102 protein-coding genes, 1 pseudogene and 1 riboswitch (1 of these 104 running past the window's edge) are annotated in these 115,343 nt (G+C 70.9%); of the genes and pseudogenes, 56 read left to right on the top strand and 47 right to left on the bottom strand.

Annotated elements, in window-relative coordinates:
• Positions 1–603: 603 nt before the first annotated feature.
• Positions 604–1,692 carry a hypothetical protein gene (locus tag AB0M35_RS12325; protein ID WP_363744537.1) on the top strand — a complete coding sequence of 363 codons (1,089 nt, stop codon included), beginning with the start codon at positions 604–606 and terminating at the stop codon, positions 1,690–1,692.
• 156 nt (positions 1,693–1,848) lie between these two features.
• Here the strand turns inward: AB0M35_RS12325 and AB0M35_RS12330 are convergent, their stop codons facing one another.
• Positions 1,849–2,460, bottom strand: coding sequence for a CGNR zinc finger domain-containing protein (locus tag AB0M35_RS12330; RefSeq protein ID WP_363744539.1), 612 nt, complete (start codon positions 2,458–2,460; stop codon positions 1,849–1,851).
• Positions 2,461–2,546: 86 nt separating this feature from the next.
• Here AB0M35_RS12330 and AB0M35_RS12335 point away from each other — a divergent pair, with 86 nt between their 5' ends.
• Complete coding sequence (locus tag AB0M35_RS12335; RefSeq protein ID WP_363744541.1) at positions 2,547–3,140, top strand: hypothetical protein; 594 nt, start codon at positions 2,547–2,549, stop codon at positions 3,138–3,140.
• 504 nt (positions 3,141–3,644) lie between these two features.
• Here the strand turns inward: AB0M35_RS12335 and AB0M35_RS12340 are convergent.
• Positions 3,645–3,753: pseudogene (locus AB0M35_RS12340) on the bottom strand (SMI1/KNR4 family protein); the annotation flags it as partial.
• Between the two features lie 939 nt (positions 3,754–4,692).
• Between AB0M35_RS12340 and AB0M35_RS12345 the strand changes: the two are divergent.
• The 4 genes from AB0M35_RS12345 to AB0M35_RS12360 all read left to right on the top strand — a co-directional run bounded on the left by AB0M35_RS12345 (position 4,693) and on the right by AB0M35_RS12360 (position 7,747).
• Complete coding sequence (locus AB0M35_RS12345; RefSeq protein WP_363744543.1) at positions 4,693–5,580, top strand: NAD(P)H-binding protein; 888 nt, start codon at positions 4,693–4,695, stop codon at positions 5,578–5,580.
• A gap of 125 nt (positions 5,581–5,705) precedes the next feature.
• Complete coding sequence (locus tag AB0M35_RS12350; protein ID WP_363744545.1) at positions 5,706–6,614, top strand: NADP-dependent oxidoreductase; 909 nt, start codon at positions 5,706–5,708, stop codon at positions 6,612–6,614.
• Between the two features lie 23 nt (positions 6,615–6,637).
• The gene (locus tag AB0M35_RS12355; protein WP_363744547.1) at positions 6,638–7,513 is read left to right on the top strand and encodes an LLM class flavin-dependent oxidoreductase; all 876 of its coding nucleotides are present in this window, start codon (positions 6,638–6,640) and stop codon (positions 7,511–7,513) included.
• A 36-nt stretch (positions 7,514–7,549) separates the two neighbouring features.
• Positions 7,550–7,747 carry a helix-hairpin-helix domain-containing protein gene (locus AB0M35_RS12360; RefSeq protein WP_327021965.1) on the top strand — a complete coding sequence of 66 codons (198 nt, stop codon included), beginning with the start codon at positions 7,550–7,552 and terminating at the stop codon, positions 7,745–7,747.
• A 91-nt stretch (positions 7,748–7,838) separates the two neighbouring features.
• On the opposite strand, the gene AB0M35_RS12365 is transcribed toward AB0M35_RS12360, so the two are convergent.
• Positions 7,839–8,105: a helix-turn-helix transcriptional regulator gene (locus AB0M35_RS12365; protein WP_363744549.1), complete on the bottom strand. Its 267-nt coding sequence runs from the start codon at positions 8,103–8,105 to the stop codon at positions 7,839–7,841.
• 73 nt (positions 8,106–8,178) lie between these two features.
• Between AB0M35_RS12365 and map the strand changes: the two genes are divergently transcribed.
• From map to AB0M35_RS12420, 11 genes are all read left to right on the top strand, one after another.
• Positions 8,179–8,958, top strand: coding sequence for a type I methionyl aminopeptidase (map, locus tag AB0M35_RS12370; RefSeq protein WP_363744551.1), 780 nt, complete (start codon positions 8,179–8,181; stop codon positions 8,956–8,958).
• Between the two features lie 137 nt (positions 8,959–9,095).
• Positions 9,096–10,466: a sugar porter family MFS transporter gene (locus tag AB0M35_RS12375; protein ID WP_363744553.1), complete on the top strand. Its 1,371-nt coding sequence runs from the start codon at positions 9,096–9,098 to the stop codon at positions 10,464–10,466.
• A gap of 118 nt (positions 10,467–10,584) precedes the next feature.
• On the top strand, positions 10,585–10,887 hold the full coding sequence (locus AB0M35_RS12380) for an urease subunit gamma (RefSeq protein WP_363744555.1): 303 nt from the start codon (positions 10,585–10,587) through the stop codon (positions 10,885–10,887).
• A 31-nt stretch (positions 10,888–10,918) separates the two neighbouring features.
• On the top strand, positions 10,919–11,377 hold the full coding sequence (locus tag AB0M35_RS12385; RefSeq protein WP_363744557.1) for an urease subunit beta: 459 nt from the start codon (positions 10,919–10,921) through the stop codon (positions 11,375–11,377).
• Between the two features lie 35 nt (positions 11,378–11,412).
• Positions 11,413–13,131: an urease subunit alpha gene (locus tag AB0M35_RS12390; protein ID WP_363744559.1), complete on the top strand. Its 1,719-nt coding sequence runs from the start codon at positions 11,413–11,415 to the stop codon at positions 13,129–13,131.
• Between the two features lie 21 nt (positions 13,132–13,152).
• Positions 13,153–13,716, top strand: a complete 564-nt coding sequence (gene ureE, locus AB0M35_RS12395; RefSeq protein WP_363744561.1) for an urease accessory protein UreE — start codon at positions 13,153–13,155, stop codon at positions 13,714–13,716.
• Positions 13,717–13,738: 22 nt separating this feature from the next.
• Complete coding sequence (locus tag AB0M35_RS12400; protein WP_363745191.1) at positions 13,739–14,416, top strand: urease accessory protein UreF; 678 nt, start codon at positions 13,739–13,741, stop codon at positions 14,414–14,416.
• A gap of 30 nt (positions 14,417–14,446) precedes the next feature.
• Positions 14,447–15,076, top strand: coding sequence for an urease accessory protein UreG (gene ureG, locus AB0M35_RS12405; protein WP_363744563.1), 630 nt, complete (start codon positions 14,447–14,449; stop codon positions 15,074–15,076).
• Entirely contained in the window at positions 15,073–15,993 is a 921-nt protein-coding gene (locus AB0M35_RS12410) for an urease accessory protein UreD (protein ID WP_363744565.1), read from the top strand. Before ureG ends, AB0M35_RS12410 begins: the two co-directional genes overlap by 4 nt.
• Positions 15,994–16,010: 17 nt before the next feature.
• On the top strand, positions 16,011–17,036 hold the full coding sequence (gene yut, locus AB0M35_RS12415) for an urea transporter (protein ID WP_363744567.1): 1,026 nt from the start codon (positions 16,011–16,013) through the stop codon (positions 17,034–17,036).
• A 25-nt stretch (positions 17,037–17,061) separates the two neighbouring features.
• Positions 17,062–18,717 carry an ammonium transporter gene (locus tag AB0M35_RS12420; RefSeq protein ID WP_363744568.1) on the top strand — a complete coding sequence of 552 codons (1,656 nt, stop codon included), beginning with the start codon at positions 17,062–17,064 and terminating at the stop codon, positions 18,715–18,717.
• A 35-nt stretch (positions 18,718–18,752) separates the two neighbouring features.
• Here AB0M35_RS12420 and AB0M35_RS12425 read toward each other — a convergent pair whose 3' ends face one another.
• Complete coding sequence (locus AB0M35_RS12425) at positions 18,753–19,169, bottom strand: cold shock domain-containing protein (protein ID WP_363744570.1); 417 nt, start codon at positions 19,167–19,169, stop codon at positions 18,753–18,755.
• A gap of 271 nt (positions 19,170–19,440) precedes the next feature.
• Here AB0M35_RS12425 and AB0M35_RS12430 point away from each other — a divergent pair, with 271 nt between their 5' ends.
• Positions 19,441–19,965: a hypothetical protein gene (locus AB0M35_RS12430; protein ID WP_363744572.1), complete on the top strand. Its 525-nt coding sequence runs from the start codon at positions 19,441–19,443 to the stop codon at positions 19,963–19,965.
• A gap of 26 nt (positions 19,966–19,991) precedes the next feature.
• Here the strand turns inward: AB0M35_RS12430 and AB0M35_RS12435 are convergent, their stop codons facing one another.
• The 4 genes from AB0M35_RS12435 to AB0M35_RS12450 all read right to left on the bottom strand — a co-directional run bounded on the left by AB0M35_RS12435 (position 19,992) and on the right by AB0M35_RS12450 (position 24,284).
• Positions 19,992–21,374, bottom strand: a complete 1,383-nt coding sequence (locus AB0M35_RS12435; RefSeq protein ID WP_363744573.1) for a rhodanese-like domain-containing protein — start codon at positions 21,372–21,374, stop codon at positions 19,992–19,994.
• A gap of 119 nt (positions 21,375–21,493) precedes the next feature.
• Positions 21,494–21,919 carry a carbonic anhydrase gene (locus tag AB0M35_RS12440; protein ID WP_363744575.1) on the bottom strand — a complete coding sequence of 142 codons (426 nt, stop codon included), beginning with the start codon at positions 21,917–21,919 and terminating at the stop codon, positions 21,494–21,496.
• Entirely contained in the window at positions 21,916–23,697 is a 1,782-nt protein-coding gene (gene sulP, locus AB0M35_RS12445; protein WP_363744577.1) for a sulfate permease, read from the bottom strand. Before sulP ends, AB0M35_RS12440 begins: the two co-directional genes overlap by 4 nt.
• Positions 23,694–24,284, bottom strand: a complete 591-nt coding sequence (locus tag AB0M35_RS12450) for a rhodanese-like domain-containing protein (RefSeq protein ID WP_363744579.1) — start codon at positions 24,282–24,284, stop codon at positions 23,694–23,696. Before AB0M35_RS12450 ends, sulP begins: the two co-directional genes overlap by 4 nt.
• A gap of 167 nt (positions 24,285–24,451) precedes the next feature.
• On the opposite strand from AB0M35_RS12450, the gene AB0M35_RS12455 reads away from it, so the two are divergent.
• Positions 24,452–24,718: a metal-sensitive transcriptional regulator gene (locus AB0M35_RS12455; RefSeq protein ID WP_363744581.1), complete on the top strand. Its 267-nt coding sequence runs from the start codon at positions 24,452–24,454 to the stop codon at positions 24,716–24,718.
• Positions 24,719–24,834: 116 nt separating this feature from the next.
• Here the strand turns inward: AB0M35_RS12455 and AB0M35_RS12460 are convergent, their stop codons facing one another.
• Positions 24,835–30,297, bottom strand: a complete 5,463-nt coding sequence (locus tag AB0M35_RS12460; protein WP_363744583.1) for a carboxyl transferase domain-containing protein — start codon at positions 30,295–30,297, stop codon at positions 24,835–24,837.
• 279 nt (positions 30,298–30,576) lie between these two features.
• Between AB0M35_RS12460 and AB0M35_RS12465 the strand changes: the two genes are divergently transcribed.
• The 5 genes from AB0M35_RS12465 (at position 30,577) to AB0M35_RS12485 (ending at position 36,291) form a co-directional block, all read left to right on the top strand.
• Positions 30,577–31,023: a helix-turn-helix transcriptional regulator gene (locus AB0M35_RS12465; protein WP_363744585.1), complete on the top strand. Its 447-nt coding sequence runs from the start codon at positions 30,577–30,579 to the stop codon at positions 31,021–31,023.
• Positions 31,024–31,060: 37 nt separating this feature from the next.
• Complete coding sequence (locus AB0M35_RS12470) at positions 31,061–33,445, top strand: excinuclease ABC subunit UvrA (protein WP_363744587.1); 2,385 nt, start codon at positions 31,061–31,063, stop codon at positions 33,443–33,445.
• Between the two features lie 59 nt (positions 33,446–33,504).
• Positions 33,505–33,915 (top strand): VOC family protein, encoded by a 411-nt coding sequence (locus AB0M35_RS12475; RefSeq protein WP_363744589.1) that lies wholly within the window; start codon positions 33,505–33,507, stop codon positions 33,913–33,915.
• 91 nt (positions 33,916–34,006) lie between these two features.
• Positions 34,007–34,552, top strand: a complete 546-nt coding sequence (locus AB0M35_RS12480) for a hypothetical protein (RefSeq protein WP_363744591.1) — start codon at positions 34,007–34,009, stop codon at positions 34,550–34,552.
• 155 nt (positions 34,553–34,707) lie between these two features.
• A complete protein-coding gene (locus AB0M35_RS12485) occupies positions 34,708–36,291 on the top strand; it encodes a GGDEF domain-containing protein (RefSeq protein ID WP_363744593.1) in 1,584 nt (527 codons plus the stop codon).
• A gap of 20 nt (positions 36,292–36,311) precedes the next feature.
• On the opposite strand, the gene AB0M35_RS12490 is transcribed toward AB0M35_RS12485, so the two are convergent.
• Positions 36,312–36,878 carry a nucleosidase gene (locus tag AB0M35_RS12490; RefSeq protein ID WP_363744595.1) on the bottom strand — a complete coding sequence of 189 codons (567 nt, stop codon included), beginning with the start codon at positions 36,876–36,878 and terminating at the stop codon, positions 36,312–36,314.
• A 60-nt stretch (positions 36,879–36,938) separates the two neighbouring features.
• Complete coding sequence (locus AB0M35_RS12495; RefSeq protein ID WP_363744597.1) at positions 36,939–38,276, bottom strand: glycoside hydrolase family 18 protein; 1,338 nt, start codon at positions 38,274–38,276, stop codon at positions 36,939–36,941.
• Positions 38,277–38,493: 217 nt separating this feature from the next.
• Between AB0M35_RS12495 and AB0M35_RS12500 the strand changes: the two genes are divergently transcribed.
• From AB0M35_RS12500 to AB0M35_RS12540, 9 genes are all read left to right on the top strand, one after another.
• Positions 38,494–39,267 carry a (Fe-S)-binding protein gene (locus AB0M35_RS12500; RefSeq protein WP_363744599.1) on the top strand — a complete coding sequence of 258 codons (774 nt, stop codon included), beginning with the start codon at positions 38,494–38,496 and terminating at the stop codon, positions 39,265–39,267.
• Positions 39,268–39,284: 17 nt separating this feature from the next.
• Positions 39,285–40,694: a lactate utilization protein B gene (locus tag AB0M35_RS12505; RefSeq protein WP_363745193.1), complete on the top strand. Its 1,410-nt coding sequence runs from the start codon at positions 39,285–39,287 to the stop codon at positions 40,692–40,694.
• Positions 40,691–41,293, top strand: coding sequence for an LUD domain-containing protein (locus AB0M35_RS12510; protein ID WP_363744601.1), 603 nt, complete (start codon positions 40,691–40,693; stop codon positions 41,291–41,293). Before AB0M35_RS12505 ends, AB0M35_RS12510 begins: the two co-directional genes overlap by 4 nt.
• Positions 41,294–41,539: 246 nt before the next feature.
• The gene (locus tag AB0M35_RS12515) at positions 41,540–42,286 is read left to right on the top strand and encodes a cellulose binding domain-containing protein (RefSeq protein ID WP_363744603.1); all 747 of its coding nucleotides are present in this window, start codon (positions 41,540–41,542) and stop codon (positions 42,284–42,286) included.
• A gap of 68 nt (positions 42,287–42,354) precedes the next feature.
• The gene (locus tag AB0M35_RS12520) at positions 42,355–43,251 is read left to right on the top strand and encodes a bile acid:sodium symporter family protein (protein WP_363744604.1); all 897 of its coding nucleotides are present in this window, start codon (positions 42,355–42,357) and stop codon (positions 43,249–43,251) included.
• Positions 43,252–43,424: 173 nt separating this feature from the next.
• Positions 43,425–44,801, top strand: a complete 1,377-nt coding sequence (locus tag AB0M35_RS12525; protein WP_363744606.1) for an FAD-dependent oxidoreductase — start codon at positions 43,425–43,427, stop codon at positions 44,799–44,801.
• Between the two features lie 141 nt (positions 44,802–44,942).
• Positions 44,943–45,857: a cation diffusion facilitator family transporter gene (locus AB0M35_RS12530; protein ID WP_363744608.1), complete on the top strand. Its 915-nt coding sequence runs from the start codon at positions 44,943–44,945 to the stop codon at positions 45,855–45,857.
• 110 nt (positions 45,858–45,967) lie between these two features.
• A complete protein-coding gene (locus tag AB0M35_RS12535) occupies positions 45,968–46,624 on the top strand; it encodes a thioredoxin domain-containing protein (protein ID WP_363744610.1) in 657 nt (218 codons plus the stop codon).
• Positions 46,621–47,247, top strand: coding sequence for a vitamin K epoxide reductase family protein (locus tag AB0M35_RS12540; protein ID WP_363744612.1), 627 nt, complete (start codon positions 46,621–46,623; stop codon positions 47,245–47,247). The genes AB0M35_RS12535 and AB0M35_RS12540 overlap by 4 nt, the downstream gene beginning before the upstream one ends.
• Before the next feature lie 31 nt (positions 47,248–47,278).
• Here the strand turns inward: AB0M35_RS12540 and AB0M35_RS12545 are convergent, their stop codons facing one another.
• Positions 47,279–47,884 carry a DedA family protein gene (locus AB0M35_RS12545; protein ID WP_363744614.1) on the bottom strand — a complete coding sequence of 202 codons (606 nt, stop codon included), beginning with the start codon at positions 47,882–47,884 and terminating at the stop codon, positions 47,279–47,281.
• 126 nt (positions 47,885–48,010) lie between these two features.
• Here AB0M35_RS12545 and AB0M35_RS12550 point away from each other — a divergent pair, with 126 nt between their 5' ends.
• The gene (locus AB0M35_RS12550; RefSeq protein WP_363744616.1) at positions 48,011–50,356 is read left to right on the top strand and encodes a flippase-like domain-containing protein; all 2,346 of its coding nucleotides are present in this window, start codon (positions 48,011–48,013) and stop codon (positions 50,354–50,356) included.
• Positions 50,357–50,368: 12 nt separating this feature from the next.
• On the opposite strand, the gene AB0M35_RS12555 is transcribed toward AB0M35_RS12550, so the two are convergent.
• The 6 genes from AB0M35_RS12555 to AB0M35_RS12580 all read right to left on the bottom strand — a co-directional run bounded on the left by AB0M35_RS12555 (position 50,369) and on the right by AB0M35_RS12580 (position 55,537).
• Positions 50,369–50,701: a hypothetical protein gene (locus AB0M35_RS12555; protein WP_363744618.1), complete on the bottom strand. Its 333-nt coding sequence runs from the start codon at positions 50,699–50,701 to the stop codon at positions 50,369–50,371.
• Positions 50,689–50,904, bottom strand: coding sequence for a hypothetical protein (locus AB0M35_RS12560; protein WP_363744619.1), 216 nt, complete (start codon positions 50,902–50,904; stop codon positions 50,689–50,691). The genes AB0M35_RS12555 and AB0M35_RS12560 overlap by 13 nt, the downstream gene beginning before the upstream one ends.
• Positions 50,892–52,013, bottom strand: coding sequence for a glycosyltransferase (locus AB0M35_RS12565; RefSeq protein WP_363745195.1), 1,122 nt, complete (start codon positions 52,011–52,013; stop codon positions 50,892–50,894). Before AB0M35_RS12565 ends, AB0M35_RS12560 begins: the two co-directional genes overlap by 13 nt.
• An 89-nt stretch (positions 52,014–52,102) precedes the next feature.
• A complete protein-coding gene (locus AB0M35_RS12570; protein WP_363745197.1) occupies positions 52,103–52,867 on the bottom strand; it encodes a polysaccharide deacetylase family protein in 765 nt (254 codons plus the stop codon).
• A 95-nt stretch (positions 52,868–52,962) separates the two neighbouring features.
• Positions 52,963–53,343, bottom strand: a complete 381-nt coding sequence (locus AB0M35_RS12575) for a YccF domain-containing protein (protein ID WP_363744621.1) — start codon at positions 53,341–53,343, stop codon at positions 52,963–52,965.
• Between the two features lie 94 nt (positions 53,344–53,437).
• The gene (locus tag AB0M35_RS12580) at positions 53,438–55,537 is read right to left on the bottom strand and encodes a cellulase family glycosylhydrolase (protein WP_363744623.1); all 2,100 of its coding nucleotides are present in this window, start codon (positions 55,535–55,537) and stop codon (positions 53,438–53,440) included.
• A 254-nt stretch (positions 55,538–55,791) separates the two neighbouring features.
• Between AB0M35_RS12580 and AB0M35_RS12585 the strand changes: the two genes are divergently transcribed.
• Positions 55,792–56,982, top strand: coding sequence for an FUSC family protein (locus AB0M35_RS12585; RefSeq protein ID WP_363744625.1), 1,191 nt, complete (start codon positions 55,792–55,794; stop codon positions 56,980–56,982).
• Between the two features lie 13 nt (positions 56,983–56,995).
• On the opposite strand, the gene AB0M35_RS12590 is transcribed toward AB0M35_RS12585, so the two are convergent.
• From AB0M35_RS12590 to AB0M35_RS12605, 4 genes are all read right to left on the bottom strand, one after another.
• Positions 56,996–57,529, bottom strand: coding sequence for a hypothetical protein (locus AB0M35_RS12590; protein ID WP_363744627.1), 534 nt, complete (start codon positions 57,527–57,529; stop codon positions 56,996–56,998).
• A 21-nt stretch (positions 57,530–57,550) separates the two neighbouring features.
• Positions 57,551–58,063 (bottom strand): hypothetical protein, encoded by a 513-nt coding sequence (locus AB0M35_RS12595; protein ID WP_363744629.1) that lies wholly within the window; start codon positions 58,061–58,063, stop codon positions 57,551–57,553.
• 117 nt (positions 58,064–58,180) lie between these two features.
• A complete protein-coding gene (locus AB0M35_RS12600) occupies positions 58,181–60,949 on the bottom strand; it encodes an AAA family ATPase (protein WP_363744631.1) in 2,769 nt (922 codons plus the stop codon).
• 70 nt (positions 60,950–61,019) lie between these two features.
• Positions 61,020–62,726, bottom strand: a complete 1,707-nt coding sequence (locus tag AB0M35_RS12605) for a hypothetical protein (protein WP_363744633.1) — start codon at positions 62,724–62,726, stop codon at positions 61,020–61,022.
• 292 nt (positions 62,727–63,018) lie between these two features.
• Between AB0M35_RS12605 and AB0M35_RS12610 the strand changes: the two genes are divergently transcribed.
• Genes AB0M35_RS12610 through AB0M35_RS12625 form a run of 4 tightly spaced genes read left to right on the top strand, consistent with a single transcriptional unit; the run spans position 63,019 to position 67,962 of the window.
• A complete protein-coding gene (locus AB0M35_RS12610) occupies positions 63,019–63,852 on the top strand; it encodes an ABC transporter ATP-binding protein (protein WP_363744635.1) in 834 nt (277 codons plus the stop codon).
• Between the two features lie 40 nt (positions 63,853–63,892).
• Positions 63,893–64,876 carry an iron-siderophore ABC transporter substrate-binding protein gene (locus tag AB0M35_RS12615; protein WP_363744636.1) on the top strand — a complete coding sequence of 328 codons (984 nt, stop codon included), beginning with the start codon at positions 63,893–63,895 and terminating at the stop codon, positions 64,874–64,876.
• Positions 64,873–66,981, top strand: coding sequence for an iron ABC transporter permease (locus AB0M35_RS12620; protein WP_363744637.1), 2,109 nt, complete (start codon positions 64,873–64,875; stop codon positions 66,979–66,981). Before AB0M35_RS12615 ends, AB0M35_RS12620 begins: the two co-directional genes overlap by 4 nt.
• Positions 66,982–67,017: 36 nt before the next feature.
• A complete protein-coding gene (locus AB0M35_RS12625) occupies positions 67,018–67,962 on the top strand; it encodes a siderophore-interacting protein (RefSeq protein ID WP_363744638.1) in 945 nt (314 codons plus the stop codon).
• 183 nt (positions 67,963–68,145) lie between these two features.
• On the opposite strand, the gene AB0M35_RS12630 is transcribed toward AB0M35_RS12625, so the two are convergent.
• Both AB0M35_RS12630 and AB0M35_RS12635 read right to left on the bottom strand, forming a co-directional pair.
• Positions 68,146–68,661, bottom strand: a complete 516-nt coding sequence (locus AB0M35_RS12630) for a 2'-5' RNA ligase family protein (protein ID WP_363744640.1) — start codon at positions 68,659–68,661, stop codon at positions 68,146–68,148.
• 33 nt (positions 68,662–68,694) lie between these two features.
• Positions 68,695–69,741, bottom strand: coding sequence for an NAD(P)-dependent alcohol dehydrogenase (locus AB0M35_RS12635; protein ID WP_363744642.1), 1,047 nt, complete (start codon positions 69,739–69,741; stop codon positions 68,695–68,697).
• Positions 69,742–69,865: 124 nt separating this feature from the next.
• Here AB0M35_RS12635 and AB0M35_RS12640 point away from each other — a divergent pair, with 124 nt between their 5' ends.
• On the top strand, positions 69,866–70,771 hold the full coding sequence (locus tag AB0M35_RS12640) for a DUF72 domain-containing protein (RefSeq protein ID WP_363744644.1): 906 nt from the start codon (positions 69,866–69,868) through the stop codon (positions 70,769–70,771).
• A gap of 7 nt (positions 70,772–70,778) precedes the next feature.
• On the opposite strand, the gene AB0M35_RS12645 is transcribed toward AB0M35_RS12640, so the two are convergent.
• From AB0M35_RS12645 to AB0M35_RS12660, 4 genes are all read right to left on the bottom strand, one after another.
• The gene (locus AB0M35_RS12645) at positions 70,779–71,159 is read right to left on the bottom strand and encodes a hypothetical protein (RefSeq protein ID WP_363744646.1); all 381 of its coding nucleotides are present in this window, start codon (positions 71,157–71,159) and stop codon (positions 70,779–70,781) included.
• A gap of 109 nt (positions 71,160–71,268) precedes the next feature.
• The gene (locus tag AB0M35_RS12650; protein ID WP_363744648.1) at positions 71,269–71,895 is read right to left on the bottom strand and encodes a hypothetical protein; all 627 of its coding nucleotides are present in this window, start codon (positions 71,893–71,895) and stop codon (positions 71,269–71,271) included.
• An 81-nt stretch (positions 71,896–71,976) separates the two neighbouring features.
• Positions 71,977–72,828 carry an alpha/beta fold hydrolase gene (locus tag AB0M35_RS12655; protein ID WP_363745199.1) on the bottom strand — a complete coding sequence of 284 codons (852 nt, stop codon included), beginning with the start codon at positions 72,826–72,828 and terminating at the stop codon, positions 71,977–71,979.
• A 140-nt stretch (positions 72,829–72,968) separates the two neighbouring features.
• The gene (locus AB0M35_RS12660; RefSeq protein ID WP_363744650.1) at positions 72,969–74,228 is read right to left on the bottom strand and encodes a hypothetical protein; all 1,260 of its coding nucleotides are present in this window, start codon (positions 74,226–74,228) and stop codon (positions 72,969–72,971) included.
• Positions 74,229–74,562: 334 nt separating this feature from the next.
• Between AB0M35_RS12660 and AB0M35_RS12665 the strand changes: the two genes are divergently transcribed.
• Together AB0M35_RS12665 and AB0M35_RS12670 are read left to right on the top strand one after the other, a co-directional pair.
• Positions 74,563–78,072 (top strand): ATP-binding protein, encoded by a 3,510-nt coding sequence (locus tag AB0M35_RS12665; protein ID WP_363744652.1) that lies wholly within the window; start codon positions 74,563–74,565, stop codon positions 78,070–78,072.
• Between the two features lie 30 nt (positions 78,073–78,102).
• The gene (locus tag AB0M35_RS12670) at positions 78,103–80,586 is read left to right on the top strand and encodes a DNA topoisomerase IV subunit A (protein ID WP_363744654.1); all 2,484 of its coding nucleotides are present in this window, start codon (positions 78,103–78,105) and stop codon (positions 80,584–80,586) included.
• 166 nt (positions 80,587–80,752) lie between these two features.
• Here the strand turns inward: AB0M35_RS12670 and AB0M35_RS12675 are convergent, their stop codons facing one another.
• The 8 genes from AB0M35_RS12675 to AB0M35_RS12710 all read right to left on the bottom strand — a co-directional run bounded on the left by AB0M35_RS12675 (position 80,753) and on the right by AB0M35_RS12710 (position 89,585).
• Positions 80,753–82,096 (bottom strand): solute carrier family 23 protein, encoded by a 1,344-nt coding sequence (locus AB0M35_RS12675; protein WP_363744656.1) that lies wholly within the window; start codon positions 82,094–82,096, stop codon positions 80,753–80,755.
• A 255-nt stretch (positions 82,097–82,351) separates the two neighbouring features.
• The gene (locus tag AB0M35_RS12680; protein ID WP_363745201.1) at positions 82,352–83,392 is read right to left on the bottom strand and encodes a spore coat protein; all 1,041 of its coding nucleotides are present in this window, start codon (positions 83,390–83,392) and stop codon (positions 82,352–82,354) included.
• Positions 83,389–84,123, bottom strand: a complete 735-nt coding sequence (locus AB0M35_RS12685; RefSeq protein WP_363744658.1) for a glycosyltransferase family protein — start codon at positions 84,121–84,123, stop codon at positions 83,389–83,391. Before AB0M35_RS12685 ends, AB0M35_RS12680 begins: the two co-directional genes overlap by 4 nt.
• Complete coding sequence (locus AB0M35_RS12690; protein ID WP_363745203.1) at positions 84,116–85,918, bottom strand: class I SAM-dependent methyltransferase; 1,803 nt, start codon at positions 85,916–85,918, stop codon at positions 84,116–84,118. The genes AB0M35_RS12685 and AB0M35_RS12690 overlap by 8 nt, the downstream gene beginning before the upstream one ends.
• A 35-nt stretch (positions 85,919–85,953) precedes the next feature.
• The gene (locus tag AB0M35_RS12695) at positions 85,954–86,790 is read right to left on the bottom strand and encodes a hypothetical protein (RefSeq protein WP_363744660.1); all 837 of its coding nucleotides are present in this window, start codon (positions 86,788–86,790) and stop codon (positions 85,954–85,956) included.
• Positions 86,791–86,800: 10 nt separating this feature from the next.
• A complete protein-coding gene (locus tag AB0M35_RS12700; protein ID WP_363744662.1) occupies positions 86,801–87,958 on the bottom strand; it encodes an aminotransferase class I/II-fold pyridoxal phosphate-dependent enzyme in 1,158 nt (385 codons plus the stop codon).
• Positions 87,955–88,965, bottom strand: coding sequence for a UDP-N-acetylglucosamine 4,6-dehydratase (inverting) (gene pseB, locus AB0M35_RS12705; RefSeq protein WP_363744664.1), 1,011 nt, complete (start codon positions 88,963–88,965; stop codon positions 87,955–87,957). Before pseB ends, AB0M35_RS12700 begins: the two co-directional genes overlap by 4 nt.
• Positions 88,966–89,075: 110 nt before the next feature.
• Positions 89,076–89,585: a GNAT family N-acetyltransferase gene (locus AB0M35_RS12710; protein ID WP_363744666.1), complete on the bottom strand. Its 510-nt coding sequence runs from the start codon at positions 89,583–89,585 to the stop codon at positions 89,076–89,078.
• A gap of 77 nt (positions 89,586–89,662) precedes the next feature.
• On the opposite strand from AB0M35_RS12710, the gene AB0M35_RS12715 reads away from it, so the two are divergent.
• The 4 genes from AB0M35_RS12715 to AB0M35_RS12730 all read left to right on the top strand — a co-directional run bounded on the left by AB0M35_RS12715 (position 89,663) and on the right by AB0M35_RS12730 (position 92,594).
• A complete protein-coding gene (locus AB0M35_RS12715) occupies positions 89,663–89,914 on the top strand; it encodes a phosphopantetheine-binding protein (protein WP_363744668.1) in 252 nt (83 codons plus the stop codon).
• A 2-nt stretch (positions 89,915–89,916) separates the two neighbouring features.
• A complete protein-coding gene (locus AB0M35_RS12720) occupies positions 89,917–91,158 on the top strand; it encodes a class I adenylate-forming enzyme family protein (protein ID WP_363744670.1) in 1,242 nt (413 codons plus the stop codon).
• On the top strand, positions 91,151–91,909 hold the full coding sequence (locus AB0M35_RS12725; RefSeq protein WP_363744672.1) for an SDR family NAD(P)-dependent oxidoreductase: 759 nt from the start codon (positions 91,151–91,153) through the stop codon (positions 91,907–91,909). Before AB0M35_RS12720 ends, AB0M35_RS12725 begins: the two co-directional genes overlap by 8 nt.
• A 106-nt stretch (positions 91,910–92,015) precedes the next feature.
• A complete protein-coding gene (locus AB0M35_RS12730; RefSeq protein WP_363744674.1) occupies positions 92,016–92,594 on the top strand; it encodes a hypothetical protein in 579 nt (192 codons plus the stop codon).
• Here AB0M35_RS12730 and pseI read toward each other — a convergent pair.
• Positions 92,575–93,624 (bottom strand): pseudaminic acid synthase, encoded by a 1,050-nt coding sequence (gene pseI / locus AB0M35_RS12735; RefSeq protein ID WP_363744676.1) that lies wholly within the window; start codon positions 93,622–93,624, stop codon positions 92,575–92,577. The genes AB0M35_RS12730 and pseI overlap by 20 nt on opposite strands.
• The gene (locus tag AB0M35_RS12740; RefSeq protein ID WP_363744678.1) at positions 93,621–94,751 is read right to left on the bottom strand and encodes a glycosyltransferase; all 1,131 of its coding nucleotides are present in this window, start codon (positions 94,749–94,751) and stop codon (positions 93,621–93,623) included. Before AB0M35_RS12740 ends, pseI begins: the two co-directional genes overlap by 4 nt.
• Before the next feature lie 216 nt (positions 94,752–94,967).
• On the opposite strand from AB0M35_RS12740, the gene AB0M35_RS12745 reads away from it, so the two are divergent.
• The 5 genes from AB0M35_RS12745 (at position 94,968) to AB0M35_RS12765 (ending at position 100,173) form a co-directional block, all read left to right on the top strand.
• On the top strand, positions 94,968–96,230 hold the full coding sequence (locus AB0M35_RS12745; RefSeq protein WP_363744679.1) for an acyltransferase: 1,263 nt from the start codon (positions 94,968–94,970) through the stop codon (positions 96,228–96,230).
• Between the two features lie 108 nt (positions 96,231–96,338).
• Positions 96,339–96,752, top strand: a complete 414-nt coding sequence (locus tag AB0M35_RS12750) for a hypothetical protein (protein WP_363744681.1) — start codon at positions 96,339–96,341, stop codon at positions 96,750–96,752.
• 228 nt (positions 96,753–96,980) lie between these two features.
• Positions 96,981–97,733: a hypothetical protein gene (locus AB0M35_RS12755; protein ID WP_363744683.1), complete on the top strand. Its 753-nt coding sequence runs from the start codon at positions 96,981–96,983 to the stop codon at positions 97,731–97,733.
• Between the two features lie 320 nt (positions 97,734–98,053).
• A riboswitch (cyclic di-AMP (ydaO/yuaA leader) is annotated at positions 98,054–98,195 on the top strand.
• Positions 98,196–98,421: 226 nt separating this feature from the next.
• Positions 98,422–99,321, top strand: coding sequence for a C39 family peptidase (locus AB0M35_RS12760; RefSeq protein WP_363744685.1), 900 nt, complete (start codon positions 98,422–98,424; stop codon positions 99,319–99,321).
• 108 nt (positions 99,322–99,429) lie between these two features.
• Entirely contained in the window at positions 99,430–100,173 is a 744-nt protein-coding gene (locus AB0M35_RS12765; RefSeq protein WP_363744687.1) for an alpha/beta hydrolase, read from the top strand.
• Positions 100,174–100,183: 10 nt separating this feature from the next.
• On the opposite strand, the gene AB0M35_RS12770 is transcribed toward AB0M35_RS12765, so the two are convergent.
• The 5 genes from AB0M35_RS12770 to AB0M35_RS12790 form a co-directional block, all read right to left on the bottom strand.
• Positions 100,184–100,405, bottom strand: coding sequence for a hypothetical protein (locus AB0M35_RS12770; RefSeq protein WP_363744689.1), 222 nt, complete (start codon positions 100,403–100,405; stop codon positions 100,184–100,186).
• Between the two features lie 99 nt (positions 100,406–100,504).
• A complete protein-coding gene (locus tag AB0M35_RS12775) occupies positions 100,505–102,202 on the bottom strand; it encodes a CDP-glycerol glycerophosphotransferase family protein (RefSeq protein WP_363744691.1) in 1,698 nt (565 codons plus the stop codon).
• A gap of 34 nt (positions 102,203–102,236) precedes the next feature.
• Positions 102,237–103,739: a bifunctional cytidylyltransferase/SDR family oxidoreductase gene (locus AB0M35_RS12780; RefSeq protein WP_363744693.1), complete on the bottom strand. Its 1,503-nt coding sequence runs from the start codon at positions 103,737–103,739 to the stop codon at positions 102,237–102,239.
• 148 nt (positions 103,740–103,887) lie between these two features.
• Positions 103,888–104,688, bottom strand: coding sequence for an ABC transporter ATP-binding protein (locus tag AB0M35_RS12785; RefSeq protein WP_363745205.1), 801 nt, complete (start codon positions 104,686–104,688; stop codon positions 103,888–103,890).
• Between the two features lie 10 nt (positions 104,689–104,698).
• Positions 104,699–105,598: an ABC transporter permease gene (locus AB0M35_RS12790; protein WP_363744695.1), complete on the bottom strand. Its 900-nt coding sequence runs from the start codon at positions 105,596–105,598 to the stop codon at positions 104,699–104,701.
• A 218-nt stretch (positions 105,599–105,816) separates the two neighbouring features.
• Here AB0M35_RS12790 and AB0M35_RS12795 point away from each other — a divergent pair, with 218 nt between their 5' ends.
• From AB0M35_RS12795 to AB0M35_RS12815, 5 genes are all read left to right on the top strand, one after another.
• On the top strand, positions 105,817–106,416 hold the full coding sequence (locus AB0M35_RS12795) for a TetR/AcrR family transcriptional regulator (RefSeq protein WP_363745207.1): 600 nt from the start codon (positions 105,817–105,819) through the stop codon (positions 106,414–106,416).
• A gap of 192 nt (positions 106,417–106,608) precedes the next feature.
• A complete protein-coding gene (locus AB0M35_RS12800) occupies positions 106,609–109,023 on the top strand; it encodes a DUF6077 domain-containing protein (RefSeq protein WP_363744697.1) in 2,415 nt (804 codons plus the stop codon).
• Positions 109,024–109,156: 133 nt separating this feature from the next.
• Positions 109,157–109,468 (top strand): hypothetical protein, encoded by a 312-nt coding sequence (locus AB0M35_RS12805; RefSeq protein WP_363744699.1) that lies wholly within the window; start codon positions 109,157–109,159, stop codon positions 109,466–109,468.
• Positions 109,469–109,554: 86 nt separating this feature from the next.
• A complete protein-coding gene (locus tag AB0M35_RS12810; protein WP_363744701.1) occupies positions 109,555–110,223 on the top strand; it encodes a response regulator transcription factor in 669 nt (222 codons plus the stop codon).
• A gap of 10 nt (positions 110,224–110,233) precedes the next feature.
• Positions 110,234–111,751 (top strand): HAMP domain-containing sensor histidine kinase, encoded by a 1,518-nt coding sequence (locus AB0M35_RS12815; protein ID WP_363744703.1) that lies wholly within the window; start codon positions 110,234–110,236, stop codon positions 111,749–111,751.
• Between the two features lie 9 nt (positions 111,752–111,760).
• Here the strand turns inward: AB0M35_RS12815 and AB0M35_RS12820 are convergent, their stop codons facing one another.
• From AB0M35_RS12820 to AB0M35_RS12835, 4 genes are all read right to left on the bottom strand, one after another.
• Entirely contained in the window at positions 111,761–112,723 is a 963-nt protein-coding gene (locus AB0M35_RS12820; RefSeq protein WP_363744705.1) for a TAXI family TRAP transporter solute-binding subunit, read from the bottom strand.
• A 97-nt stretch (positions 112,724–112,820) separates the two neighbouring features.
• A complete protein-coding gene (locus AB0M35_RS12825) occupies positions 112,821–113,495 on the bottom strand; it encodes a hypothetical protein (protein ID WP_363744707.1) in 675 nt (224 codons plus the stop codon).
• A gap of 99 nt (positions 113,496–113,594) precedes the next feature.
• Positions 113,595–114,389 carry a peroxide stress protein YaaA gene (yaaA, locus tag AB0M35_RS12830; RefSeq protein ID WP_363744708.1) on the bottom strand — a complete coding sequence of 265 codons (795 nt, stop codon included), beginning with the start codon at positions 114,387–114,389 and terminating at the stop codon, positions 113,595–113,597.
• Between the two features lie 65 nt (positions 114,390–114,454).
• Positions 114,455–115,343, bottom strand: partial view of a hypothetical protein gene (locus AB0M35_RS12835; protein WP_363744710.1) — the 3' portion only. It continues 737 nt past the right edge of the window; the window shows 889 of its 1,626 coding nt (coding positions 738–1,626); its start codon lies beyond the right edge, outside the window — the gene reads right to left on this strand; it ends in the stop codon at positions 114,455–114,457.

A 115,343-nucleotide genomic window follows, 5' to 3' on the forward strand; every position in this document is an offset into this window, starting at 1 on the left:
TTCTACGTACCCCACCCAGAACTGGCGCGTCCCGCACCTTCCGGGCATACCGGCCGGCTACTTTCTGCTACCTCCCGCTTGCGCGGAATGGCTCACTGAGCTTGTCGACGCGGCTGTGGACGCGACACGGAGCTTGTGAGCGAGGCGTCCCTCCTCGGTCAGGAGCCCGCTGCCAGTTCGGTGCCGGCGACCGCTGTCGACGACGACGGTGATGGGTCCGTTCGATCCAGGTCACGATCACGATCCGTAGTTGCCCGCGCGGGCGGCCCGTGATCGCCGGTTCAGGGCACCTTGTTCTGCAGGAGACCGAAGAAGGACTCCATGGCGGCGATGTCGCCTGCGGCGGCGATGTCCAGCGCGGTGACGGCCGGGCGGGACTCCATCCGTGAGCCTGGTTCGATCCCCGTGCTGTCATGCACTCCCGCTGTCCGCGATGAAGCCACCGGGCAACAGCGCTTCTATGAATGAGTCGCGGTGGCCGACTTTGATACATGCCGGAGGTGGTTGTTACACGACACCGAAACATTGGCGATGCCGATTGTGGCCAGGTCATTACCGCTCGGACACTCCTGTGCGTCATGTTCCGGTCGAATGGAGGAACACATGCGTCTCCGATCGTTGGTCACCACAGCGCTGGCTGCCGTCCTGGCCGCCGCCGGCGTACTCGTGCCAGCGGCACCTGCCGCAGCGGCCACCGCTGACCGTTGGGGGTTCGCCTACGTCAAGGACCCCACCGTGCCGGTCTGGACCGTGCTTGACACCACCCGGCAGTGGGGCAGCTGGAAGACGGCATTCCCGACCGCCTGGGCCGACGGCATCAAGCTCGCACCTGGCCGGTTCCAGGTCCGCTTCCCGCAGGTGGGCGCCAGCTCGCGGGGCGTGCCGCACGTGACCCCGGTGAACCGGAGCGGGCACTACTGCGAGGTGGTTCGCTGGTTCCAGTCCGGCGCCGACCAGATCGTCGACGTGCAGTGCCACAGGCCCGGTGGCACGCGCGAGGACACCCCGTTCACCGTGCTCTGGACGACCAGCTCGGGCACGGTGCCGGCCGCCACCTCCCACGCATACGTGCAGTGGGCTGGCGGCGCGTTGACGCAGTCGTACAACTCCACGGGCATGGGGAACGCGGCCGGGGCGTTCGGCGTCGGGCAGTACGTGGTGCGGCTGCCCGGGGTGGGGCTGTCCGGCGTGCTCGCCGGCAACGTGCAGGTCACCGCAGTGCAACCGAACGCCGCTCCCCGCCGATGCAAGGTCTACTCCTGGAGCCCGGTCGGCACCACCGTGCAGGTGGAGGTCTTCTGCTACGACCAGGCCGGCGCGTTGGTCAACACTGACTTCGTCCTCTCGTACCACCGTCAGCGGCCGGTGATCGGTTCCCTCGGCCCGCCGTCGTACTTCGGATACCTGGGTACCGCCGTCGGTGGGCCGACCAACTACAACTCAGTGGTCGGTGTCGGTGCTAACACGGTGGCGCCGCTGGCGCCCACCGGCCGCTATCTGGCGACCTTCCCGCAGCTCGGCATCAGGGAGACGCACGCCCAGGTCGTGGCGCAGGGCCAGGGCAGCAACTACTGCCACCTCACCCAACCCTGGTCGTACACCACTGACGCCGAGGTCGACGTGATCTGCTTCGACAACGCCGGCGTGATCACCCCGCACCGTTTCCTGGCCACCTTCACCTCCCGGGTCTGACGCCGGGCAGCGTCGGCGGCGGCTCTCCTCAGGCCGCCGCCGACGCTGCGGTCCCTTGACCAGCGCTGACTATTCGACGTTGCGTGACCTTTGATCTCCACCGGCTTATCGGAACGGCAAGCAGAGGGACCGCAGTGGCGGTCTTCGTGATACTGGTCAGTCCGGCGCTCGGCGGGCGGCGTAGGCCCGTACCTTGGCCCGGTTGCCGCAGGTGGCCATGCTGCACCAGCGACGTCGGCCGCGTCGGTCGAGGAAGATCCATCCGCAGTCGTCGGCCGGGCAGGCGCGTACCTCGGCGCGGGCCGGGGAGGTGAGCAGGTCGGCGGCGGCCCGGGCACAGGCCAACAGGGGTAGCCCCAGACCGACATCGTCGGGCAGCGACCAGTGGGCGAGCCCGTCCTGGTCCGACTCCAGCACTGCCGCGGCGGCGGCTCGGTGTGCCTGCTCGGCGACGTGCCGGAAAGCCGTGGTGTCGCCCGGGTCGAGCAGGACGTCGTGCAACGCCGTACGCAGCAGCCGGGTCGCCACCAGCACTTCGTGTGCGGCGGAAGGCTGGCGGCGGCCCTCTTCGCGGAGTCGAGCGACGGTGGTCGGAGTGAGGAGCTGGACATGCCTGGTCCACACCGCCAGGCGGTCGAAGTCGCGCAGCCACTCCCGTTCCGGGCCGGGTGGTTCCGTCCAGCCGGCCCAGGTGTTGCAGAGCTCCAGGGCGGGATGCCCGCCGACCAGGATCGGCATCGGATAGCCGTCGACGTGGACCCAGTGCATGCCCCAAAGTGTGCCTTGACTCGGCGGGGCTAACCAGTAGTGTCCTTCACACCGGTTAAATCGCATCTCCTGGTTAGGCGGATGACATGCGCCTCGGAAAGATCGTCACTTGGTCTCTGCTCGGCACGCTGATGGTGTCCACGGCCCTCGTGACCACGCCCGCAAGCCCGGCGGTCGCTCGGGACGTCGGGGCCGAGGTGGCCCTGCCCGGTGGGCGAGGCGGGGAGGGCCTCCGCCCTGAACCCTGGCGTCCGTCCATCCAGGAGGAATGGACCGGGCCGGCCGGCCGCTACTGCTCGTTCCCCCTCCAGGTCCGCGTCGTCTCCCAGGACGTACGGGTCCGGGTGCTCGCTCGGTACGCCACCGGCGCCGTCCGACTTGAGGAGTACGCCGGCCCGCTGACCGTGGACTTCGTCAACGCCGACACCGGGCAGGCCGTACGCCGAGACGCGGGCGGGTCCGGGCTGCTCGAATACCGCCCGGACGGCGGGTGGCTGCGCTACACCATCTTCGGGCCGGCGGGGTTCGGCTTCCGGCCGGGAGACCACCACCAGCGTGGCTACTACATCCTCGACGGGCTGCACGTCATCTCGATCGACCCGGCCGGCACCCGTACGCTGACGCTGAGTATCGGTCGACAGGACAACGTGTGTGTCGCTCTCGGTGACCCGACGATCTGACCAGCCACTGTTCTGCTCTGATGATCTCGTGCGTCCCACCCGACTACGTTCTAGAATTCGCCTAGCTAGAAGGGGAGTACCCCTCCGCTTGGTTCCCGACTGAGGCGCAGCACAGGTAGCGCGCCCGGGGCTGAGGGCCCACGAATGGGCTGGGGGAGACCTTCGGCCGACCAACCCTGGTCGAGCCGAGGTCGCTGACCCCATCGCTCGACCCGAGCGATGGGAGGGACTTCGATGGGAATCACCATCGGGATCTTGGCCTGGGTCCTCGTGCCCGTACTAGCTCTTGTTGCCCGTGTCGTCATCGTGGTGATATCGCTACGAGGCACAAAACCAACCGAGCGTCCGGCCATCCTGCGAGCCCTCGCCACTCTGTTGGCTCCCCCCGCGACGCCGCTGAGGATGCGCATACGTCCTGCTGTAGAGCCCGGTAACGCCGTCAACCAGTCACCAACGACGGCAGATCGAGACGCCGTGTGAGCAGGCGGCACGGTTGCCGCGACAGCCCCATTTCGCGACCCAGAACGCTGCCGAACTCGCCGCAGAGGCTGAAGCGAGCAGTTCGACCGATCGTCGCCAGGGTGTGCACGCCAACGTGGTCCTCGGCTCACGAGGGTGTCGATCACCGTTTCGCAGCGCTTATAGATCAACTCGCGATAGCTTCGTTGGTCAACAGGTGTCCAGTTCGGACTGTAACGCGACGGTATTGACGGGGGGCGACCATTCAGTGCATTACCTGATGTTCTGTGGTCGGTTGTTGTGCATGAGGAAGTGATGTGTGCTTGACAGACTGAGAAAGAACGTCTGCCGGGAGTATCGATCGCGACGCCATTCGCGTACGCTGATTCCACATCATGGTCCTTAATTCGAGGAGGTGATCACGATGGTGCGTGGTGAGGTTCGCGGAGTTGCCAACGCCGTTCGCGGGGTGGCCAACGCCGTTCGCGGAGTGGCCAACGCCGTCTGAAGTTCAGTGGTCTAGTGCCAGTGACTGGGCTCGCCTCTGTCGCTGGCTCAACGAGCGCGCCTAGCCGGCACTCTGGCAGCCTTTTGAGCTGCCATTATTCAGTGTCGGCTAGGCGCCCCACTGCGTCCGGGGATCGATATATGGTCCCTGTAAAATCGAAAATAATCCGGTGGCTGTGCGATCTATCCAGCCCGCCATCGAAACGCGCTTAATAGCTTTTTGGGTGGCTGCATCTGGATAATATCGGTCACCGCTCCGACGTCGCTACCAGGGGCAAGATGGTGCGCTCGGCCGACCGGAAATGTGAAATCGGGAACGACCTGTTCAGTCCCCATCACTCACCTGGGAGTGGCTGCCGGATCGTCGCGGGTTGCGGGGTTTTTCCAGTCGCTGGGCGATCCGTTCGGTGGCGATGAGGTCCTCCGGGGCGAGGCCGGTCGGCAAACGTGAATGACCTGTTCGTGTTTGCCCAGTACTGCCACGTCACGTCACGATGTGCGCAGCGCGGCACCGACGGCTGGTAAACCGAAGCGCCGTCGCGACGGCCCCGCGCGCCGCATCCCCTTGAGACGTACGGAGCAGCAGATGACGATTCTGGTGACCGGTGCGACCGGCAACGTGGGCCGGCTCGTGGTGGAAGGGCTTGTCGCCGCCGGTGCCGGGGTGCGGGCGTTGACCCGCGATCCGGGTACGGCACGGCTGCCCGGCGGCGTCGACGTCGTCGCCGGTGACCTCGCCGATCCCTCGACACTGGCGTCCGCATTCGACGGCATACAGCGCCTGTACCTGTACCCGGTCCCGGCGACCGCGCGCGAGGTCGTCGGTCGTGCGGTCGGGGCCGGCGTGCAGCACATCGTCGTACTCTCGTCCGGTGCCGTCACCGCCGGCTTCGACACCGACTACCACCTGCCGGTCGAGCAGGCCGTGGAGGCGTCAGGCGTCGCGTGGACGCACGTGCGTCCGGGCGAGTTCATGCTCAACAAGCTCTGGCTGTGGGGACCGACGATCCGTGCCGAGCGAGTGGTCCGGGATCCGTTCCCAGACGCGGCGTGGTGTCCGGTGCACGAGCGTGACATCGCCGACGTGGCGGTCACCGCGCTGCTGAACACCGGCCACGCCGGCCGCGCGTACGACGTGAACGGACCCCAGTTCATCAGCCGCCGGCACCAGGTACGCGCCATCGCCGAGGCGATCAGCGAAGACGTACGGCTGGAGGTCGTGACCCCGGATCGGGCCCGGCAGCTCTACCGCGAACAGGGTGGCTTCGCCGCCGCGAACGCCGACTTCCTCCTCGGCTTCGAGGACTACTCCGGTAACGACACCGGACTCGTGGGCGACCAGCCGGACCCGGCCGCCGCAGCGCCGTCCGACCCGGCGCCGGTCGGACCGCTGCCCACCGCGGAGCAGGTGACCGGTCGCCCGGCCCGGACGTTCGCCAGGTGGGCGCAGGACCACGCCGACGACTTCCGCTGACCCGCACGCCGTCGACCCGTGCGCCGGCATGCAGCGCGCCGTCGCTCGGCGACCGTCCCTTGACCTCACGTGTGGTTGAGGTTTGAGACTGGCTCCTGCGACGACGGATCACGGGAGGCGTACGCATGCTGGCGGTGGTGTTCAGGCAGGTCGGCGGGCCGGAGGTGCTGGAGTGGGGTGAGGTCGAAACTCCGGAGGCGGGGCACGGCCAGGTCCGGGTGAGTGTGCGGGCGGCCGGCGTGCAGCCCATCGACTGCGCGGTACGCGCCGGGCGTACGCCCGGTTGGGCGCAGGCCGCACTGCCTGCCGTGCCGGGCAACGAGTTCGCCGGAGTGGTCGATCAGGTTGGCGACGGGGTCGACGGGGTCGCCGTTGGTGACGAGGTGTTGGGCTTCGGCTTCATGAACTCCTCGGCCGAGTTCGTCGTGGTGCCCGCCGACCAGGTGACCGCCAAGCCGGCCGGGATGCCCTGGGAGGTCGCCGGTGGCTTCAGCGGCGCAGCCCAGACCGCGCACATCGCCCTCGAACAGATCCGGCCCGGGTACGGCGAAACCCTGCTCGTGCACGGTGCGGCCGGTGCCGTCGGCGCGGTCGCGGTGCAACTCGCGCGGCGGGCAGGAGCCCGTGTGGTGGGTACGGCCAGCGCCGCCAACCAGGACTATCTGCGTACCCTGGGCGCGGTGCCGGTGGTCTACGGCCCTGACCTGGTCGACCGGCTTCGCGGCCGGTTGCCGGACAATGCCGATCTGGTGCTCGACGGTGCCGGCGGCGAGGCCCTCACCGCGTCCCTGGCCCTGTGCGCAGACCGTTCCCGGATTCTCACCCTGACCGAGCACGCCCGCGCTGCCGACCTCGGCATCCGGACCACCCCGAACCTGCGTTCCGCTGCCCGTCTCGCCGCCCTCGCGGCCCTTCACGCCGCAGGTGATTTGCGCTTCCTCGTCCGCCGGACGTATCCGATGGCGAAGGCTGCCGACGCCCATCGGGAGGTGGAGACCGGCCACGGCCGGGGCAAGGTGGTCCTGGTCCGATGAAGGTTGGCGTGATCCTGCCCTCCGTGACTGTTCAACGGCGAGACTCCCTCGACCTTGCCGCTGCCGCCCGCCACGCCGAGGACGCCGGCCTGGACAGCGTGTGGCACGGCGATCATCTCGCTGTCGGGATGCCCACCGTGGACTGCACGATCGCCCTGGCCGTCGCCGCGACCGCCACCGCCCGCATCCGGATCGGCGCGAGCGTCTTCATCCCGGCGATCCGCCCGTTGGTCTGGGCCGCGAAGCAGGTGGCGAGCCTGCAACTGGTCGCCGGCAACCGTCTCCTGCTCGGTGTCGGCTCCGGTGGTGGTGCCGCGCAGTGGGCAGCGGCGGGTGTCGCCTTCCGGGAGCGCGGCCCGCGTACCGACACCGCGCTACGGCTGCTACCCGGACTGCTGGCGGGCGAGTCGGTGACGACGCCGGACGGAAGCGTGGTCGCCCTCTCGCCCGGCGTCGAGGTTCCGCCGGTGTGGGTGGGCAACGCCTCGACGGTGGCGATCGACCGGGCGGCCCGGCTGGGCGACGGCTGGTTCCCGTCACTGATCACCCCGATAGCGCTGGCGGCGGGCCGGGCGCGGCTCAACGCGGTGGCCGCCGCCGCAGGCCGACCGGTGCCGACGGTGACCATCGGTGCCACCGGTGCGCTGGGCGACGCCCCTGGCACCCCCTCCCGTACGGAGTTGGCGGCGGGACTGGCCGGCGCGTACCGGCACACCGTCGGCGACGCCGAGGCGCTTCCCGTCACCGGGGGGCCGGACGAGGCCGCCGAACGCCTCGCGGAGTACGCCGCGCACGGCGCGAGCCATGTGGTCATCGGACTTTCCGGCCCGGATTGGCGAACACAGGTCGATCTCCTCGCCGAGGTTCGCCGCCAGCTACCAGACCAGGGTGGCGAGTGATTCGCGAGATTTGTCCACGGGCTTAGGATCGGGTGTGTGAGTTCCGATCTGGACACCCTGCCGAAGATCAGTGCGCCGGCGACGCGGGCGTTGAACAACGCCGGCTACTCGACGCTGCGCGACCTTGTCGGGGTGTCGCGCGCGGAGTTGGCCAAGCTGCACGGCATGGGACCGAAAGCACTCGGGATCATCCAGAGTGCGCTGGAGCAGCACAACCTGACGTTGGGTAGCTGAGGCGCCGGCAGTCGTCGGCGGGTACGTTCGGGTGAGCCTGCGGAGCCGGGCCCGCCACAGCTCCTGGCATGACGTGGCGGCGGGAATCGTTTCAGGACGCCTGGCGGATGGGCATGTCGGCCAGCCAGACGGCGGCCAGGTCGCTGAGCGGTACGTCGAGGGCCTGGCTGAGGCAGACCACGGTGCCGAACGCCGGTGCGGGCAGGCGGCCCGCCTCGATCTTGCGCAGCGTCTCGGGGGAGATGCCGGCTGCCAGGGCCACTTCGACGAGGCTGCGGCCGGCGCGCGCGACCCGGAGCGCCGCTCCGAGGCGCTGGCCCGCTGCGATCTGTTCGGCGGTGAGTGGTTGGCGAACCATGCCAGCAGGATATCCCTCCGGTACGCCCGACCCGGCGTGGTATAAAAATACCGCTTCGCGGAAGGGGGCTGTCGTGATCGAGCTCAAGTCCACCGACGAGATCGACCGGATGGCGGTGACCGGCCAATTCGTCGGCGAGTTGCTCGCCGAGTTGAGCAGTGTCGCCGCAGTCGGCGTCAACCTGATGGACCTCGAACACCACGCGCGCCGCCGGATCGCCGAACGCGGCGCCGAATCCTGCTACTGGGACTACGCCCCCTCGTTCGGTCGGGGCCCGTTCCGCAACGTGCTGTGCCTGTCGGTCAACGACGCGGTGCTGCACGGCCTGCCCCACGACTACCTGCTGCGCGACGGTGACCTGCTCAGCATCGACATGGCCGTCGGAATCGACGGCTGGGTCGCCGACTCCGCGCTCTCCCTGGTCGTCGGCACCCCCGACCCCGCGGACCTGAGGCTGATCGAGGCCACCGAGGTCGCACTGGAGGCCGCCATCGCCGCCGCGCAGCCCGGCGGTCGCCTCGGCGACATCTCCGCCGCGATCGGCGAGGTCGCCGAGACGTACGGCTACGGGGTCAACGCCGAGTTCGGCGGTCACGGCATCGGCCGCACCATGCACGAGGCCCCGCACGTGGCCAACAACGGTCGCCCTCGCCGTGGCGTGAAACTCGACCCCGGCCTCACCATCGCCATCGAGCCCTGGTTCTGCCGTTCCACCGACAAGATCAGGTACGACGGCGACGGCTGGACGATCCGCTCCGCCGACGGCTCCCGCACCGCCCACTCCGAACACACGGTCGCCATCACCGCCGCCGGCCCGCAGGTGCTGACCCGTCGCCCCGTACCCGCCCACTGAGGGACTTTTCCGTCCAGATCCGTAAACCTCTCATTCTTGCTACAAAGTGCATGAGGTGGTGAATCTGGGCGGGAGAGGTGACCGTGGCGACGGGTGACGGCACGGCCGGTCGAACCAGACCCCCCAGACGCAATCTCGTGGCGATCATCTCGATCGTCGTTCTCTCCGGCGCCTTCTTCGGCTACAACCAGGGCGTCGTCAGCGGAACGCTGCACGACATCCGCCGGGCCTTCGACGCGGACACCTTCGCGATCGAGGCGGCGGCGAGCTGGGTGACGATCGGTGCGCTGGTCGGTGCGCTGGTCGGGGGTCATCTCGCCGACCGGGTGGGTCGGCGGGGGGCACTGTGGGTCGCCGCCGCCACGTTCATCGTCGGCACGATCGTGCAGGCCGCGGCGCCGAGCATCGCGGTGCTCTCCGGTGCGCGCCTGGTGCTCGGCCTGGGAATCGGAGTGGCGTCGGTCGCCGGGCCGATGTTCGCGGCCGAGGCCGCTCCCGAGCGGATCCGGGGCGGCCTGGTGGCGGTCTACCAGTTCTCGATCACCGCCGCGATCTTCATCGGCTACCTGGCCGACGAGATCTTCACCCAATCCGGATCGTGGCGCTATCTGCTGGGCGTGGCTGTGCTGCTGGGCGTCGCGCTGATCCTGATCACCGTCGTGATACCGGACTCGGCGATCTGGTACCTGCGCCGGGGCGACCGGAGCCGGGCGCAGCGTTCGTTGGCCCGGACGGTGCCCCGGGCAAAGGTGCAGTCGCGGCTGCACGACATGGAGAAAAGCCTCCAGGGCAGGCAGGCGAGCTGGCGGGAACTGCTTTCTCCACGGTGGCGGCGGCCACTGGCCCTCGGGGTCGGACTGGCGCTGTTCCAGCAGACGACCGGCATCAACGGGATCATCTACTACGCGGACTCGATCTTCGCTGCGGCGGGCTTCCGGACGTCGGAGGCACAACTGTCCGCCACGACCTGGGCGATCGGCGCCGTCAACACCGTCTTTGCCCTGGTGGCCGTGGGTCTGCTGGACCGGGTGGGCCGCCGGCCCCTGCTGCTGGTGGGGCTGCTGGGCATGGCCGGCGCGCTGGTGATGGTGAGCGTCAGCTTCCGTCAACTCGGCTCCGGCCGCTCGGGTACGCAGACGGCCGGGCTTCCCGATGCAGGTGTCTTCCTGCTGGCCGGGGTGATCCTCTTCATCGCCTTCTACGCCATGACGATCGGCCCGGCGACCTGGACCATCATCAACGAGATCTACCCCGGCCCGATCCGGGGACGATGCGTCGCCATCGCGTCGGCGACCCACTGGGGTGCCGAGTACGTGATCACACAGTTCTTCCTGAGCCTGCTCGACGCGCTCGGCCGGGCCGGTGTGTTCGCGCTCTTCGCCGGGCTGTGCGCCCTCGGTTTCCTGTTCGTCTGGCGGTACCTGCCCGAGACCAGAGGCAAGACGCTGGAGCAGATCCAGGACATGTGGCTGGCCGGGGGCAGGGCGCGCGGTCACCAAAGGCCTTAAAACCTGCCTATCGTCCCAAACACCCGCATAGACCTCTAATCGGTCATACAGTCGGACGTGGCATCGGTAGGTCGATGAGCGGGGACGCCAACCGGCGACTGCTGAGAAGGATCAGGACATGCATCTCACGCCGAGAGAGTTCGACAAGCTCACCATCCTCTCGTTGGCGATGGTGGCCAATGCCCGACGGGCGAAGGGGCTGAAGCTCAACCATCCCGAGTCGGTGGCGGTCATCTGCGCGGCAGCATTGGAGGGCGCCCGCGAGGGCAAATCCGTCGAAGAGGTCATGAACGACGCGCGCACCGTGCTCAAGGCCGACGACGTCATGCCCGGTGTGGGGGACATGATCCCGATGCTCCAGGTCGAGGCGGTGTTCACCGACGGATCCCGGCTGGTCACCATCCACTCTCCCATTCAGTGAGCGCTCCCTTCCGTGACAGAGCGAGGAAGAAATGGCGAAACAACATCCGGGGCCGAACTCCAAGCACCTGCGCCCGATCGGCGGATACAAGCTCAGCGATCAGCCGCTGGAGCTCAACGCCGGCCGTCCGGTGATCGAACTCGTCGTACACAACACCGGTGACCGGCCCATCCAGGTCGGTTCCCACTTCCACTTCTTCGAGGCGAACCGGTACCTCGAATTCGATCGACCCGCCGCCTTCGGCAAACGGCTCAACATCCCGGCGACCACGTCGATCCGGTTCGAGCCGGGTGACCGCAAGACCGTGCAGTTGGTTCCCTTCGGCGGCCTCCAGCGCGTGTACGGGTTCAACGGCCTGGTGCAGGGCTGGACCGGGGACGACCCGACGCCACCGGACTACCGACCGGATCGCGCCGAGTCGCTGCACAACGCCAGGACACGCGGCTTCAAGTTCAGCGCGCAGGACCAGGGCGAAAGCAAGAAGCAGTAGGCGTCGACGAGCGTGTACCGAACCTGGAGCGATAAATGAGTCAGATTTCGCGGCAAGAGTATGCCGGGATGTACGGCCCCACCACGGGCGACCAGATCCGGTTGGCCGACACCGACCTCTACATCGAGATCGAGAAGGACCTGCGCGTCCTGGGCGACGAGGTGATGTACGGCGGCGGCAAGACCCTGCGCGACGGCATGGGCAGCAGCAGCCAGGCCACCAACGCCGAGGGGGTGGTGGACCTGGTGATCACCAACGTCACCGTGCTCGACGCGCTGCTCGGCGTGATCAAGGCGGACGTCGGCATCAAGGACGGCAAGATCGCCGGCGTCGGGAAGGCCGGCAACCCGAACATCATGGACGGGGTCACTCCCGGGCTGGTGACCGGGCCGGGCACCGACGCCATCTCCGGCGAGCACCTGATCCTGACCGCGGGCGGCATCGATGCCCACGTCCACCTGGTCACGCCGTTCCAGGTGCAGACGGCGCTCAGCAACGGGGTGACCACCCTGTGGGGTGGCGGCACCGGCCCCACCGACAGCACCAACGGCGTCACCATCACCCCCGGCCCGTGGAACATCCACAACATGATGCGCGCCTTCGAGAACCTGCCGATCAACATCGGTCTGCTGGGCAAGGGCAACAGCAGTGGCCGGGCGCCGCTGGTGGAACAGATCATGGCCGGGGTGCCGAGCTTCAAGATCCATGAAGACTGGGGTGCGCCGCCAGCGGTGATCCGGTCCTGCCTGGCCGTCGCCGACGAGTTCGACGTGCAGGTCAGCATCCACACCGACACGCTCAACGAGAGCGGCTACATCGAGGACTCGATCGCCGCCTTCGAGGGCCGGACCATCCACACCTTCCACACCGAGGGCGCCGGCGGCGGCCACGCGCCGGACATCATCAAGGTGGCCGGCCAGATGAACGTGCTGCCCGGATCGACCACACCGACCGTGCCGTACGGCATCAACAGCCAGTCCGAGCTGTACGACATGATCATGGTCTGCCACAACTTCAACCCGAAGGTCCCCTCCGACGTCGCCTTCGTGGAGAGCCGCATCCGCACCGAGACCATCGCGGCCGAGGACGTGCTGCTCGACGAGGGCGTCATCTCCATGATGCAGAGCGACTCGCAGGCCATGGGGCGGGTCGGGGAGACCTGGCTGCGCACCATCCAACTCGCCGGCCAGATGAAGAACGTCCGGGGCAAGCTGGCCGAGGACTCGTCCAGCAACGACAACTACCGGGTGCTGCGCTACGTCGCCAAGATGACCATCAACCCGGCGATCACCCAGGGCGTGTCGCACGTCATCGGGTCGGTGACCCCGGGCAAGCTGGCCGACCTCGTACTCTGGGAGCCCGCCTTCTTCGGGGTGAAGCCCAAGCTGGTGCTCAAGGGCGGCATGATCGCCTGGTCGATCATGGGCGATCCGAACGCGTCGCTGCCCACACCGCAGCCGGTCTACTACCGACCGTCGTTCGGCGCGACCGGTTCCCAGGTCGCCAAGAACTGCGTCACCTTCGTCTCCAAGGCCGCCTACGAGAACGGCATCGCCACGCAACTGGGTCTGCAACGGCAGGTCATGCCGGTCTACCGGTGCCGCAACCTGACCAAGCGGGACATGGTGCGCAACGACCGCACCCCGAAGCTGGAGGTCGACCCGGAGACCTTCGCGGTGAAGATGGACGGCGTCCACGCGACCGTGCCGGCGGCCAAGAACCTCCCCATGAGCCAGCTTTACTTCTTCAGCTGACCGTGCCCGAAAGGAAGACCCATGATCGTGGAAGCGGTGCTCGGCAACGCGGCCGAGCCGGACTGGACCGAGCGGCTGAGCAAGGCCAAGGTCGACGACCTGGTCCTCGACCAGTGGGAGGCCCAGAAAAGCCGGCTGCGCAAGTCGACCAGCTTCGGCACCGAACTCGCGCTGACGCTCTCCCGGGGGGTACGGCTGCGCGACGGCGACATCCTCGCCTGGGACGAACTCACCGAGACGGCGGTGGTGGCCCGGATCGCGCTCGGCGAGGTGATGGTCGTGCACCTCGACAAGCTGCACGGGGAGTCCCTGGACATGGTGATCAGGTCGGCCGTGGAACTCGGTCACGCCATCGGCAATCAGCACTGGCCGGCGGTGGTGAAGGGCACGAAGATGTACGTGCCGCTGACCGTGGACCGCAAGGTCATGGACTCGGTGATGCGTACCCACTCGTTCACCGGCATCTCGCACGAGTTCATCGCCGGCACCGAGGTCATCGCCTACCTCGCCCCGCACGAGTCGCGGCGGTTGTTCGGCGGAGCGGACTCCACCCCGCACTCGCACCTGCCCGCCGAGCTGAACTGAGGAGCGTCGTCCCGTGCCCACCATGGCCGAGGCGTTGCGGCTTCTTCAGTTCGGCGACTCGGTGTTCCCCGTCGGTGCCTTCTCCTTCTCCAACGGCCTGGAGATGGCCGTCCAGCACGGGACCGTGCACGACCGGAGCAGCCTGCAGGACTTCGTCCGGACGATCACCCGACTCGCCGCGACCGGCGACGGCGTCGCCGTGCTCGTCGGGCATCGCGGCGCGGCCGTCGGCGACCTGGACCAGATCCGGCGGGCGGACGAGGCGGTCCATCTCCGCAAAATCAACGAAGAGATGCGCACCATGTCGGTACGCATGGGCCGCAAGCTGGCCGAGGCCGCCAACCGCATCATCGGTGAATCCCTGCTCAAGGAACGGGCCGGGGAGACCGACAGCGTCGTCCCGGTGACCTATCCCGTGGCACTCGGTGTGCTCTTCGCCGAACTCGGCATCGACGAACAGGGCGCCTTCGCGGCCCACCAGTACGGCGCCGCGTCGATGGTGCTGAGCGCGGCGATCCGGCTGCTGCGGGTGGACCACCTCGACGCACAGTCGATCCTCTTCGCGGTCAACGAGCGCGTCGACGACGACTACCAGGAGATCCGTGGCGCCACCCTCGACGACATGCAGGGCTTCGCCCCGCAGCTGGACATCCTGGCCGCCGCGCACCAGCACGCACACGTACGCATGTTCATGAGCTGAACAAGAAGTTTCGAGAAGGGTCGAGCACAGATGAAGTCAGCAAGCCGTATCGGCGTGGGTGGCCCGGTGGGCAGCGGCAAGACCGCGATCATCGAAACTGTCGTGCCCCGCCTGGTGGAACAGGGGCTCCGTGTCCTCGTCATCACCAACGACGTGGTCACCACCGAGGACGCCAAGCACGTCCGGCGGGCGTTGACCGGAGTGCTGGTCGAGGAGCGCATTGTCGGCGTCGAAACGGGCGCCTGCCCGCACACCGCCGTCCGTGAGGACCCGAGCATGAACCTGGCGGCGGTGGAGGACATGGAGGCGAAGTTCCCCGACAGCGACGTGGTGCTGATCGAGAGCGGCGGCGACAACCTCACCCTGACCTTCAGTCCCGCGCTGGTCGACTACTTCATCTATGTGATCGACGTCGCGGCCGGCGACAAGATCCCGCGTAAGAACGGTCCGGGAATCTCGAAGTCCGACATCCTGGTGATCAACAAGACCGACCTGGCGCCGTACGTCGATGCCGACCTGGACGTGATGGCACGCGACGCGGAGTTGATGCGCAACGGCAAGCCGTTCGTCTTCACCAACTGCAAGACCGGCGAGGGCATCGACGAGCTGGTCGACCTGGTACGCCGCAACGTGCTCTTCGACGCCGAAGTGCTGGCATGACAACTTCCCTGGACCTGGTCCGGGAGTTGGCGCCGTACCAGGATCAACCGGCCCAGCTGCCCGCCGCCGCCAACGGCAAGGTCGGGGTGCTGCGGCTCGGCTTCGAACGGCGCGGCGACCGGACCATCCTGCGCGACCTCTACCGGCAGTCGCCGCTGCTCGTGCAGCGGGCGCTCTACTGGGACGAGGAGATGCCCGGGCTGCCGTGCGTGATGATCCTGACCACCTCGGGCGGGGTGCTCCAGGGCGATCGGCTGTCCATGGACGTCGACCTGGGCCCCGAGGCGCAGGCGCACCTGGTCACCCAGGCCGCCACAAAGATCCAGGAGATGGACGCCAACTACGGCACCCAGCAGCAGAACATCACCCTCGCCGAGGACGCCTATCTGGAATTCCTCCCGGAGCCGGTGATTCCGTTCCGACGCAGCAGGTTCGTCTCCCACACCCGGGTACGGCTGCCGACCAGCGCCACCCTGCTCTACGCCGAGGTGCTGCAACCCGGACGCAAGTACTACCGCGACGGGGAGATCTTCGCCTACGACCTCTTCTCCGCCCAGCTTCGGGCGGAGCGGCCCGACGGGCGAGGGCTGTTCGTGGAGAAGTTCGTCATCTCTCCCGGCCAGTTTCCGGTCGACCGGATCGGCGTGATGGACCAGTTCCACGTCTTCGGCAACGTCATGCTGCTGACCGACACCGAGCGGGCCGCGCGCGTCTACGAACGGACCGCCACCCCCGTCTGGGACGAGCAGACACCACTGGCCACCGCGGTCAGTCGCCTGCCCAACGACGCGGGTCTGGTCTGCAAGGTCCTCGGCCGGGAGACGGAGCCGGTCCGGGCGGCGGTGCGTGCCTTCTGCGCCGCGGCCCGCGAAGAGGTGGTCGGCTGCACCTTCCCGCCGGCCTTCAGTTGGCGCTGACCTGACAGGAGATCGACGTGGTGGCGATCGCGCAGGACTGGAACGGGTTGGCCGACCGCAACCCGCTCGTGCAGTTCATCGACGCCTGCCTGCGCGGACCGGCGCAGGTGGTGTTCCAGAACAATCCGCTCACCGGCGTGGTCATCCTCATCGCGGTCGCCTGGGGTGCGTTCGACAGCGGTCACCCCCGGGTCTTCGGCGGCGCTGTGCTCGGGTTGGTCGTCGGCACCGCGACCGCGTTGGCGCTTCAGGTCGACCGGGCCTCCTGGCGCAAGGGACTGTTCGGTTTCAGCCCCTTCTTGACCGGCATCGCCGTGCCGACGTTCCTGGACCACCGGCCGCTGATGTGGCTCTACCTGGTGCTCGGCGCGGCGGGAACCACGGTCGTGACGCTCGCCCTGAACGCCGTCTTCAAACGCTGGGGCCTGACCGCGTTCACCTTCCCCTTCGTACTCACCACCTGGGTGCTGCTGCTGGCCGCGTATCAGTTCGACCGGTTCACCGTGATGACCCAGCTGACGCCGAAGTTTCCCGGCGAGGGCACGGTGACCGGCGGGTACTTCGACTGGGACCTGGTGCCGATCTTCCTGCGCGGAATCTCCCAGGTCTTTCTGATCAACAGTTGGGTCAGCGGCCTGCTCATCGTCATCGCACTGCTGATCAACTCCCGCTGGTCGGCGGTCTTCGCCATCGTCGGCACCGTCGGAGCGACGCTGCTCGCGCTCTGGTTCGGCGCCGACGCCACGAGCCTCGACAAGGGGCTGTTCGGCTTCAACGCCGTGCTGACGGCGATCGCCGTGGGTGCGGTGCTGCACCGGCCCGGCCTGCTGGTGACCGGGTACACCCTGTTCGGCATCGCCCTGACGCTGTTCATCCAGATGGCGATGGCGAGCATGCTGACCCCGCTGGGCATCCCGGTGCTGACCGGCCCGTTCAACGTCGCCACCTGGTTGTTGTTGCTGCCCGACCGGCATTTCGCTCCGGTACCCAATCACGAACGGGTCAAGGAGACCGTCGTGTCATCCGTCCGGCGTTCGGTCTGAGGTCGTCGGCAGAAAGGGGCAGGTCGTGCCTGCTGATATCGCGGTGAATCCGGGCGACACCGCCTGGGTGCTGGTCTGCACGGGGCTGGTGTTGTTCATGACGCCCGGCCTGGCTGTCTTCTACGGCGGAATGGTGCGCAGCCGCAACGTCCTGGCGATGTTGCAGCAGAACATGATCGCCCTGGGCGTGGTCAGCCTCACCTGGGTGCTGGTCGGCTACACCATCGCCTTCGGCGACGACGCGGGCAGCGGTCTGTTCGGCAACCTCGAACTGCTCGGACTGACCGACCTGAAGGTGCCGCCCGCACCACATCTGCACGTGGTCGACGGGCGGATCACCATTCCGGCGCTGGCGTTCGTCGCCTACCAGATGATGTTCGCGGTCATCACGCCCGCGCTGGTCACCGGGGCCACCGCCGGCCGGTTGAAGTTCGGCGGCTGGGTGCTGTTCCTGGCGATCTGGTCCATCGTCGTCTACGCGCCGATCGCGCACTGGCTCTGGCATCCCGGCGGCTGGTTGGCGAAGTTCGGCACGCAGGACTGGGCCGGCGGGATGGTCGTGCACGCCAGTGCCGGCGCGGCGGTCGTCGCCGTACTGCTGGTCGTCGGCCGACGCAGGCACTGGCCGCACGCGGCGGCACCGCCCAACTCGATCCCGCTGACCATCCTCGGCGCCGGGATCCTCTGGTTCGGCTGGTTCGGCTTCAACGGTGGTGACGGGCTCCAGGCCAATCAGGTGGCCGCCCAAGCGGTGATCAACACCCATCTCGCCGCCGCCGCCGGGATGCTCGTCTGGCTGCTGGTGGAACGGGTCAAGGACGGCCACAGCACGGTGGTCGGTGGTGTGTCGGGCGCCGTCGCGGGGCTTGCCACGGTCACCCCGACGGCCGGGTACGTCAACGCGCTCTCCGCCATCGCGATCGGCGCGATCGCCGGCCTCGTCTGCCACTTCGCGCTCCGGCTGAAGTACCTCCTGCGCCTCGATGACGCGTTGGACGTCCTCGCGGTGCACTTCGTCGGCGGCATGCTCGGCTCGCTGCTGCTCGGCCTGTTCGGCGACAACGGCATCAACCCGCTCGGCCGGGACGGCCTCTTCCTCGGTGGTGGCGGGAGCCTGCTGTGGTACCAGCTCGTCGGGGTGGTCAGCGTGGTGGTCTTCTCGTTCGTGCTGACCTGGCTGATCGCCGCCGGGATCCAGGCGGTGGTCGGGCTGCGGGTGCCCGACAAGGACCAGGATCGGCTCGATCAGGCGCAGCAGGGCACCGACGCCTACCACCTGGGCGGTGTGACGAGCCTGGCCGCGCCGGGGGGACCGCAACGACGGACCGGGCGGGCCGGGTCTGGTGGTGCCGCTGCCTCACCCGTGTCGGCCGGGCAAAAGGTCAAGCTGGTCAGCGCGCTGCTCGACCCGTCCCGGGTGGCCGACAGCGGGTTGCTGCGCGAGGAACTGCTCGCTGCCGGCGCGATCTCGCTCACGGTTTCCGACACCACTGCGGCGACCGAGGGAACGGCGCAGCAGGTGCTGCCCCGGGGTTACTGGCAGGAGCAGCCGCTGCTGGCCAGGCTACGGCTGGACGTACTGGTGCCCGAGGAGGCCGAGCAGGCCGTCGTCGATCTGCTCTCCCACTACGAGCCACGCCTCGTCTGGGCGTCCAGCGTGGCACCGGTCGTCGTCAGGTAGGCCCACCGGACCCGCTGACCGATCCGACGGGTCGGTCAGCCGTCGACCCAGCCGTGTGAGCGACTGAACTCGACGAACCGCTCCCGTACCGCGATGATCTGGGCGCCGGTCAACGACGGCGAGCACCGCAGCAGCATCTCCGTCACGGCGCCGGTGAACTCGGCGGGGGACAGCACATCGCACAACTCTTCGTCGCCCTCGACGCGGGGGCGGAGCCGACGTTCGCCACCGATCGCCGTCGCCTCCGACTCGACGATTCGCACCGACGCGGCCTTCAGACCACGATCGCTGTCCACGGCCTCGTACTCGACCGGGAGGCCGACTCGTACCAGATGGCGGTGCTCGCCGAAATCGTTGGCGTGCACGAAGACGTCCTCGCCGCCGGCGGACGGCGCGATGAAGCCGTAGCCGCGCACCTCGTCGAATCGAATTATCTTGCCCACTGAAGCCACAACAACCCACCCATACTCAACGCACACTCAAGGCAATCCCGGAAACAGTCGGTACCCTGCTCGCTCTCGTGTCCGAACCGCGCATTCTGCGTCGGCTGGGCTCTCCGCGGCAAGGTCCCGCACCGGCAGGCTATCGGGTCGGCGCACGGAGGGGAATCTCACAGGTCAAGGCCGCGAGCCGCCAGGGCGAACGAGAGCGGCGGCGTCGGGTGGCGGCTGTCCGGCCCACATCGGGCGGTGGGAGATTGACGGCCGAACTTAGGCTGAGCGCATGCCAGCTTCACAGCCCGGTAGGCCTGCGGTCACCAACCTCGTGTGGGCCTCAGAGGACGTTCTCACAAGTGTCGAGCAACAGGTCCAGCCGCAGCCGAGCCGGCCGAGACGGGCTGCGCGGGCAGCGGCGACGGCGTTCGTCTTCGTCGCGCTGCCCGCCTTCGTCGTCTTCGCGGTGACGACTCTCGTCGCGCCATCGGTGACCGACGGAGCCGGCGTCGGCGGGGTTGCCCTCTGGGCGGTGCAGGTGGCCCTTCTGGTCGCGATCGGCGCGGCGGTCAGCGCGTTGCGACCGGGCGTCGACAAGCCGGAGCCGGACGCCTCCACCTGGTCGGTGGTGCGGCGCCTCGGCTGGCATGTGCTGTCCACCGGCGCCTGCGCCGCGCTGGTGCTGGCGCTGCAAGGGCTCGGCGTCGGCCAGATCCTCACGTTGGTGCTCCTGCTCGTCGGCGTGCTGCACCTGCTGCCGCTGGCCGTGGCCAGGCTGTTGAGCAAGGCGGCCGGTCGGGGCCGGGCGTCGTAGCGACCCGCCCCCGACCGGCCGGACACTCAGCGCGCGGCGGCGTGCAGCGACTGCCAGGCGCCGTACCCGCCGAGCAGGTCGGAGACGTCGACCCGGCCTGCGGTACGCAGCAGGCTGGCTGCGACCGAGGAACGGTAGCCGCCGGCGCAGTGCACCACGATCGGCCGGTCGGCCGGCACCTCGTCGAGGCGGCGGGTCAACTCGGCGAGAGGAATGTGCAGTGAGCCCTCGACGGCGCCCTGCTCCCGTTCGCCCGCGTTACGGACGTCGAGCACCACGGGCGGCTCGGGGCGTTCCAGCGCCTCGCGCAACTCGGTGGCGGTGACCCGGCTGGCCCGGGTCATCTCGGCGATCATCTCCAGGAAGGCGGCCTCCGGCTCGCGGAGGTAGCCGAGCACCTGGTCGAAGCCGATCCGGGCGAGGCGTACGACGATCTCCTCCTCGCGGTCCTGCGGCGCCACCACCAGCACGCGGCCCTGCGGCGAGAGGACGCTGCCGGCGGTCTCGGCGAACCGGCCGTCCGCCGGGATGTTGACCGCACCCCGCAGGTGGCCGGTGGCGAACTCCTGCGGGTCGCGGGTGTCGACCACCACCGCGCCCTCGGCGTGGGCCTGCGCGAACTCGGCCGCGGTGAGCGGGCGGGCGGCCCGGGTCGGGTCGAACAGTTCGCGGGCCTTGCGATTGAGCACGGCGTCGAAGGCGAAGTAGCCGGGCGCGGCCGGCTGCCCGCCGGTGACCAGGGCGACGAACTGCTCCTCGCTCATCGGGGCACAGGCGTAGTTGGTGCGACGCTGCTCGCCGATGGTGGACTGCCGCTCGGTGGACAGGTTCTTGCCGCAGGCTGAACCGGCACCGTGGGCCGGGAAGACGCGGACCTCGTCCGGCAGACTCATCAGCTTGCGCTGGACGCTGTCGTAGAGCATCCGGCCCAACTCGTCGGCGGTCACGCCGAGCGAGGCGAGCAGGTCGGGGCGGCCGACGTCCCCGATGAACAGGGCGTCGCCGGTCAGCACCCCGTACGGCACCGGGTCGTCGGCGTGCTCGTGGACCAGGATGCTGATCGACTCCGGGGTGTGGCCCGGGGTCTCCATGATCTCCAGGGTCACCTCGCCGAGGCTGATCCGCTCCCCGTCGCGCAGCTTGCGGATCGGGTACTCGGTCTCGGCCCGGTGCCCGTAGCCGATCCAGGCACCGGTGGCCGCCGCCACCTCCAGGTGGCCGGCGAGGAAGTCGGCGTGGAAGTGGGTGTTGATCACCCCGTCGATGGTCAGGCCGCGGGCGCGGGCGTCGGCGAGGTACTCGTCGATGTCCCGACGAGGGTCGACCAGTACGGCACGCTTGGTGCTCTCGTCGGCGATCAGGTACGACGCCTGGGACAGGCAGTCCAGGTAGTACTGGGTGAACAGCATTTCTGCCAACTCCTTCACAGTGATGGCGGCTGATGTACCGCTCCTAATGTATACCCCCGGGGGTATCTGAATGACAGTCGTGACCAACGCAACTTCGTGCAGCCCGTACCCGGGTCGTGTTACGCAGGCGGCCGGGGCGCAGGCGACACCTCGACGACGAGTTCGGGATCCCAGCAGCGCTCCCCGCACTGGCCGGCGTGCACCGCGAGGATCCGGGTGTCGGGCAACCGTCGCGCGAGTCGGGCCACACTCAGGCGGAGCTGGTCATGATGCTCGTCGACGGACACCGGATTGCCCGCGCAGTCGGCGTGCCCGGCGATGACCAGCGTGCCGCTGCCATGAGCCTGCTGCGACACCGCCACCTTCTCCAGCACGGCGGTCAGCCGCTGCTCGCCGGTCGTGGCCAGCACCGCCTCAGGTCCCGGCTCCGTGATCGTGTCGAGGTAGTCGACGTCGAGGTGTCGGCGCACCCACTCGTCGAGCGGGCGCTGGATGCGCCCGTCGATGCAGGTGACCATCGTGGCGAAACGCTGCGGCCTGGTCATCGCACCTCCTGGGCGTCATCCGTGCTGCTACCGACCATCGCGAACGTGGCCCGGTCCCCGGCCGCTCCGAAGGCTGCGGCGCCTTCGGCCGCCGCCAGGGCGGTGGGAATGTCGGGGTGCACATGGCCCGCGTCGCGGACCGATTGCCACACCCCGGCGCGATCGAGCAGATCGCGTACCGGTCCCCGGACGGTGGCCAGGTGCAGCACCACCTCGTGCCCGGCGAGCCGTTCGCGCAGCTCCGCCAGGGCGGTCGCGCCGTCGGTGTCGATGTCGGTGATCGCACTGGCGTCCAGCACGATGGCCGTCAGGCCCGCCCGTTGCTCGGCCAGGGCGAGCAGTTGATCGGAGAGACGTTGGGCGTTGGCGAAGTAGAGCGGACCGTCGACCCGGACGACCGCGAATCGCGGGTCGGTGAGCAGGCCGGTGAACCGCTGCACGTTGCGGTACCGGTCGGTGTCCGGCACCCGGCCGAGTTCGGCGGTGTGCGGCCGGGCGGAGCGCCACAGGAAGACCCCGAGGCTGAACGCCACGCCTGCCGCGAGTCCCGGCTCGACCCCGAGGAGCAGGGTGACCAGGAAGGTCAGGGCCAGTGCCAGACCGTCGGTGCGGCGTACCCGCCACGCGGTGGCCGCACCCCTGCCGTCGACCAGTCCCAGCACGGCGACCACCACGATCGCGGCGAGGACCGCCCGGGGCAGGTGGTGGAAGGCGGGTGTCAGCACCAGCGCGGTGACCGCCACCATCGCCGCGGTCACCAGCGTCGCCACCGGCGTACGGGCACCGGCGGAGAAGTTGACCGCGCTGCGGGAGAAGCCGCCGGCCACCGGGAACGCCTGGAACAGTCCGGCCGACACGTTGGCCGCGCCCACCGCCACCAGTTCCTGGTCCGGGCCGACCTGCTGGCGGGACTTCGCGGCGAGCGTCTTGGCCACCGCGATGCCCTCCAGGTACGCCACCAGCGCGATGGCGATCGCCGCCGGCAGGAGCGCCTGGACGTCCTGGCCGGAAAGGGTCGGCAGGGCGGGCACCGGCAGGCCAGCCGGCACGTTCGAGAGGATCTTGACGCCTCGATCGCCGAGCGAGAGCGCGGCGCTGACCGCGGTGATGCTGGCGACCACGAGCAACGCGCCGGGCAACCGTGGTGCGTACCGGCGCAGCAGCACCAGCGCGACGACGCTGACCAGCGACACGATGACGGTCAGTCCGTGGGCGGTGGTGGCCGCGCCCCACAGCGCCGCCACGATCTCCGGGAAGGTCTCCGCGCGGCCCATGTTCAGCCCGAACAGGTCCTTGACCTGGCTGGCGGCGATGACGATCGCAGCCGCCGAGGTGAACCCGGACAGCACCGGATGGGACATGAAGTTGACCAGCACCCCGAGCCGCAGCACGCCCAGCAGCACCTGGATGGCGCCGACCAGCAGGGCGAGCAGACCGGCCAGCGCCGCGTACCGGGCCGGGTCACCGTCGGCCTGGGGAGCCAACGCCGCGCTGGTCATCAGGGCGGTGATGGCCACCGGACCGACAGCGAGGGAGCCGGAGGTGCCCAGCAGGGCGTAGACCACCAGCGGCACGATCGAGGCGTACAGGCCGGTGACCGGCGGCATTCCGGCCAGGGTGGCGTACGCCATGCTCTGTGGCACCAACATGACGGCCACCGTCAGACCGGCTGTCAGGTCGTGGCGGAGGATGTTCCGGTCATAGTGGCGCAACCAGCCGACCAGTGGCACGACCCGGGCCAGGCCGGTGCGATCCTGCCGGGGGTAGGCCGAACTCATGCCCGCAGCCCCGGTTCGCGCAGCCGGGCGAGGGAGGCGTCCACGTCGCAGCCGGCACCACGGTTGTACGGCAGCTTGGACAGCATCATGCCCATGGCGCAGGTGTTGCTCAGCGCGGCGAAGGTCAGGCCGGCCCCGATGAACCCGGCCACGAACCGCGCCGCCGGCACCCAGATGCTGATCACGATCGACAGCAGGACGATGACGCCGGCCACCAGGCGCACCTGGCGCTCCAGGCCCCACCGCTCACGACCCCGCTCGACCGGGCCGCCCGCGGTGATCCAGGCGTTCATCCCCCCGGTGACCACGGTGGCCGCAGGCAGTCCGGCGTTGACCAGTTTGGTGCAGGCCTGGCTGGCCCGGGCGCCGGACTGGCAGATCAGCAGCATCCGACCGCCGGCGTCGTTGACGATCCGCCCCAGGTGCGCGTCGACCTGGTCCAGCGGCAGGTTGATCGAGCCGGGCACGTGGGCGCTGTCATATTCCCCGGGCGTACGCACATCCACGATCAGCGTGTCAGGGTTGTTGGCGATCAGTGCGCGGGCGGTGGCAACGTCGATGGCGGGTGACGTGTTCTTGGTGCTCATGTTGTGGCACTCCCTCGATCCGTAGGCGTGGATACCCCCAGGGGTATATGAATCGAGTATGTCCGAGCCGGCCGGCGACGGCAAACCGACGAAGAGTGCCGATGGGTGCAGGTCGGGCGTATACCCCCGGGTGTACTGTTGATTTGCGCTGATCGAGAGGGGGGAACATGCAGGTGGACGAAGACGCGGTCGGTGATGTGATCAAGCGACTCCGCCGCGCAGAGGGGCAGATCCGTGGCGTCATCGGCATGCTCGAAGACGGGCGGGACTGTGCCGAGGTGGTGACTCAGCTCGCAGCCGTGTCGCGCGCCCTGGACCGCGCCGGATTCAAGATCATTGCGAGTGGTCTCCAGCAGTGCGTCACCGCCGCACCGGGCGAGGAACGGAAGGCCAACCTCGACCAGATGGAGAAGCTGTTCCTGTCGCTGGCCTAACCGGCACCCGCGGCCGAGCGGGTCACTGCCGCATCACCCCTGCCGGGGTCGGTGGGGCGGTCGAATTACGCCGCCACCGGCAGGGCCGGCGGTGAGCCGGCCCTGCTGTGAGCGACCTAACGCAGGTGCGCCTCGATGGCCTCGATGACGCGGGGCCGCAGCTCGGCCGCGCGGATGACGGCGTCGACGGAGCCGACCTCGACCGCACGGTGGATGTTGTGCACCCGGTCGAACTCGGCGGCCACCTCGCCGAGCTTCTCCGCTCGCACCGACGAGCGCAGCTCGTCGAGTTCCGCGGTCAACGCGGCACGGTCGGCGCCGGAGGCGGCGACGACCCGGGCCTGAAGGTCCCGTACGCGGGCATCGGCGGCGGTACGCGCGTCGACGTCGCGGGCGAACACCACGGCGGCGGCCGGTGCGCCACCCAGCACCGAGGCGAACGAACCCTCCAGCGCCAACACCGTCATGTTGGGGTTCAACGCCTTCGAGAAGACCACGAACGCGCCACCGTGGTACCGCGAGATCACACAGAACACGATGGGCCCACGGAAGTTCACGATCGCCCGGCCGATCTCGGCGCCGTACTCCAGTTGCAGCTTGCGCATCGACTCCGGCGAGCCGTCGAAGCCGGACAGGTTGGCCAGCACCACCAGTGGGCGATTGCCGCTGGCCGCGTTGATCGCCCGCGCGGCCTTCTTCGACGACCGAGGGAACAACGTGCCCGCGGTGTAGGTGTCCGGGCCGTCGGTGGGTGGGAAGCCGTGGCGCGGCACCGCCCGCGACTCGATGCCGAGCAGACACACCGGCATACCACCGAGGTGCACGTCCTGCACCACTGCGGTCTCCGCGTCGGCCATCCCCGCCCACCGCTCCAGGATCGGGTGGTCCTGGTCGGACAGGGCCCGCATCACCGTACGGATGTCGAACGGCTTCTTGCGGTCCGGGTTGGCCTCGGCGGAGAAGATCTCGCCCACCGTGCTGAAGTCGCTGCCGGCCACCGAGTGCGGGAAGTCCGAGATGTCCCGGTCGACCGGGTCGGTGGTGCCGGTACGCCGGGGCGCCGACTCGCCCGGTGCGACGTACGTGTGGTCGTAGTGCGCCATCAGCACATCGCGCGCCGCGGGCAGGTTCGGTGCCCAGTACTGCGCCTGCCCGTTCGGGCCCATCACCCGGTCGTAGCCGCCGATGCCGAAGTTGTCCTCTGCGGAGACGCCACCGGAGAAGTCGAGTGACTGCTTGCCGGTGAGCACCATCGCCGAGTCCGGCGTCATCACCAGCACACCCTTGGTGTGCATGAGCATCGTGGCCTCGGCGTTCCAGTACGGCTGCGCACCGACGTTGATGCCGGCCACCACGATGTTGATCTCGCCGCCGTCCTGGGTGAACTCGACGATCCGCTTGAGCGCCGCCGCCACCCAGTCCATGTTCTCGGTGCCCGAGGTCATCGAGATCCGGGCGCCGGCGGACAGCGCGTACCACTCCAGCGGCACCTGCATCCGCTCGGCCAGATCCAGCGCGGCGATCACCCGGCGGCACTCCGGCTCCGACAGCGCGCCCAGCGCCTTCGTCGGGTCGCCGAGCAGGATCACCCGGGTGACGCCCTGCGGGTGCCGGGCGGTCTTCGTGCTGACCACACCCGCGACGATCGCCGCGCTGTTGCGGCCCTTCGGCCGGTCCACCGGCACGAGCGTGTGGGTCTCGTCGAGGTCGTACTCGACGAAGTCGCCGAGCAGCCGGGTCAACTCGTACGGGTAGACGGTGTTGCGGCTGCTGGCCCGCAGCACCTTCAGCCGGTAATCGTCGAGCGGCTCGATCGCCTCGACCGGCGGCTCGCCGACGGTCAGCTCGGCACCGCCGGTGGCGTCGAAGGTGATCCGGATCCCGACCTTGATCAACTGGCCGGTGGCGCGGTCCCGCTGCCGCGCGATGAACAGCATCTCCTCCAGCCCGGCGCCCGCCGTCGTCGGACGCACCCGCCCGGCGATCATCTCCATCTCGGCGCGGGTCAGACCGCTCGGCGGCCACACGTAGATCACGATGCGGTTGGTGTTGAAACGGGTCTTCGACGACTGCAGTGACCGGGCCCGGCGGATCGAGTCGAGGCAGGCCGCCACCGCGTCCTCGGTGGTCGGCAACGCGACCAGTCGCCCGTCGTGGTCGCGCAGCTCGGTCAGGTCGCGTACCTGCGCGAACGCGACGAGACGATCGTCGGACGGGTTCTCCCGGGCCACGCACTGGAACAGGTAGACCTCCTCGTCCGCCGACGGCAGCCGGGTCAGGTCGAACTTGCGCAGCCGCTCCAGTTGCATCCGCTGCGCGATGTACGGGTGCAGGCCACGGATCAACCGCTCCTCGGCCATCCCGGTGTCCGCCGGACGGAACGTGAAGTGGTGGTGCATGACCGCCCCACCGCTGCCCGCGACGGTGGTGGTGAGCCGGCGTACCTGCGGCGGCAGTGGCTGCTCGTTGACCACCGCGAGCAGCGCCGTCGCCATCGCGTCGAAGTCCTCCGGCTGGTTCTCCCAGGAGAGGTAGATGTCCGCGTTGACGGCCTCCTCGTCGGCGGCGAGTTCGGCGAGCCCGCGCAGGGCGCCGCCCAACGCGTCGAAGCCCACCGCCGTGGAGACCAGGGACGAGTCGGCGCGTTCGGCGACCACGAACGTGCAGCCGGCCACCTCGTGAGTGCGTACACCGATGAGCTGCTTGTTGCCGTAGTACCGCCGGGTCAGCACCTCCAGCATCACCGTGTTGTCGAGGTAGTCGCGCAGCAGCCGCTGGCCGAGCAGCCGGACCAGCGGCTCGGTGCTGCGTACCATCGCGGCGATTCGCTCGTCCCGGTCCGGCGCGTCCGGGTGCGCGTCCAGATGGCGCAGGTGGTTGCGGACCTCGGCGTAGACCCGGGCCCGATTGCGGCGCAGCAGCGGCTGGGCGAACCAGGCGAAGACCACACCGCGGGCGAGGTCGGCGATCACCGGGAAGCGGACCTGCGTGGCCGACAGCAGCCGCTCCAACGCGAGACCGATCGGCTCGCGCAGCGCCTCCTCCGGCGGCGGCTCCCGCAGCCACGCGCGCAGCACCGCCGTGACGACGGCGGCGTCGGCGGAGGCCCGCTGCTGGGCGAGGAAGATCCGGAAGACGGCGGCTTCGAGTTCGGCGCAGCGGTCCAGCTCGACCACGCCGTAGTGCCCGAGCGCCCGGGCCAGCTTGGCCTGGAAGGTGGCCGGCAGGCCGGCCCGCTCGACGTCGAGGCTTTGCAGGTAGGTGTGGAAGTATTCGCGGTCGCTGTGCACGTGGGCGCTGCCGCCGTCCTCGCCCGTGGGGCGGTTGCGGCTCAGCTCGGCGAGGTCGGCGAAGACGTTGAGCAGGTCGAGTTCCTCGGCCAGCGGCCGATGACCGTCCTCGGTGGCCACCTGCCGTGCGGCGAGGTAGTCGTCGAGCACCCGCCGGTCGTCGTGCGGGTCGACGTCGAAGCCGAGCAGCAGACCGCGCAGGTCCTCCTGGCCGCGCCGGGTGCGTTCCAGCGCGGGGATCTGCCGGGGGGCGGTGGGCAGGTCCAGTTCGACGGCGGGGCCGGCGGGATCGTTGCCGGGCTCGGCGTCGTCGTCGGCGATCGGGTCCAGTCGCAGCAGCGGGGTGCCGGCCTCCACCTGGCTGCCCACGGAGACCGCGCATTCCTTCAGTCGCGCCCGGAACGGCGCCCGCAGCACCGTCTCCATCTTCATGGCCTCCAGCACCAGCACCGGCGCGCCCGCCTCGACCTCGGCGCCGACCGGTAGCGGCGTGGCGACGACCAGCGCGGGCATGGGTGCCCGGACCACGCCACCCTCGTCGCGGCTGATCCGGTGCGTCACACCGTCCACCTCGACCAGGTGGATCGGCCCGTGTGTCCCGGTGAGCAGGCGGTGCTGAGCGCCGTTGACGACGATCTGCCCGGTGTGCCGGTCGAACCGGTCGAGTTCGACGTCGGCGGTACGGACCTCGTCCCCGGCCTCGATCCCGACGCGGAACCGGTGTGCGCCGGTGCGCGCCACCCGCATGCGATAGCCGACACCGCGCAGTTTCAGGTCCAACGGTCGGCCGCCGACGTGCTGCACCTGGGGGCGTCCGCCGGCCGCCGTGGCCAGCAGTCGCTGCCGCTCGCCGCGCTCCTCCTCCTCGTACGCCTCGATGGCTGCGGCGGCCAGCGCGACGGCGGAGTGCCGGTGCCCGACGAGCCCACCGGCGGCCCGGATCCGGTCGATCCAGCCGGTGTCCGCGCTGGCGTCGATCACCTCGGGCTGGTCGAGCAGGTCGAGTACGAAGCTCTTGTTGGTCGCGCCACCTTCGATGATCACCGTGGTCTCGGCCATCGCCCGACGTAGCCGGCCGAGCGCCTCGTCGCGGTCACGACCGTAGGCGATGATCTTCGCGATCATCGAGTCGAAGTCGGCCGGGATGGTGTCACCCTCGCTGATGCCGGTGTCCACCCGGATGCCCGGCCCGGCGGGCAGGTCCAGCCGGGCGACCCGACCGGGGGAGGGGGCGAAGTCCCGGTCGGGATCCTCGGCGTTGAGCCGGGCCTCGATGGCGTGTCCCCGCTCGACGGGCGGTTCACCTTCCAGCCGCCGACCCGCGGCCACCCACAGTTGCGCCTTCACCAGGTCGAAGCCGGTGGTGGACTCGGTGATCGGGTGCTCGACCTGTAGCCGGGTGTTGACCTCCAGGAAGGCGAACAGCCGGTCACCGGGGTGGTAGAGGAACTCGACGGTCGCCGCTCCCCGGTAGCCGACGGCGAGCGCCAGCCGCTCGGCCGACGACTTGAGTTCGGCGGCCTGCGCCGCGCTGAGCACCGGCGAGGCGGACTCCTCGATGATCTTCTGGTTGCGTCGCTGCACCGAGCAGTCGCGTACCCCGAGGGCCCAGGCGGTGCCCTGACCGTCGGCGATCACCTGGACCTCGACGTGCCGGGCGCCGGTGACCAGACGCTCCAGGAAGACGACTCCGCTGCCGAACGCCCGTGCCGCCTCCTGGCTGGTGCGCTCGTACGCGTCGGCCAGCTCGGCCTCGCTGGTGATCACCCGGATGCCGCGCCCACCGCCGCCCGCGGTCGCCTTGAGCATCAGCGGATAGCCGATCTCGGCGGCGGCGGCCCGCGCGGCGTTCAGGTTCTCCACCGCGCCCCGGCTCCACGGCGCGACCGGCACGCCGACCTGCTCGGCGATCAGCTTCGCGCCGATCTTGTCACCGAGCTGGCGCATCGCCTCCGGGCTCGGCCCGACGAAGGTGACGCCGATCTTCTCGCACAGCTCCGCGAACGCCGGATCCTCGGCGACGAAGCCCCATCCGACCCACGCCGCGTCGGCCCCGGTCGCCACCAATGCGCGTTCCAGGGTCGCCAGGTTGAGGTACGGCCGGGCCGACGCGGGGCCGAGTTCGTAGGCCATGTCCGCCTCCCGCACGAAGGTGGCGGTGCGGTCGACGTCGGTATAGAGGGCGACGGTCTCGATCCGTGTCCCGGTCTGCGCAGCCAGTTCTCGGGCCGCGTGAATGAGCCGCATGGCGGCTTCTCCACGGTTGACGATGGCGATACGGCTGAACACCCGACCGACCCCTCCGGTAGACCTGTGACGAACGTTGCCGAAGGACGGCAGCCCCGGCAGTGAACACTGTTCTGCCTGCGAACCGGCAGCGCCATGCCGTAACCGCCGAACCCTGCGCGGTCGGGTTGTAGGAACTACACAAAACCTTTTGGTGTCTTCGTCTCAACTGCGCGATACCGTCATCGAACCTCATTCCGGTGCGCAGGGCCAGATGCGCGCCGCCGCTTTCGCGGCCGTCGAAGCTGGGCAACCATCCGGCGCCGTGGCACGATTTCGCAAGTGACCAGCAGAGCCTCCGACGAGCAGCTTCGTGAGTTGGCACGGCTGCGCCGGGTCCGGGACCGCATCGATCGCGAGTACGCGCAGCCGCTCGACGTCGAGGCGCTGGCCCGTGGGGTGAACATGTCGGCCGGACACCTCAGCCGCCAGTTCCGGCTCGCCTACGGCGAGTCGCCGTACGCCTATCTGATGACCCGGCGCATCGAACGGGCGATGGCGCTGCTGCGCCGGGGGGACCTCAGCGTCACCGAGGTCTGTTTCGCGGTCGGTTGTGGGTCGTTGGGCACTTTCAGCACCAGGTTCACCGAGCTGGTCGGCATGCCACCCAGCACCTACCGGCGTCAGGCGCTCTCCGGGCCGGCCGAGATGCCCTCGTGCGTGTCGCGGCAGGTGACCCGGCCGATCAGGATTCGAGAAGCCGCGGTGAGCCGGCCGCGGCTAGCGTGACCGGCGGACACGGACGCTTACGGGGATGGAGAAATCGATGAGCAGGACCACGAGCACGGGCGCCCCGTCACCGCACGTCGCCGACAGTCACGACCTGATCCGGGTGCACGGCGCACGGGAGAACAACCTCAAGGACGTCAGCATCGAGATCCCCAAGCGCCGGCTGACGGTGTTCACCGGAGTCTCCGGCTCGGGCAAGAGTTCGCTGGTGTTCGGCACCATCGCCGCCGAGTCACAGCGGCTGATCAACGAGACGTACAGCGCCTTCATCCAGGGCTTCATGCCGACCCTGGCGCGACCCGAGGTCGACGTGCTCGACGGGCTGACCACCGCGATCATCGTCGACCAGGAACGGATGGGCGCCAACGCCCGCTCGACGGTCGGCACGGTCACCGACGCCAACGCCATGCTGCGGATCCTGTTCAGCCGGCTCGGGCAACCGCACATCGGCTCGCCGCAGGCGTTCTCCTTCAACGTGGCCTCGATCAGCGGCGCGGGCGCGGTCACCGTCGAGCGCGGCGGTAACCCGACGAAGGAACGGCGCAGCTTCAGCATCACCGGCGGCATGTGCCCACGCTGCGAGGGCATGGGTCGGGTCAGCGATTTCGACCTGTCGGCGCTCTACGACGACAGCAAGTCGCTCAACGAGGGCGCCCTGACCATTCCGGGCTACAGCATGGACGGCTGGTACGGCCGTATCTTCAGCGGCTGCGGCTTCTTCGACCCGGACAAGCCGATCCGCAAGTTCACCAAGCGCGAGCTGAACGACCTGCTCTACAAGGAGCCGACCAAGATCAAGGTCGACAACATCAACGTCACGTACGAGGGCCTGATCCCCCGGATCCAGAAGTCCTTCCTGGCCAAGGACCGGGAGGCCATGCAGCCGCACATCCGCGCCTTCGTGGACCGGGCGGTCACCTTCGCCACCTGCCCCGACTGCGGCGGCACCCGGCTCAGCGAGCTGGCCCGGTCCTCGAAGATCGACGGGCGCAACATCGCCGACCTCTGCGCGATGCAGATCAGCGACCTCGCCGAATGGGTCCGGTCGCTGGACGAACCGTCGGTGGCGCCACTGCTGGCCTCGCTCGGACACACCCTCGACTCGTTCGTGGAGATCGGGCTCGGCTACCTCTCGCTCGACCGGCCGTCGGGCACGCTCTCCGGCGGTGAGGCGCAACGCACCAAGATGATCCGCCACCTCGGGTCGTCGCTGACCGACGTCACCTACGTCTTCGACGAGCCGACGGTCGGGTTGCATCCGCACGACATCGCCCGGATGAACGACCTGCTGCGGCGGCTGCGGGACAAGGGCAACACGGTGCTGGTGGTCGAGCACAAGCCGGAGACCATCGCGATCGCCGACCACGTCGTCGACCTCGGACCCGGCGCCGGCACCGGGGGCGGCTCGGTCTGCTTCGAGGGCACCGTCGAGGGACTGCGGGCCAGCGGCACACTCACCGGCCGGCATCTCGACGACCGGGCCATCCTCAAGGAGAGTGTGCGTACGCCCACCGGCGCGCTGGAGATCCGTGGCGCGGCCACCCACAACCTGCGCGACGTCGACGTCGACATCCCGCTCGGGGTGCTGGTCGTGGTCACCGGGGTGGCCGGCTCGGGCAAGAGTTCCCTGATCCACGGCTCGGTGTCCGGGCGCGACGGCGTGGTCGCGGTCGACCAGACCGCCATCCGGGGCTCGCGGCGCAGCAACCCGGCGACGTACACCGGCCTGCTCGAACCGATCCGCAAGGCCTTCGCCAAGGCCAACGGGGTGAAGCCGGCGCTGTTCAGCGCCAACTCCGAGGGTGCCTGCCCCACCTGCAACGGTGCCGGCGTCATCTACACCGACCTGGCCATGATGGCCGGTGTCGCCACCACCTGCGAGGACTGCGAGGGCAAGCGGTTCCAGGCCGCGGTGCTGGAGTACCACCTCGGCGGACGGAACATCAGCGAGGTGCTGGCCATGTCCGTCACCGAGGCCGAGGCGTTCTTCGGCAGCGGCGAGGCCCGTACGCCGGCCGCGCACGCCATCCTGGCCCGGCTGGTCGACGTCGGGCTCGGTTACCTCAGCCTCGGCCAGCCGCTCACCACCCTGTCCGGTGGCGAACGCCAGCGGCTCAAGCTGGCCACCCACATGGCCGAGAAGGGCGGCGTCTACGTCCTCGACGAGCCGACCAGCGGCCTGCACCTCGCCGATGTCGAGCACCTGCTCGGACTGCTCGACCGGCTGGTCGACGCCGGCAAGTCGGTCATCGTCATCGAGCACCACCAGGCGGTCATGGCGCACGCCGACTGGATCATCGATCTCGGTCCCGGCGCCGGCCACGACGGCGGCCGGGTCGTCTTCGAGGGCACCCCCGCCGATCTCGTCGCCACCGGCCGCACCGTCACCGGCGAGCACCTGGCGAGCTACGTCGGCAGATGACGCGTGTCGATCAGGATTCGAGAAGCGTCGCCGGCCCGGGCGCGGTTAGCGTGACCAGCATGAACATCACCATCAACGCGAGCTTCCTGCCGCACACCGACCCGGAGGCGGCCCTGGCCTTCTACCGCGACATCCTCGGCTTCGAGGTCCGCCTCGACGTGGGGCACGGCGGGATGCGCTGGCTCACCGTCGGCCCCGCCGGCCAGCCCGACACGTCCATCGTCCTCACGCCGCCGGCCGTCGACCCCGGCATCACCGCCGACGAACGCGCCACCATCGCCGAGATGATGGCCAAGGGCACCTACGCCGGCATCCTGCTGGCCACCCCGGAACTGGACAAGACCTTCGACCGGATCCAGGCCGCCGGCGTCGAGGTGGTCCAGGAGCCGACCGAGCAGCCGTACGGGCTGCGTGACTGCGCCGTACGCGATCCGTCCGGCAACCTGATCCGCATCCAGGAACTGCGCTGAGCCGCCCCATCCCGGCCGGCCCCGGCCGGCGGGGCGGTGTGTCGGCGCCCCCGCCGATCGGGGCGGACGATGCCGTGGCTACCCTGCGGCGATGGCGGTCGGCGAGGAAGGGCAACGACTGGCGGTGTCGCTGGCGGAGCAGATCGACCTGGTCACCTTCACCGACCTGACCACCGACCAGGTCACCGCCCGGCTGATCGACACCGTGGTCGGCTGGGCGCGTGGGTGCGGCTGGCGGGTCTACCGGCGGGCGCCGAGCGTGTTGCCGCTGCCGCCGCCGATGTCCGCCCAGCAGTCGGTGCTCGACGTGGCCTGCGCCCGCGCCGACGGGCCGCCGGTCGTCGTCGAGATCGACCACGGCACGCGTCGCCGTACCTGGGAGAAGCTGCTCGCCGAGGCGGACGCCGGCCGGATACCGCTCTGGCTGCGCTGGGGTACCGGCCGGTTCACCCCACCACCGCCACCGATCCACATGGTGACCTGCGAGGTCACCGCCCGGCCGGATCCGGCCGGGCAGGGCCGGCTGCACAGTCGGCTACCCCGGGTCGAGAAGCAGCCGCCGGCCCACTCCACGGTACGGCTCGGCGAGCCGGCCGCCGTCGAGCTGCCGCTGCCACCGACGACGCCACCCGGGTAACCGCTACCGGCGCGAAAAGCAGCCCACGGCGGGTAGGGCGCACCGTCGGTCGTCGGACCACGACGCTCGGATCGCCGCGGCGGCCGGTGACTGTCCGAAGTGAAGCCGTTGCCGTACCATCGGGCTGATTCTTACCTGGGCGGTGCGGAGGCCGCATGGACGAGGTGACCCTCGGGGCGCTCCGCCTCCTTGAGGAGGCGCAGGCCGGCGCCGCGGCGCAGGTGTTGACCGCCGCAGAGTCGGCGCTTCGCGAATCCACCGGCGAGATCAGCGGCGGTCCGGCGGCGATGCACTTCGCCCGCGTCGTGGCATTGACCCGGCTGGGTGATCTGCGGGCCGCGATCGACGCCGCCGACCTGATGCTGGCCGCCGCCGATCGTGAAGGCAGCGCCGGATGGCGTTCCTGTGCGCTGTCGCTGCGCGCGACCCGGCGGCTTCGCCTCGGCGGTCAGGACATCGCCGAGTACGACATCGAAGCGGTGCTACGTGATCTCGTCAGTGCGGAGACCGCCCTGCTGGCCGACGAACCCAACCCGGTGATCACGGGCAACGCGCACACCGGGATCGCGATCGGCTACGCCCAGCTACGCCTCTACGAGTTGGCCGCACCCCAGTTCGAGGCGGCCTACCAGACGACCCGGCAGGCGTCCTATCCGGACAACGGCAACCGCGCGATGTGGCTGTGCAACCTCGCCGAACTCAACCTGATGTGGGCCTTGGAGCTGTACCAGGTCGGCCAGGTCACCGAGGCGGAACGGCACACCACCGCCGCCGAGGAGTACGCGACGCGGGCGGTGGCCGAGGCGTCCGGACCCAAGGCGGAGGTGTGGCGGCTCTCGGCCCTGCTGTACGCGGCGTGTGCCCGCGCCGACCGCGAGGATCCCGCCGGTGCGGCTGCCGACATCCCCCACTACACCGACCTGTTGCGGATCCACGGCCTGCCCGAGCAACACCAGGAGATACTGCTGTGCCGGCCCTTCCACGCCGTCGCGCTGCGCCGCTCCGGGCGACCCGAGCAGGCGCTGCGCGTCATCGAGGAGGCCGTGGCCCTGCTGTCACCCGACACCGACTGGCTGATCTCGGCGGCGGTGCACCGCACCCATGCGGTGTTGCTGGCGGTGACCGGCTCGGCCGACGCCCGGCCCGGGCTCACCTACGGTGACGCTCTCGCCGAACTGCTCTGGCGACAACGGCATCGTTGGCTGCACACCGCGATGACGATGCAGGCGTACGACGCCCTGCGCTGGCAACACGAGCAGGCCGAGCGGGCGGCGCAGACCGACCCCCTCACCGGCGTGGCGAACCGGCGCGGTCTCGACAGGTTTCTCGCCGACCTGGCCGGTCCCGATGCCGCGGACCATCCGGTGGCGGTGCTGGCCGTGGACATCGACCGGTTCAAGCACATCAACGATTCGCTGGGTCACTCTACCGGCGACGACGTGCTGCGGGCGGTGGCGCAGCTGCTGACGACGAGCGTCCGGCAGGGCGACTTCGTGGCGCGGTTGGGTGGCGACGAGTTCGTCGCCATCCTGCCGGGCGCGGACGCCACGCTAGCCCGGCTGGTGGCGCAGCGGACTGTGGAGGCGGTCGCCGGCCTGACCGCCTGGCGGGCGCAGGTCAGCGTCGGCGTCGCCTGCGGCCCCGCGTACCGTCTGGACCAGGCCCTCAGTCACGCCGACAGTGCGATGTACGCGGCCAAGCGCGCAGGCGGCAATCAGGCCAGCTGCATGGCGGGCTGACCGGGCCCGTGGCTGCCGGCTCAGAGGTGGTCGCGGACCCAGCCGGCGAGCAGCCGGGCGCAGTGATCCACCGACTCCTGCCAGGTGCGCATCGCCCCGGCACCGGCCTCGTCGCTGACCTGTTTGATCAGCCGGACCGGTACCCCGAATCGCTGGGCGGCCGAGGCGATCGCGTAGCCCTCCATGTCCACCAGATGAGCGCGGGCGGCCAACGCGGTGCGGGCTTCGTCGTCGGCGATGAACTGGTCGCCGGTGGCGAGCACCGGACCGTCGCCGAGGGTCAGCGGCGCCCCGAAGGTCTGACCGGTCAGCCGGTGGAGGAACTCGGTGTCCAGGTCGTGTTGCAGGACGCTGCCGACCTCGTGGGTGCCGGCCCAGCCGGGGTGCAGTGCCCCGGCGGTCCCGAGGTTGACCACCGCCGACGGCAGCGGCGTCCGGGCCAGGGCCGCCGCGACGGCAGCTGCGGCGTTGACCTTGCCCATGCCGGTGAGCAGCACCGGCAGGCGCGCATCGAGGTGGGTGGCCTCCTCCGCGAGGGCCAGTACGAGCAGCGGGCGATCAGGGCTGATCGTTCCTCGAAGATCCATCGGGCGATGGTAGCCGGAACCCGAGGCCAGCCGGCAGCGCCGGCTGACCCCCGGTGGTGGCTACCGGGTCGTCAACCCGAGGTCGATCGTCCTGGTCAGGGTGGCGTTGTCGTCGTCGCCGTCGAGCGACCAGATCATCGCTCCGCCCAGGCCGGTCCGCCGGATGTACAGCGTCTTCTGGAGCACCACGGCCGGGTCGTCGTACGTCCAGAAGGTCGTACCGTCGAACAGCCAGGCGTGCCCGGCGCGGAGGTCCCGGTGGACGGTGAAACCCTTGCCGGTCAGCGTCTTCAGCTGCTTGTAGTCCTCGTAGCCGGCGGCGTGGGTGGCCGGTGCGGGGCCGGTGGCGGGCTGGAACAGGCCGTTTCCGCCGCCGGTGACGCCGGTCCAGCCCTGACCGTAGTAGGGGATGCCGAGGACCAACTTGGCCCGTGGTGCGCCTCGGGCGAGCCAACCGTCGACGGCCACCTCGACGGAGAAGTCCGGATTGTCCGGTGTGCCGCGCGGCACCCGCAGCGCCGACTGCTGGTTGGTCACCGTCTCCCAGGTGCCGTGGAAGTCGTAGCCCTGCACCGTGGCGAAGTCCAGGTACTTGAAGATCTTGCGACCCTCGTAGCCGGCGTCCATGGTCGCCGGGTTGGCCGGCAGGAACGTGGTGAGCGGGTGGTGCTTGCGGGTCGTGCGGCCGTGGGCGTCCAGTTGCCGGCGGAACTCGGCGAGCAGCTTGGTGAAGTTCTCCCGGTCCTCCGGGCGGATCACGTTGCCCGGCTCGCCAGGCCAGTTCGGCCACTCCCAGTCGAGGTCGATGCCGTCGAAGACTCCGGCGGCGGCACCCGGCCCGCCGCTGCCGCCGTCGGTGATCGGCAGGTTGCCCTTGAGGTAGAGGTCGATGCAGGACGCCACGAACGCCTTGCGGCTCGCGTCGGTGCGGGCGGCGTTCGAGAAGTACGTCGACCAGCTCCAACCGCCCAGCGAGATCATCACCTTGAGGTCGGGGTGCCTCGCCTTGAGCTTGGCCAACTGGCCGAAGTTGCCGTTGAGCGGCTCGCCCCAGGCGTCGGCGACACCGTCGACGCTCTCATCGGCCGGGACGGGCCGCTGGTAGTCGGCCCAGGCGTCGCCCTCGCCCGGCCCACCGTCCACGAAGCAGCGACCGTCTTCGCTGACGTTGCCGAAGGCGTAGTTGATGTGGGTGAGGCGGCTGGCCGCACCCGAAGTGTCGAGCTTCTTCACCGGGAACGCCCGGCCGTAGATGCCCCACTGGGTGAAGTAGCCGACCCGGTGGTAGCCGGCGTGGCGCTTGCCACCCGCGCCGGCGGTGCTCGGCGGGGCGGCGGTGACCAGCAGGGTGGTCAGGGCGACGAGGGCGGTGAGGCGGCGGTGGCGGAACGGTCGCATAAGCACTCCCACGAGGGATGACAGAAAATCAGTAAAGAGACCTTCCTGATCGATGAAGCTAGGCGGATCATCGTCTGCGGTCAATAGTCGGGTCGGACGGCAGCGGCGCCGTCGACACGGAACCGGTCGCCCCGCAGCGGCTCGTTGCGGCACACTCAGGTGACCGCGCGGCCGGCCGGGCCGTCGCATCGCCGGATGCCCGGCGGGGGAGGTGGAAGTGCGCATCGCGCTGTTCGTGACCTGCCTGGCCGACACCCTGTTCCCCGAGGCGGCAAAGGCCACGGTGCGGCTGCTGGAGCGGCTCGGTCACGAGGTGGTCTTCCCGGCGGAGCAGACCTGCTGCGGGCAGATGCACGTCAACACCGGCTACCAGCGCGACGCGCTGCCGTTGATCCGCCGGCACGTGCGGACCTTCGACCCGTACGACGTGATCGTGGCTCCGTCTGGTTCGTGCGTGGGGTCGGTGCGGCATCAGCACCCGCTGGTGGCCCGGCGAGCGGGGGACGTCCGGCTGGCCGGTCGGGCCGAGGACCTGGCGACGCGGACGTACGAGCTGTCGGAACTCCTGGTCGACGTGCTCGGGATGACCGACGTGGGCGCCTACTACCCGCATCGGGTCACCTACCACCCGACCTGCCACTCGTTGCGGATGCTGCGGGTGGGGGACCGGCCGCTGCGACTGCTGCGCGCGGTGCGCGGTCTGGACCTGGTCGAGCTGCCGGCCGCCGAGCAGTGCTGTGGCTTCGGGGGGACCTTCGCGGTGAAGAACGCGGACACCTCGACGGCGATGCTGGCCGACAAGATGCGTCACGTGCTGTCCACCGGAGCGGACGTCTGCACCGCGAGCGACTCCTCGTGCCTGATGCACCTCGGCGGGGGCCTGTCCCGGCTGCGTACCGGGGTCCGCACGGTGCACCTCGCCGAGATCCTGGCCGCCACCGAGCGCAGCGAGACCACCGGTGCGCGCGGGCGGACGGCGGCGCGGCCGTGACCCGGGCCTTCCTCGGCATGCCGGCGACCGCACCGCCCGGCGTGGGACACCTGCGCGGCACGGAACCGTTCCCGAGCGCGGCGCGGCGCAGCCTCGCCGACCCGCAACTGCGTCGCAACCTCGGGCATGCCACGGCGACCATCCGGGCCAGGTCGGCCGGGGTGATCGCCGAGGTGCCGGACTGGCAGCAACTGCGCGAGGCCGGCCGGGCGATCAAGACCGACGTCATGGCCCGGCTGCCGGAACTGCTGGAGCAGCTCGAAGCACGGGCGACCGAGGCCGGTGCAGTGGTGCACTGGGCCGCCGACGCCAACGAGGCCAACCGCATCGTCACCGACCTGGTACGCGGCACCGGCAGCGACCGGGTGATCAAGGTCAAGTCGATGGCCACCCAGGAGATCGGGCTCAACGAGGCCCTGGCCGCCGCCGGGATCGAGCCGGTGGAAACCGACCTGGCCGAGCTCATCGTCCAACTCGGTGACGACCGGCCGAGCCACATCCTGGTCCCGGCCATCCACCGCAACCGGGCCGAGATCCGGGAGATCTTCCTACGGGCCATGCCCGGCGTGGATCCCGGGTTGACCGACGAGCCGGCCGCGCTCGCCGCAGCCGCCCGCAGCTACCTGCGGCAGACGTTCCTCACCACGAAGGTGGCCGTCTCCGGGGCCAACTTCGCCGTGGCGGAGACCGGCACCCTCGCGGTGGTCGAGTCCGAGGGCAACGGACGGATGTGCCTCACCCTGCCGGACACGCTGATCACCGTGATGGGCATCGAGAAGGTGGTGCCGACCTGGCGGGACCTGGAGGTGTTCCTGCAACTGCTGCCCCGGGCCTCGACCGGGGAGCGGATGAACCCGTACACCTCGATGTGGACGGGCGTCACCCCCGGTGACGGGCCACAGGCGTTCCACCTGGTGCTGTTGGACAACGGACGCAGCGCCGCACTGGCCGACCCGACAGGTCGGCAGGCGCTGCACTGCATCCGCTGCTCGGCCTGCCTGAACGTGTGCCCGGTGTACGAGCGCACCGGCGGGCACGCCTACGGGTCGGTCTATCCGGGGCCGATCGGGGCGGTGCTGTCCCCGCAACTGACCGGGGTCGCCGACAACGCCTCGCTGCCGTACGCCTCGTCGCTCTGTGGCGCCTGCTACGACGCCTGCCCGGTGAAAATCAACATCCCCGAACTGCTGGTGCAACTGCGCGATCAGGCGCCGCACCCGCGTACCGAGGCGGCGGCGATGGCGGCGGCCGCGTACGCGATGGACCACCCCCGGCTGTACGAGGCGGCGCAGCAGGCGGTACGGCTGAGCCGGCTCGCCGGGCGGCGCGGGCGCGCGCTGCCGCCACCCCTGGACGGCTGGACCGCCAGTCGTGACCTGCCCGACCCGCCGAGGCAGACGTTCCGGCAGTGGTGGGCTCAGCGATGAGTTCCCGGGACCTGCTCCTCGGCCGGTTGCGTGCCGCCCTCGCGGCCGGTGGCCCGGTCACCCCCGTCGAGGTGCCGCGCGACTACCGGCGCACGGGCCCGCTCGACCTGGATCGGTTGATCGAGCGGCTGATCGACTACCGGGCCCAGGTGCACCGGGTGAGCGAGGACGCCATCGCCGACACGATCGCCGCGATCCTGCCGGCGGGAGCCACCGTCGTCGTACCGCCGGGGCTGCCGTCCGCGTGGTTGCCGCCGACGGTGACCGTCCGGCCCGACGACGGCCTCGACAATGGACAGATAGCCGCGGCGGACGCCGTCGTCACCGCCGCGGCGGTCGCGGTCGCCGAAACCGGCACGGTCGTCCTCGACGGCTCGCCCGACCAGGGCCGGCGCGTCATCAGCCTGCTGCCCGACCGGCACGTGTGCGTGCTGCGGGCCGACCAGGTGGTGGCCACCGTGCCCGAGGCGCTCGCCCGGCTCACCCCGCAACGACCGCTGACCTGGATCAGCGGCCCGTCGGCCACCAGCGACATCGAACTCAACCGGGTCGAGGGTGTGCACGGGCCGCGCACCCTGCACGTCGTCCTGTTGCCCTGATCCGGCGATCGGGCCGCCGGCACAAGGCCCGTTCGGTCGACGGCCGCCTCCGGTCGGGCCCTGGATCTTCGTCACGACAGCCGTTGTATCGACAAGTGTCGACTGAAAGACTTGGCCGTGATCGCGTTTGGAGCCGCGCGATTCGTTACAGGGCAAGGGGACGCACGGGAAATCCCGTGCCGGGCCGTCCTCCTCCAGCAGGAACCATCGGTCGCCGCGAGGCGGTGGCCGCCCCAGGAGGTACGGATGAAACGCACGTTCGGCGTGGTGCTGGCCACCGCGACCCTGACCCTGGCTGCCGGGCTCGGTGCGCCCGCCATCGCGCAGACCTCGCCCACGGCAACACCCACGCCGTCGCCGTCGCAGACCCCGGTCTGCCCGCCGGTGCTGCCGATCAACGCCATGGTGACCGGGACGACCGCCACCACCTTGACCATCACCTACAGCGCGTTCGTCGTGCCGCCGTGCGGTTATGACCCGCCGATCACCTTCTTCCTGTTCGGCAGTCGCGAGGACGCCGTCCAGTGGCAGGATCCGGTGGCCGAGGGCACCTCCGGACCGGAGCGCTCGGGCACGGTCACCATCGGCGGGTTGACTCCGGACACCGAGTACTGGTTCCGGCTCAGTGACGCCGAGGGAGTGCGGGACCGGTACATCCTGGGCGGGCCGGCGCGGACCGGGTCGCAACCGCCGTGCAGCGCGACCGCCACCATCGACACCGGATGGGGCAGCGGCTTCGTCGCCACGGTCACCGTCCGCAACACCGGCGATGCCCAGCTCAACGGCTGGCGGGTGCGGTGGAACTGGTCCGGTGACGAACGGGTCCAGTCGGTCTGGAACGCCGTGGTGGAGACGGCAGCGACCGGGGTGACGGCGCGGCACGCCGAGTACAACCGCGTCCTGGCGTCGGGTGGATCGACGACGTTCGGCCTGTTGGCGGCGACCAGCAGCGTGCCGGAGGAGTTGACGCTCACCTGCGAGCGATGGTCCTGACGAATTTCGCCGTATCCAGCCACAAGGATGATGGTGAATGCGTTACCGGGTGGTAACGATGTTGTGTCATGGACTCTGCCCTGACCTTGATCGGACTACCCATCGCCCTCGGCGTCATCATGCTCGGTCTGGGTCTCGGCCTGACCGTCGCCGACTTCCGCCGGGTGGCCCAACATCCGAAGGCCGCCGTGATCGCACTGGCCTGCCAGGTGCTGCTGCTGCCGGTGCTCTGCCTCGGCCTGGTGATCGCCTTCGACCTGCCGCCGGAACTGGCCGTCGGGATGATGCTGCTGGCAGCATCGCCCGGCGGCACCACGGCCAACCTCTACAGTCACCTCTTCGGCGGGCATGTGGCCCTCAACATCACGCTGACCGCCATCAACTCGGTGCTCGCCGTGTTCACCCTGCCGATCGTGGTCAACCTCTCGGCCGCGTACTTCCTCGGTGACGCACGCAGCATCGGCCTCCAGTTCGACAAGGTGCTCCAGGTCTTCGCCATCGTGCTCGTCCCGGTCGCCATCGGCATGCTGGTCCGAGCCTGGCTGCCGCGCATCGCCGAGCGCCTGAACCGTCCGGTGCGGATCCTGTCCGTCGTCGTGCTCGTCGCGGTGATCGCCGGTGCCGTGATCGGTGAGCGGGACAACCTGGCCGACTACTTCGTCTCGGTCGGCCTTGCCGTGCTCGCGTTCAACCTGTTGAGCCTGGCGATCGGATACGGCGTGCCCCGGCTGGCCGGGATCGACCACGGTGCGGCCAAGGCGGCCGGCTTCGAGATCGGCATCCACAACAGCACGCTGGCCATCACGATCGCGCTTAGTCCGGCGCTGCTCAACAGCAGCCAGATGGCGATCCCGGCGGCCGTCTACGGCGTTGTCATGTTCTTCACCGCAGCGGCCTTCGGCTACCTGGTGAACCGCGTGGGCTCCCGGGCCAGCACCTCACCGAGCGGTGCGACTGCCACCTGAGGTGGCCGACTGTCGTGACGTGGACACTCAGCGATGCCTCGGGCGGCGTGCCCTGCCTGTGCAACGATCGTTGAGCGTCATGCCGACCGCCCGGTCCCGCCGGTCTGTCGCTGCCACGCACCACGGCAGGCATGCGGGGAAAGGCGCCACACCTCGTACCCCTTGGAGAGCACATGCCCCTCTCTCCGGCTCAGGTCTTCACCGCGTTGAACGCGGTGCAGCCTCCCGACCAGCCGTCGCCGTTCTTCCACAAGGCCGTCGTGGTCGGCGGCAGTATCGCCGGTCTGTTGGCCGCGCGGGTGTTGGCCGACCACGCGGAGAGCGTCGTCGTCATCGACCGGGACGACCTGCACGTGCCGGGTCATCGGCCCGGCGTTCCGCAGGGGACGCAACTGCACGCCCTGCTGCCCGGCGGCTTCCTTCAGCTTGAGCGGCTCTTTCCCGGATTCCGGGAGCAGGCCCTGGCCCGGGGCGCGGTCGAGGCGCCACCTTCGGCCCGCCGCAACTACCTCGACGGGCGGCTGAAGGTCGTCGTACCTGACGACGCCGACAGCCTGGCCGGCAGCCGGCCGCTGCTGGAGGGACTGATCCGCCAGCAGGTGCTGCGACTGCCCAACGTCAAGACGATCACCGCCCGCGCCACCGGTCTCGTCGTCGACGGTGCCGTCGCCACCGGGGTCCGCTACGACATCGGTGGAGCGCCCGGTGTGGAGAACGCGGATCTCGTGGTGGACGCCATGGGTCGATCCAGCCGACTCTCCGACTGGCTGGAGCAGGCGGGGTGGGAGCGGCCCGAGACGCGGCGGATGAACGTCCACCTCAACTACGCCACCGCGTTGTTCCGACGTCGGGAGGAGAACCCGCAACACACGGTCGTCCTGGCGCTGAACAGCCCGCGGATGTCGTCGGACGTGGCTGGCGCGGCGTTCTTCGCGATCGAGGACGGCCGGTGGATGGCGATGATGGCCGGCTACGCGGACAACCGTCCGGGCCGTACCCCTGAGGACTTCGTCCGCCGGCTGCGCGAGCAGTTCCCACCGGAGTTCCACGAGGTCGCCGACAGTGAACTGCTCGGCGACGTGCAGACCTACCGCCACGCCGACAGTCGGCGGCGGGACTTCCACACCCTGAGTCGTTTTCCCGCCGGGCTGGTCCCGGTCGGTGACGCGGTCGCGTCGTTCAACCCGGTGTACGGGCAGGGCATCACGGCGGCGGCCCTGCACGCCGCCTGCCTGTCGACGTACCTGCGCCCCGGGCCGGATCTCCGGCTGCCGGCCCGGGAGTTCCTCGCGCTGCAACAGGTCGTGGTCGACGCCGCCTGGTCACTGTCGACGTCGGCGGATCTGGCCCTGCCGCACGTCGACGGCCCGTATCCGCGTGCCTACCGGCTCTCCAGCTGGGTCAGCCGGCAGATCGTCACCGCCACCGTCACGGACGTCGCCACCGCCCGACGGTTCAACGAGGTGGTGTCCATGCGCGAGCACCCGAGTTCGTTGGCCACCCCGGGCGTCATCCTGGGGGCCGTGCGGGCGAACCTGCGGGCCCGGTGACGCGGCACGCCTCTGGTGATCGCCTCGCCTGACGGGTCGAGTGATCGCCGTCGGTGACCTCTTCAGCCGGAGGCCATGGTTGCACTTATTGCAATGTCCGCATATGTTGTTCGGCGACGGCTGAGGCGGGGAGGGCACAGGATGGGTGCCGGGCACGACCACGGGCAGCAGGCGTTGCGCGCGGGAGAGAAGCACCGGGGGCGGTTGTGGGCAGCCTTCGCCCTGCTGGCCGTGTTCATGGTGGTGGAGGCGATCGGGGCGTGGGCGACCGGCTCCCTGGCGCTGCTGTCGGACGCCGGGCATATGTTCACCGACGTGCTCGGCATCGGCATGGCACTCGCCGCGATCACGGCGGCCAGCAAGGCGTCGCGCGACGGTCAACGCACCTTCGGCCTGTACCGGATGGAGGTCCTGGCGGCGCTGGCGAACGCGGTGCTGCTGTTCGGGGTCGCCGTCTACGTGGTGGTGGAGGCGGTACGCCGGTTCGACGAACCACCGGAGGTGCTGGTCGGCCCGATGCTGGCCGTTGCCGTGGCGGGTCTGGTCGCCAACGTCGTGGCGTTCCTGCTGCTGCGCTCCGGCTCTAAGGAGAGCCTGAACGTGCGCGGGGCGTACCTGGAGGTCCTCGGCGACCTGCTCGCCTCGGTCGGCGTGATCGTCGCCGCCGTGGTGATCGCGTTGACCGACTGGTGGTACGCCGACCCGATCATCGCCGTGGCGGTGGGCGTGTTCATCCTGCCCCGCACCTACAAGCTGGGCCGGGCTGCCCTGCGGGTACTCGTGCAGGCCGCCCCGCCACACGTGGACATCACCGAGGTACGGGCCGGGCTGCACGGCGTGCCCGGCGTCGCCGACGTGCACGACCTGCACGTGTGGACGCTGACCTCGGGCATGGAGGTGGCCTCGGCGCACCTGACCCTGGCGGCCGGAGCGGATCTGGGCCAGGTGCTGAGCACCGCCCGGCAGATCCTGCACGACCGCTTCGAGATCGACCACGCCACGCTTCAGGTGGAGCCGCAGGGCGCCGACGGCGTGTGTCACGGCGCGCACTGGTGATGCCCTGACGGGCTCCGAACTCGCGGTACGGGGCTGAATGCGCCGGCTTTCAGGAAGCTGACAGGAAACCCGGCCAGCATGGGCGCACCCGCACGGAAGGTTGGCACGGCATGACGAGAAACACCCGACTGACCCTGGCGATGATCCTGGTGGTCATTCTCGCCATGATCGGTGTGATCGCCGTCAACCGGAACACCGGCCGACCCGTCGCCAGCGGTGCGCCGGTCGACCCGGCCGTGCTGGTCCGTGACGACAGCCACCGGCTCAGTACGGCGACCGACGGCAAGGTCACCCTGGTGGAGTTCCTCGACTTCGAGTGCGAGGCGTGCGGCGCCGTCTACCCGGCGGTCAAGGAGATCCTGGACACCTACCAGGACCGGATCACCTTCGTGGTGCGTTACTTCCCGATTCCCAGCCACCCCAACGCCGACCTCGCGGCCCGTGCCGCGCAGGCCGCCGCCGACCAGGGCCGGTTCCTCGAGATGTACGCCGTGCTGTTCGAGAACCAGGCGCAGTGGGGACACCAGAGCACGCCGCAGACCGACCGGTTCGTCGGGTACGCACGCGAGCTGGGCCTGGACGTGGACCGCTTCCGGCAGGACCTCGACGCACCGGCCACCGCGCAGCGGGTGGCCGCTGACCGGGCCGACGGCGAGACCGCCGGGGTACGGGGCACCCCGACGTTCTTCCTCAACGGCCGGCAGCTGACCGAGGTCCGTACCCAGTCGGACATGATCGCCGCCATCGACGCCGCGCTTGCCCAATGAGCGCCACCGTCGCACGCCGCGCGGAGGCGACGTCGCCGCACGCCGGGTTCGTCGCCCGGGTCACCGCCTGGGTGCTGGCCGTCGGCGGCGGCATCGGCCTGCTCGCCGCGGGCACCCTCACCGTCGAGAAGATCAACCTGCTGGCCGACGCCGACTACGTGCCGACGTGCAGCATCAACCCGATCCTGTCCTGCGGCTCGGTGATGACCACGCCGCAGGCCGCCGCCTTCGGGATCCCCAACCCGCTGCTCGGCATCGCCGGCTTCGCGGTGGTCACCACCCTCGGCGTCCTGCTGCTCGCCCGGGTACGACTGCCCGGCTGGTGCTGGCTCGGGCTCCAGGCCGGGGCAACCTTCGGCGTGGTCTTCGTGCACTGGCTCATCTACCAGAGCCTCTACGTGATCTCGGCGCTGTGCCCGTACTGCATGGTGGTCTGGGTCGTCACCATCGCGATCTTCCTCTACACCAGCCTGCGCAACCTCGGCGCGGTCGCGCCGTCATCCCCGCTGGCCCGGCTCTCCGGTCTGGCCGGTTACCACAGCCTCATCCTGGTCGCCTGGTACGTGCTGATCATGTTGGCCATCCTCGTCCGGTTCTGGGACTACTGGTCCACGCTCTGGTGAGCCCGCCCGCCCCGACGGTCGGCGGCGTCGGTCAGTGCGCCCGCCGGCGGTGCCGCCAGAACGCCAGCAGGGCGAGCACCACGATCACGGCGAGCAGTGTGTACGTGCCGATGCCCAGTTCCCGCTCCAGGTAGCGGTAGGAGGCCGAGCCGAGGTAGCCGAGCGTCGCCACCGCCACCGCCCAGAGCAGCCCGCCGGTGACGTTGGCCCAGCCGAACGTGCTGCGCCGCATGCCGCTGGCACCGGACACCAGCGGCACCAGCACCCGCAGCACCGCCACCCACCGGCCGATCACCACCGCGATCGCTCCTCGCTCGGCGACCAGGCGTCGGGCCCGGTCCAGGTCGAGGCGACGACGGAGCACGGCCGGCGCGTGGGCCAGCACCCCGGGCCCGTACCGACGACCCAGCAGGTAGCCGACCTGGTCGCCGAGGCACGCCCCGACGGCCGCGGCAACGATCACCGCCCACAGCGGCAGCCCACTGAGGTGAGCCACCACGCCGCCGACCAGTACGACGGTTTCACCGGGTATGAGCAGCCCCAGCAGCGTCGAGGACTCCAGCGCGGGCAGCAGGAACACCAGGGTCAGCACGACCAACGGCGGTAGTGCGGCGATCCCAGCCAGTACCCGGTCCATCTGCTGATTCTGGCGCTTCGCGACGGCCCGGCGGGCGGGCGAACCGGGAAACCGCCAACCGGCGGCAGGTCAGCCCGTAGCGTACGAATCGAGAGCAGGTCAACGAACGCCCCAGGGACGAGGACTGTGCTATCCCGGACGCATCGTCCGTCGCCGGCTCTGCTGGTCAGCCTGGCAGTCTCCACCGTCCTGCTGGTCGGGCTGGGCCTGCTGGTCCGCCAGCACCCGGTTGCGGCCTGGGAACGGGACGTGTTCACCCTGCTCAACCGCCTGCCGGCGGGGGCGACGCCGGTGCTGATCGTGGTCATGCAGCTCGGCTCGTACCTCACGGTGTTCGGTACGGCTACGCTCGCCGCCGCGCTGCGGCGCTTCGCGGTCGCCCGTGACCTGCTGCTGGCCGGAAACCTGGCGTACTGGCTGGCGGTGGTCAACAAGGTCGCGGTGGCCCGGCAGCGGCCCGGATCGCTGCTGACCGATGTCGTGCTGCACGATCGGGTCGCCGGCTCGCTGGGCTATCCCTCCGGGCATGTCGCGGTCGCCACCGCCCTGGCACTGGTGGCGGCGCGGGCCGGCGGCACCCGCTGGCGGCGCCTGCTCTGGCCGGCGGTTGCGGTGGTCGCCGTGGCGCGTGTGCATGTCGGCGCCCATCTGCCGGTGGACGCCATCGGCGGGCTGCTCGTCGGCTGGCTCGCGGTCTGTCTGACCCGGCTGGTCGTCGGGGAGGTCGGTCCGCAGCGGTCCACCGGCGTGCTGCGCGAGGCACTGCGACACCGTGGCTTCGACGTGGTCCGGCTCGCGCCGCTGAGCGGCGACGCCCGCGGCTCGTGGCCGTGGTTGGTGGTCACCGGCGACGGGCGGCGGTTGTTCGTCAAGGTCACCGGTGGGCAGCAGCGGGACGCCGACTGGGCCTACAAGCTGTACCGGCGGTTGCGTTACCGGCACGTCGCCGACGAGCCGCCGTACCTCAGCGCGAAGCAGCAGAGCGAGCACGAGACCTGCCTGACGCTGCTGGCCGAACGGGCGGGCGTACGGGTTCCGTCGGTCGTCACCACCGCCACCCTGCCCGGTGGGGAGGCCGTGCTGGTGCAGGAGTTCATCGACGCGGCACCGTTGGACGCCACGTACGGACCACTGCCGACGGCGTCGATCGTCGACGTGTGCCGGCAGGTGGCGCTGCTGCACCGGGGCGGGATCGCCCATCGTGACCTGCGGGCGGCCAACATCCTGGTCGACCGCGACGGCGCGTACCTGGTCGATTTCGGGTTCGGCGTCGACGATGCCGCCGCTGACCAGCGGGCCCGGGACGTCGTCGAGTTGCTGGTCGCGCTCGCCGGCCGGGTGGATCCGGGCACGGCGGTCGATGTGGCGATGGCCGAACTCGGTGTCGACGAGATCGCGAAAAGCCTGCCGTACCTGCAACCGGCAGTGCTCTCCCGGGCCAGCCGTGACCTGCTGCGACATACCCCTGACCTGCTGGAGCAGCTACGCGGCCAGATCATGCACCGCTGCCCGCAGCGGGAACAACGGCTGGCCCGGGTCGTCCGGATCACGCCCCGGGGCGTCCTGTTGCTGATCGCGCTCGGCCTGCTCGTACACCTGCTGCTGCCACAGCTCGGCGAGGTACGCGCCGCGCTGCGCCTGATGCTGCACGCGCATCCGCTGGCCCTGGCCGCCACCCTGCTCGGCTCGGCCGCGACCTACCTGCTCAGCGCCGTCGTACTGCGGCTGGCGTCGAACAACCGGGTGCCGCTCGGTGAGGCCACCGCGGTGCAGGTGGCCGCGTCGTTCGCCAACCGGCTCGCGCCCGGCAGCGTCGGCGGTGCCGCGCTGAGCCTGCGCTACCTGCACCAGAAGGGATTGCGGGCCGCCGAGTCGGCGACCGCCGTGGTCGTCTCGCGGGTGGCCGGCGTGGTGTCGGTGGCGCTGCTGCTGCCGGTGCTGTTGCCCTTCGCCCGCCGACCCACCCGCGCCGCCGAGCAGGCCGTCACCGCCAAGGCGCTGCCCGTGCTGCTCGGTGTGCTGGTGGTGCTGCTCGCCGTCGCGGCGGTGCTGGCGGTACCTCGGCTGCGCCGTCGTGGTCGCGCGGTGCTGCGGGAGAGCCTTGCCGCCCTGCGTGCCCTGCCCCGCCGGCATCGGCTGACCCGGCTGATCGGCGCGGCCCTGGCGCTCACCCTCGCGTACGGGTTCAGCCTCTACTTCGGGTTGCTCGCCGTTGGTGAGCGGGTCGATCTCGCGCTGCTGGCACCGGTGATCCTGGTGTGTGTCGTCGGGGAGGGGGTGTCCTCGGCCGCACCCACCCCCGGCGGCCTGGGTGCCACGGAGGCGGCCCTGGTCTCCGGGCTGCTGATCTACGGGGTGCCCGTCGACACCGCCGTCGCGGGCGTGCTTGTCTACCGGCTCGCGACGTTCTGGCTGCCGGCCCCGATCGGCTACGTCGCGTTGCGGATCCTGGCCCGGCAACGGCTGGTCTGAGGGCGGCCTCCGTCACGGCTGTCGCACCGCCAAGAGTTGGGACACCGTGACGAACTGATAGCCGCGCGCCCGCAACTGGTCGATGATCTCCGGCAACCCGTGCAGGGCGACTAGCCGCTGATGGTCACCGATGTCGTGGGCGAGCAGGATCGTGCCGGGCTGTACGTCGGCGACGATCTGGCGGGCGTGGCCGCTCGGGTCGTCGGGAAACTCGCCCTCTCGCATCTGCTGGGACCAGAGCACCACCTGGTATCCCATCCGCACGGCCGCCGCCGTGGTGCTACCCGCCAGGTGACCGTACGGCGGTCGCAGCAGCCGGGGTTCCTGGCCGGTCACCGCAACCACCAGTTCACCTCCAGCCGTCCGCTGCCGAGCAGATCGGGTCGGCCCGGCACCACGGCGCTGGCCGCGCCGCCGCGGATCGGCAGTTTCCGGTCGGCCACGTCCGTCGCCTCGGCGAAGCCGACCACCCCGAGTCCGGCCCCGAACGTGACCAGAGCGCCGCCGCGCAGCAGGTCCCGGCGCCGGCTGCGCTTCAGCCCGGCCATCCCCACCTCATCGGCGTCAGTACGTCGGCCACGACGCCAGCCATGTCGATGCGCGCGTCGGCACCTGGGTCGCCGCCCTCGGCTGCGGCCAGCAGCTCGGTCAGGGCCGGTCGCAGTCGCTGCGCGGAGTCGATGTAACTGGTCAGGGCCGAGCGGCTGAGCAGGTCTGCGTTGGCCCGGCCGTGCCCGGCGATGGGCCGGTAGGTGATCGTGGGACGGCCCGAGGCGAGGGCCTCCTGGCAGGTGAGCCCGCCGGCGTTCTCCACCACGACGTCCGCCGCCCGCATCAGGGTGGGCATGTCGTCGACCCAGCCCAGCACGTGCCCGGGGAACCGCCGCAGCCGGCGGTACAACCGCTGGTTACGTCCGCACACCACGACCGGCTCGACGCAGCCGGTGGCCAGCACTTCGGTCGCGGTCCGGGCCACGTCACCCATGCCCCAGGAGCCCGCGACGATCAATGCGAGGCGACCTTGTTCGGGCAGCCCGAACTGTCGCCGTGCGGCCTGGGTGCTCCGCTGGGCAGAAGCGGCGAACCGGGCGTTGACCAGCGGGCGGACCACCCGGACCGGGGCGCTGCCGCCGGCGGTGGCCTGCTGGCGGGAGAGTTCGTGCACGACGCAGTACAGGTCCACGCCCGGCGCGATCCAGGTCGGGTGCACCGCGAAGTCGGTCACGTAGGTCACCAGCGGCGCGTTGACCAGCCCGGCGACCCGCATCGGCCCGAGGATCTGGTTGGCGAAGGGAAAGGTCGTCACCACGGCCCGGGTGTCCGGCGGCAGGCGGGCCAGCATGCGGCGGAACACCGGACGCAAGGCGGCCCGCAACAGCTGCACCGATGCCGGCGAGCGGCCGGTCGCGCTGAACAGCGCGTCGTAGCACCAGGGCAGCCAGCGCAACATGCCCCGGTAGGTTTCGCGCACCGTGACGTCGAGCGGTCCGGGCAGCAGGGACAGGAAGTTCAGCCGGTCAACCTGCCGGCCCTGATCGGTCAACCGGCGTTCCAGTTCGGCGGCGGCGGCGTCGTGGCCGGCCCCGATGTCCGCCGAGACCACCACGATCCGGCCGTCGAGCGCGCTCGAAGCGCCGCCGGTGCGACCCAGCGTCACTTCCGTCCAGTCGTCGACCACCGGACCTGCCCGCTGTGTCTGGCGCCTGCACTCCGTCACGCAGGCGCGGATACCCGTCGTTGCGCAGGTCACGCCCGGCCGGGCGGCGCTGTCACCGGCCGAGCACCGCTCCCAGCGGACGGCGGACGCGGCGAGACCGGCTGGTGGTCGCTGAGTGTGCCGAGCGTCAGCTTCCGTTGCGTGGCCCAGTCGATCAGGGCGGGGAGCGCCGTCAACGTTGCGTGCCACGATCCGGTAGCCGCGACGTGGTCCGAGTCGTGCAGCAGGATGGTGCCGCCGGGACGCAGCGTCCGCAGGACGTTGTGGCAGACCGAGCCGGCGGTGGCGTCCGCCCGCCAGTCCCGGCCCCAGGCCGTCCACAGCCGCGGTTGCAGACCCAGTCGGGCGCAGGCCAGCAGGGCCGCCGTGGTGAGTACCCCGTACGGCGGGCGGTACCAGCGTGGCGGCTGGCCGGTCAGCTCGGCGATGCGGTCCCGGGCGTGGGCGATGTCGGCGTACGTCGCCGGCGGGGTGCGGCACAGCAGGTTGTGGTGTTCCCAGCCGTGCACCGCCACCTCGTGGCCCTGCGCGGTCATCTCCCGGCCGAGCCCGGGATCGCGGTCGAGCAGGCTGCCGAGCAGGAAGAAGGTCGCGCGTACGCCCGCCCGGTCGAGCCGGTGCAGGAAGCGGGGCGTGGACCGGCGGTCCGGCCCGTCGTCGAAGGTCAGCGCCACGTGCCCGGGCCGGCCGATCCCACTCAGTTCGGGCAGCAGCCGACGGCGTACCGGCGCCACGGATGTCAGCGCCGGTACGGCGTGCAGAGCGAACCCGGCGGCCATCGTGCCGGCGACCATCCGAAGAGACGGCACACCCTCTTTATACCCAGCGGTTGGCCGTGCGGTCCGCCGATCGCGGCACCGGCACCGTGCGACGGTTGTGCCGGTCCGGTTTACGGCGCGGGGACGACCTCCTGGCCCAGCGGCCAGATCGCGGCGGGGACGAGCTTGAAGTTGGCCACCCCGAACGGGATGCCGATGATGGTGAGGCAGAGGCTGACACCGGCGACGATGTGGGACAGGGCGAGCCACCACCCGGCGAGCACGACCCAGATCACGTTGGCGACGCCGGAGGCGACACCGACGCCGGGCTTGGGGACCAGGGTGCGGCCGAACGGCCACAGCGAGTACGACGCCAGCCGCAGCGACGCCACCCCGAAGGGGATGGTGACGACGAGGACGAAGCAGATCAGAGCGGCGATGCCGTAGCCGATCGCCAGCACGAGCCCGCCGCCGAAGATGAGCCAGAGCACGTTCAGTACGAATCGGATCATGAACTAATCATGACCGGTGCGCGCCACCGGCCACCCGGGGAGGGCCGGTGGCCCGCAACGGGTCGGCCGGGGGTGGCCGGCGGCGCGCAGTGGGTCAGCCGGCCTGGCCGGTGACGCTGCTGCCGGACTTCGTGACGCGGTAGGTCACCTGGGCACCGCTCCAGAAGTGGAAGGTGAGGGTGACCGGGCTGCCGTCGCGTACCTCACCGAAGAAGGTGTCGGTGAGGGTGATCCGGTTGCCGGTGTAGTCGGGTGCGAAGGTGACGTCGAACTCCTTGAACGACGTCCAGTCATGCGGGCCGGCGTTGCTGCCGTCGGCGTACCGCGCCTCCATCGTGGCGAGCTGGTCGCCGCGGAACTGAGTGGGGATGGCGAAGGAGGCGGTGGTGCCGGTGGCGTTGGACAGCACCGGCGGGTCGTAGCTGATCACGTCGATCCGCCACGGTACGCCGGCCGAGAAGCGCGCCTGGAGGGTGGCGTTGACGCCGTACGCCCGGTTGCCGACCAGACGGGTCAACGCGCTGGCGGTGAGCGTCAGCTGGTTGCCGGAGACGGTGTAGTCGGTGCCCCGGACCAGTTCGGTGCTGCCCTGGCGCAGACCGGAGAAGGTGGTGCCGTTGAGGTTGAGGGTCAGCGTCTTGGCGGTGATCGAGCCGGTACGCGGCACGTACACCTGGTCGGACGAGGCGGTGCCGGAGCGGGTCGTCCAGCTCGACTTGATCTGAGCGGTCAACTCCGCGTCACGCCACTGGAACGTGGTCCGGTTGAAGTGCTGGCCGTTGTCCCACAGCTGGGTGGTGAGCTGTCGGTGCCGGGCGTAGTAGCCGAAGTACTCGAAGAACTTCAACTTCTCGCCCTGCTGGATGGTGCCGGTGTGCCGGTCGAAGCCGAGCAGGCCGTACTCACCGATGACCACCGGGATGCCCCGGGTGACGAAGGCGTTGTAGACCCGGTCGAAGGCGTCGACGAGGTCCTGCTGGGTGGTGGCGTCGAAGCGGGTGCCGCCGGCGACGTTCACGCTGAACGGCCAGTAGCCGTAGAAGTGCACGGTGGCGATCAGGTTACGGTCGTTGAGCTGGTTGATCGTCGTGGTCAGCTCGTTGATCCGGGCCTGCTCGGAGGAGGTGTGCAGGGTCGGTAGGACCAGCATGCGGGTGGCGTTGTTGCCGCCGGAGGCCCGGACGATCCGGTGGAAGTTGACGTTCAGCTCGTGCAGCAGTTGCGCGTTCTGGGCGTCGCCGGAGCTGTTGGCGAACTGCGGCTCGTTGACGCTCTCGAAATGCAGTTTCGGGGAGGCGTCCCGGAACGCGGCGGCGATCTGGGTCCACAGCGCGTTGTAGCGGTTGAGCACGGTCGTCCGGTTGCTCGGCATCTCGTGGATCCACTGCCACGAGTCGTGATGCAGGTTGATCATCACGTAGAAGCCGTCGTCCAGCGCCCAGCCGACGACCTCCTTGATCCGGTTCAGCCAGGCCGCGTCGATGGTGTACGACGGTGCCGGCCCGTGGCGGTTGCTCCAGGTGACCGGGATCCGGATGCTGTTGAAGCCCTGCGCCCGGATGGCGTCCAACTGGGCCTGGGTGACCCGTGGGTTGCCCCACGCGGTCTCGTCGGCGCCGACGGCGTCGAAGGTGTTACCGAGGTTCCAGCCCGGCTGCATCGCGGCCACGTAGGCCATCGGGTCACCGGCTGGCGGCGGGGTCGTCGGGGGTGGGGTGGTCGGGGGCGGCGTGGTCGGCGGTGGGGTGGTCGGGCCGACGCTGCCGGTGCAGGTGACCCCGTTGAGGGCGAACGAGGTCGGGGCCGTGTTGCTGCCGGACCACGAGCCGTTGAATCCGAACGACACCGTCTGGTTGGTGCCGAGCGCCGCGTTGTAGCCGACGTTGGTGGCGGTGACGTCGTTGCCGGTGGAGGTGACGGTGGCGTTCCACGCCTGCGTCACCCGTTGGCCGGACGGGAAGGTCCAGGTCAGCCGCCAGCCGTTGAGCGGGTCGCCGAGATTGGTCAGGTCGACGTTGGCGGTGAACCCGCCCGGCCACTGGCTCGGCGCGGAGTACACCACCCGGCAGCCGGCCGCCGCGTGGGCGGCGCCCGCGCTGATCAGCCCGACCCCGGCCAGCAGGGCGGCGACGCCGGTGCCGACCACGCCCAATCGCCATCGTGTCCTTCGTAGTGTGCCGCGCAGCCCGGCCATGACGCTCCTCGTGTGGTGATGGTGTCGACGGGTGGCTTGGCCGGGTGTCGCCGGACCGCCGGCAACGTCCGGCCGGCTCGCACAATAAGTTGGGATCATGAACTTTGTCAATCGACATAGCGCTATATGCATCGCTTCTGTGCAGGTGATTCCGCAGTTCGAAATCCAGCCCGTAACGGATCGGCGTACGGTCGGGTCGGGAACCGCCCCGGTACGACGGTGAATGAGCGTGGCCGGGTGGGGTAGTCGGCCGCGTGGCGGCGGGCGAGCGGAGCGAGAACTGGGCACGTGGCGCCGCCGGCTGGACCAGGGGCCGGATCGCGGGAGCGGTCGGCGGGCTCAGCGCCCGACTCGACTGGCGGGAGCGGCGCCGGACGCTGGAGCTGTACGCCATCCTCGCCGTACAGGCGGGGGTGGCCGCCGCGCTCGCCTGGTGGGTGGCGCACAACCTGCTGCACCACCCGTCGCCGGTCTTCGCCCCCACCGCCGCGGTCGGCACCATTGCCGCGGCCATCGGTCGACGCACCCGGCGTACCGTCGAACTGCTGCTCGGCGTGCTGGCCGGGCTGCTGGTCGGCGACGCCCTGATCGCGGTCATCGGCACCGGCCCCTGGCAGACCGGCACCGTGGTCACCCTGGCCATCCTGCTCGCGTTGGCCCTGAGCCGGGGCGGGCAGGTGGTCACCCAGGCCGGCGGCACCGCCGTGCTGATCGCCACGTTGGCGCCGGTGCAGCGCGGACTGGAGGTGCCCCGCATCATCGACGCCGTCATCGGCGGGGTGACCGCCGTGGTGGTGGTCGCCGTGCTGCCGGTCAACCCGGTGCGGATCATCCAGCGGGCGGCACGGCCACTCTTCGCGGCCCTGATCGAACATCTGCACACTGCGGCGGACGGCATGTCCCGGGCCGACTACGCCACCGTGGCCGGTGCCCGGGACGCACTGGGCGGCCTGGAACCTCAGCTCAAGCTGCTGAACGACGCGATCTCCGGAGCACAGGAGGCGGTGGCGATATCACCGGCCCGTTGGCACCGGCGAAGCGAGTTCGAGCACTACGAACGCGGCACGCGCTACCTCGCCCTGGCGATCCGGGGCGGCCAGGAGATGCTGCGCCGGGCGGCCACCGCGATCCGTGACGAGGAGCCCGTGCCACCCGGGCTGGCAGCCGCCGTGCACTACTTCGGTGACGCCCTGGCCCTGCTACAGGTCGAGGCGGAGAGCGGGCACCACACCAGCCGCTCCGAACAGTTGATCCTCAAGGCGGTGGACCGGGCCGCCGAGGCGTACGACGAGGGGGTCGGCTTCTCCGGCAGCGTGGTGGTGGCGCAGGTCCGTACCATCGCCACCGACCTGCTGCGTAGCCTCGGCTGCCAGGAAGAGGAGGCCAGCGCCGTGGTTCGGAGACGCTTCGCACAGCAGCGCGACGATCACGCCGACGCCGCGTGATCGCCTCGGCCGGTCAGAGTCGCCCGGCCACTGTCCGCGCCAGCTCGGTCAGCCGCTCGTTGTACTTGGCCGGATCGTCGGTGCGGACCAGCCGGACAGCCACCCAGACCCCGGAGACGTTGACGAAGACCATCCCGTCCTCGAGGTACGCCTCGTCTCCGATGCCGGACAAGGTCTCGAACTCGTGGTTGAGGTCGCGGTCGATATCCAGGATCTTCTTCGCGCCGTCCCCGACGTGCACCTCCACCTGCGCCACCGGCCCTGAGACGGGCCCGGTGAACCAGCAGCTCTCCCCGCTCGGCATAGGATCTTCCAGCGGCGTACCGGCCAACTGTTCGGCGTCTTTCTTGGTGACCAGCGCGCAGGCGTCGACCTGCGCCGGTGCGGAAGGCTCGGGTGCCTCGGTGACCTCGGTCGGGGCCACGGGCTCCGACGGTTGCACCGGTGCCGGTGGCGCCGCTGCGGGCTCCGCGCCGCCGCAGGCGGCGAGGACGGTGAGCGCGGTGGCCGCCACGGCGAACCGGGCGACGGAGGTCAGGTACCGCACGTTGTCTCCTTCGTCCGGGCTTCAGCTCGGTAGGGCATCGAGCAGTTTGCGCATCGCCTGGGCGTATCCGTCCGACTGGGCGCCCAGACGTTCGAAGCTGCTCATCGTCACGGTGAACGTGCCCGCACTGTTGATCATCACTGCTTCGGCCGCGATGTCCTTGACCGCCAGATAGCCCTTGTCGCCGACACCGAGGTCGGTCACCGACTGGTAGGTCTGGTCGGCCTGCTGGCGCTGGTAGTCGTAGGTCATCTCACCGGCGACCCGCGAGGCTGTGGTCACGGTGAGCAGGGCTATGCCGTCGCCGAAGCTGCAATTGCCCTCGTCGTCCAGTTGCTGGCCGACGAACCCGGCGATCTGCTCGGCGGTGAAGGGGCAGGCCGGGCGGACCGCGTCAGCGCCGTCGACCGGCAGATCGAGGTCCACGTCCGAGCCGGCGCCCGGCCCGGCGCCCGGCGCCGCCGATTCGCTGTCGCCACAGCCGGTCAGCGCCAGGGCCGCCGCGAGGACCATGGGCAGAATCAGTCGTCGCACCTGTCTGTTCTCCTTCTTCCGCCCGGCCTTGAGCGCTGCGCACCAGCACGGGTGCCCTGCCGGTCGGGACGATCTCGACGGTACGGTCGCCCCCAGCGGAAGGAATCCGGCGTTTCCCTAGCCTTTGTGGCCGACGGCCGGCACCCCGGCGGCGCTGATGCGGGCCAGCGCCGCGTTCAGCTCGGCCCGGCGGGAGATGCCCAGCTTGCGGTACACCCGGGAGAGGTTCGTCTCCACCGTCTTGGGGCTGACGAACAACTCGTCGGCGATCGCGCGACTGGTCCGCCCGAGCGCGGCGAGCCGGGCCACCCGCTCCTCGGTGGCGGTCAGCGCGGACGGCGCCGGCGGTCGGCCGCCCAGCCGGGCCGCCTCGGCCCGGGCCCGCGCGGCGAACGCCACCGCGCCGAGCGCGTCGAACTCGGCCGCCGCCGCCTGGAGCGCCTCCCGGGCCGGTCGCTTACGACGTAGCCGCCGGTGCACGACGCCGGCGACCAGCAGACAGCGGGCCCGGTCCAACGGCAGGATGTCCGGCGCCACCGCCGCGCGGGCGGCGGCGAGGTCGTCGAGGGCGGCTGACGGGTCCACGCCGCCGGCGCTGTCCAGCAGGGCACGACTGCGCGCCAGGCCCAGCAGCGTCCACGGCCGGGGCATGCGGCGGTGCCGTTCGGTAAGCCGATGCAGGGCGGCACGGGCGGTGCCGAGGTCACCGGCGGCCACGCACGCCTCGATCCAGTCCGGTTCGAAGCGCTGCGCCAACGGCTCCGTCAGGCCCATCCGGTCCACCGTCGCGGCCAGCCGACCGTATCCGGCCGCCGCGTCGGCGACCCGCCCGGCGCAGAGCGCGACGAACGCGCCGAGTTGCAGGTGGATACGGCGGCACCAGTCGTCGTCGAGTTCCTCGCCCAGCCGTACGCCCGCCTCGGCCACCTGCGCTGCCGCGTCGAGCCGGCCGCGCAGGGCGTCGAGCAGCCCGGTCAGCCAGGTCTCCGCGGTCAGTTCGGTGCCCAGCAGTTCACCGAGGTCACGGGCTGCCGCGATGTGCCGCTCGGCCATCGACCAGCGTCCGGCCAGCAGTTCGGTCTCGCCGAGGTGCTTGAGCAGTTCGTACTGGGTGGGTTCGTCGCCGCGGGCCGCCGCCCGGTCCAGCAGTCGCGTCAGCCGGTTCCGGGCCCGGTCGGGATCGTCGATCGCCTTCCACCAGATCGCCGGTATCGTGCCGGCCAGCCAGGAGGGTTCCGCCCCCTCCATGCCCAGTGCCCGGTCGAGCAGTTCGGTGCGGGGCGGCTCACCGGCGCGTACCTCACTGAAGAACAGGTGCAGCAGCGCCGCGGCCAGCAGCGCCCGATCGCCGCCTGGTCCGGTGAGCAGGGCGATGGCCGCTTCCGCATGATTACGCGCCGGGTCCGGCAGATCCACGAAGAGGGCCAGGTGCGCATGGATCCGGCCGGCGAGCGGGGAACCGGGCTGCGTCGCGGCCAGTGCGCGTCCGGCGGCGGCCAGAGCGGTGCCGCCCGGCTCGTCGGCGCTCCACGCGACCACGGCCCGCAGCAGCAACGCCTCGGCGCGGAGGTGACCGGTGAACCCGGCCGCCACGTCCTCGGCGGCCACTCGCGCCCCGGGATGGTCACCGCAGTCGAACCGGCACCGGGCCGCCGCCAGCAGACGCTGCCCGAGGGTGAGGCGGTCGTCGGCCGGGGTGAGCCGCGCGGCCGCCTCGTAGAGGTTCGCCGCCGCATCCGGTGCACCTCGTGCGTGTTGACGCGTGGCGGCTGCGGCCAGGGCATCGGCAACCACCGGATCGGTCGTGGTGGTGCAGGCGGCGAGATGACGAACCCGTTCGTCGGGGTCGGCGACCACCTCGGCCAGCCTGCGGTGCAGTCCCCGCCGGACACCCGGCGGAATGCCGGCCCGGACCGCCGCCGCGTACACCGGATGGGTGAACTCGACCCGGGTCGGTGTCACCACCAGCAGCCCCGCTTCCTCGGCGGCGTCGAACGCGCGTGGTCCCACCCGCGCCGCCGTCAGGTCCCGCAGCAGGGGAACGCTGAGCAGTGCCGCCAGCCGTACGGCGTCGCGGCAGCGGGCCGGCAGCCCGGCGAGCACGTCGGCGAGGAGTTGGTGCATGGAAGACGCGACGGGCAGATCCTGGGCCGGCTCCGGTGGCGTCGGCAGCCGCTGCACCGCGCGGGCCACCTCGATGGCGACCAGCGGGTTGCCGCTGGATTCCCGGGCGATGCGGGCCAACAGCGGGCGGTCGAGGGTGGCGCCGACCCGTTCCCGCAGTACGTGATGCAGCGCGTTCACGCTCAGCGGCGTCAGCGCCAACCGGGTCAGCCGGCCGGAGCCCGCGTCGAGCCCGAGCGGTGGCGTCGGCACCGTCGGCCCGTTCACGCTGCGACTACTGACCAGTGTGGCCAGTCCCGGGCCGACCCGGCGCAGCGCGAACCGCAGGGCGCGTTCGCTCGGCCGGTCGAGCCAGGGTGCGTCGTCCACGGCGAGCAGCACCGGCCGGCCCGAGGCGAGCGCCGCCTCCAGCAGCGACCGGGTGGCCGCACCGATCACGCGTTCGTCGAGCGTCTCGTCGCTGTCGCGGGTGACCAGCACCATCTCGGCCGCGACGCGCTGCGGACGCGGCAGCTCCGCCGCCTGCTCCGCCAGCGGGCGGAGCAGGTCGGCGAGGGCGGCGAAGGGGAGATCGGCCTCGCACTCGGTCGGCGCGCAGGACAGCACGAGCCAACCCGCCTGGGTCGCCTCGGCGACCAGTGCCCGCAGCAGCGCCGTCTTGCCGATGCCGGCGGGCCCCTCCAGCAGCACCTGCCCGGGCTCGCCCAGCGAGCGCCAGGCCTGGTCGAATACCTCGTCCCGGCCGACGAGCGCACGCCGCATGGGGCCGATTCTGGCACCACCGGTTGCCGGTGACCATCATGCGGACGCCTGACGCGCGGAGCGCCGTCGGTCAGTGTGGCGTCGGCTGCGGCGCGCGATCCTTGTCAGCCTCGTCGTCCTGGCCTGGGGGAGGCCCGGCGAACCAGTTGATGCCGGCCGGGCCGCCGGTCGCGAGAGCCGCCTCGGCCCGAGCCACCGGGTCGGTCAGGAGTTGTGCCGTCGGCCCGTCCTGCGGTTGGTCGGCCCGTTCGCGCTCGACGCCGTCGGGACCGCCGGCCGGGTCGCTGCTGTGCCCTGCGGTCGTACCGGTCGTCGCCGCGCGCCCGTCGGCGCCCGGCGCGGTGCCGCCGTCACCGTCGGAAGGCGTCTCCGCCTCCGGCGCCACCTGCCGTACGCCGCGCTCGGGCGACACGCTGCGGGTTGCCGGCTCTGACTCCATGCCCCGAGTCGGCGGGCGTTCTGCGGACCGGGCGCCGACCATCGGGTACTCGGCGGTCTCGCCACCACCGGCTGCGGCGGCCATCACGGCTGCGGCGGCCAGGTCGGCGACCCGCTTGGCCTCCCGTTGCACCCGTGCCCGGGTCTCCTTGGCGTGCCGCTCGGCCGCCTCGACGGCCCGGCGTACCTCGTCCAGCCGCCGGCTCTCCGCGGTGAGCTCCCGGACGGTCTCCTCCAGCTGTTGGCGCATCCGGGTCAACTCGGCGTCGGTGGTCTCCCTCTCCCGCTGCGTCTCGTCGAGCTGCTGACGGGCGGTGTCCAACTCCTGCCGCACTCCAGCCAGTGCGTCCTGTTGCTCGCCGACCTCCAGCTGGACGGCGTGCAGTTGCTCCTCGGCGGCTGCGGCCTGCTCGTCGCTGTGCTTGCGTACCTCGGCGGCCTGCTCGTCGGCGCGTTTGCGGATCTCCGCGGAGTACTGCTGCGCGTCCGCGATCATCGAACTGACCCGCTGCTCGGCGGCGCTGCGTTGGGCGGCCAATTCGCGCTCGACGGCCGCTCGCTGCTCGGCCAGATCCTCCTCGGCGGCGGCCCGCCGCTCGGCGAGTTCCTCCTCGACGCTCGTACGCCGCTGGGCCAGCTCCTGCTGGCTGCTCGCCCGGGCCGCCTGGATCTCCTGGTGGATCTGGGTACGCGCGGAGGTGGTCAGTGCCTCCGCCGCCGCCCGGGCCTGCTCGACCTGCTGGCGGCACTGCTCCCCGATGCGCTGTGCCTCCTGCTGGGCCCGCTCGTGTGCGGCCTCGCCGTCGGCGCGCAGCTTGTCGGCCCGCTCCCGGGTCTCCGCCAGCTCGGCCTCGGCCGTGGCCCTGAGCTCCTCGTACTTCTTGTCGTGCTCGGCCCGCCGGGCGGCGAGCTCCTCCTCGAGGTCGGCCAGCGCCTTGACGGTGCGTTCCCGAGCGTTGGCGAGCGTTTTCTCCGCCTCCGCCTGGAGTTTGTGGGCGCGCTGGGTGTGCGTGTCGATGATCGCCGCGGCCTGCTTCTCCGCGAGGTCCAGGATCTGACCGACCATCGGGCCCACATCATGGAAGGTCGCCTTGTCCAATTGCGCCGGTCGTTGCCGTAGCTCGGTCACCTCGGCCTGGACCGCCTGCAGTTTGGTGGTCAGCTCCCGCGCGCGTCCGAGGGCCCGGTCCCGTTCGGCCGAGATCGCGTTGAGTCGACCGTCCAACTGCTCCACATAGCGGTCGACCTGCTTCTTCTCGTAACCGCGCAGGGTCACCTCGAAGGTCGGCCGCGAGGCCAGGTCGTCGCGGACTGCGTACGGCTCCTCGCCGATGGACATCCCTCATCCTCCGTACGATCGCAAGTCGGCGCACCGGCGACCCGGCGGCGATGACGCGCAACGCTACCGCCGCTCGTACCGGTCTGTCGTCCCACCCCGGTACGTTTTCGTGTTCTCCGAGGGTCGGGTTCCCAGGTGACCCGTACGCCGGGTTGCCGAGTGTGGCGGACCGGCGACCGAAGGCGGTGGCGCCGGTCGCCGGCATCGAGACCGGTCGACCCGGATGTGACGCTGCGGGGCGTGAGAGGAACCCGCGTCTTGACACCGAGTTAGGTTAGGTTAGCCTAACCATATGCCGAGCGTACGGGCGTCGGATGACGCTGAGCAGCGCCTACGTGGCGTCGACCTCTGCCTGGGTTACCACGGTAAGGCAGTGGTCCACGGCGCGTCGATAACGCTGCGTGCCGGTGAGGTGACCGCCCTCGTCGGACCGAACGGCAGCGGTAAATCCACTCTGCTGCGTGCGCTGGCCCGGCTGCACCCGATCGACACCGGCACGGTGTTCTGCGCCGACGGAATCGCCGCGACCAGCCTGCCGGCCAAGGAGTTCGCCCGCCGGGTCACCCTGCTCGCCCAGAGCCGACCGGTGCCCAACGGGGTCACCGTCCGCGACGTGGTCGGCTACGGCCGCCACCCTTACCGGGGCCGCTGGCGCACCGACGACCCCGACGGCCCGGCCGCCGTCGCCCGCGCGATGACGGTCACCGGGGTCGCCGCGATGGCCGACCGCCCCGTCGACGAACTCTCCGGCGGCGAACTTCAGCGGGTATGGCTGGCCACCTGTCTGGCCCAGGACACGGCGGTACTGCTGCTCGACGAACCCACCACCTTCCTCGACCTGCGCTATCAGGTCGAGATCCTCGACCTGATGCGTGACCTCGCCGACGAGCACAACGTCGCGGTCGGTGTCGTGCTGCACGACCTCAACCAGGCCGCCGCGGTGGCCGACGAGGTGGTCCTGCTGCACAACGGCCGGATCCGCGCCACCGGCACTCCGGCGCAGGTCTTCACCGAGGCGGACCTGACCGAGACCTACGGCATCCGCATCGAGGTCACCACCGATCCGCTCACCGGTCTGGTGACCACCCGCCCGGTGGGCCGGCACCTGACCCGTATCCCGGTCTGAACCCGGACCGGCTCCGTAACCACACCCGAGAAAGAACCTCATGTCCCGTACCCGTGTCACCGCCCTGGTCGCCGCCGCCACCGCGCTGCTGCTGGCCGCTTGCGGCACCACCGAGAACACCGCTGAGCCCGCCCCCTCCGCTTCCGCCGCCGGCGGGCCGGTCACCGTGACCGACAGCCGTGGCAAGGAGGTGAAGCTCGACAGCCCCGCCACCAAGGTCGTCGGCCTGGAGTGGGGCGAGGTCGAGATGCTGGTTAGCCTCGGCGTCATGCCGGTCGGCGTCGCCGACCCCAAGGGCTACGCCACCTGGGTGACCGCCGCCAAGCTCGACGCCGACGTCAAGGACGTCGGCACCCGCGGTGAACCCAGCGTCGACTCGATCGTCGCCCTCGACCCCGACCTCGTGGTCGTCTCCGACGGTCGCGGCGCCGCCCTGCTGGACCAGCTCGAGAAGTACGTCCCGGTGCTGGTGACCAAGAGCAGCGACGCCACCGACAACGTGGGCCGGATGCGCGCCGACCTCAACATGATCGCCAAGGCGGTCGGCAAGACCGCCGAGGCGGAGAAGCTGCTCGCCGACTTCGACGCCGCCCTCGCCGACGGCAAGAAGAAGATCGCCGACGCCGGCGCCGCCGGCAAGCCGTTCGCCATCGCCGACGGCTGGAAGGAAGGCAGCACCGTCAGCATCCGGATGTTCGGCCAGGGCGCGTTCGTCTCCCAGCTCGGCATCCAGCTCGGCCTCACCAACGCCTGGACGGGCAAGGTCGACGAGGCGTGGGGCCTGGGGCAGACCGACGTCGAGGGCCTGACCGTGCTCAAGAGCCCGGACCTGCACTTCTTCTACAACGCCTCGGACGGCACCGACGTCTTCGCCGACGGTCTCGCCGACAACGCGATCTGGAAGTCGCTGCCCTTCGTCAAGCAGGGCAACCTGCACCGGATGCCGGACGGCATCTGGACCTTCGGCGGGCCGCTCTCCGCCAAGCAGTACATCGACCAGTTCGTCAACACCTACGCGGTGTGACCGAGCTGTCCGCGCCTCCGCGTTCGGAGTCGGCCCTCGGGTCGGCTCCGGCCGGACGCCTCTCGGCCCCCCGCGTCGTCGGGGCCTTCATCGCGGCCACCGCGCTGGCACTGGTGGTCGCCGTCGTGCACCTCACCCAGGGCACCTCCGCCGTGGGCGCGCTCGACCTGCTGCGGCTGATCACCGGCGGCGACGACGAGACCGTACGGGTACTGGTCGCCTCCCGGCTGCCCCGGCTGCTCGCCGGGCTGGCCATCGGTGTCGCCCTCGGCTTCGCCGGCGCGGCCCTCCAGTCGATCGCCCGCAACCCGCTCGCCTCGCCGGACACCCTCGCCGTCAACGCCGGTGCTCACCTGGCCATCGTGTCGGTCGCCGCGTTCGGCATCGCGTTGCCCGCGTTGCCCGCCGGAGGGCTCGCCTTCTGTGGCGGTCTCGCGGCGGCGGGCCTGGTGATGGCGATGTCCTCCGGTGGGCAGGCCGGCACCACCCGGCTGATCCTCGCCGGCTCGGCCACCGCGCTGGCGCTCAGCTCGGTGACCATGCTGCTGCTCCTGCTCTTCGAACAGGCCACCATCGGCCTGTTCGCCTGGGGCAACGGTTCGCTGGTGCTGAGCGACCTGAACGCGCTGACCCAACTCGCCCCGGTCATCGGCATCTCCATCGTGGCGCTGATGCTGCTCGGGCACCGCCTCGACATCCTCGCCCTCGGCGACGACACCGCCACCGTGCTCGGCCTCGACGTGCGGCGTACCCGACTGATCGTGACGGTGCTGGCCGTCCTGCTCTCCGCCGCGGCGGTCACCCTCACCGGGCCGGTCGGTTTCGTCGGCCTCTGCGCGCCGGTGATCGTCCGGCTGCTCGGGCGGCTGGTGCCCGGCGTACACCGTCACCGGGTGCTGCTGCCGCTCTCCGGCATCGCCGGAGTGATCATCGTGCTCGGCTCCGACGTGCTGCTGCGTGCGGTCATGGGCGCCCAGGCCGGTGTCGACATCCCCACCGGTGTAGTGACCACCCTGCTCGGTGCGGCCATCCTGATCTGGCTGGCCCGGCGGCACCGCGACGCCGGACCCACCCGTCGACCGCCCGGTGGCCACGCCGCCGTACGCTCGACCGCCTTCCACCGCACCGTCGTCATCGTGGCGGCCACCGTCGCCACCGTCGCGGTGGTGGTCGGCATGCTGGCCGGGGACACCTGGGTGCTGCTCGGTGACCTCGTCAACTGGGTCAACAGCAGCACCGGGCCGGCGTACACCTTCGTGCTGGACCAGCGATGGCCCCGAGTCGCCGCGGCCCTGCTGGCCGGCGCGGCGCTGGCGGTGGCCGGCACCACCGTGCAGGCGGTCTGCCGCAACCCGCTGGCCGAGCCCGGCATCCTCGGCATCACCGCCGGTGCCGGCCTGGGCGCCGTATCGCTGATCACCTTCGTGCCGCTGGCCGGCGTCTGGGCCGTCTCCGGGGTGGCCGGGCTCGGCGCGATGCTCGCCTTCGCCCTGGTCTACGGCGTGGCCTGGCGCGGCGGACTCAGCTCCGACCGGCTGGTCCTGATCGGCTTCGGTGCCTGGCAGGGCGGCATGGCGTTGATCACCTTCCTGATCGTCTCCCACGACCCGTGGAACACCGGCAAGGCGCTGACCTGGATGTCCGGGTCCACCTACGGTCGTACCGCCACCCAGGTGCTGCCCGTGGCGATCGCGCTGCTGGTGCTCACCCCGGCCGTGCTCGCCGCCCGCCGCGAACTCGACCTGATGGCGTTGGACGACGACACCCCCCGGGTGCTCGGGGTCCGGCTGGAACGCACCCGACTGGTCGCGCTCGGCGCGGCGGCGCTGCTCACCTCCACCGCAGTCTCCGCCGTCGGCGTGATCGGGTTCGTCGGTCTGGTCGCCCCGCACGCCGCCCGCGCCCTGGTCGGCGGCCGACACTCCCGGGTGCTCCCGGTCGCCGCGCTGCTCGGTGCGGCCCTGGTCAGCCTCGCCGACACGCTCGGCCGCACCGTGATCGCCCCGGCGCAGATCCCCGCCGGCCTGGTCACCGCCCTGATCGGCACCCCGTACTTCGTCTGGCTGCTGTGGCGCTCGCGCGCCTCGGCTCCACAGTCCCGGTAACCGTCCCGTGAGTCGGCCGCACCCCAGGAAGGCAGCATGACCAACACCCTGCCCGTCGCACCGTGGCGGTTGTTCGCCGTCGAGATCCGCGCGGTACGTCGACTCAGTCCGTCCTTCGTCCGGGTCACGTTCACCGGACCGGACCTGGACCGCTTCGCCGACAACGGCTACGACCAGCGGATCAAGCTGGCCCTGCCGCTGCCCGGTGAGCGCGGGGTCTACCTGCCGCAGGGCCCCGACTGGTACGCGCAGTGGCGGGCGCTGCCGGAGCACCGGCGCAACCCGATCCGCACCTACACGGCGCGGGCGGTCCGGCCGCACCTGCACGAACTCGACGTCGACCTGGTGCTGCACGGCGACGGCGGCCCGGCGAGCCGGTGGGCTCAGCAGGTCCGCCCCGGCGACGAGATCGCCATCGCCGGGCCGGACGCCGGCTACGAGGGCGACCACGGTGGACGCGAGTTCCGGCCGCCGTCGACCGGGTGCCTGCTGCTGGCCGGGGACGAGACGGCGGTGCCGGCGATCAGCGGCATCTGCGAGCGGCTGCCACTGGACGCCCGTGGCCGGGTGTTGCTGGAGATTCCCGTCGCAGCGGACGTACTGCCGCTGGTCGCGCCCCCCGGCGTCGAGGTGACCTGGCTGCCCCGCGACGGCGGACAGTACGGTGACCGGCTGATCGGCGCCGTCGCCGACGCGGCACGGGAGTTGCTCGCCGCGACGCAGCCGGGCGAGGTGGGCGTGCCCGTCGCCGGTCTCGATCCTGCCGCCGGTCAGCCGATCGAGGACGTGGACGTGGATCGCGCGATCCTCTGGGAGGTGCCCGACACGCCGCCGTCGGCCCCGCTCTACGCCTGGTTGGCGGGGGAGGCGGGTGTCATCCGTACCCTTCGCCGCCACCTGGTCACCGACTGCGCCCTGAACCGCCGCACCGTCGCCTTCATGGGCTACTGGCGCCACAACCACCCCGACCCCACCCCCTAACCCCCCCGCGCCCTCCCCTCCCCTCCCCTCCCCACCCCTCCCCACCCGCCCCGCCTCCGCGATCTTGCACTTTCTGTCCCCGTAAACTGCGCATAGCGGGCGAATCGGCGACCGAAAGTGCAAGATCGACGGCGTGAGGGGCGGGCGTGCGGGGGAGGGGAGGGGGAGGGCGCGGGGGGGGGGTTAGGGGAGGGGGTGGGAGATGTTGCGGGCGTGGTCGGTCAGGGCGGCGGTGGTGATGGTGGCGTCCAGGGGGAGGATCTCCAGGCAGCGGCGGATTGCGGACGCCATCAGCGTGTTCGGTACGCGCATCGACAGGGTGCAGTGTGGAACCCAGGTGCCCGGGCGGTAGTGCTCGGTCAGGGCGATGCCGGCGGCGGCGAGCCGGTCGTGCACCCGCCGATGGTGTTCCAGCAGTTCCACGGTGGGCACCAGGCCGAGCCAGAGCACCCGGCCGACGAACTGGCCGGCGTACTGGAAGGACAGCCGCAGTGGTGCGGCCACGGTCGTACCGGCCAGCGCCGCCGCCACCTGCTGCGGGTCGAAGCGCGGCGCGACCGCCAGCGACACGTGCGGCCGGTGCCGCTGCTCCAGCAGCGAGCGCATGCTCTGCACGCCCTCGGCCTCCAGGGCGTCCCAGAGCACCCGGATCCGGCGGGTGGCTACGGTGTCCAGGTAGAGCTCCAGCGCGGCGACCACATGATCACTCTAGGCGGCCGCAGGCGCCGGTCGTCACGGCACGATCACGGCGCGGCCTTCGAGGGTGCCGTCCTGCATCTGCCGGTACGCACTCATCGCGTCGTCCAGTTTGAACGTGGTCGTCTTCGGCCGGAGCAGCCCGCGTGCGCCCAGATCCAGCACCTCGATCAGCTCCGGTCGGCTGCCCCAGTAGGTGGTCTGGATGCTGACCTCGTACGGCACGGAGAAGAAGCTCACCGGCAGCGATCCGCCGCCGATGCCGACGATGGTCAGGTCACCCAGGGAGCGCGCGGCGGCGGCGCCCATCTTCATGGTGGCGTCCGCGCCTACGAAGTCCAGCACGACGTCCGCACCCCGACCCCCGGTGGCCGAGCGGATCTCCTCGACGGTCCCCTCGCCCGAGCGTAGCGTCTGGTCGGCGCCGCACTCCTCGGCGAGCCGCAACGCCTCGTCCCGGGTGTCCACGGCGATGATCCGGGCCGCGGTGGTGGCCTTGAGGATCTGTACTCCCACGTGACCGAGTCCACCCACACCGATCACCACGGCGGTGCTGCCGGGCGGCAGCTTGGACCAGGACCGGCGGATCGCGTGGTACGGGGTGAGGCCCGCGTCCGTCAGCGGCGCCGCCAGCACCGGATCCAGCCCTTCGGGCAGCGGTACCACCAGCCGGGCGTCCGGCACCAACTCGTACTCGGCCATCCCGCCGTCCAGGCCCAGACCACCACCTCCGCCGGGAATCGGCGCGGCGGCCGGATTCTCGCAGTAGTTCTCGGCGCCGAGCCGGCAGCGGGGGCAGATGCCGCAGCCCCACGGGCCGTAGACGGCGACCGGCTGACCCACCTCCAGCCCGGCGACGCCGGTACCGAGAGCGTGCACCCAGCCGGCGTTCTCGTGACCGAGCGTGAACGGCGGGTTCCAGGGCAGGCTGCCCGCTTCGAAGTCGTGCATCAGATGCAGGTCGGAGTGGCAGGCACCGGCGCCGCCGATCTTCACCACCACCTGACCGGGGCCGGGCGTCGGCTCGTCGACCTCGACCAGTTCCGGATCAGTCTTCCAAGCGGGCAGTCGTAGCGCACGCATCCTTGCCTCCCGTAGTCCGCTGTCGCCAACGAAGGGCTCCCCGCTGGACGCTGACCCAAACTCACTTCTCGTCCCGTCCCGCCAGCGGTTGCCGAACCCGCCGGGTGGCGGTGCACTGAATTACATGACTGTCATCAAGGTGGGCACGTCCTCGTGGGCCGACCGGACGCTGTTGCGCTCCGGCTGGTACCCACGCGAGGCGAACACCCCGGCCGGTCGGCTGGGCTACTACGCGGACAGGTTCCCGCTGGTGGAGGTGGACACGTCGTACTACGCGGTGCCGGCGCCGGAGACGACGCAGGGCTGGGTCGACGCCACCGGCGCCGACTTCACCTTCAACGTCAAGGCGTACCGTCTCTTCACCGGCCATCCGACCCCGGTCGCCACCCTCCCCGCCGATCTGCGCCCGGCCCGTGGCCCGGATCAGATCCGGCGCCGGGACCTGCCGCCGACGGCGTACGACGAGTTGTGGCGCCGATTCCGCGCGGCGTTGGCGCCGATCGCGGCGGCCGACCGGCTCGGCGCGGTGCTGTTGCAGTTTCCGCCGTGGCTGGCCCGTGGTGAGGCGGCCCGGCGCCGGATCGCGGAACTGGCCGACCGCTGCCGGCCCTGGCGGGTCGCCGTCGAGTTGCGACACGCATCCTGGTTCGACGGCCGGGCGGCATTGGAGACGCTGGCCTTCCTCCGCGAGCACGAGCTGACGAACTGCTGCGTGGACATGCCGCAGGGCCACCCCGATTCGGTGCCGCCGATCCTGATCGCCACCGCCGACCTGGCGATGGTACGGATGCACGGGCACAGCACCGCCTGGGACGGTGGCGACAAGGAGGACCGGTTCCGCTACGCCTACGGCGACACGGAACTGCGCAACTGGTCGCAGTTGCTCACCGAACTCGCCGGACAGGCCGATGAACTACACGTCCTGTTCAACAACTGCTGCGCCGGGCAGGCCCAGCGCGACGCCGAACGGCTCGCCGAACTGCTCGCCGGGCGGGTCCCCGCCGGTGCCGAACGGTCGTCGCGCCGCTGAGCCGTGGTCAACTCCGCCGGGACACCCCTTCCGGTCGCATGCCGGTCGCCTCCTCCAGCGCGTTGTCCGGCAGATCCTCGTCGGCGACCTCCTCGGGGAACGAACGGCGCGACGGCGCCGGATCCGGAGGCGCGCCCGGACCGGCGGCCGGCGTCCGGGTCGGCTCCACCGACCCGAACCCGTGCCGCCCGGCGAGCGGATGCTCCGTCGGAGTCTCACCGGCCCGCCGTTCACCACGCCGACCCTCCGGTACGGCGGACTCCTCACTGCCCTCGTCCATCGGTGAGTCCTCGCCGACGCCCCACGGCGGGTCGGCGTCGAAGCCGTCGGTGGTCCCCCAGGGCTCGACGCCCTCGGGCCCCCGGTCCTGCCTGTCCCTGTCCGTCATGGCCACCTCGCTGATCGGCGCCGGTTGCCGGCCGGCGGTCCGGATGCTGCTTCTCGACCTCAGCGGCCGACATCGCGGTCTGCGGCCGGACCGCCCGCGTCGCCGCCACTCAGTGGCCGTTGCGGCTCATCGCCTTCGACATCTGCATCAGGCTGGCGCCCTTGGCCATCGTCTTCGGCTGCATCAGGCCGTTGGCCCGGCCGAGCATGCCGCGCAGGACCTGTCCGGGCTTCTGCTGCTCACCCATGTACGCGGTGACCACGATCAGCGCGCCGGTGAGCGCCGGAATGGTCCACTGGAGCAGCCTGAGCTGCCGCTGGCAGGAGGCCACGTTCTGCGGCGTCTGCTGGTTCGGTTCGGTGACGCCCGCCACGCTGGGGCCACCGGCCCTGGCCAGACGATTGCCGAGCAGCCGGCTGTAACCGGTCACCGCGAGGGCGCTGACGGTCAGGGCCGTCTTCAGCGTGCTCGCCCGACCGACACCGCGCTGGGCGGCCATCCGAGGGCTTTCGGTGACCAGTTCACCGACCGCCCCGGCCAGGTGGGCGCCGATGGCGGCGGCGTTGACCGGGGTCCACCTGGACCAACCGGCCGAGGCCACCGGGAGTCGCTGGGTCGAGTCGCCGACCCGGGCCGCGGCGCCGTTGACGCCGAACGCTCCCATCAGGGAGCCGCCGAACCAGGCCGCCAGGCCCAGGTCGTGCATGGATCGCAGGGTGGTGTGCGTGTCCGACATGATTGTCCCCCTCAGCCGTTTCGAGCGCTGCGGCTTACCCCCGATGAGCAGCACTAATCGCGGGGGCGAAGGTGGTGTTGGTCAGCGGACGGGAAGGGTGGCGGCGAACTCGGCGACCCGGGCGGCCAACGGCTCGGCGGCGTGCCGTACCCAGGTGAAATGGTCCAGCGGGACACCGTCCGGGCCGGCGTACCGCTCGCGTACGACGGGGGCCGAGGTGAGCTTGGCGCAGAGCCGGTCCAGCGTGGGATGCGGGGTGTACTGGTCGTTGTCGACGCTGACCGCCAGCACCGGGGTGCTGATCCGCCGCACCGCCGCCTCGGTGTCGACGCCGTCCAGGTGCGGAAAGCGGCCGTTCCGTGCGGTGTGGGCCCAGTCGCGGATCACCCCGCGTGCCTGCCGGCCACCGAATCCCCAACCGGGCCAGATTCCGAGCAGCCGCGCCGTGGCGGCGATGCCCTGGGTGTACGGCAACACGCCGTAACGCCGTGGGCCGGTGAAGTCCCGCCAGTACGGGATGCCCACGGCCATCAGCGCCAACCCGTCGACCTCCTGCCCGCCGTGCAGGGCCAGGTGCAGCACGGCGGCCTGCCCACCGAGGGAGTGCCCCAGCAGCAGCGTGCGCCGCCCGTCGAAGCGAGCCTTGAGCGCCGTGCGCACCGCGCCGATGTCGGCGGCCAGTTCGGCGTAGCCGTACCGGCACGCCCGGCTCGGCCGGGGGGTGCTCTCCCCGGTGCCGCGCAGGTCGGCCACGACCACGGCCAGCCCGGCGGCGTGCAGGGCGGTGGCGAACGGCCGGTAGTACCTCGCCCGCACACCCATGGCCGGCGCGATCAGCACCACCGGCGCCCCAGCCGGGCCCGCCGGTTCCGGGTAGACCTGGATGCCCAGGCGGGCGCCGTCGACCTGGACAAAGTCCTGCACGTACTCCACCGTCGCGCTCACCAGAACAGGTTACCGATGAGTAGCGTGCGTCGGGGTGCCGGGCCCCGCCGGGTCGCCGACCCGTCGGGAGCAGCCGGCCCGCACCCGGTGGCACCCAGCAGGTGCGGGATGCGGGCCGGCCCGGGCGGTCAGGAGAGGCTGATCGTGCCGTTGGACGCGCGTACGCAGGCCACCGAGCGGGCTGCGGTGGTGGCGGCGCCGGACAGGCACTGGCCGAGCACCTGATGCCCGGCGGCGTTCGGGTGCCACGATTCCTGGCAGGTCTGGAAGTAGGTCGCGCAGGTGTTCGCGATCCGCTGGATGGCGATCTTGTCCTTGCCGGAGAGGCTGGTGACGAAGGTGCCGTTGGGCGGGTTGTCCATCAGCCGGATCGGGGTCGCCAGCGTGCCGGTCGGGCTGTTGGAGTTCTCGCAGAGCCGGGCGCCGTCGAAGGCCCGCTGGACGTTCAGATAGACCAGGTCGGTGCTGGGGAACTCGGCGGCCAGGGTGTCCCGGGTGGAGCGCACGATGGTGCCGAGACCCTGGGAGAAGCGGTGGCCGGGGGCGAGGCTGGCCCGGTGGATCGGGCAGCCGGCGGCGTACCGCTCGGCACCGAGGGCCCGGAACTTGTCCCGGGTGTCGTCCCGGCTGTCCTCCGAGTGGTAGGACGACGCCAGGTCCAGCGGCAGCGGGTTCGTGTAGTCCTGCAACACCACCCGGTGCTGACCGTCGGCGTCCACCTCGCGCAACGTGGTCAGGATCTGGCGTACCGCCGCGGTGGTCTCGGCGGTCGCGGCGCTGATCTGGGCGGCGGTGGCCAGGTCGGCGTCCGTGCAGGGCTTCTGCTCCACCGGGCCGTTGAGGTATGCCCAGAACTCCCACCAGCCGGTCCAGGCGTCGGCGATGAACCGGTTGGCGCACTTCTCGGCGACCCCGCCGAAGGTGAACGAGCTGTTGTTGGAGCCGAGACCGATCAGTACCAGGTCGATGTCGTGGGTCTGGGCGACCGCGCGGAGCTGGTCGAGTTGGGCGGCCACCTGCCGGCCGCCGGTGCGCGCCGACGAGGCGGCGGCGATGTCGCGCGGCTGGCCGCCGGAGCAGGCCAGGTTGAACCGGTCCTGGATGCCGGGCAGCGACGCCTTGTGCAGCGAGGCATTGCCGGACCGGTGACAGAAGAAGGCGTTGTTGTTCGGCGCGGTCCAGCCCGGGAAGCTGCGCGCGACCCCGGTCGAGTCGACCACCGGCTGGTACGCCCCGGCGCCTTCGCCGCTGATGAAACTGTCGCCGAGTGCGACCGCAGCGGTCGGTGGCGCCGCGGCCGCAGGGGCGGCGCCGGTGACGGCGATGGAGAGGGTCGCTGCGGCGACGGCCAGAGCCATCGCGGCGGCGGTACGACGCAGTCTGGGCATGGCATTCCATCCATTCATGGAAATATGAAAGATCCTCTGGTGCGTGATGGAATCACGCAGGTGTGACCTGCGTCAACAATGGGAAACGCATGTGAAACGTGGGTCAGGCGGGAGTTACGTTCCTGCCCTCACCTGACAGGGCCCGGGCATAAGGCCGGGCACCGAGGCGTTGACCGCGGCAGGTACCACCAGCAGGGGCCTCCTGCGGCGTGCCGCGCGGGTGTCCGCGCCACGTGTCGGGGCGTACGGCTACGCTCGCTGCGGCCGTCCCACGCTGGGCCGACCACCAACGGTGCGGGGCAGCACATCGCCGAGACCGGGGAGTACGACGGAGTTGACCGCAGAGCCTGACACCCTGTACGGGGCCGACGACCTCACGCATCTTGAGGGGCTGGACGCCGTTCGCAAACGGCCCGGCATGTACATCGGCTCCACCGACAGCCGTGGCGTGGGTCACCTCGTCAACGAGATCCTCGACAACTCCACCGACGAGGGCGTCGCCGGCCACGCCACGAAGATCGAGATCACCCTGCACGCCGACGGTTCGGTGCAGGTCGACGACGACGGGCGGGGCATCCCCACCGACGTGCACGCCCGCTCCGGCATCTCCGGCGTCGAACTGGTGCTCACCCGGCTGCACGCCGGTGGCAAGTTCGGCGGCTCCGGCTACAAGACCTCCGGCGGTCTGCACGGCGTCGGTGCCTCGGCGGTCAACGCGCTGTCCCGCCGATTCGACGTCACCGTCCGTCGCGGCGGCAAGGTGCACACCATGTCGTTCCGGCACGGCGTACCCGGCATCTTCGACGGCGACGGCCCGGACGCGCCGTTCTCCGCCGGCCCGGGCCTGCAGGTGGTCGGCGCGATGAAGCGGGGCCAACGCACCGGCACCTCGATCCGCTACTGGTACGACCCCCGCTACTTCGAGACCGGCGCCACCCTCGATCACGACGCGGTACGCGCCAAGCTGCGCCACACCGCCTTCCTGGTGCCCGGCGTCAGCTACACCCTGCGCGACCACACCGCGCAGGAGCCGACCGAGGAGCGGTTCCACTACCCCAACGGGCTCACCGACATGGTGGACTTCCTCGCCCCGGCCGGCGACCGGCCGGTCTCCGGCACCCTGCTCGTCACCGGCGAGGGCACCTACCGGGAGAACGCCGCCGACGCCAACGGCGTCATGCAGTCAAACGTGCAGCGGCGCGCCGAGATCGAGGTGGCGTTCCGCTGGGGCACCGGCTACGAGCGCACCGTCGAGTGTTTCACCAACACCATCCGCAACGCGCACGGCGGCACCCACCGCAAGGGCTTCGAGCGGGCCCTGGCGCGCACCCTCGCCGACGCCGTACGCAACACCCGTGGCCTGCTCAAGGCCAAGGAGGACGCACCCACCCTGGACGACGTGCTGGAGGGCATGACCGCGGTGGTGCACGTGCGGGTCCCCGAGCCGCAGTTCACCTCGCAGACCAAGGACGAACTCTCCACCGCCGGGGTCACCAAGGTGGTGCAGGGCCTGGTCGAGCAGCACCTCAAGGCCTGGCTGGACGACCGCAGGACGAAGACCGAGGCGCGGACCGTTCTCCAGAAGATCGTCGACGCCGCGCGGGTGCGACTGACCCAGAAGCAGCAGAAGGACGCTGCCCGCCGTAAGACCGCCCTCGAAGGCGCCGCCATGCCTGCCAAACTGGTCGACTGCCGCGCGACCGGCGTGGACCGCAGCGAGTTGTTCATCGTCGAGGGGGACAGCGCGCTCGGATGCTTTACCGGTGACACCATGGTTGCGCTGGCCTCGGGCATCAGCCGCTCGTTCGCGGATCTTGCCGAGGATTGGCAGCGGGGCGTCACCCACTTCGGCTATACCACCAACAAGGCGGGTCGGGTCGTCGTTGCGCCACTGGTCGAGCCGCGCCTGACCAAGCGGGCCGCGCCGCTGGTGCGGGTGACTCTCGACAACGGCGAGTCGGTCAGATGCACCCCGGATCACCTTTTCCGCCTACGCGACGGCTCCTACCGGCGCGCCGACGCCCTCACGCCCGGCGATTCCCTCATGCCGCTCTACCGCAGCCTGTCCAGCAAGGCCGCAGGGCAGAAGCTACAGGGATACGAGCGGGTCTGGATGAACGACAAGGACGAGTGGGTCTACACCCACTATCTCGCCGACGCCTGGAATCTCAGGCACGGCCGGGACAGCGCGGCCAACGGCAACGTGCGTCACCACATCGACATCGACAAGCGCAACAACGACCCGCGCAACATTCAGCGTATGACCTGGGCCGACCACTCGGCGTTGCACGCCTCGATGATGGGCGAACATGTCCACGCAGGGTGGCGTGAGTGGTTCGAGAACGGTGGCCGTGAGTTCAAGTCGGCGATGCTGACGGCTCAGTGGCGGGACCCTGATTTCCGTGAGGCATGCCTGGCTCGGCTCTTCGCGCTCAATGAGTCCCCCGCCTTCCGGGCAAAGTTCGAGCAGGGATTCCAGGATTGGTACGCCGCGCTCAGTGACGACGAACGGCGTACCTACGCAGACCGGATGCGCCAGCGGCAGGCAGGTTACTGGTCGAATCCGGAGCACCGGGCGAGGGCTGCGGAGCGGGTCAGGCGGTACTTCGCCGACCCGGCCCGGCGTGAGCAGTGGCGGGAGCGGTCCGTGCGGCAGTGGCAGGACTCCGAGCTGCGTGCCTGGCGATCGCAGAAAACGATCGAGCAGTTTTCGGACCCTGCGGAACGGAACCGGCAGCGCAACGCGGTGTTGGCCTGGCACGCGGACAATCCGGAGTTCGGCGAGCGTCACTCGCGCCGGATGCAGCAGCGGCTGACCGATCCGAACAATGACCATCTCGCGAAGGTGCAGGCCGGACGTGCCCGGTACGTAGCGACCGTGCCGCGTGGCGAGCGGGTGGGTCGCCAGCAGGACGGGCGTCGGCTTGCCGCGCTACGCCGACTCGCGCCGATGCTCGCCTTGGAAGACGGTGACCTCGCGGCGGCGTATGAGGCTGAGCGCCTGAGGTCGGCCCGTACGGGACTGCGCTTCGACCGGCTCCTCAAGCTGTACGACGATGACTACGCCCGCCTTCGTGAGGCTGCTGCCCTGGTCAATCACCAGGTGGTGTCCGTCGAGCCGCTCGACGAGGTGGCGGACGTGTACGACCTGACGGTCGAGGGTTACCACAACTTCGCGCTGGAGGCGGGTGTCTTCGTACACAACAGTGCCCGGGTTGCCCGTACCGCGGAATACCAGGCGCTTTTGCCGATTCGCGGCAAGATCCTCAACGTGCAGAAGGCCAACCTTCAGCAGGTGCTGGACAATGCCGAGTGCGCGGCCATCGTGCAGGTGCTCGGCGCGGGCTCCGGGCGTACCTTCGACCTGTCATCCATGCGGTACGGCCGGGTGCTTATCATGGCCGACGCGGACGTCGACGGCGCGCACATCCGGACGCTGCTGATCACGCTGTTCGCCCGGTACATGCGGCCGTTGATCGAGGCGGGGCGGCTCTACGCCGCGATGCCGCCGCTGCACAAGATCACCACGAAGGGGCGTAACCCGGAGACCATCTTCACCTACACCCAGGCGGAGATGGAGGCGACCGTCCGCAAGCTGGAGAAGGCCGGCAAGCAGATCGTCACCCCGATTCCCCGGTTCAAGGGTCTCGGTGAGATGGACGCCGACGAGTTGTGGGAGACCACCATGAATCCGGCCACCCGGTCGGTGCGCCGGATCACCCTGGAGGACGTCGACGCCGCCGAGCGGATCCTCGAACTGCTGATGGGGGAGAAGGTCGAGCCGCGTCGTAACTGGCTGATCGACTCCGCCGACCGCGTCGACCGCGACGCCATCGACGCCTGACCATCGGGTTCTCGGAAGGAAAGCTGAGCCATGGCACGCCGCAAGGAAACGAAGGTCGACCACTCCGCGTTCGACCGGGCCGGCGCGCGGGTCTTCGACAACCCGCTGGTCACCGAGGTCTCCGACTCCTACCTGGAGTACGCCTTCTCGGTCATCCACTCCCGGGCCCTGCCGGACGCCCGCGACGGCCTGAAGCCGGTGCACCGGCGCATCCTCTACGCCATGTACGAGTCGGGCTTCCGGCCGGACCGGGCGCACGTCAAGTCGGCCCGGGTGGTCGGTGACGTGATGGGGCGCTACCACCCGCACGGCGACACCGCGATCTACGACGCGATGGTCCGGATGGCGCAGGACTTCTCGCTCAACGTCCCACTCATCGACGGACATGGAAATTTTGGAAGTCCTGACGATGGACCGGCGGCGGCGCGTTACACCGAGGCTCGGATGTCGCGCGAGGCGATGCTGCTCGTCGGCGAGTTGGGTGAGGAGACCGTCGACGTCGAGCCCAACTACGACGGCTCGCTGACCCAGCCCACCGTCCTGCCGGCCGCCTTCCCGAACCTGCTGGTCAACGGCACCTCGGGGATCGCGGTCGGGATGGCCACCAACATGATCCCGCACAACCTGGGCGAGGTCGTCTCGGCGGCCCGCTGGCTGATCCGGCACCCGAACGCCACCCTCGACAAGCTGATGGAGTTCGTCCCCGGTCCCGACCTGCCCACCGGTGGGCTGCTGCTCGGCCTCGACGAGGTGCGCCGGGCCTACGAGACCGGCCGGGGCGTGGTGCGGATGCGCGGCAAGGTCGAGATCGGCCCGCTGGAGGGCAGCCGGGGCCGGCAGGCGATCACCGTGGTCGAGTTGCCGTACGGGGTGGGCGCGGAGAAGGTCATCGCGGCCATCACCAACGAGGTCACCAAGACCAAGCGGCTCACCGGGATCGCCGACGTCAAGGACCTCACCGACCGGGAGAACGGCACCCGCCTGGTCATCGAGTGCAAGGTCGGGGTCAACCCGCAGGCGTTGCTCGCCGACCTGTACCGCCTCACCCCGTTGGAGCAGTCCTTCGGCGTGAACAATCTGGTGCTGGTCGACGGCCAGCCGCGCACGCTCGGGCTGAAGGCGCTGCTGGAGGTGTTCCTGGCGCACCGCTACGAGGTGGTGACCCGGCGCAGCGCCTACCGCAAGCGCAAGCGGGAGGAGCGGCTGCACCTGGTCGATGGCCTGCTGATCGCCCTGCTCGACATCGACAAGGTGGTCAAGCTGATCCGGGCCAGCGACGATGCCCAGGCCGCGAAGGACGGCCTGATGCAGAAGTTCAAGCTCTCCGAGATCCAGGCCAGCTACATCCTGGACACTCCGTTGCGTCGACTGACGAAGTACGACCGGCTGGAGTTGGAGGCCGAGCAGGAGAAGCTGCGCGTCGAGATCGCCGAGCTGTCCACCATCCTGGACGACGAGAACGTGCTGAAGAAGGTCGTCTCCGACGAGTTGGCCGCGGTGGTCAAGCAGTTCGCCGCGCCGCGCCGCACGACGCTGGTCGACGGTGACCTCAAGGAGGTGCTCGCCGCCTCCGCACCGGCCGGGCCGCTGGAGGTGGCCGATGACCCGTGCCAGGTGATCCTGTCCGCCACCGGCCTGGTGGCCCGTACCGCAGCCGAGTCGGAGGAGGCCGCCGAGGGGCGGCGCCGGCACGGTCGGGTCAAGCACGACGCGGTACGCGCGGTGGTGCACTCCACCGCCCGGGGTCGGGTGCTGCTGGTGACCAGCGCCGGTCGGGCGTTCAAGGTGGACGTGTTGCCGTTGCCGGTGTTGCCGGAGCAGGCGGGCACGGTGTCGCTGCGTGGCGGGATGTCCGCGGCCGAGTTGGTGCCGCTGGAGCCGGGGGAGACGGTGGTCGGTCTGGCGCCGCTCGGTCCGACGGCCGAGGGTTCACCCGGCCTGGCGTTGGGCACCCGCCAGGGGGTGGTCAAGGTGTGTGCCCCGGACTGGCCGGTCCGCTCCGACGAGTTCGAGGTGATCGGGCTGCGTGACGGCGACGAGGTGGTCGGGGCGACCTGGTTGACCGACGGTGCCGAATCCCTCGCCTTCCTGACCAGCGTGGCGTCGCTGTTGCGTTTTCACGCTGGCACGGTTCGCCCGCAGGGGCTCAAGGGTGGCGGCATGGCCGGCGTCGCCCTGCCGGACGGGGCGCAGGTGGTGTACTTCGGCGCGGTGCGCACCGACGATCCGCAGCACGGTGAGCCGATGGTGGTCACCTCCACCGGCGCCACCGTCAAGGTGACGCCGTTTGCGGCGTACCCGGCGAAGGGGCGGGCGACCGGCGGGGTACGCGCGCAGCGGTTCCTCAAGGGTGAGACCGACGTGGTCGTCGCCTGGATCGGCCCTCGCCCGGTGGGCTCGACGGCCAATGGCGAACCGGTGGAACTTCCGGCCGCCGATCCCCGTCGCGACGGCTCCGGTTTCGCCGTCATGCTCGGCCCCACCGTGATCGGTCATCAGATCGATCGCCAGTAGGTGGGGGTCCCGGCCGGCCTGGAAGTGCGAATCGAGCAGGTCTGGCGGTTCTTCTCGCAGTTCTGATCCGGATGTGTCGAAGTCCCCGGTCCCAGCCGGGGACTTCGACACACGGTCCAGCCTCGATGCTGCCGGCAAGCCGAGCGGCGCGTGGCAGCGGATCTGCTCAGAGTTCTGGCTCGGGGCCCTGGCGGGAGGTCGGGGTGGTGTTGCGGAGGCGGGCGATCAGGCGCATGCCGTGGTAGGTGATCAGGGCGGCGGCGCTGCCCAGGGCGATCCCGTGGAAGGAGAGGTCACCGGCGGTGAGGGTGTAGTCCGCAGCGCCGATGATCACCGCGACGGCGGCGGTGAGCAGGTTCACCGGGTCCTGGAAGTCGACCCGGTTGTCCAGCCAGATGCGGGCACCGAGGATGGCGATCAGCCCGTAGAGGGCGGTGGTGGCGCCGCCGAGCACACCGGCCGGCACGGTCAGGATCAGCGCGCCGACCTTCGGGCTGAGCCCGAGCAGCACCGCAGCCAGCCCGGCCACCCAGTACGCGGCGGTCGAGTAGACCCGGGTGGCAGCCATCACGCCGATGTTCTCGGCGTACGTGGTGGTGCCGGAGCCGCCCCCGGAGCCGGCCAGCACGGTGGCCAGGCCGTCACCCATGAACGCCTTGCCCATGTCCCGGTCCAGGTTGCGGCCGGTCGTGGCGGCGACGGCCTTCACATGACCGGCGTTCTCCGCGATCAGCACCAGCACCACCGGGATGATCAATACCACGGCACGCAGGCTGAAGCTGGGGGTGTGGAACTCGGGCAACCCGACCCAGGCGGCCTCGCGCAGCCCGGTGACAGCGGCCGGGGCCAGCCCGCCGGTCAGCGCGGCGAGCAGCCAGCCGACGAGCACCCCGAGCAGGATGGACAGCCGGGCCAGGAAGCCCCGGAACAGCACCGTGAACAGCAGGATCGCGACGAGCGTGACGACCGCGATCACCGGCTGGGCCTTGACTCCGCCCTCGCCGCCGCCGTCCCACGCCACCGGGGCGAGGTTCAGGCCGATCAGCATCACGATGGCGCCGGTGACCAGCGGCGGCATCAGCCGGTTGATCCAGCCCGCCCCGGCGAACTGCACCACCACCCCGACCAGGGCGACTGCCACACCGGCCACGACGATGCCACCGAGGGCCGGGCCGATGTCGCCGCCGGCCTTGGCCGCCAGCACCGGCGCGATGAAGGCGAACGACGAGCCGAGGTACGACGGCAGTCGGTTGCCGGTGATGAGCAGGAACAGCAGGGTGCCCAGCCCGGAGAAGAAGAGCGTGGTGGCCGGTGGGAAGCCGGTGATCAGCGGCACCGTGAAGGTGGCACCGAACATCGCGACCACATGCTGCACTCCGATGCCCAGGGTGCGGGGCCAGGACAGCCGTTCATCGGGGTGCACCACGTCGCCGGGGCGTACGGTCCGGCCGTCGCCGTGCACGGACCAGGGTGACCAGCGGGAACGTGGCTCGGTGGGGGTCTGGGTCATGGGTGGCCCTTCGCGTCGGAGTGCTGACGGGGGCGATCAACCCTGAACGTAGTTTCTAGCACGGGCGGTTGCGGGTGGTCGCGAAGGCCAGGAAGGGGCCCTTGCGCTACCTGAGGTGTCAACGAGGTGCCTGTCCTCACCGGCCGTCAGGCGACGCCGGTGGGGCGGAACTGGACGCTGCCGCTCGGCCCGCCACGGCACGCCCGCAGCAGGACGTCGAGCACCTGATCGGAGCCGTGCACCCAGCCCGGCCGATTAGCACACCTGTTCTGCTGGTCGGTGGAGCGTGTCGAGGACCGCGTTGACCACCCGGGCTCGGCCCTGCCCGTCGATCGCCGACCAGGCCCGCTCGGACAGCGCCGCCCGGCGTACCCCGCTGGTCAGCAGGTCGTCCAGGGTGTGTGTGGCGGCGGTGGGGTCGGCGAGCAGGTCCGCCAGCTCACCGAGCCCGGCGGCCAGCCCGGCGGCGACCACCCGACGGTACGAGTCGCGTTGGTTGTCCACCACGCAGACCAGCGCCGACGGCGCACCCAGGCAGCACAACTCCCAGGTCGACGTGCCCGCCGCGCTGACCACCAGATCCGCCGCCGCGATCAGGGCGGGCAGCTCGCCGGTCGGCGGCACCACCTCAAGCGTCTGCCCCGGTGCCGGGGTGAGCCGGGCCAGCCGGGCGGCCAGGTCCGGTCGGCCGGCGACGACGGTGAGCACCATCGGCCGGCCGGTCGACAACAGCACCTCGGTCAGCACCGGCGCCGCACCGGCCGCGTCGGTGCCCCCGAAGAAGGCGAGCACCGTCGGAGGTTCCACCGGCATCGCCGAGCGGGCCGCAGCCGGCCGGGCGGCCAGCACCTCACCCCGCAGCAGGGCGTACCCGCTGCCGGCCAGCAACCGTCGCGCCGGCACGACCAGGTCGGTGCCGAAATTCTGGTCCAGGTACAGGTCGGCGTCCTGCCCCCGGGTGTCGCCGTCGACGATCGCCAGGGTCAGCACGCCCGCCGCGCGCACCGCACCCGCCCCGGCCGGATCCAGCTCGTACGAGTCGAGCACCAGCACGTCCAACTCGCGCCGACGCGCCGCCTCGACCAGCTCGTCGGGAGTCTGCGGTCCGGGGTGCAGCGGGATGCCCCGGGCGGCGAGCTGGTCGGCCGCCCAGCCGACCCCGGCCACCGTGCCGAACACCTCGACCCGGGCCCCCCGACGCAGGAACTCCTCACCGAGGGCGAGACAGCGGACCAGGTGCCCGACGCCCCGCTGCGGACCGGCGTCACACCGCAGACCGACACGTAACGTGTTCAGCTCTCCTCCAACCGCTTCTGCCGGACGTCGGCGTTGAGCGCCCGCACCTCCGGCTGCCCGTCGAGCCAGTCGGCGAGCTTGGCCAACGGCACGCTGACGTCGCCGAAGTGCTCGACCACCGCACGCATCAGCTGCCAGTCCGGCTCGGTGTCCAGGGTGAGCCGCAGCGGGGAGCGGTCCGGGGTGAGCGTCACCCCGAGCACCCGGAAAAGCTCCGGATGGCGGTACGCGTACGAGGTGACGTGCACCCGGTGGTGCGCGGTGGCGAGCCGGTCCACGGCCCGCAACGCCCCGGCCCGGATGATCTCGACGTCCAGCCCGCGCGGCAGCGTACGGGCGATCGACGTGCTGACGTAGTCCAGTCCCGGCGCGCCCCGGTACACCCCGGCGACCAGGGCGACGATCTCCGGGTCCAGCAGCGGGCAGTCGGCCGTGAACCGCATGACGGCGTCAGCGGGATGCGCGTCGAGCGCGCCGACGAACCGGGTCAACACGTCGTCGACGGGCCCACGGTGCCAGGCCACCCCGAGCCGGTCACACTCGGCGACCACCGCGTCGTCGGAGGCGTCGGTGCTCGTCGCCACCACCAGGTCGGCGAGCACTCCGCTGTCCTGGGCGGCCCGCACCACCCGGCCGAGCACGCTGCGTCCGGCCAGTGGGCGCAGCACCTTGCCCGGTAGTCGGGACGAACCCATGCGGGCCTGCACGATGCCCACGATCCGGTCACTCATGGTTGCCGTCCTTCCGGGAGATGGCTGCACGGGCCCGTCGTTTCGCGGCCCGCGCCCCCCGTCTGGCCATCCGGGCCGGAGTGCTGGCCAACCGGGCGAGCTTGTAGCTCACCGTGCCGCTGAGCAGGTCGAGCTTCGCCTCGGCCCGGCGCAGCGCGCGTTCCCGCGAGGTGAGCAGCTCCTCGGTCCACGTCAGGGCCGCGGCCAGCCGGGTGTTCTCGTCGCGCTGGCGCAGCCACGCGTCGCGCAGTTGCTGGTAGCTGTGCCGACCGGGCGGCGGGTCGGTGGGCGTGAGTGCCCGCAGGTCGCCGTCCGGCCCGCTGCGCCCCTCGGCGTCGCGGTCGCCCCGGCGTCCGGTGTCCAGGCCACGGCGTCGGCCGGTGTCCCGCTCGCGTCGTACGGCGGCTTCGAGGTCCAGCGCGGCGTCGACCACGGCCCGGTCGAAGTCCCGCCCGGCCACGCCACCGAGGACCACGGTCAGACCGGCCACGTCCAGCGTGGCGGTCCACGGGTGGGCGTAGCCGCCGGTGAGCAACTCGGTGGCGAAGCGGCACAGGGCACGAGCTAGCACCACGTCGACCGGTAACGGGTCGTCGGCCCGCCGGCTCGGATCCAGCACCGCGAAACGGTCACCGGAGACGACCAGGTTGTCCGCCCCGGCCAGCGCCACCGCGCCGGTGAGCCGGTCGGCGTCGGCCTGGCCGGTGAGCCAGTCGGCGTACCCGCGCAGCAGTCGACGCAGCAGGGCCGTGTCGCGGCGCAGGCAGCCGTCCAGCAGCAGACTGTGCAGCAGGCGCCCGTCGGGCACCGGCCCTTCCGGCGCCGCCGGGTCGAGGTGGGTGATCTCCCGACTGGCGTACGGCGTGCGCACCGACCGTGGGACGATCGAACCCGACCGATGCCAGTGCCAGCCCTGCGGACCGTCGACGACCTCGACGATCCGGCCGTCGGAGCTGTCGTTCGCCAGCACCGCCAGCGGCAGCGCGGCACGGTCGGTGGCGTTCAGGTCGTCGCCGGAGCTGGCCGCACGGTGGGCGATGACCAGCCAGCCGGGGGCCAGCTCGGCTGCGCGGCCGGCGTACAGCGCGTCCACCGCCAGCCGGGCCGGGTCGGCGACCACGAACCGGTCGGCGTAACCGCTGGTGCAGGCGGTGTGCAGCACCGCCTCGAACAGCCCGGACGTGGTGTGCCGGGCCACCTGGTCGGTGGCCAGCAGCACGGTGGTCGACTCCGGGCGGGGGTAGGCGACGTAACTGGTGTCCATCCGCAGCCCGGCCGCGTCGAGCCGGAGCCGCAACTGGTCCAGGTTCGCCGGGCGGCCGGTGTCCAGCACCCCGCCGACCGTCCACTCGGCGTCGTCGCGGCCCACGTACCAGCCGGACGCCGCCACCAGCCGGTGTACGCCGAGCGGGTTGTCCAGCCGCAGCAGCAGGACGCCGCCGGGGCGTACCGCCGCCGTCAACCGGGCCAGCACTGCGTTCCAGCCCAGCGGGGGGCCCTCCACCGACTCGACGGCGTCCAGTCCACCGGCGGCGATCACCACGTTGTACGCCTCGTCGGTCGGCAGGCCGGCTGCTCCGGCGGCCACCACTCGGTCGACCCGGCCGGCCAGCGCCGCCGCGTCCGGGTAGCCGCGCAGCAGAGCGGTGACGTGGGTCTGACCCAGCGCGTCGAGCACCGCCGGATCGACCGGCCCGGCCAGCAGCACGTCGGCGCCGGGCGGCACCAGCCGGGCCACCAGCGCGGCCAGCGGCCGGTTGCCGGCATCGGCACGCCGGTCGGACCAGGTCAGCATCTCGCCGCCGGGCAGCGTCACCGCAGTCTCGGCCGTCACGTGGTCTCCTCCTGTGTAGCCGCCCAGCCCAGCAGTTCACGCAGCGCGGCCGGCGGGTAGCGGTGGTCGACGCCCAACTCGGCGCGGGCGATTTCCACGGCGGTCGGCAGGTGCACCTGCTCGCCGTGCAGCTCGGGCCACTGGCGCCGGATCCGGGCGGTGCCGCCGAAGGTCGGGTCCTCGCCGGCCAGCACCATCGGGTTGCCGTACACCGCCGGTGCGCAACCGGCCGCGATGCCGTAGAAGACGGCGCTGGTCAGTCGGTTGGAGGCGACCCGGGCATGCCGGCGCAGTTCGGTGAGCTGCCGGTCCAGGAAATCCGGGTCGGTGTCGGACCACCAGTGGCCGCGATAGCCGTGGCAGATGACCCGGAAACCGGCGTTCTCGTAACGGCGGCGTACCCGGCGCATCCGATGCTCGTGCCAGTAGAGGCAGACCGTGACCGGCCCGGGCTCGGTGTCCCGGATCTGGGCGATCAACCTGTCGTGATCCCCCTCGACGTGCTGGCCCTCCCAACCGTGGAACGGGTACCAGATGGTGCCGGCCCGCTGCGGCGGCGACTGCGGTTCGGGGCGCATCGCCAGCAGGTAGGTGAACGGCGCCCCGATCACGGTGACGTTGCGCCGCCCGAGCGACCAGGCCCGCCGCCGGGTCTGCTCCGACCACAGCAGACTCGGTGTGCCCTCGGCGTACGGATGCCCGGGCGCCAGGCCGTCACCGATGTTCCAGCCGTGCTGGACGTACCCGTTGATCCGGGGTGGATGTCCGTCGCTCAGTCCCGCGTAGCGGGCCAGCACGTGGGCGTGGCCGTAGAAGTGGTTCGCGTGGTGCACCGACGTCCCCTCAGGCGGCGGGTCGGACCGGCACGCCACGCAGGGCTGCGGCGAGCGCGTCGACGACACGGTCCTGGTCGGTGTCGCTCAGCCCCGGAAACAGCGGCAGCGACAACTGCTGGGCGTAGAACGCCTCGGCCACCGGGCAGCTGCCCCGCCGGTAGCCGAGGTCGGCGAAGGCCGGATGCCAGTGCGCGGGAAGGTAGTTGACCTGCACCCCGATGCCGGCGGCGCGCATCGCGTCGTACACCTCGCGGCGTCGGCCGTCGAGCACCCGGATCGGGTACAGATGCCAGGCCGGTGTCGCCCAGTCCCGTCGCCCCGGCGTCAACACGCCCGGCAGGTCGGCGAGAGCCTCGTCGTAGCGGGCCACCAGTTCGGCGCGGCGGCGCAGGAACGTGTCGAGCCGGCGCAACTGGCTGCGGCCCAGCGCGCAGAGCACGTCCGGCAGCCGGTAGTTCAGCCCGAAGGCCTGCACCTCCTGGTGCCAGCCACCCTCGTCGGGCCAACGCAGCTCGTCGCGTTCCCGGACCAGGCCGACGGTACGGAAGCGGCGGGCCCGCGTGAGCAGCTCGGGGTCGCCGGTGGCGAGGGCGCCGCCCTCGGCGGTGGTCAGGTTCTTCGTGGGGAAGAAGGAGAACGTGGTCAGGTCGGCCAGCGAGCCGACCGGACGGCCCCGGTAGGTGGCGCCGATGGAGTGGGCGGCGTCGGCGAGCAGCAGCGCGTCGCTGCCGGCCAGGCCCGCCCGTAGCGCGTCATAGTCGGCCGGGTGACCGGCGTAGTCCACCGCGGCGACGACCTTCGTCCGCCCGGTGGTCGCCGCCGCCACCGCCGCCGGGTCGAGGGTGAAGGTTTCCTCCTCGACGTCGGCGAAGACCACCCGCGCGCCCGACGCGACCGCGCTGCTCGCGGTGGCGACGAACGTCATCGGCGGCACGATCACCTCGTCGCCGGGGCCGACCCCGGCCGCCGCGTACGCCACGTGCAGCGCCGCCGTGCCGTTGGAGACCACGGCCACCCCGGCCCCGCCGGCCCACCGGGACAGCTCATCCTCGAAGGCGGTGACCTCGGGGCCGGTGGTGAGCCAGTCGCTGCGCAGCGCCGCGACCACGGCCGCGACATCGTCGTCGGTCACCGACTGCCGGCCGTACGGCAGGAGAGAGGTCATGCTTCGCCACCGGGCGGCAGGGTTGCCGCCGTGATGCCGAGCATGTCGCGCAACTGCGGCACGCTGAGCCACTCGTCGTTGGTGTCCGACTGGTACGCGAAGCCGTCCGGCACCGGCTCACACTCGACCGGCGGCTGGTAGCCCCAGGTGGCGATGGTCGGCTGGACGATGAACCGGTCCTTGGCGATCAGCGTCCGCCGGCTGTCGTCCGGGGCGATCATCTCCTCGTGCAGCTTCTCGCCGGGACGGATGCCGATCTCGTGCGTGGTGGCGTCCGGAGCGACCGCCTCGACCAGGTCGAGGATGCGCATGCTCGGGATACGCGGCACGAACAGCTCGCCGCCCTGCATCTGGTCGAACGAGTCCAGGACGAACTGCACGGCCTGGTCCAGCGTGATCCAGAAGCGGGTCATCCGCTTGTCCGTGATCGGCAGACTCTTGCCCTCGGCGGCGAGCCGGCGGAACAGCGGCACCACCGAACCCCGGCTGCCCACCACGTTGCCGTAGCGCACCACGGAGAACCGGGTCGGATGGTGCGCGGCGTAGTGGTTGGCCGAGATGAACAGCTTGTCGCCGACCAGCTTGGTGGCGCCGTACAGGTTGATCGGGCTGGACGCCTTGTCAGTGGAGAGCGCGATGACCTTGCGTACCCCGGCCTCGATCGCCGCGTCCACGACGTGCTGGGACCCGGTGATGTTGGTGGCGATGAACTCCGACGGGTTGTACTCGGCCGTGTCGACCTGCTTGAGGGCGGCGGCGTGCACCACATGGTCGACCCCGTGCATGGCCCGGGTCAGCCGGTGCCGGTCCCGGATGTCGCCGATGAACCAACGCAGCCGGGGGTCGTCACCGAGTTGCTGACGCAGCTCGTACTGCTTGAGCTCGTCACGGGAGAAGACCACCACCCGCGCCGGGTCGGCCTCGGCGAGGAGATGCCGCAGGAAGGTCCTGCCGAAGGAACCCGTACCCCCGGTGACGAGGATGGACGATCCACTCAGCTCGCTCAATGTGGTGCTCCCGTGTTCGTCGGTGATGCGGTTAACCGGACCCACTGAACCGGTGAATGGCCGACCCGGAACAAACGTTTCGTGAACGGTTGGTGGACGGCGCGAAAAAATCAACGCCGACGACGGGTGGCGCGGTCGAGGGAAATGGGGATGACGGTGATTTCCCGACCGTCGTGAAACTCGATGCTCCCCGTGCCTTCGACAAATCGAAACCGTCGGTTCATCTGGCGTACGACGGTGTTGTGTGCGAGCACCTCGCCGTCGAGCCGGTCCAGGTCCAGCACATCGAAGGCATGCTCCACCGCGGCCTGCATCACACCCGTCCAGGCGGTCAGGGTCTCGCCCCGCTCGGCCAGCCCGTCGGCGTCCAGGTAGAAACCCCAGGAGCCGGTACGCGATCCGTCGAACCGCAGGTCGAAGAAGGTGACCACCCCGCAGGGCGTATAGCCGTGCAGGTAGATCAGCACCCGCCGGGCGGGGTCGCTCCGGGTGGCCGCCCACCATCGGGCGTGCTCGTCGGCGGTGATGACATGGTGTGTCTTGCTGACCTGCCGGTTGTTGTCCTGATTACGCCAGGACAACATCAGGTTAACGTCGTCTTCGGTGGCGTTACGCAACACGTCCCGCTCGCTTCCGGATCAATTTTTCGGACCCCGGGAACCCTAATCATGAAAGACCTGGCTGTACACTCCGCCGCATGACGGAATTGAGTCGTGCGCGAATTCGCGACCTCATGGGACAGGTGCTGGCCAACCAGGGCAAGGTGCTGCCCGATGACGACGGCGCGGATCTGCGGGAGATCGGCTTCCGGTCGTTGGACTTCTCCGAGTTGGCGTTGCGGGTGGAGGACGAGACCGGCGAGGAGTTGAACTTCGACGCGGCGGGACTGCGCCGGATCGCCGACGTCGGTGACGTCCTCGACTTCCTCGCCGACCTCCAGCGACCGTGAGCGTGGGGGCCACCCGACCGGCGCTGCCGCAGCCGGCCGGCATCGACAACCGGGTCGTGGTCGACGGCGTGACACTGTCCTGGCGGGACCTGCCGGAACTGAGCCTGCCCGCCCCGGCCGCGGTCCTCGCGCACCGCGCCCGGTACGCCCTGGCCGCCGCGCGCCACCACGCGGTGCACGGCACCGAGTTGCTGCTCACCACGGCCAGCCGGGTCGACACCGCGATGCGCGCCGAACTGGCCGAGGCCGGGTTCACCGTCACCGACACCGGCGGTGCTGACCTCGCGCCGGCCCGGCCACGTGCCGGCGAAGCCGGCCGGCTGTGGCTGCTCACCTCCGGCACCACCGGCCGCCCCAAGCGGGTCGGGCACACCCTGGAGTCGTTGACCACCGTCCGGGGTCGCCAACCCGGCCGGACCTGGCTGTGCCCGTACGCGCCGGGCAGCTACGCCTGGTGGCAGGTGGTGACGCTGTCACTGACCCAGCCGGGGCAGCACCTGGTGGTGGTGGAACCGGACCAGCTCGACGACTGGCCGGCGCTGGCCGCCGCGCACGGGGTGGACGCCGCCTCCGGCACGCCGACCTTCTGGCGCCGGGCGCTGCACCGCGATCCCGCCGCCCTCGCCGAGGTGCCGCTGCGCCAGCTCACCCTCGGTGGCGAACCGGTCGACCAGGCGATCCTGGACCGGCTCCGCGAGGTCTTTCCCACCAGCCGGATCTCCTGGATCTACGCCTCCTCCGAGGTCGGCGCCGCGATCGTGGTGCACGACGGCCGGGCCGGGTTCCCGGTCGAGTGGCTGGACCGGACGGCACCGGGACGCCCCACCCTCGGCGTACGCGACGGGGAACTGGTGGTCACCTCGCCGTACCACGGCGCCGGACTCGCCGGCCCGGTCCGGACCGGCGACCGGGTGCAGGTCGTCGGTGACCGGGTGCTGATCACCGGTCGTCTCGACTCCGACGAGATCAACGTGGGGGGCAGCAAGGTCTCCGCCGGCGCGGTCCGGGACGTACTGACCGCTCATCCGCAGGTGGCCTGGGCCCGGGTCGGTGCCCGGCGTGCGCCACTGCTCGGCCACCTCGTCGTCGCCGAGGTGGTATCCACCCCGCACACCGCCGGGCCGGCCGCCGAGGCGGCGCTGGTGCGCTGGTGCGCCGACCGCCTGCCCGATTACGCGGTGCCGCGCCGGATCCGGGTGCTGACCGAGATCCCCGTCAAGGAGACCCTGAAAAGCGATGTCTGACCCCACCATCACCGCTCCGGCAGTCCCGCCGTCCACCGTGGTGCTCGTCTCCGGTGGTTCGCGCGGGCTGGGCCTCGCGATCGTCACCGACCTGCTCGACGCCGGCCTGAAGGTGGCCGCCTTCGCCCGTACCGTCACCCCGGAGTTGGCGAAGCTCGCCGACGCCCAGCCGGACCGGTCGTACGTCGGCTCGGTGGACGTCACCGATCTCGCCGCCGTGCAGGCGTTCGTCCGGGCCGCCGAGGATCACCTCGGGCCGATCGACGGACTTGTCAACAACGCCGCCGTCGGGCAGGACTCGCTGCACGTACACACCGCCACCGCCGACCTGGCGGGAATCATCGAGACGAACCTGACCGCGCCGTTGCAGCTCACCCGGCTGGTCGTACGCCGGATGCTGGCTCAGGGGCGGCGCGGGCGGATCGTCAACATCACCTCGATCTGCGGGCAGCGCGGCTTTCCCGGCCTGGTCGCGTACTCGGCCACCAAGGGTGGGATGGACGCCGCGACCCGCTCGCTGGCCCGGGAGCTGGGCGGGCGGCTCCTGGTCAACGCCGTCGCACCCGGCTTCTTCGCCTCGGAGATGTCGGCGGTGCTCGGCCACACTCAACTGGAGCAGATCGTGCGCCGCACCCCGACCGGTCACCTGACCGAGCCGGAGGAGGTGCTGCCGGTGGTACGGATGCTGCTGCGCGAGCAGACAAACATCAACGGACAGATCCTCGTGGTCGACGGTGCCGCCTCGATCTGACCCCGACCAGCGCTGGTCCCGGGCCGACAGCCCGGGGCCAGCCGTCGTGCGCACTGACGGAGCTGAGCCACCCGGCGTACCCACGGACGGGTCTGAGGCGCCGTCGGTGGGCGCGCGAGCGGCGCTGTCTCCGGTGCCGTCGGTCGCCGCGCTGCTGGCGGCCGCGCACCGGCATCTGCGGCTCGCCTCCCCGGTTGATTCGGTCGGCGCGACCACCCGCAGCTATCTGGACGACGGCCGCTGCGTCGGCTGGTACGCGCCGCCGGTACCGCGCTGGCGGGTGGCGATCGACGCCGAGCGAGTCGGCGCACCGGTGCCGACGGCGCTGGCCCGCCGCTTCGGCACCTCCGACTTCTGGGCGCGCTGGACCCGCGCCGAATGCCTGGCCAAGCTCACCGACGTCCCGATCGCCAGCTGGTGGCAACGCCACGGACTTGAGGTGCCGCCCCGCACCGACTGGCTCTGGCGCACCCTGACCCTCGCCGACCTGGTCGTCACCGTCGCCTTCGTCACCACCGACCGCCCCGAAACGCCGCAGACGTCACCAGGCGACATGGGAAGTTGGGGCGGGCTGGGCGCAGATAGTGACGGTCGTGATCGACTCAGGGGGTGGCCGGCTCGCGGTCGTGGGGCTCGCATTCGTGCTGCGGCAACCAGCCTGAGCGTCAGATCAGGTCCCAGCTGAGCGGGGTGCCGCGTGCGGCGTCGACGGTGAAGCGGCGGCCCAGCACCCGGTCGACCTCCACTGGGGACAGTCCGCCGGCCGGTCGGATCGAGCGGACGTTCGCTGCGGTGACCTCGTCGCCGGCGCGGACGTCGGCCACCACGTACAGCGAGCGACGGAAGCGGAGCCCCTCCCGCTCGGCCGGGGTCGGGCCGATGGTGGTGCCGCCTAGTGCCGCGTGGGCCCGTTCCGTCTCGACGACCAGGGCCGACAATTCCGCCGGATTCAGGGAGAAGTCGGAGTCCACGCCGCCGTCGGCCCGGTCCAGGGTGACGTGCTTCTCGATGAAGCAGGCACCGAGCGCCACCGAGGCGACGGGCACACCGATGCCGGGGGTGTGGTCGGAGAGGCCGACCGGCACGTCGAACGCCTCGGCGAGCACCGGGATGCGACGCAGATTGCTGTCGGCGGGCGGTGCCGGGTAGGCGGCGGTGCAGGCCAGCAACACGATCCCGCCCGCACCGGCGGACCGGGCCGTGCGGACCGCGGCGTCGATCTCGGCAATGGTGGCCATCCCGGTGGAGATGATCAGCGGCTTGCCGGTGGCGGCGACGAGCCGGATCAACGGCAGGTCGACAAGCTCCGAAGATGCGATCTTGTACGCGGGCGCGTCCAGTCCCTCCAGCAGTTCGACGGCTGAGGCGTCGAACGGGGAGGAGAAGACGGTCAGACCCCGCTCGCGAGCCCGTTCGAAGATCGGACCGTGCCATTCGTACGGGGTGTGGGCCCGCTCGTAGAGCTGGTAGAGGTTCTGCCCGGCCCACAGTTCGTGGCCGCCCGAGATGCGGAAGGCAGGCGTGTCGACGTCGATGGTGATGGTGTCCGGCCGGTACGTCTGGAGCTTCAGCGCGTGCGCACCGCTGGCCGCCACCGCGTCCACGATGGCCAGTGCCCGGTCCAGGTCGCCGTTGTGATTTCCGGACATCTCCGCCACCACGAAGGGGCGTTCGCCGGTGCCGACCTGATGCGGTCCGATGGTGAGCGTGGTCATCGCTTTCCGTTTCCGTGTGTCCGCACCAGCGGGCGTGGTGCGGTGGGGTCCGGCCCGGCGTCCCCGTCGGCCGTCGCGGGCGGTGTGGCCGGTGTGGTCGGTGGGTTGCCCAGCCGGCCGGCCAGTCGGTGGGCGCGGCGCAGGGCCGCGTACGCCAGGTAGTTGTTGCGGTCGACCAGCCGGTGCTTGAGCCCGGCCACCCCGCCCGGCCGGGGGTAACCCCCAGCGGGCAGATGCCGGCGGTAGTGCGCGGCGACCTGGCGGAAGAAGTGCCGCCGCAGGTGCGGGTGCAACCGGTCGTCGTTGCCGACCACCACCAGGAAGTGGTTCACCATGAGGTCGAACAGTTCGGCGTGCCAACGCCCGTCGGGGTGGCGTTGCCGCAGCCAGGCGAACAGCCGGTCGTACTGGGCGAAGGCGTCGAAGTGCCGGCCGCTGCGGGTCGAAGTGATGGCGCCCCGGCGCCCCTGCCGGTACAGGTAGCAGACCCGGTCCAGTACCGAGATCCGGTCCGCGCCGATCAGCAGTGGATGGCTGAACGGGATGTCCTCGTACCAACCTGGGTGGAAGCGCAGCCCCAGCGTGGCCATGAACTCCCGGCGTACCACCTTGTTCCAGGCGGTGTGTTGCACCCGCAGCAGCTGCGGTCGGTCGGCCAGCCGCACCACGCCGGGGGTCGCGCGCAACAGGCGGCTGCTGACGTCGATGTCGCGACGCCCGCACTCGTGCACCCGCAGGTGGTCGATCATCATCACGTCGGGCCGGTCGGCACGCAGCCGGTCGAGCACGGCCGCGATGGTGCCCGGCGGCAGCCAGTCGTCACTGTCGACGAACCAGACGTACTCGCCGGTGGCCACGTCCAGACCCGCGTTACGCGCCGGTCCGAGGCCGACATTCGTGTCCAGGTGCAGCACCCGCACACCCGGGTGGGCGGCGGCGTACTCCCGCAGCAGCTGCCCACAGCCGTCCGGCGAGGCGTCGTTCACCACGATCAGCTCCACCGTTGCTGTCTCGTCCGCGGGCACGTCGTCACGGATCGAGTCGAGGCACTGACGCAGGTACGCCTCGACGTCGTAGACCGGCACGACGATGCTCAGCAGCGGCGCTTCCGTCGGCTGATTGACCACGCCGACACCTTCGACCGCTCGGATGGACGAGGCGGAAACCGGACATGGCCGGCAGCGGTGAACCGACTGAACAGCGAGATGGTCATCACTGGCTGCGGTGATCGCGGTGCCGTCCGGTCCCGACGGGTGGGTCGACGGCCCACCGGGTAGGGTGCCCGACGGGCGGCACCGGTCGGGTCGCCACCGGTAGCCGATCGGGCCGGGTAGCTTGGCCCGTTGGGAGGAGACACGCGTGCCGCCGACGCCGCCGACGCCGCCGACGCCGGAGATGCCGGCATGACCAGCGCGCCAGTGGCGGCACCGGCGGGCATCGGGCCCGGCCGGGGCCAGGCGAGCCGACTACCGTCGCTGACCGGTCTGCGGTGGATAGCCGCGCTGCTGGTCTTCGGCTTCCACGCCGGCACCATGCGGATCATCGCCGAGCCGGACTACCAGGCGGTCGTCGGCAAGATCTTCACCCTGGGCCTGTCCGGGGTGCAGTTCTTCTTCATCCTCAGCGGCTTCGTGCTCGTCTGGTCGGCCCGACCCGGCGACTCCCGGCGAGGGTTCTGGCGGCGCCGGTTCGCCAAGATCTATCCGAACCACGTACTGCTCTGGGCGGTGGCCATGGTGGCCGCCGTCTGGTTCGCCGATCCGATCAACCCCGTCGCGGCGCTGGAGAACCTGTTCCTGCTCCAGGCCTGGGATCCCCGTCCCGGGTACTTCTACAGCGTCAACAACGTGAGCTGGTCGCTGTCCTGCGAACTCTTCTTCTACCTGTGCCTGCCGCTGGCCCTGCCCCTGGTGCGGCGGGCCCGACCTTGGATGCTGTGGGCCGTGGTGATCGCCGTACCGCTGCTGATCCTGGCGCTGTGGCCCGCGCAGACGCTGGTGCCGGAGCAGAGCCGGTGGTGGTTCACGCAGGTGTTTCCCCTGGTCCGCTCGTTGGAGTTCTGGATGGGTGTGGCCGCCGCCGAGCTCATGCTGCGCGGGCGCTGGCGGGGGCCCGGCCTGCCCCTGGCAAGCCTCATCTTCGTGGTGACCTGGGTGGTCGCCGCGCAGTGGATTCGGGCCGAGTTCTGGGCGGCGCTGCTGTCGGTGGCGTACGTGGTGGTCATCGCCGCGGCGGCGGACGCCGACGTGCGGGGGCGTCGTTCGCCGCTGCGGTCGCGCCCGATGGTCTGGCTCGGCGAGGTCTCGTTCGCCTTCTACCTGGTGCACGTGTTCGTGATCATGACCATCCTCCGGGTCACCGGAGACTGGGGGACCGGCCTGCCCGGCTGGTGGGGCCCGGCTGCGGTGATCGGCTTCCTGGTGCTCACGCTGGGGATCGCCGCACTGGTGCACCGGTTCGTCGAACAGCCGATGATGCGTCGCCTGACCCCTCGCCGGTCGACCCCGCCGAGTGCCGCCGAGCCCGTACCCGCCGTGCAGCCCGTACCCGATGTCGAGCCCGTACCCGATGTCGGGGCGCCGTCTCGGGTCCGACCTGGACGGTGACCTCTGAGCCCGCTGACCAGGCACCCGGGTATCAACCCGAATCAAGTTCTTCGTTGCGACACGCCGGCCGGCGGTGCGGCCTGCGGGCCCCGACGGTAGCGTGACAACGTGCTCCCGGTCGTCTCCACCCGTCCTCTGTGGTGGCTGGCGCGCTGGGCGGCACGGCTGCTGACCGGGTTCGCGGTCGCTGCCGCGTTCACCCTCGGCACCTGGGCGATGCCCGCGCACGCTCTCGACCGGGCGGCTGGCCCTGCCTGGCAATTCACCGTGGCCGACGCCGCTCAGTCGCCAGCCGGCGCGATGACGCCACCGGCCTGCGACGGGCACCCCGCGATCCAGCAGACGGTCGACCCGCTCGACAGCGGGCGCGACGATCGCCCCGGGGGTGGGCCCGCGACGGCGCCGGTGTCGCCGACCTGGCCACACCAGGTTGCCGAGCCGGGCATCACAGGCGCGCACGGTCAGCTTCCTGCGGCGCTGACCCCGGGCCCGTGTTCCGCCCGTGCCCCGCCCGGCCACTGACTCCCCGCCCGTACCGCCGGGGTGATCCGGACGGCCCCGCGCGGGCCGTCCCGGTCCGCCTTCCCGCCACGCCAACCGGCCGGAAGCCAGCGACGGGCCGCTGCGATCGGGATCCCAACGCGGATGGGACCCTGCGCTTCACCATCGGCCGATCCGGACGCGCCCAGGCGGCGGTCCGAGATCGGTGACACCCAATGCCGCCGCATCGTCTTCCTTTGAGGTACCGACATGGAGAAGACCGTTCTCTACCAGTTCCTGCTTGAAGTACCCCGGGCCGCAGCCATCTGGTCGGTGTTGCTGGTGCTCGCGCTGGGCGTGCTCACCGCGCTGGTCGCCCGGCCCGAGCCGGTGCCGTCGACCGACCGTGCCCCGGAGACCCTGGACGGCGATGCCGCTGCGGCGGACCTGCGTCGCTATGCCGGCGAGGTGGCCGTGGCTGCGGCGGGCGCCGCGCAGAACGCCGGTCGCCGCCGCGCCGCGTGGCAGCGTGCCCAGGTGGAGCTCGACCGTGCCTGGGTCGCGTACGACGAGGCGGAGTCCGCCGCGCGACGGCTCGCCGCCGCCACCGGGTTGCCCAGCCCCGACACGCCCCGAACCCCCGCCGAGTACGCGGCCCGGGAACGCTGGCTGCATCGCGCCGCGATGACGGCGTACTGGCGCGGCGATCTGTCGGCCCGGCAACTCGCCGACGCGCTGGCCCACCGGGCCGGTTGGGATCCCCGACGCCACCCCGCCGAGCAGGAGATCTTCCTGGCCCGGGTGGTACGCGACGGCCGGCAGGCGGCCTACCAGACGGCTCGGCAGCAGGAGCGCGACGCCTGGCGGGCGGCCGAACTGGCCGTCGACGCGGCCCGTGCGCTGTCCACCGAGGCGTACGCTGCGGCGCAGCGGATGCGGCCGAACCTCCTGCCGGCGTCGCGTCGGGTCGTCGTCGGGCGGCCGGCCGCCGTCCTGCGCTGGCGGCCGGCCAGGGTGGGCTGAGAACAGTTGTCGGTCGGCATCTGCCGAGTAGCGTGTGTCGACAATTTCGTGACCCCGGTCACAGCGGAGCGGGAATCGGTCACCGGACCGCAGATGTCGAATGTTGGCCGCAATGTCCTGGGCATTGTCGGCGAGAGGTCCGGTTGTCGCCCGACGGTGCTCTCCTGGCCCGGAGTCCCATTGAGCGACGACAGTTCGCTGATATCCGAAAATAACTGCGCTGGATCATGTTTAGGCAGGTCAAGGTGGGGTTGGCAGGAGCCGTACCGCCCAGTAGTGTCGGCCCGTCCGGTGCGGTAACCGATCGCAAGTGGCGACGCCGCGCCGACCCGCTCAATCGTGATCTCACGAACCGGGGACCCACTGCACCACTGGGGTGAATCCGCGAGCCTCGGCCCGCGGTAGGGCGATCTTCCCGCCCGAATCCGTCAGCTAACCCGGTCGGCGGTGTCGGAAGGAGTTCCCATCCTCGTGCAGCACAATTCGATCCCCCTGATATTCCCCAGCCTCCACGGCACCGTGGTGCCTGCGCTCGCCGCTTCGTTGTTCGCGCGCTGACCCAGGCCCACCGCAGCCGCCCGATTCCGGGCGCATCTCCTGAAACGGCACGTCCGCGTACTCGGACGGTCGTCGGCCTGCGTGTGCCGACCGGACCGTCGGAGCCGGTGCGCCGTGCACCCCTCAGCCCGTGGAGGATCCCTTGAAGCACACCCTCAAGCGTCAGCTTCGTCGGCTGGCCACCGAACGCCCCTACCAGATCGTCGCCGCCTCGGCGGCGGCGCTCGTCCTGGCCACCGGCACCGGCGCCCTGGTCGCCGGGACCGACGACGCTCCGGTCGACGCGCACAACACGACCGCCGTGGCCGAGTTGCGTGACAACTCCGTGGCCTCCCGCAGCCTGGCCCGGGTCGCCACCGAGCCGAGCGGTGCCGCGTCGAGCAGTGCGGCCCCGAGCAGTGCGGCCCCGAGCAGTGCCGCCCCGAGCAGTGCGCCGCCGAGTCGCGCCGCCGCCTCGCCGTCGCCGGAGGCCGCTGCGACGGATCCGGACTTGGCCGTCGAGAAGGCCGCGCCGAAGCCGCCTGCCGAGAAGGTGCTGAAGTACGACTACCAGGCCCAGATCAACGGCTACTACTGCGGCCCGGCAGCGGTACGCAACGCGCTCAGCGCCGCGGGCATCGACCGCGACCAGGACACCCTGGCCGCCCAGCTCGGCACCACCTACGCCGGCACCAACTCGGCTCAGGACACCACCCGCGTCCTCAACGCCGTGGTCAAGGGCAGCCCGTACCGGACCACGATGATTCCGGGCGGCTCGGCGACCCCGGCCCAGATGGACCAGCTTCAGTCCGACGTCGTGGCGGCGGTCTCCGCCGGGCGCGGTGTCGTGGTGAACGTCGCCGGCAGCGCCACGGACACCGCCGGAGGCTGGCACTCCTTCCCCGGCGGCCACTACGTCGCCGTGGTCGGCTACGAGGACGAGGGCCGGATGGTGAAGATCGCCGACTCGGCCGACGCGTCGTACTACTCGTACTGGATGAGCACCATCGATCTGGCCAACTGGGCTGCCACCCGCGGCTACTCCTCCTGATTCCTGCCGCACGACACCGGGCGCCGGCCCCGTCGGGACCGGCGCCCGGTGTCGTGTCCCGGTCGCGGCTCTCGCCGAGCCGGTGCCGGCGGTGGCAGACTGCCCGACATGATCACGGAGTCGGGTGAGCGGGCCGGCCCGCCGGTGCTGTTGTTGCTGCACGGAATGGGTGCCACCGGCGACGTGTGGCTGCCCTGGGCCTCACTGCTGCGCGAGCGGTGGCCGGGGTGCTGGTTGGCCCCCGATCTGGCCGGTCACGGCGCAGCGCCCCCACTGTCGGAGTACTCGTTCGCCGCGTTCGCCGATCAGGTCGCCCCGAGCCTGAACCCCGGCGAGCGGGTGACCGTGCTGGGCCACTCGCTCGGCGGAGTGGTCGGCCTGGCGTTGGCCGCCGCGAGTCGGGCGGTCACGGTCGAAGCGGTGGTCGGGCTCGGCATCAAGGCGGTCTGGTCCCCGGCGGAACTGGCCCGCGCCGGTGATCTCGCGGCCCGCCCGGTCACCTGGTTCGACAGCCGTGACGAGGCGGCGCGACGGTACCTGCGTGTCGCCGGCCTGGCCGATCTGCTCACCCCCGACCATCCCGCCGTGGCGGCCGGGCTGCGGCAGGTGGACCGCCGGTGGCGGCTGGCGATGGACCAGGCCGCCTTCGGCGTCGGCGAGCCCGACCTGACCGCCCTGCTGGCCACGATCGACGCGCCGGTCCTGCTGGCCCGTGGCGAGCACGACCCGATGGTCTCCGACGCGCAGCTCAAGGAGTACGGGGTCCCAGTGGTGACACTGCCCGGGCTCGGCCACAACGCCCACGTCGAGAATCCGGCAGCCGTGCTGGCCCTCCTCGACGCCGTACGCTGACCGGTCGCGGTCAGGGGCGTTCGCCGTCGCCGGCCTGCTCGGGGGAGGCATGGTCGGGGGACTTGCGTAACCACAGCCACACCCCGAGCACTCCCGCCACTCCGCTGCTGATCGCGATCGCCGTCTCCGCCAATTCGGACCAGTCGTCCATGAACGGGTAGACACGCGAGAGGACCATCCCCACGAAGCAGTACAGCAGCAGAACGACGGCGACGACGCGCTGGAGAATCATGACCCTCATTGGAGCACAGCGCCGCGAGCGACTGTCGGGCAGAGTCCACTGTGTCCATGAGCCGACCGCCGCCGGGGGAGTGTCGGGCGGCGGTGTCGCTCAGATGGCGCGGGACAACGGCGCGGCGCTGGCGGCCCGGGGGGCCGGGGCGGCCCAGGAGGGATCCAGCTCGCGTCGGGCGGCCGTCAGGAACGCCTCGGCGTACGCCTCGGCCGGGAAGTCGCCCAGGTATCGGCGTCGGGTCGCCCAGCGGGCCTCGGCCAGCGGGTCGGTGTCGAGCAACCGGGTCAGCACGTCGTCCAGGTCGGCCAGGTCCCGGCGCAGCACGTAGCCGGAGGCGGCCAGTGGGAACCGTTCGAGGAACCGGTCACCGTCGACGCCGGTGTCGGTGACCGCGTACGGCTTGCCCGAGTGCAGCCAGTCGGACACCACCCCGGACACGTCGGAGATCAGGGCGTCCGCGCGGTTCACCGACTCGGCCAGGGTCAGCCCGCTCGCGGCGGCACCGAACAGGTGCTGGCGGCCGGTACGCGCCCGGTCGGCAGCGAGCAGGTCGTGCAGCCGCCCCAACTGGCGGGCCGACGTCGGATTGTGGGCGGTGTACGGGTGGGGCCGCACGATCACCGTGGCACCCCGGTCGAGCAGCCGGGACAGCAGCGCCTCGGCCATCGGCAGGGAACAGTAGTCGGCGTCGGCGTGGTGCCCGGTCCAGGTGGGGGTGTAGAGCACCGTCGGGTTCGGCAGGCGGCGGGCCGGGCCGGTGCGTACCTCGATCGCCTCGACCTGAGGGCGGCCGACCACCACGAACTTCTCGGCCGGGATGTCCACCCCGGCCCGGGCGTACCGGTCGATGGCCGCCTCGCCGGCGACGAAGATCCGGTCGAAGATCGCCGACACCGGGTTGGCGCTGGATGCCTTGTCGCTGTCGCCGTGGTGCAACTGCACGTGGGTGAGCTGGGTGAACCGGAGGCAGTGGCTGTTCTTGGCGCCGTGGTTGACGTAGAACGCCACGCGCAGGCTCGGCACCAGCACCTCGTCCATGCTGCGCAGGGTGGGGCAGTAGAGCACGGGGGCGGTGGTCTTGGCCGCGATGACGGGCAGGGCGTCCGGCTCCCGCAGCATCACCACGAACGGCCGGCCGATCCGCTCCAGGTACGGCAGCCACATGGTGACCTGGTACTCGGATCCGGGTGGGGCGGAGAAGTACAGCATGAACTCCGGCTGGTGCCGACGCAGTACCCGGGTCACCGGCGAACCGCCGGATCCGGGCCGCAACCGCCGCTGGACCAGTTTGACGGCGACCGCGCCGACGACACCACCCACCAGCAGGCTCGCCGCCAGGGCGACCGTGGCGGGCAGCGCCGCGAGGGCGGCCAGCGCCAACACCGCGAGCAGGCCCGCCACGGCGTCACCGAGGCGGGACGTGACCCGCGGCACCCAGCTGCGTACCGGCAGGTTGGCGGCGAGAAGCTCCAGGTTTCCGGCCTCGCGCAGCGGGCCGGTGAGCACCATCAGCCCCAGCAGGATCAGCGCGGTGCCGGTCAGGGCCGGGTCGAAGCCGGCGTCGAGCTGCCGGGCGTAACCGACCAGCACCCCGGCCGCGATCAGCGTGGTTTCCGCGACGCCGTCCGCTCCGGGGCGGACCCGGCGTTCCCAGACCGTGGCGGCGAGGGCGAGCACCGACAGCCCGAGCCCCCAGGTGGTCGCGCCGGTGAGCGCGACCACGATGAACGCCAAGACCGCCGTGCCGGTGGCCAGGCCCCGGGCGGCCAGCTTCCTGACCAGGTCACCACGCATCTCGGTGCTGCCCTCCGCGGTCGTCGTACGTCGGTCAGCCGACGGGGGCGGTGCTGGCCGACCGGCTGCCCTGGGCCGGCACCACCGTGCCTGGCGCCTCGCCCGGCGGCCGGCGGACGTCGATCACCTGACCGGTGAGGTCGGAGAGCAGTACGTCCAGCGACGCCTGGGCGACGGCCTCGGCCGAGAGCAGGGTGTGCTCGGGCTCGGTGCCGAACGCCTTGGTCCGCATCGGGGTGGCGGTCCGCTCCGGGTTGATGACGTTGACCCGTACGCCCAGCTCGGCCCACTCGTCCGACAGGGCCTGGGTGAGGTTGACCAGGGCCGCCTTGGTCGCCGAGTAGAGCGCGTAGTCCGCCCGGCCCCGGGTGTACGAGCTGGAGGTGTAGAGCAGCAGCTGGCCCTTGGTGTGCTGAAGGTAGGGCAGTGACTGTCGGGCGACCGTGACCGGGCCGACGAAGTTGACCTGGAGCACCCGGTCGATGGTCTCCTGGTCCATCTCGGCCAGCGAACCCTTCTCCAGGATGCCGGCGGTGACCACCACGTGGTCGATCCGGCCGGTGGCCTCGAAGGCCGTCTTCAGCGCGGCCTCGACGTCGGCCGGTCGCTCGACGTGGGTGCCGGTGCTGGAACGGCTGAACGGGAAGACCTGGGCGCCGTAGCGCCGGGCCAGTTCGGTCAGGTCGTGGCCGATGCCGTAGCTGCCGCCGAACACGACGATCGTGCGGCCCGAGACCTCGTCGCTGTAGGCGCGCTGGTCGGCCAGCCGGGGGACCTTGGCGGCGGCCAACTGGAAGAGCTTGTCCGCCAGGTGCACGTCGACCGGGTGGGTGACCTTGATGTTCTCGTCCGAGCCGTCGATTACCTTGATCGGCACCTCGGGCAGATACCGCAGCACCACGCCGCAGTCGTCGGTGGCCGCGAAGTTCGGGTCGCCGGCGGCCAGCCGGTAGGCCTCCCGGATGGTGTTGGAACGGAACGCCTGCGGCGTCTGTCCCCGGCGCAGCGTGGATCGCACCGGGATGTCGGTGATGCACTCGTTCTCGTCGACCTGGATGATCGTGTCGGCCGACGGGATGGCGACGTCGACCGCCGAGTACGTCCAGAGGGCGTTCACGCACTCCCGCACGATCCGGCCGCTGAGCAGGGGCCGCACCGCGTCGTGGAAGAGGATGTTGCAGTCCTGCTCGCCCACCGCGTCCAGCGCGATGCGGGTGGTGGCGTTACGGGTGTCGCCACCCTCGATGACCTTGGTGACCTTACGGAAGCCGGCCTTGTCCACGATCTGCTGCGCCTCGGCGATATGGCCGCTGGCCATCAGCACGATGATCTCGTCGATCTCCGGTGCGGCCTCGAAGACCGCCAGGGTGTGCTCGATGATCGGCTTACCGGCGATCTTCAGCAGCTGTTTGGGGATGCCGAGGCCGAGCCGGGTGCCGGTGCCGCCGGCCAGCACCACGGCCACCGTCCGTGAGGGTCGCCACGGCGCCGAGTTCTGCGGCGTGGTGCCCGAATCGGTGGTCTGGTCCTGCGTCATTGCCGGTCCTCACTCTCGGTGCATGGCTGCGATGGGCTGCGCGAATGGAAGGTCTCGTCGGCGCGGCGACGGAATGAACGATAACTCGGGTGCTCATCGTCCGGACGCTGCGTTGTCGCCCGAACGGTGCCGGACATTCACCGAAACTCTACTTCCCGTTGGTGAATGCCTCGTATGCGGCCAACACTTCTGCGGTGGGGCCATCCATCCTAATTAATCCGGATTCCAGCCAGATCGTCCGTTCGCACGTGTCGCGTACCGAGGAGAGCTGGTGGCTGACCAGGAAGACGGTTCCGGCGTTCTCCCGCAGCTGCCGTACCCGCGCCTCGCTGCGCTTACGGAACCGCTTGTCGCCGGTGGCCAGGGCCTCGTCGATCAGCAGTACGTCGTGCTGCTTGGCCGCGGCGATGGAGAACCGCAACCGGGCCGACATGCCGGAGGAGTAGGTGCGCATCGGCAGCGAGGCGAAGTCGCCCCGCTGATTGATCCCGGAGAACTCGATGATCTCCGGCAGTTGGCGCTGCACCTCGGCCGGGGACATGCCCATGGCCAGGCAGCCGAGCGTGACGTTGCGCTCCCCGGACAGGTCGTTGAGCAGCGCGGCGTTCACCCCGAGCAGGGACGGCTGGCCCTCGGTGTAGACCGCGCCCCGCTCCACCGGCAGCAACCCGGCGATGGCCCGCAGCAGGGTCGACTTGCCGGAGCCGTTGGTGCCGATCAGCCCGATCGCCTCGCCCCGGTACGCGGTGAAGGTGACGCCCCGCACCGCGTGCACCTCCCGTACGTTCGGTGTCGAGGTGCGGGTCACCAACCGCCGCAGTGCGGCCACCGGGCTGTGGCTGCCGGCGGCACCCTTGTGCACCCGGTAGACGACGTGCGCGTCGTCGACCACCACCGTCGGGATCCGATCCTGAATCCGGGGCAGGGTCACCGTAACGTCGTTGGACATCGCGAGGTGATCAACCACGGCCGTACTCCTGTTCGCCGCGCCAGAAGTAAAGGTAGCCCCCGACACCCACCACCGCCGACCAGCCGAGCGCGATCAGCCAGGTCAGGGGCAGGGAGTCGTTGAGCAGCGGCGTGGTCTCCAGCAGCGCCACCCGGGCCAGCTCGATGTAGATCAGCATCGGGTTGAACTGCACGATGGCGGTGGCCCAGCCCGGCAGGTTCTCGGCGAACAGTTCGACGCTGTAGAGCACGCCGGAGCCGTACATCCAGGTCCGCAGGATGAAGGGCATCACCTGCTTGAGGTCCGTGGCCTTGGCGCCCAGCCGGGCCACCGTCATGGTCAGCCCGGCGTTGAACACCGTCTGGAGCAGCACCGCCGGCACCAGCATCAGCCACATCAGGGTGATCGGTTCGCCGGTGACCAGCACGATGCAGATCAGCACCACCATCGAGCCGAGCAGCTGCTGGAACTGGGTGATGGTGATGGCCAGCGGCAGGCAGGCCCGCGGGAAGTGCAGGGCCCGGATCAGCCCCAGGTTGCCGCTGATCGCCTGGGTGCCCTGCTGCACGCTGGTCTGGGTGAAGTTGAAGATGAACAGCCCGGCGGTGAGGTAGGCGATGAAGTTGTCCATCCCCCGGCTCTGCTGGAGCACCAGACCGAAGATCAGGTAGTAGACCGCCGCGTTGCTCAGCGGCGTGAGCACCTGCCAGAGTTGCCCGAGGCGGGCGTTGCTGAACGAGGCCGCCAGCTTGGCGTTGGCGTACGCGGTGATGAAGTGCCGGTAGCGCCAGAGTTGGCGGGTGTAGCTGCCCAGTGAGGGGCGTTGACCGGCCATGCGCAGCCCGTGCCGGGCGGCCAGCTGCGCTGGGGGTAGGCCGGAGTCGGGGTCGGCCAGCGTGGTGTTGGCCATGGGGATGGGCGCTCCGATCTTGTCGAGCCGGCGGGTGCGTTCGCGACGATGGAATCTAGCGTGTTCGTACCCGGAGCGCCGCCTCGCCGCTGCGTGGACAGTAGTCCGAAACACGTCGGGACGCAACCGTACCGTCGTTGCGGTACATTGTCCTGCGTGACAGCCGAGAAGAGTCCCAGGTGACGACCGGGAAGAGGCGTGCGCCGGCCGGTGCGGCGGTGCTCCGTGGGGAGATCACCACGGCCATCCGCCGCGCCCTGATGCAGGAACTCGCCGCGGTCGGCTACGGCCGGCTCTCCATCGAGGCGGTGGCCCGCCGGGCCGGAGTCAGCAAGACGGCGATCTATCGCCGGTGGAACTCGAAGCTGGACCTGGTCCTGGAAGTGGTCACCACCGCCGCCGGTGCTCGGCTGCCCGCGCTGGACACCGGCAGCCTGCGCAGCGACCTCGCCCTGCTGTACCAGGTGGTGGCGCACGCGCTCGCGCACCCGCTGGCCTCGCAGATCGTCCCGGATCTGCTGGCCGAGGCCGCGCGGAACCCGACCATCGACGAGACACTTCAGCAGATGCTGCGGGCCCGGCAGCAGGAGATCGTCGGCCGGCTGATCTCTCGCGCCGTGCACCGGGGAGAGTTGCCGGCCACGACCGACCCCGACGCGGCGGTGGACCTGATCGTGGGGCCGCTGTACTGGCGGCTGGCCATCGCCCGTGCCCCGTTCACCGACAGCTACCTGGAAACGCTGGTGGACTCGGTGGCGCGGGCGCTCGGCGCCGCAGACACCCTGCCCCGCCAGCGCGAGGCGCCGAGGCCGGGTTGAGCTGGGCGGGTCCGGGGTATCGCTGGCTCGGTCCGGTCCCGCGACCCGGGCCCGGAACGCCACCGCCACGAACGATCCCCGAGTTTTGGCTACTACTCTCGGTGTGGTTCGCTCGGCACGGTGGCTGCCCACGGCGGCGAACCGCCCGCCTGAGCCGCACCTGCCCGTACGAGGACAAGGACGCTCGTGTCGATGACCGACCAAGCCGTCGCCGCACCCCGGCCGGCAACGGCCGACGATTCGGCTGAACCCGCTCCGGGCCCACCCAGCCGGTTTCGGGCCGTGCTCGGTGGTGTTCGGGACGCAATCGCCGCGATACCCGCACTGCTGACCGACTGCGCGGTGCTGGCGTTCGCGCTCTGGACACTGCTCTACCACGCCGCCCTCCCGCTGGGCCTCGCCCCGTCGCTGACGCTGCGGATCTGGCTGGTCGCCGGATCGGTGCTGGCCGTGCTCGCCGTACTGGTCCGGCTCGGCCTGCGGTGGCGCCGCCGACGTGCGGCCCGAGGCCCGGCGGAGCCGGCGAACTCGACGGTCCCGGCCGAGTCGACGGTCCCGGCCGACCCAAACGAGACGGCGGACCCGGCGGACCCCGCCGGAACGGCGGACCCCGCGGACCCCGCCGGAACGGCCGAGCCAGCGGACCCTGCCGGGACGGCGGACCCTGCCGGGACGGCTGAGCCGGCGGATCCGGCTGAGCCGGCGGATCCGGCTGAGCCGGCGGATCCGGCCGAGCCGGCGACTGCGGCGCGGCCCGCACCCACGACGGGGGAGGCCGGTCCGACGACGACCGTGCCGGCCGGCGACCAAGCCGGTCGGATGAGCGTGGCCCAGCGTTGGTGGACGGCGTTGGCCCTGCTGGTCGGCACCGGCGCGGCGATCGCGGCCGGTCTGGCCGGTACCCCTGCCGGTGCGGGCATCTCCTGGTGGGTCCCGGGCTCCGCCGGGGCCGTGGCCGCGATCGGTGCGGTGCTGCTGACCTGGCGGACCTGGCGGACCACCCCGCCGACCCGGCCGAGCGCACCCGCCCCGAAGGCCTGGCAGTCGGTGTACGCGCTGCTGATCGCCGGGCTGGCTGCGGTGGCCTCGCTCTACCTGGCCCGCAGCACCCCCGACGACATCTACTACGTGGGCCGCTCGGTGTGGGTGGCCGAGCGCGACATCGTCCCCCTCAACGACTTCCTGTTCAGCGAGAACGTCCTTCCGGCGATGGCCTCACAGCCCCCGATCGCCAGCATCGAGGTCTTCGCCGGAGCACTTGCCCGCTTCTTCGGCATGCCGGGCGCCTCGGCCACCTGGTACCTGCTGTTGCCCGTCCTGGCAGTGCTCGCCGTGTTGGCGCTGTGGCGGCTGGTGCAGCGCTGGGCCCCGCGCCGTCCGGTGCTCGCCTTCACCGTGGCCGTCGCCTTCCTGGCGCTGGTCTGCGGCCCGGACGCCGCACTGGGCACCTTCCACCTGCCCCGCCTCTACCAGGGCAAGGGCATGTTCGTCTCCGCGGTCGTGCCGTTGATGTGGCTGTACCTGACCCGTTGGTTCGACGACCGGTCCAAGCGCGGGCTGGTGCTCATCGTCGCGCTGTCGATCGCCGCGATCGGGCTCACCACCACCGCGGCGATCATCCTGCCGCTGCTGGTCGGCGGGGCGGCCCTGATGATGCTGCTGGTGGGGCGCTGGTCCTCGGCGCTGGTCGCCGGGGTCGCCGCGCTGGCCTATCCGGTCGGGGCGGTGGTCGTCACCCAGTTGGTCCTCGGCACGTCCGCCAACGAGGCGGCGGCGGACGTCAACTTCTACGACGCCGCGCACACCTACCGGCGGACCTTCGAGATCGGCATCGTGGGTGTGATCGGCGGGCTCGCCTTGTGGTGCGGTCCGTTGCTGGCCCGCCGCCGTACCCCGGCGTTGCTCGCGGCCGGCGGTGCCCTGACGCTGAGCGTGTTGCTGATTCCCGGGGTGCTGGAATGGCTCAGCGCGGTCACCGGCATCTCGGTGGTGCTCTGGCGGGTTCCCTGGCTGCTGGCCGTGCCGGCGTTGATCGGGCTGCTGTGCACCGTTTGGCTGCCCACCCGGCTGCGCGTGGTGCGGGCCCTGGTCGGTGTGGTGCTGGCCGCCGCGATGGTGACCTCGTTCGCCGTCTACGCCGTGCCAATGTGGGACGAACGCAGCGGGGTGCTGGTGCACGCGGAGCCGACCTGGAAGATTCGGCCGGAACGGCAGGCCATCGCGCAGTTCATCATCGATCTCGACCGCCCGGACGGCCTCGTGCTCGCGCCGGCGAGCATCATGCGGACCATTCCGGTGATGAGCAGTCAGCCCCGGGTGGTGCTGCCCCGCGACTTCTTCCTGGTCGAGTACGACATCAACTCGCAGTTCTCCCAGGACCGGCTGCTGTTGAGCAAGTTCGCCAACGGCGGCCCCAGGGCGGAGCGGCCGGAACGTGACGACGTGATCGCCGCGCTGGATCGGCTGGACGTGGGCACGATCTGCTTCTACAGCCAGAACCGGTTCGCCCTGCGTACCGCCGAGCGGGCCGGCTACACCCTGGTCGCCGAACGGCCCGCCGAGCCGCCCGTACACCCGAACGCGGTCACCTGCCTGGTCCGGCAGTGACCATGGCCGCCGGGCCGGCGACGGTGCCGGCGGGGGCGAATTCGCGCGGCCGATAGCGGCTTGTCCGGTTACCGCCCGATCCGCCGCCCGGGCGGGCATGCTCACAAGGCAGGCGTCGCACAGGGAGATGGGCATGGAGAGCTACCACGAGGACTGGACCGACAGCCAGCGCGCGCTCTACGACGAGTGCTACCGCTCCGGAGCCGACTGGGCCGACGACCCGGCCACCCCCTCCGAGGACGTGCAGCACGTGATCAATCTCGGGGAGGCCGACGACGACACCCTCGCCGACGCCGAGATCGACTTTCCGCCGCTGATCGACGCGGTCACCGAAGCCACCGGCGAGGTCGTCACCACGGTGCCGGCCAGTCACGACGATCCCGCCTTCAAGGGCTTCGTGGACGGGGTACGCGACGCCACCTCCGACGAGGTCTTCGGCCTCTGAGCACGGGTCAACCGCCCCCAGGCCTGTCACCCCGGCCGGTCTTCTGCCACCATCAACCGGAACCGTTCCGGCGCGGAGCAGACCTGATGGGAGGCCAGGTGCGGATCCTGTTGGTCGAGGATGACCGCCGGGTGGCCGGTGCCCTGTCGTCGGCCCTGCACCGGCGCGGGTACGAGGTGGAGCACGCCGCCACCGTCGCAGCGGCCCTCGCCGCCGCCCCGTGCGACCTGGTGCTGCTCGACCTGACCCTGCCCGACGGCGACGGCACCGACCTGTGCCGGAAGTTGCGTGGACGCAGCAGTCAGCTCGGCATCATCGCGGTCACCGCCCGGGGTGAGGAACGCGACCGGGTACTCGGCCTGCGCCTCGGTGCCGACGACTACGTCGTCAAACCCTTCTCCATGGTGGAGTTGCAGGCCCGGATCGAGGCGGTGCTCCGGCGGGCCTCGCACACCGCGCCGCAACGCAACCTGATCGAGGTCGGCCCGGTCCGGGTCGACGTGGCGGCCCGTACGGTCACCGTGGCCGAACGGCCGGTGCCGCTGACCCGCAAGGAGTTCGACGTCCTGCTCTCGTTGGCCCGGCAACCCGGTGTCGCGGTGCCCCGCGACCGGATCCTGCTCGACGCCTGGGGGACCACCTTCGCCGACCGGCACACCGTCGAGGTGCACGTCGGCTCGCTGCGCGGCAAACTCGGCGACCCACGCCTGGTGGAAACCGTCCGCGGCGTCGGATACCGGCTGCGGGCCGAGTGAGGGGCCGGGTGTGCGACGACGCCTGGTGATCAGCTATCTGCTGCTGATGGTGCTGGTCCTGGTGGCGTTGGGCACGCCCCTGGCGGCGACGCTGGCCACCCGGGAGACCGAACGGATCCGGGCCGACCGGGTCGCCGACGCCACCCGGTTCGCCTCGCTGGCCGGGCCGGCGCTGCGCGACGGCACGACCGGCCCGCTCGCCAGCGAACTGGCCAGCTACGAGGAGCTGTACGGCATCGACGCGGCGGTGGTCGACCGGGAGGGGGCGGCGGTGATCCCGTCGCCGGGCTGGCGCTGGACCCTGGGCACCCGGGAGGTGCTGGACGTCGCGTTGTCCGGGCAGCAGACCAGCCGGCCCGACTCGGTCTGGCCCTGGGTGGACGGGCCGATCGTGGTGGCGGTACCCATCAACGACGGGGGTGAGGTGCTCGGGGCGGTGGTCACCGCCAGCCCGGCCGACGGAGTCCGTCGCACGGTGGCGACCTGGTGGCTGCTGCTGGCCGGCACCGGGCTGATCGCCGTGCTGGCCTGCGTGCTGACCGCGTTCGGGCTGGCCGGCTGGGTGCTGCGCCCGATCACCGAACTCGACGCGGTCACCCACGAGATCGCCGAGGGCGACCGGGGAGCCCGCGTACAGCATCGGCTCGGCCCGCCGGAGCTGCGTCGCCTGGCGGCGAGTTTCAACCACATGGCCGACGTGGTGTCCGATGTGATGGACCGGCAGCGGGCCTTCGTCGCGCACGCCAGTCATCAGCTGCGCAACCCGTTGACCGCCTTGCGGCTGCGGGTGGAGGAACTCGGGCCCAGCCTGGCCGACGAGCAGGGCCGCGCCGAACATCAGCTCGCGTTGGAGGAGACCGACCGGCTGGCCCTGCTGCTGGACGGGCTGCTCACCCTGGCCCGGGCGGAGCGCCGGGAAAACCAGCGGGTGACCGTCGACGCGGTGACCGTGGCGGAGTCCCGGGTGGCGGCGTGGGAGCCGCTGGCCCGGTACCGGTCGGTGACGCTGCGTCTGGCCGCCGGCCCGGCCCCGGTGTACGCCCGGACCGTGCCGACCGCGATCGACCAGGCGCTCGACGCGTTGATCGACAACGCGGTGAAGTTCAGCGGGCAGGGCGGCGAGGTGACGGTCACCGTCACAGCCCGCGACGGCGGCTGTGCCCTGGAGGTACGCGACACCGGCCCCGGGATGACCCGAAGTCAGCTCGGCCAGGCGACCGAGCGCTTCTGGCGGGCCCCGGAGGTGCAGAACGTCGACGGTGCCGGGCTGGGACTGACCATCGCGGCCGTGCTCGTGGACGCCTCCGACGGCCGCCTCACCATGCAGCCGAACTCGCCCCGTGGACTGGTCGCCGCCCTGTGGTTCCCCGCTCCCGACGAGCCGCCCACCCCCGACGGGCCGTTCACCCCGGCCGAGCCGCCCGCCCTCGACGTGCCGCCCGCCCTCGACGTGCCGCCCGCCCTCGACGTGCCGCCCGCCGTCGACGGACCGTCCGCCGCGCTTGAGCCGGCCGTCCGCCCGGTTTGACCGGCTGACTCAGGGCTTGCTGTCGCGGTAGTACGCGGCCGCGCCCGGATGCAGCGGCAACGGCGGGGTGGCGATCGCCGAACGGGGGCTGATCCGTCCGGCTGCCGGATGGGCCGCGGCCAGCTCGGCGCGGCGCTCCATCAGCAGCCGGGTCACCTGGCGGACCAACTCCTCCGGCAGGTCGGCGCGGACCAGCAGATAGTTGGGGTTGGCCACGGCGGTGACCGGGTCGATGCCGTACACCGACCGGGGGATGTCCCGGGGCACGTAGACCTCCCGGTTGCCCCGGCGCAGCGGCACGGTCCACTCGCCGAGGTCGACGATGCGGGTGGGGGTGTCCTGGGCGAACTGGGCCACGGCCCGCACCGGCAGACCGCCGGAGAAGAAGAAGGCGTCGATCTCGCCGCCGCGTAGCGCGGTCACCGACTCGTCCAGGCCGAGCTGCACCCGGTGCAGCTCGGCGTCGTCCAGCCCGGCCACGGTGAGCAGCCGGTTGACCGTGATCTCCGTTCCGGAACCGGCCGCCCCGATGGACACCCGTCGCCCACGCAGGTCGCTCAACGTTCGGACCGCACTGTCGGCGGTGGTGACCAGGTGCAGCAGGTCGTCGTAGACCCGGGCGACCGCCACCACCGGCGGATCCGGTCCCGGGTAGGCGGGCAGCACGTCGGCCTGGGTGAATCCGAGTTCGACCTCGCCGGCCTTGAGTAGCCTGACGTTCTCCACCGAGGCGGCTGTGATCAGCACCTCAGCATGGACGTCGGGTAGTTCCCGGTTGAGGATGGCGGCCAGCGACGTGCCGAAGGCATGGTAGACGGCGGTCGGGCTGCCGGTGGCGATGCGGATACGTACCGGCTCGTCGGGATCGTCCCGGCAGGCGCTGAGGCTGGGCAGGACCAGCAGCACGGCGACCAGGATGGCCGTGCTGGCGACGGGCCGCCGGTCTCGGGCAGCATACCGGGTACGGGTCACGGGCAGCACTGTGCGCCGCCGGACCCCTGTGGCGCAACCCCAGGGTGGCGGAGTGTGTCCCAACCGCGGTGCAGTTTGCCCTGACCGGGTCGGTTACTCAGGCGACCGGGCGGTGGGCCACCTCCTCGCCGGCATGGTGCAGGATCCGATCCCGGTCCGGGCCGTGGGCGACGCTGACCAGGTAGCAACCGGTGCCGGCGCGCAGCAACGCCGGTACGTCGAGCAGGGCGGCGCCGCGAACCAGGACGGCGGCGAGTTCCCGGTCGGTGATCCGTACGCCGAGGATGTGTCGCCGGACGTGCCGTCCCCCGGCCAGCAGCGCGGCCCGCCAGGCAGCGGAGGCCAACCGGGTGCGCCACTGCCGGCGTGCCGTCGAGGCGCCGGGTATCGGCCCGCCGAGCAGCTCCCGTCGGCCCCGGCGCCAGCCGTTCTCCATCAGCGCCGCGTACTCGGATCGGTCTTCGCGGGAGACGTACAGTCGGTGCAGCTCGTAGCGGCGACGCAGCCCACCGACGGCCAGCTCGTGCTGTACCGGGATGCCGAGCCGGTCCAGCAGCTGTCGGGTGCGGCGGGCCGCCTCCTCCCGGTTGAATTCGATCGCGGTGGGGATGCCGGGCTGCTGCCCGGTGTGACGCTGACCGGGCGTGGCCGGAGGCGGCATGCAGCGCAGCAGGCAGGCCACCTCGAAGGCGTCGGCCAGGGTCGTCCAGTCCAGGGGCGGCAGGATCGACGGCGAGCGGGGTCGGTCGAGCAGAATCGGTTCGGCAACCACCCGGAGGGCCTCCTCGTGGTGTCGGGTGCAATTACGGTGACCCGAGACACCGTGCCGTGGTACCGATCCGGTCCAGCCTTGAGGAAATCTTGCGTCTGTTTACAGCTCGGAAACCACGACGTCGACCTGGCGTGGCCGTCCCGGCGCCGAGGGCTGCTCGCACACCGTGTATTTCAGCTCGCGCAGCGCGCCCACCAGCGCGTCGACGCTGCGCGGACGGACGCCGTGCAGGAACAGATCACGCACCAGCCGGCCCTTCGTGGCCTTGTTGAAGTGGCTCACCACCGAACGCACCGGCGCCCCGTCGACCTCCCGTTCGTGCAGCACTCGTACGGTGACGGTGCGTTCGGCGAGCTCACCGCGCGGCGTCCAGCCGGCGGCGTAGGCACCGGAACGCAGGTCGAGCACCGGTCCGGCACCCGCCGCCGAGGTCAGCGCCGGTCCCAACACCGGCCGCCAGAGCGCCGGCAACGCGCCGACGCCGGGCAGCCGGGCCCCGATCGGGCAGCGGTACGGCGGAATCCGGTCGGTCAGCCGTACCGCCCCCCACAGGCCTGAGCTGATCAACACCTGTCGGGTCGCCGCACCGCGCGCCGGTGGCGGGAGGGTGGCCAGGTCCAGGGCCTCGTAGAGCACCCCGGTGTAGATCCGGCCCGCCGGTGCGGTGGCCGCCCGGTCCAGGCGGGCGTTGCGGCGAAGCTCGCCGCGCTGGCCGACGCCGAGTCCGAGCGCGGCCAGCGCCGCCTCCGGCGGCCCGGCACTGAGCGTGACCAAGGCGGCCAGCACCTGTTCGCGGACGGGGCTCAGCTCCGGCAGCGAGAGCCGGTCCAGGTCCAGACGGCGACCAGCGCCGACCTCGGCCTTACCCTCCGAGGGCGGCAGCAGGATGAGCATCGAAGACTCCTCGACGTCCCGGACCGCACCTTCCGCGCCGGGGTCCGGCCAGCGTACGACCCGTCTCACCGCCACGGTCGCAGCGGCGTCGGTGGGTGGTAGACGCGAAAGCCGCCGACCTCGGCCACCAACGCCGCGTCCGTCCGGTCGCCGAGCAACTCCCGCAGGCGCCGGTCCGCCGGTCCGTCGGCCTCCAGCACGTATCCGGGCCGTGCCGCGCGGGCCAGTCGCCACCAGTACGCCGGGTAGCGGTTCTGCCCGGGATGCAGGTCACCGTCGAGCACGCCGCAGACCACCTGCTCGGCGGTGTTGAAGACCAGCCGGTTGCAGGTCCAATACTCGCCGTACACCTCGCGCAGCCCGGCGGCGCGGACCGTGTCCGCGAGTTGCCGGGACTGGCGTTCCTGCACCCGGCCGGGCGCCGCGCCGACGGTGGCGAACAGCACGGTGACCACCAGCGACGTCGCCGCCAACGCGGCCAGTACGGCGGTGGCCAGCGCGCCGACCAGCCGTCCCGCCGCGCCGACCGTGCCCCGCCAGCAGGCCACCGCCGCCACCCACAGCGGCCACAACACCGCCGGCAGCGACAGTTGCAGCACCGACAGGTATCGAGCGTTGCCCAGCGGGTCCGTCGCGGCGAGCGAACTGCGCACGTACGCCAGCAGGGTCAGCGCCGCACCGGCGAGCAGGGCGAGCTGCACCACCGGCACCACCCGCTCACCCCGCCCGACCGCCCGGCGGTACGTGAACCCGGCGAGCACCGCCGCGACGACCAGCAAGACCGGGTAGAGCAGGCCGAACCACTCCTGCCAGCGGGCGCAGCCCTCGACCGGACACAGCCCGGCGGCCAGCGGCACCCCCTCCAACAGCCCGCCGTCGAGCCGTTGCGTCCATGTGGGGGAGGGTCCCTGCGTGCCGCTGATCCGGCCGAGCACCGACAGGGAGTCCTGCCCG

The sequence above is a fragment of the Micromonospora sp. NPDC051196 genome (genome assembly GCF_040682415.1).
GTDB lineage: Bacteria > Actinomycetota > Actinomycetes > Mycobacteriales > Micromonosporaceae > Micromonospora.

Excerpts from the sequence above, each read along its gene's own strand:
- AB0M35_RS12325 (WP_363744537.1), top strand. The coding sequence starts at position 604 with ATGCGTCTCCGATCGTTGGTCACCACAGCGCTGGCTGCCGTCCTGGCC.
- AB0M35_RS12330 (WP_363744539.1), bottom strand. The coding sequence starts at position 2,460 with ATGCACTGGGTCCACGTCGACGGCTATCCGATGCCGATCCTGGTCGGC.
- AB0M35_RS12335 (WP_363744541.1), top strand. The coding sequence starts at position 2,547 with ATGCGCCTCGGAAAGATCGTCACTTGGTCTCTGCTCGGCACGCTGATG.
- AB0M35_RS12345 (WP_363744543.1), top strand. The coding sequence starts at position 4,693 with ATGACGATTCTGGTGACCGGTGCGACCGGCAACGTGGGCCGGCTCGTG.
- AB0M35_RS12350 (WP_363744545.1), top strand. The coding sequence starts at position 5,706 with ATGCTGGCGGTGGTGTTCAGGCAGGTCGGCGGGCCGGAGGTGCTGGAG.
- AB0M35_RS12365 (WP_363744549.1), bottom strand. The coding sequence starts at position 8,105 with ATGGTTCGCCAACCACTCACCGCCGAACAGATCGCAGCGGGCCAGCGC.
- AB0M35_RS12380 (WP_363744555.1), top strand. The coding sequence starts at position 10,585 with ATGCATCTCACGCCGAGAGAGTTCGACAAGCTCACCATCCTCTCGTTG.
- AB0M35_RS12385 (WP_363744557.1), top strand. The coding sequence starts at position 10,919 with ATGGCGAAACAACATCCGGGGCCGAACTCCAAGCACCTGCGCCCGATC.
- AB0M35_RS12390 (WP_363744559.1), top strand. The coding sequence starts at position 11,413 with ATGAGTCAGATTTCGCGGCAAGAGTATGCCGGGATGTACGGCCCCACC.
- ureE (WP_363744561.1), top strand. The coding sequence starts at position 13,153 with ATGATCGTGGAAGCGGTGCTCGGCAACGCGGCCGAGCCGGACTGGACC.
- AB0M35_RS12400 (WP_363745191.1), top strand. The coding sequence starts at position 13,739 with ATGGCCGAGGCGTTGCGGCTTCTTCAGTTCGGCGACTCGGTGTTCCCC.
- ureG (WP_363744563.1), top strand. The coding sequence starts at position 14,447 with ATGAAGTCAGCAAGCCGTATCGGCGTGGGTGGCCCGGTGGGCAGCGGC.
- AB0M35_RS12410 (WP_363744565.1), top strand. The coding sequence starts at position 15,073 with ATGACAACTTCCCTGGACCTGGTCCGGGAGTTGGCGCCGTACCAGGAT.
- AB0M35_RS12430 (WP_363744572.1), top strand. The coding sequence starts at position 19,441 with ATGCCAGCTTCACAGCCCGGTAGGCCTGCGGTCACCAACCTCGTGTGG.
- AB0M35_RS12435 (WP_363744573.1), bottom strand. The coding sequence starts at position 21,374 with ATGCTGTTCACCCAGTACTACCTGGACTGCCTGTCCCAGGCGTCGTAC.
- AB0M35_RS12440 (WP_363744575.1), bottom strand. The coding sequence starts at position 21,919 with ATGACCAGGCCGCAGCGTTTCGCCACGATGGTCACCTGCATCGACGGG.
- sulP (WP_363744577.1), bottom strand. The coding sequence starts at position 23,697 with ATGAGTTCGGCCTACCCCCGGCAGGATCGCACCGGCCTGGCCCGGGTC.
- AB0M35_RS12450 (WP_363744579.1), bottom strand. The coding sequence starts at position 24,284 with ATGAGCACCAAGAACACGTCACCCGCCATCGACGTTGCCACCGCCCGC.
- AB0M35_RS12455 (WP_363744581.1), top strand. The coding sequence starts at position 24,452 with ATGCAGGTGGACGAAGACGCGGTCGGTGATGTGATCAAGCGACTCCGC.
- AB0M35_RS12470 (WP_363744587.1), top strand. The coding sequence starts at position 31,061 with ATGAGCAGGACCACGAGCACGGGCGCCCCGTCACCGCACGTCGCCGAC.
- AB0M35_RS12475 (WP_363744589.1), top strand. The coding sequence starts at position 33,505 with ATGAACATCACCATCAACGCGAGCTTCCTGCCGCACACCGACCCGGAG.
- AB0M35_RS12480 (WP_363744591.1), top strand. The coding sequence starts at position 34,007 with ATGGCGGTCGGCGAGGAAGGGCAACGACTGGCGGTGTCGCTGGCGGAG.
- AB0M35_RS12485 (WP_363744593.1), top strand. The coding sequence starts at position 34,708 with ATGGACGAGGTGACCCTCGGGGCGCTCCGCCTCCTTGAGGAGGCGCAG.
- AB0M35_RS12490 (WP_363744595.1), bottom strand. The coding sequence starts at position 36,878 with ATGGATCTTCGAGGAACGATCAGCCCTGATCGCCCGCTGCTCGTACTG.
- AB0M35_RS12495 (WP_363744597.1), bottom strand. The coding sequence starts at position 38,276 with ATGCGACCGTTCCGCCACCGCCGCCTCACCGCCCTCGTCGCCCTGACC.
- AB0M35_RS12505 (WP_363745193.1), top strand. The coding sequence starts at position 39,285 with ATGCCGGCGACCGCACCGCCCGGCGTGGGACACCTGCGCGGCACGGAA.
- AB0M35_RS12510 (WP_363744601.1), top strand. The coding sequence starts at position 40,691 with ATGAGTTCCCGGGACCTGCTCCTCGGCCGGTTGCGTGCCGCCCTCGCG.
- AB0M35_RS12515 (WP_363744603.1), top strand. The coding sequence starts at position 41,540 with ATGAAACGCACGTTCGGCGTGGTGCTGGCCACCGCGACCCTGACCCTG.
- AB0M35_RS12520 (WP_363744604.1), top strand. The coding sequence starts at position 42,355 with ATGGACTCTGCCCTGACCTTGATCGGACTACCCATCGCCCTCGGCGTC.
- AB0M35_RS12525 (WP_363744606.1), top strand. The coding sequence starts at position 43,425 with ATGCCCCTCTCTCCGGCTCAGGTCTTCACCGCGTTGAACGCGGTGCAG.
- AB0M35_RS12530 (WP_363744608.1), top strand. The coding sequence starts at position 44,943 with ATGGGTGCCGGGCACGACCACGGGCAGCAGGCGTTGCGCGCGGGAGAG.
- AB0M35_RS12535 (WP_363744610.1), top strand. The coding sequence starts at position 45,968 with ATGACGAGAAACACCCGACTGACCCTGGCGATGATCCTGGTGGTCATT.
- AB0M35_RS12540 (WP_363744612.1), top strand. The coding sequence starts at position 46,621 with ATGAGCGCCACCGTCGCACGCCGCGCGGAGGCGACGTCGCCGCACGCC.
- AB0M35_RS12545 (WP_363744614.1), bottom strand. The coding sequence starts at position 47,884 with ATGGACCGGGTACTGGCTGGGATCGCCGCACTACCGCCGTTGGTCGTG.
- AB0M35_RS12560 (WP_363744619.1), bottom strand. The coding sequence starts at position 50,904 with ATGGCCGGGCTGAAGCGCAGCCGGCGCCGGGACCTGCTGCGCGGCGGC.
- AB0M35_RS12570 (WP_363745197.1), bottom strand. The coding sequence starts at position 52,867 with ATGGTCGCCGGCACGATGGCCGCCGGGTTCGCTCTGCACGCCGTACCG.
- AB0M35_RS12575 (WP_363744621.1), bottom strand. The coding sequence starts at position 53,343 with ATGATCCGATTCGTACTGAACGTGCTCTGGCTCATCTTCGGCGGCGGG.
- AB0M35_RS12580 (WP_363744623.1), bottom strand. The coding sequence starts at position 55,537 with ATGGCCGGGCTGCGCGGCACACTACGAAGGACACGATGGCGATTGGGC.
- AB0M35_RS12600 (WP_363744631.1), bottom strand. The coding sequence starts at position 60,949 with ATGCGGCGTGCGCTCGTCGGCCGGGACGAGGTATTCGACCAGGCCTGG.
- AB0M35_RS12605 (WP_363744633.1), bottom strand. The coding sequence starts at position 62,726 with ATGTCCATCGGCGAGGAGCCGTACGCAGTCCGCGACGACCTGGCCTCG.
- AB0M35_RS12610 (WP_363744635.1), top strand. The coding sequence starts at position 63,019 with ATGCCGAGCGTACGGGCGTCGGATGACGCTGAGCAGCGCCTACGTGGC.
- AB0M35_RS12615 (WP_363744636.1), top strand. The coding sequence starts at position 63,893 with ATGTCCCGTACCCGTGTCACCGCCCTGGTCGCCGCCGCCACCGCGCTG.
- AB0M35_RS12625 (WP_363744638.1), top strand. The coding sequence starts at position 67,018 with ATGACCAACACCCTGCCCGTCGCACCGTGGCGGTTGTTCGCCGTCGAG.
- AB0M35_RS12635 (WP_363744642.1), bottom strand. The coding sequence starts at position 69,741 with ATGCGTGCGCTACGACTGCCCGCTTGGAAGACTGATCCGGAACTGGTC.
- AB0M35_RS12640 (WP_363744644.1), top strand. The coding sequence starts at position 69,866 with ATGACTGTCATCAAGGTGGGCACGTCCTCGTGGGCCGACCGGACGCTG.
- AB0M35_RS12645 (WP_363744646.1), bottom strand. The coding sequence starts at position 71,159 with ATGACGGACAGGGACAGGCAGGACCGGGGGCCCGAGGGCGTCGAGCCC.
- AB0M35_RS12650 (WP_363744648.1), bottom strand. The coding sequence starts at position 71,895 with ATGTCGGACACGCACACCACCCTGCGATCCATGCACGACCTGGGCCTG.
- AB0M35_RS12660 (WP_363744650.1), bottom strand. The coding sequence starts at position 74,228 with ATGCCCAGACTGCGTCGTACCGCCGCCGCGATGGCTCTGGCCGTCGCC.
- AB0M35_RS12670 (WP_363744654.1), top strand. The coding sequence starts at position 78,103 with ATGGCACGCCGCAAGGAAACGAAGGTCGACCACTCCGCGTTCGACCGG.
- AB0M35_RS12675 (WP_363744656.1), bottom strand. The coding sequence starts at position 82,096 with ATGACCCAGACCCCCACCGAGCCACGTTCCCGCTGGTCACCCTGGTCC.
- AB0M35_RS12685 (WP_363744658.1), bottom strand. The coding sequence starts at position 84,123 with ATGAGTGACCGGATCGTGGGCATCGTGCAGGCCCGCATGGGTTCGTCC.
- AB0M35_RS12690 (WP_363745203.1), bottom strand. The coding sequence starts at position 85,918 with ATGCTGACCTGGTCCGACCGGCGTGCCGATGCCGGCAACCGGCCGCTG.
- AB0M35_RS12700 (WP_363744662.1), bottom strand. The coding sequence starts at position 87,958 with ATGACCTCTCTCCTGCCGTACGGCCGGCAGTCGGTGACCGACGACGAT.
- AB0M35_RS12715 (WP_363744668.1), top strand. The coding sequence starts at position 89,663 with ATGACGGAATTGAGTCGTGCGCGAATTCGCGACCTCATGGGACAGGTG.
- AB0M35_RS12725 (WP_363744672.1), top strand. The coding sequence starts at position 91,151 with ATGTCTGACCCCACCATCACCGCTCCGGCAGTCCCGCCGTCCACCGTG.
- pseI (WP_363744676.1), bottom strand. The coding sequence starts at position 93,624 with ATGACCACGCTCACCATCGGACCGCATCAGGTCGGCACCGGCGAACGC.
- AB0M35_RS12755 (WP_363744683.1), top strand. The coding sequence starts at position 96,981 with ATGGAGAAGACCGTTCTCTACCAGTTCCTGCTTGAAGTACCCCGGGCC.
- AB0M35_RS12765 (WP_363744687.1), top strand. The coding sequence starts at position 99,430 with ATGATCACGGAGTCGGGTGAGCGGGCCGGCCCGCCGGTGCTGTTGTTG.
- AB0M35_RS12770 (WP_363744689.1), bottom strand. The coding sequence starts at position 100,405 with ATGATTCTCCAGCGCGTCGTCGCCGTCGTTCTGCTGCTGTACTGCTTC.
- AB0M35_RS12775 (WP_363744691.1), bottom strand. The coding sequence starts at position 102,202 with ATGCGTGGTGACCTGGTCAGGAAGCTGGCCGCCCGGGGCCTGGCCACC.
- AB0M35_RS12780 (WP_363744693.1), bottom strand. The coding sequence starts at position 103,739 with ATGACGCAGGACCAGACCACCGATTCGGGCACCACGCCGCAGAACTCG.
- AB0M35_RS12785 (WP_363745205.1), bottom strand. The coding sequence starts at position 104,688 with ATGTCCAACGACGTTACGGTGACCCTGCCCCGGATTCAGGATCGGATC.
- AB0M35_RS12790 (WP_363744695.1), bottom strand. The coding sequence starts at position 105,598 with ATGGCCAACACCACGCTGGCCGACCCCGACTCCGGCCTACCCCCAGCG.
- AB0M35_RS12800 (WP_363744697.1), top strand. The coding sequence starts at position 106,609 with ATGACCGACCAAGCCGTCGCCGCACCCCGGCCGGCAACGGCCGACGAT.
- AB0M35_RS12805 (WP_363744699.1), top strand. The coding sequence starts at position 109,157 with ATGGAGAGCTACCACGAGGACTGGACCGACAGCCAGCGCGCGCTCTAC.
- AB0M35_RS12810 (WP_363744701.1), top strand. The coding sequence starts at position 109,555 with ATGGGAGGCCAGGTGCGGATCCTGTTGGTCGAGGATGACCGCCGGGTG.
- yaaA (WP_363744708.1), bottom strand. The coding sequence starts at position 114,389 with ATGCTCATCCTGCTGCCGCCCTCGGAGGGTAAGGCCGAGGTCGGCGCT.